General features: G+C 49.0%; 70 protein-coding genes and 3 pseudogenes (2 of these 73 only partly in view). 16 read left to right on the plus strand and 57 right to left on the minus strand.

The features are described from left to right. The 13 genes from cysW to MHI21_RS21845 form a co-directional block, all read right to left on the minus strand. A protein-coding gene (gene cysW, locus MHI21_RS21785) for a sulfate ABC transporter permease subunit CysW (RefSeq protein WP_013312030.1) crosses the window boundary here: on the minus strand, positions 1–757 show its 5' portion. It extends 119 nt beyond the left edge of the window; 757 of the gene's 876 nt are visible here — the first part of the coding sequence; its start codon is at positions 755–757; its stop codon lies beyond the left edge, outside the window. A 92-nt stretch (positions 758–849) separates the two neighbouring features. Then, the gene (cysT, locus tag MHI21_RS21790; protein ID WP_165179291.1) at positions 850–1,683 is read right to left on the minus strand and encodes a sulfate ABC transporter permease subunit CysT; all 834 of its coding nucleotides are present in this window, start codon (positions 1,681–1,683) and stop codon (positions 850–852) included. Positions 1,684–1,761: 78 nt separating this feature from the next. Continuing rightward, positions 1,762–2,826, minus strand: coding sequence for a sulfate ABC transporter substrate-binding protein (locus MHI21_RS21795; protein WP_342418900.1), 1,065 nt, complete (start codon positions 2,824–2,826; stop codon positions 1,762–1,764). A gap of 354 nt (positions 2,827–3,180) precedes the next feature. Next, positions 3,181–3,864: a hypothetical protein gene (locus MHI21_RS21800; protein WP_025722514.1), complete on the minus strand. Its 684-nt coding sequence runs from the start codon at positions 3,862–3,864 to the stop codon at positions 3,181–3,183. A 129-nt stretch (positions 3,865–3,993) separates the two neighbouring features. Further along, positions 3,994–4,476 (minus strand): hypothetical protein, encoded by a 483-nt coding sequence (locus MHI21_RS21805; protein ID WP_342418901.1) that lies wholly within the window; start codon positions 4,474–4,476, stop codon positions 3,994–3,996. A gap of 28 nt (positions 4,477–4,504) precedes the next feature. Further along, complete coding sequence (locus MHI21_RS21810; protein ID WP_342418902.1) at positions 4,505–4,861, minus strand: hypothetical protein; 357 nt, start codon at positions 4,859–4,861, stop codon at positions 4,505–4,507. A 333-nt stretch (positions 4,862–5,194) separates the two neighbouring features. Further along, positions 5,195–6,496 (minus strand): pyrimidine-nucleoside phosphorylase, encoded by a 1,302-nt coding sequence (locus MHI21_RS21815; protein ID WP_342418903.1) that lies wholly within the window; start codon positions 6,494–6,496, stop codon positions 5,195–5,197. Positions 6,497–6,528: 32 nt separating this feature from the next. Then, positions 6,529–7,236 (minus strand): purine-nucleoside phosphorylase, encoded by a 708-nt coding sequence (gene deoD / locus MHI21_RS21820; protein WP_013312036.1) that lies wholly within the window; start codon positions 7,234–7,236, stop codon positions 6,529–6,531. A 90-nt stretch (positions 7,237–7,326) separates the two neighbouring features. Continuing rightward, positions 7,327–8,511, minus strand: a complete 1,185-nt coding sequence (gene deoB / locus MHI21_RS21825; RefSeq protein ID WP_342418904.1) for a phosphopentomutase — start codon at positions 8,509–8,511, stop codon at positions 7,327–7,329. A 29-nt stretch (positions 8,512–8,540) separates the two neighbouring features. Continuing rightward, the gene (locus tag MHI21_RS21830) at positions 8,541–9,719 is read right to left on the minus strand and encodes a NupC/NupG family nucleoside CNT transporter (protein WP_013312038.1); all 1,179 of its coding nucleotides are present in this window, start codon (positions 9,717–9,719) and stop codon (positions 8,541–8,543) included. A 75-nt stretch (positions 9,720–9,794) separates the two neighbouring features. Continuing rightward, the gene (locus MHI21_RS21835; protein WP_029519322.1) at positions 9,795–10,190 is read right to left on the minus strand and encodes a cytidine deaminase; all 396 of its coding nucleotides are present in this window, start codon (positions 10,188–10,190) and stop codon (positions 9,795–9,797) included. Between the two features lie 30 nt (positions 10,191–10,220). Beyond that, positions 10,221–10,883, minus strand: coding sequence for a deoxyribose-phosphate aldolase (gene deoC / locus MHI21_RS21840; protein WP_342418905.1), 663 nt, complete (start codon positions 10,881–10,883; stop codon positions 10,221–10,223). Positions 10,884–11,091: 208 nt separating this feature from the next. Next, positions 11,092–12,027 (minus strand): sugar-binding transcriptional regulator, encoded by a 936-nt coding sequence (locus MHI21_RS21845; protein WP_023990386.1) that lies wholly within the window; start codon positions 12,025–12,027, stop codon positions 11,092–11,094. 275 nt (positions 12,028–12,302) lie between these two features. On the opposite strand from MHI21_RS21845, the gene MHI21_RS21850 reads away from it, so the two are divergent. Then, positions 12,303–12,716 (plus strand): chemotaxis protein CheW, encoded by a 414-nt coding sequence (locus tag MHI21_RS21850; protein ID WP_023990387.1) that lies wholly within the window; start codon positions 12,303–12,305, stop codon positions 12,714–12,716. A 62-nt stretch (positions 12,717–12,778) separates the two neighbouring features. Here MHI21_RS21850 and MHI21_RS21855 read toward each other — a convergent pair whose 3' ends face one another. The 5 genes from MHI21_RS21855 to MHI21_RS21875 form a co-directional block, all read right to left on the minus strand. Beyond that, positions 12,779–13,897 carry a slipin family protein gene (locus tag MHI21_RS21855; protein ID WP_023990388.1) on the minus strand — a complete coding sequence of 373 codons (1,119 nt, stop codon included), beginning with the start codon at positions 13,895–13,897 and terminating at the stop codon, positions 12,779–12,781. 829 nt (positions 13,898–14,726) lie between these two features. Next, positions 14,727–17,645, minus strand: coding sequence for a glycosyl hydrolase (locus tag MHI21_RS21860; RefSeq protein WP_342418906.1), 2,919 nt, complete (start codon positions 17,643–17,645; stop codon positions 14,727–14,729). A gap of 573 nt (positions 17,646–18,218) precedes the next feature. Further along, positions 18,219–19,319: a bifunctional diaminohydroxyphosphoribosylaminopyrimidine deaminase/5-amino-6-(5-phosphoribosylamino)uracil reductase RibD gene (ribD, locus tag MHI21_RS21865; protein WP_342418907.1), complete on the minus strand. Its 1,101-nt coding sequence runs from the start codon at positions 19,317–19,319 to the stop codon at positions 18,219–18,221. Continuing rightward, a complete protein-coding gene (locus MHI21_RS21870; protein ID WP_342418908.1) occupies positions 19,316–20,080 on the minus strand; it encodes a GTP cyclohydrolase II in 765 nt (254 codons plus the stop codon). The genes ribD and MHI21_RS21870 overlap by 4 nt, the downstream gene beginning before the upstream one ends. An 82-nt stretch (positions 20,081–20,162) precedes the next feature. Continuing rightward, positions 20,163–21,260 carry an FAD-dependent monooxygenase gene (locus tag MHI21_RS21875; protein ID WP_342418909.1) on the minus strand — a complete coding sequence of 366 codons (1,098 nt, stop codon included), beginning with the start codon at positions 21,258–21,260 and terminating at the stop codon, positions 20,163–20,165. Positions 21,261–21,527: 267 nt separating this feature from the next. On the opposite strand from MHI21_RS21875, the gene MHI21_RS21880 reads away from it, so the two are divergent. Beyond that, positions 21,528–21,863, plus strand: coding sequence for a helix-turn-helix domain-containing protein (locus tag MHI21_RS21880; RefSeq protein ID WP_013312049.1), 336 nt, complete (start codon positions 21,528–21,530; stop codon positions 21,861–21,863). Between the two features lie 148 nt (positions 21,864–22,011). On the opposite strand, the gene MHI21_RS21885 is transcribed toward MHI21_RS21880, so the two are convergent. Continuing rightward, entirely contained in the window at positions 22,012–22,404 is a 393-nt protein-coding gene (locus MHI21_RS21885; RefSeq protein WP_039273904.1) for a helix-turn-helix domain-containing protein, read from the minus strand. Between the two features lie 149 nt (positions 22,405–22,553). Here MHI21_RS21885 and MHI21_RS21890 point away from each other — a divergent pair, with 149 nt between their 5' ends. Together MHI21_RS21890 and MHI21_RS21895 are read left to right on the plus strand one after the other, a co-directional pair. Further along, positions 22,554–23,072 carry a DJ-1/PfpI family protein gene (locus MHI21_RS21890; RefSeq protein ID WP_342418910.1) on the plus strand — a complete coding sequence of 173 codons (519 nt, stop codon included), beginning with the start codon at positions 22,554–22,556 and terminating at the stop codon, positions 23,070–23,072. A gap of 191 nt (positions 23,073–23,263) precedes the next feature. Next, on the plus strand, positions 23,264–23,965 hold the full coding sequence (locus tag MHI21_RS21895; protein ID WP_342418911.1) for a YoaK family protein: 702 nt from the start codon (positions 23,264–23,266) through the stop codon (positions 23,963–23,965). Positions 23,966–23,977: 12 nt separating this feature from the next. Here the strand turns inward: MHI21_RS21895 and MHI21_RS21900 are convergent, their stop codons facing one another. After that, positions 23,978–25,153: a DHHA1 domain-containing protein gene (locus MHI21_RS21900; protein WP_341163062.1), complete on the minus strand. Its 1,176-nt coding sequence runs from the start codon at positions 25,151–25,153 to the stop codon at positions 23,978–23,980. Positions 25,154–25,392: 239 nt separating this feature from the next. Between MHI21_RS21900 and MHI21_RS21905 the strand changes: the two genes are divergently transcribed. The 3 genes from MHI21_RS21905 to MHI21_RS21915 all read left to right on the plus strand — a co-directional run bounded on the left by MHI21_RS21905 (position 25,393) and on the right by MHI21_RS21915 (position 28,618). Continuing rightward, entirely contained in the window at positions 25,393–25,926 is a 534-nt protein-coding gene (locus tag MHI21_RS21905) for a MarR family transcriptional regulator (RefSeq protein WP_342418912.1), read from the plus strand. Positions 25,927–26,064: 138 nt separating this feature from the next. After that, positions 26,065–27,384 carry an HlyD family efflux transporter periplasmic adaptor subunit gene (locus MHI21_RS21910; protein WP_342418913.1) on the plus strand — a complete coding sequence of 440 codons (1,320 nt, stop codon included), beginning with the start codon at positions 26,065–26,067 and terminating at the stop codon, positions 27,382–27,384. Continuing rightward, positions 27,368–28,618, plus strand: a complete 1,251-nt coding sequence (locus tag MHI21_RS21915; protein ID WP_342418914.1) for an ABC transporter permease — start codon at positions 27,368–27,370, stop codon at positions 28,616–28,618. Before MHI21_RS21910 ends, MHI21_RS21915 begins: the two co-directional genes overlap by 17 nt. A 122-nt stretch (positions 28,619–28,740) precedes the next feature. Here the strand turns inward: MHI21_RS21915 and MHI21_RS21920 are convergent, their stop codons facing one another. Beyond that, positions 28,741–29,301, minus strand: a complete 561-nt coding sequence (locus MHI21_RS21920) for an NAD(P)H oxidoreductase (RefSeq protein ID WP_160789910.1) — start codon at positions 29,299–29,301, stop codon at positions 28,741–28,743. A 161-nt stretch (positions 29,302–29,462) separates the two neighbouring features. On the opposite strand from MHI21_RS21920, the gene MHI21_RS21925 reads away from it, so the two are divergent. Beyond that, the gene (locus tag MHI21_RS21925; RefSeq protein WP_025721442.1) at positions 29,463–29,858 is read left to right on the plus strand and encodes a helix-turn-helix domain-containing protein; all 396 of its coding nucleotides are present in this window, start codon (positions 29,463–29,465) and stop codon (positions 29,856–29,858) included. A gap of 41 nt (positions 29,859–29,899) precedes the next feature. Here the strand turns inward: MHI21_RS21925 and arsC are convergent, their stop codons facing one another. From arsC to MHI21_RS21945, 4 genes are all read right to left on the minus strand, one after another. Next, a complete protein-coding gene (arsC, locus tag MHI21_RS21930; protein ID WP_160789912.1) occupies positions 29,900–30,319 on the minus strand; it encodes an arsenate reductase (thioredoxin) in 420 nt (139 codons plus the stop codon). Positions 30,320–30,344: 25 nt separating this feature from the next. Beyond that, complete coding sequence (locus MHI21_RS21935; protein ID WP_245248335.1) at positions 30,345–31,634, minus strand: arsenic transporter; 1,290 nt, start codon at positions 31,632–31,634, stop codon at positions 30,345–30,347. A gap of 87 nt (positions 31,635–31,721) precedes the next feature. Continuing rightward, complete coding sequence (locus MHI21_RS21940) at positions 31,722–32,072, minus strand: metalloregulator ArsR/SmtB family transcription factor (protein WP_160789908.1); 351 nt, start codon at positions 32,070–32,072, stop codon at positions 31,722–31,724. An 81-nt stretch (positions 32,073–32,153) separates the two neighbouring features. After that, entirely contained in the window at positions 32,154–33,746 is a 1,593-nt protein-coding gene (locus MHI21_RS21945) for an alkaline phosphatase family protein (RefSeq protein ID WP_342418915.1), read from the minus strand. Positions 33,747–33,931: 185 nt separating this feature from the next. Here MHI21_RS21945 and MHI21_RS21950 point away from each other — a divergent pair, with 185 nt between their 5' ends. The 4 genes from MHI21_RS21950 (at position 33,932) to MHI21_RS21965 (ending at position 38,300) form a co-directional block, all read left to right on the plus strand. Continuing rightward, a complete protein-coding gene (locus tag MHI21_RS21950) occupies positions 33,932–34,705 on the plus strand; it encodes an alpha/beta hydrolase (RefSeq protein ID WP_069290455.1) in 774 nt (257 codons plus the stop codon). Positions 34,706–34,998: 293 nt separating this feature from the next. Then, positions 34,999–36,504: a dienelactone hydrolase gene (locus MHI21_RS21955; RefSeq protein WP_342418916.1), complete on the plus strand. Its 1,506-nt coding sequence runs from the start codon at positions 34,999–35,001 to the stop codon at positions 36,502–36,504. 87 nt (positions 36,505–36,591) lie between these two features. Further along, positions 36,592–36,765 carry a helix-turn-helix domain-containing protein gene (locus MHI21_RS21960; protein WP_341163055.1) on the plus strand — a complete coding sequence of 58 codons (174 nt, stop codon included), beginning with the start codon at positions 36,592–36,594 and terminating at the stop codon, positions 36,763–36,765. Positions 36,766–37,073: 308 nt separating this feature from the next. Continuing rightward, positions 37,074–38,300, plus strand: coding sequence for a sugar efflux transporter (locus MHI21_RS21965; protein WP_342418917.1), 1,227 nt, complete (start codon positions 37,074–37,076; stop codon positions 38,298–38,300). Positions 38,301–38,308: 8 nt separating this feature from the next. Here MHI21_RS21965 and MHI21_RS21970 read toward each other — a convergent pair whose 3' ends face one another. Both MHI21_RS21970 and MHI21_RS21975 read right to left on the minus strand, forming a co-directional pair. Then, positions 38,309–39,526, minus strand: a complete 1,218-nt coding sequence (locus MHI21_RS21970) for a macrolide family glycosyltransferase (protein WP_028541772.1) — start codon at positions 39,524–39,526, stop codon at positions 38,309–38,311. Positions 39,527–39,715: 189 nt separating this feature from the next. After that, a complete protein-coding gene (locus MHI21_RS21975; protein ID WP_342418918.1) occupies positions 39,716–43,015 on the minus strand; it encodes a pectinesterase family protein in 3,300 nt (1,099 codons plus the stop codon). Between the two features lie 188 nt (positions 43,016–43,203). On the opposite strand from MHI21_RS21975, the gene MHI21_RS21980 reads away from it, so the two are divergent. Continuing rightward, positions 43,204–44,043 (plus strand): AraC family transcriptional regulator, encoded by an 840-nt coding sequence (locus MHI21_RS21980; RefSeq protein ID WP_342418919.1) that lies wholly within the window; start codon positions 43,204–43,206, stop codon positions 44,041–44,043. A 222-nt stretch (positions 44,044–44,265) separates the two neighbouring features. On the opposite strand, the gene MHI21_RS21985 is transcribed toward MHI21_RS21980, so the two are convergent. The 8 genes from MHI21_RS21985 to MHI21_RS22020 all read right to left on the minus strand — a co-directional run bounded on the left by MHI21_RS21985 (position 44,266) and on the right by MHI21_RS22020 (position 53,146). Further along, complete coding sequence (locus MHI21_RS21985; RefSeq protein WP_342418920.1) at positions 44,266–45,303, minus strand: low specificity L-threonine aldolase; 1,038 nt, start codon at positions 45,301–45,303, stop codon at positions 44,266–44,268. Continuing rightward, a complete protein-coding gene (locus MHI21_RS21990) occupies positions 45,290–45,751 on the minus strand; it encodes a MarR family winged helix-turn-helix transcriptional regulator (protein ID WP_342418921.1) in 462 nt (153 codons plus the stop codon). Before MHI21_RS21990 ends, MHI21_RS21985 begins: the two co-directional genes overlap by 14 nt. A 175-nt stretch (positions 45,752–45,926) precedes the next feature. After that, positions 45,927–49,037: an efflux RND transporter permease subunit gene (locus MHI21_RS21995; RefSeq protein ID WP_342418922.1), complete on the minus strand. Its 3,111-nt coding sequence runs from the start codon at positions 49,035–49,037 to the stop codon at positions 45,927–45,929. Further along, positions 49,034–50,425 (minus strand): efflux RND transporter periplasmic adaptor subunit, encoded by a 1,392-nt coding sequence (locus MHI21_RS22000; RefSeq protein ID WP_342420237.1) that lies wholly within the window; start codon positions 50,423–50,425, stop codon positions 49,034–49,036. The genes MHI21_RS21995 and MHI21_RS22000 overlap by 4 nt, the downstream gene beginning before the upstream one ends. A 201-nt stretch (positions 50,426–50,626) precedes the next feature. Continuing rightward, on the minus strand, positions 50,627–51,277 hold the full coding sequence (locus MHI21_RS22005) for a response regulator transcription factor (RefSeq protein WP_342418923.1): 651 nt from the start codon (positions 51,275–51,277) through the stop codon (positions 50,627–50,629). Continuing rightward, positions 51,274–52,512 (minus strand): sensor histidine kinase, encoded by a 1,239-nt coding sequence (locus MHI21_RS22010; protein ID WP_342418924.1) that lies wholly within the window; start codon positions 52,510–52,512, stop codon positions 51,274–51,276. The genes MHI21_RS22005 and MHI21_RS22010 overlap by 4 nt, the downstream gene beginning before the upstream one ends. Positions 52,513–52,762: 250 nt before the next feature. Continuing rightward, the gene (locus MHI21_RS22015; protein WP_176716844.1) at positions 52,763–52,933 is read right to left on the minus strand and encodes a hypothetical protein; all 171 of its coding nucleotides are present in this window, start codon (positions 52,931–52,933) and stop codon (positions 52,763–52,765) included. Between the two features lie 18 nt (positions 52,934–52,951). Then, positions 52,952–53,146: an H-type small acid-soluble spore protein gene (locus MHI21_RS22020; RefSeq protein WP_342418925.1), complete on the minus strand. Its 195-nt coding sequence runs from the start codon at positions 53,144–53,146 to the stop codon at positions 52,952–52,954. A gap of 199 nt (positions 53,147–53,345) precedes the next feature. On the opposite strand from MHI21_RS22020, the gene MHI21_RS22025 reads away from it, so the two are divergent. Next, positions 53,346–54,545 (plus strand): macrolide family glycosyltransferase, encoded by a 1,200-nt coding sequence (locus MHI21_RS22025; RefSeq protein WP_342418926.1) that lies wholly within the window; start codon positions 53,346–53,348, stop codon positions 54,543–54,545. Between the two features lie 75 nt (positions 54,546–54,620). Here the strand turns inward: MHI21_RS22025 and MHI21_RS22030 are convergent, their stop codons facing one another. From MHI21_RS22030 to MHI21_RS22055, 6 genes are all read right to left on the minus strand, one after another. Next, positions 54,621–56,036, minus strand: coding sequence for a glycoside hydrolase family 32 protein (locus MHI21_RS22030; RefSeq protein ID WP_342418927.1), 1,416 nt, complete (start codon positions 56,034–56,036; stop codon positions 54,621–54,623). Between the two features lie 83 nt (positions 56,037–56,119). Continuing rightward, a complete protein-coding gene (locus MHI21_RS22035; protein ID WP_069080153.1) occupies positions 56,120–56,947 on the minus strand; it encodes a carbohydrate ABC transporter permease in 828 nt (275 codons plus the stop codon). After that, positions 56,947–57,831, minus strand: a complete 885-nt coding sequence (locus MHI21_RS22040; protein WP_341163044.1) for a sugar ABC transporter permease — start codon at positions 57,829–57,831, stop codon at positions 56,947–56,949. The genes MHI21_RS22035 and MHI21_RS22040 overlap by 1 nt, the downstream gene beginning before the upstream one ends. Positions 57,832–57,890: 59 nt before the next feature. Next, positions 57,891–59,216 (minus strand): ABC transporter substrate-binding protein, encoded by a 1,326-nt coding sequence (locus MHI21_RS22045; protein ID WP_341163043.1) that lies wholly within the window; start codon positions 59,214–59,216, stop codon positions 57,891–57,893. A gap of 164 nt (positions 59,217–59,380) precedes the next feature. Then, a complete protein-coding gene (locus MHI21_RS22050) occupies positions 59,381–60,358 on the minus strand; it encodes a LacI family DNA-binding transcriptional regulator (RefSeq protein ID WP_341163042.1) in 978 nt (325 codons plus the stop codon). A gap of 306 nt (positions 60,359–60,664) precedes the next feature. Beyond that, positions 60,665–62,011, minus strand: a complete 1,347-nt coding sequence (locus MHI21_RS22055) for a cellulase family glycosylhydrolase (RefSeq protein WP_342418928.1) — start codon at positions 62,009–62,011, stop codon at positions 60,665–60,667. 412 nt (positions 62,012–62,423) lie between these two features. Here MHI21_RS22055 and MHI21_RS22060 point away from each other — a divergent pair, with 412 nt between their 5' ends. Next, positions 62,424–63,110, plus strand: a complete 687-nt coding sequence (locus MHI21_RS22060) for a glycoside hydrolase family 16 protein (protein WP_223830843.1) — start codon at positions 62,424–62,426, stop codon at positions 63,108–63,110. Positions 63,111–63,200: 90 nt separating this feature from the next. Here the strand turns inward: MHI21_RS22060 and MHI21_RS22065 are convergent. From MHI21_RS22065 to MHI21_RS22120, 12 genes and pseudogenes are all read right to left on the minus strand, one after another. Further along, positions 63,201–63,374: pseudogene (locus MHI21_RS22065) on the minus strand (ATP-binding cassette domain-containing protein). A 15-nt stretch (positions 63,375–63,389) separates the two neighbouring features. Beyond that, the gene (locus tag MHI21_RS22070; protein WP_165179253.1) at positions 63,390–63,740 is read right to left on the minus strand and encodes a DUF1048 domain-containing protein; all 351 of its coding nucleotides are present in this window, start codon (positions 63,738–63,740) and stop codon (positions 63,390–63,392) included. Positions 63,741–63,752: 12 nt separating this feature from the next. After that, positions 63,753–64,100 carry a DUF1048 domain-containing protein gene (locus MHI21_RS22075; RefSeq protein ID WP_165179252.1) on the minus strand — a complete coding sequence of 116 codons (348 nt, stop codon included), beginning with the start codon at positions 64,098–64,100 and terminating at the stop codon, positions 63,753–63,755. After that, entirely contained in the window at positions 64,060–64,404 is a 345-nt protein-coding gene (locus MHI21_RS22080; protein WP_274597355.1) for a PadR family transcriptional regulator, read from the minus strand. The genes MHI21_RS22075 and MHI21_RS22080 overlap by 41 nt, the downstream gene beginning before the upstream one ends. Before the next feature lie 362 nt (positions 64,405–64,766). Beyond that, positions 64,767–65,684, minus strand: a complete 918-nt coding sequence (locus MHI21_RS22085) for a hypothetical protein (RefSeq protein ID WP_342418929.1) — start codon at positions 65,682–65,684, stop codon at positions 64,767–64,769. 893 nt (positions 65,685–66,577) lie between these two features. Continuing rightward, complete coding sequence (locus MHI21_RS22090) at positions 66,578–85,438, minus strand: non-ribosomal peptide synthase/polyketide synthase (protein ID WP_342418930.1); 18,861 nt, start codon at positions 85,436–85,438, stop codon at positions 66,578–66,580. Between the two features lie 229 nt (positions 85,439–85,667). Next, positions 85,668–87,401, minus strand: a complete 1,734-nt coding sequence (locus MHI21_RS22095) for an ABC transporter ATP-binding protein (RefSeq protein WP_341163038.1) — start codon at positions 87,399–87,401, stop codon at positions 85,668–85,670. Beyond that, on the minus strand, positions 87,398–89,224 hold the full coding sequence (locus MHI21_RS22100; RefSeq protein WP_341163037.1) for an ABC transporter ATP-binding protein: 1,827 nt from the start codon (positions 89,222–89,224) through the stop codon (positions 87,398–87,400). Before MHI21_RS22100 ends, MHI21_RS22095 begins: the two co-directional genes overlap by 4 nt. Then, positions 89,214–92,522 carry an amino acid adenylation domain-containing protein gene (locus MHI21_RS22105; protein ID WP_341163036.1) on the minus strand — a complete coding sequence of 1,103 codons (3,309 nt, stop codon included), beginning with the start codon at positions 92,520–92,522 and terminating at the stop codon, positions 89,214–89,216. Before MHI21_RS22105 ends, MHI21_RS22100 begins: the two co-directional genes overlap by 11 nt. 154 nt (positions 92,523–92,676) lie before the next feature. Then, positions 92,677–107,496: an amino acid adenylation domain-containing protein gene (locus MHI21_RS22110; protein ID WP_342418931.1), complete on the minus strand. Its 14,820-nt coding sequence runs from the start codon at positions 107,494–107,496 to the stop codon at positions 92,677–92,679. Positions 107,497–108,264: 768 nt separating this feature from the next. Next, positions 108,265–109,153, minus strand: a pseudogene (locus tag MHI21_RS22115) (aminotransferase class III-fold pyridoxal phosphate-dependent enzyme); the annotation flags it as partial. A 715-nt stretch (positions 109,154–109,868) separates the two neighbouring features. Further along, entirely contained in the window at positions 109,869–110,165 is a 297-nt protein-coding gene (locus tag MHI21_RS22120; protein WP_341163035.1) for a hypothetical protein, read from the minus strand. Between the two features lie 365 nt (positions 110,166–110,530). On the opposite strand from MHI21_RS22120, the pseudogene MHI21_RS22125 reads away from it, so the two are divergent. Next, positions 110,531–110,701, plus strand: a pseudogene (locus tag MHI21_RS22125) (helix-turn-helix transcriptional regulator); the annotation flags it as partial. A gap of 500 nt (positions 110,702–111,201) precedes the next feature. Here the strand turns inward: MHI21_RS22125 and MHI21_RS22130 are convergent. The 4 genes from MHI21_RS22130 to MHI21_RS22145 form a co-directional block, all read right to left on the minus strand. Continuing rightward, on the minus strand, positions 111,202–111,438 hold the full coding sequence (locus tag MHI21_RS22130) for a hypothetical protein (RefSeq protein ID WP_238808423.1): 237 nt from the start codon (positions 111,436–111,438) through the stop codon (positions 111,202–111,204). A gap of 617 nt (positions 111,439–112,055) precedes the next feature. Next, positions 112,056–112,907, minus strand: coding sequence for a DNA adenine methylase (locus MHI21_RS22135; RefSeq protein WP_137063172.1), 852 nt, complete (start codon positions 112,905–112,907; stop codon positions 112,056–112,058). Positions 112,908–112,961: 54 nt separating this feature from the next. Beyond that, positions 112,962–114,704, minus strand: a complete 1,743-nt coding sequence (locus MHI21_RS22140) for a hypothetical protein (protein ID WP_342418932.1) — start codon at positions 114,702–114,704, stop codon at positions 112,962–112,964. Positions 114,705–115,218: 514 nt separating this feature from the next. Further along, positions 115,219–115,343, minus strand: partial view of a Tn7-like element transposition protein TnsE gene (locus MHI21_RS22145; protein ID WP_342418933.1) — the 3' end only. Its footprint extends 1,519 nt past the window's final position; only the last 125 of its 1,644 coding nucleotides appear in the window; the start codon falls outside the window, past its right edge; its stop codon occupies positions 115,219–115,221.

A 115,343-nucleotide genomic window follows, 5' to 3' on the forward strand; every position in this document is an offset into this window, starting at 1 on the left:
CTACATGCAGCGGCAGTGTATTCGTCTCTCCCCGGATATGTCCAGAGACGACGGACACTGCACCGAACTCACCCATGGCTCGCGCATTACACAAAATGATGCCATACAGCAGACCCCACTTGATGTTCGGCAGCGTCACTTTCCAGAAAATGCGCCAGCCGCGCGCGCCCAGCATGACCGCCGCTTCTTCCTCCTGCTGTCCCTGATCTTCCATCATTGGAATGAGTTCTCGCGCCACAAATGGAAAGGTGATGAACAGCGTCGCTAAAATAATACCAGGCAGAGCAAATATAATTTTAATATCATGCTCGTCCAACCACGGTCCAAGCCAGCCCTGTGCGCCGAACACTAATACATACATCAGCCCTCCGACGACAGGAGAGATGGCAAAGGGTAAATCAATCAAGGTGACCAGCAAGCCTTTGCCGCGAAATTGAAATTTCGTGATCAGCCAAGCGGCAGCTACACCAAATACTGTATTCAGCGGTACCGTTATCGCTGCCACCAGCAGCGTCAACCGCAATGCAGACATGGCATCTGGGTCCCGTAACGCTTCGACGTAGACGCCCCATCCTTGCTTGAGCGCTTCGGTAAGCACGACGATTAGCGGCAATACCAGTACCCAGAGCAAAGCTAAAAAAGCAGCACCAATCAGCGTCCACTTCACCCAAGCGGCCTCGGTCGTGACCCTGTTGGGCGGTGCAGATGAAGGCACTGGTGCAGAAGCAAGCTCCTGCCCAGTTATCGCTTGTGACATAATCTATCCCTCCTTAGAACGTGGGTATCATGCGCAGCCCTGCATGTTAACATTAGATAGTCACATTAGACAGTTGCGTTTAGGCAGTTACGTTAAACTGCACGGCGCCGTGACCAGCGCTGAATGCTGTTAATCACGAGTAACAGCACGAATGAAATCACCAACAGCATCAACGCTACCGCCGTAGCTCCTGCATAGTCATTTTGCTCCAGCTTGGACATTATGAGCAGTGGAGCAATTTCCGTCTTCATCGGCATATTGCCAGAGATGAAGACGACAGAGCCGTACTCGCCAATGCCACGAGCAAAGGCGAGCGCAAAACCCGTCAGCAGCGGTGGCACCAGCTCTGGCACAATAACGCTGCGGAAGATACGCCATCTGCCAGCTCCCAGCGTAGCAGCAACCTCCTCCTCGTCCTTGTCCAGCTCCTCCAGCACCGGCTGCACTGTCCGTACGACGAACGGAATGCCAATAAACATCAATGCTAGCGTAATTCCCGTCTGTGAGTATGCCAGCCTCCATCCAAGCGGTTCAAACAATGAACCGATCCAGCCATTCTGCGCATACAGAGCAGTCAAAGCAACCCCCGCTACGGCAGTAGGCAAAGCAAAGGGCAGATCAATCACCGCATCAAAAATTCGTTTCCCCGGAAACTCATAACGCACCAGCACCCAGGCTATCAATAAACCGAGAAACAGGTCGATCAGCGCCGCAGCCGCGGCACACAAAAAGCTTACCTTGTAGGAAGCTAGCACCCTGACATCAGTCGCCACGTCCCAAAATTTTTCCCACGTCAGTCCAGTTGAATTCAGAAGCAGTGCCGATAAAGGCACCAGCACCACCAGACTGAGATACAGCACACTATAACCCATTGTTAACCCGAACCCGGGAAGTACGCGTTTTCGGGTGGCTTGCACTTGACTCATGTTCTGTTCATCCCTCTCTGAATCCATTCACTATGACACTCGCGGCTACCGATCAATCGCCTACACAGTCCACCTATATTATGAATTGCCGGGTACATAAATCTGGTCAAAAATGCCTTTGTCGCTGAAATGCTTCTGTTGCGTCTCCTTCCATGTCCCGAATACATCCTTCAAGGTTACGAGCTCTAAGTTAGGAAATTGATCCTTGAACTTTGCCGTCACACTCTCCAGTGTTGGGCGATAATAATTTTCGGCAGCAATGGTCTGCCCTTCTTCACTGTACAAATATTTCAGGTACGCATCCGCCACCTCGCGTGTACCTTTTTTATCTACCACCTTATCGACTACTGCTACCGGGGGTTCAGCCAATATACTGATCGATGGATATACGATATCGAATTTATCCGCACCCAGCTCCTTCACGGAGAGCAGTGCTTCATTTTCCCATGCAATCAGCACATCGCCAATTCCACGCTCTACGAAAGTCGTTGTCGCTCCACGTGCTCCGCTATCCAATACCGGCACATGCTTATACAGCTCCTGTACAAACTGCTGGGCCTTGGCTTCATCGTTATTGCTCTTCTTGAGCGCATAGGCCCAGGCTGCAAGATAGTTCCAACGTGCTCCACCCGAAGTTTTAGGATTCGGAGTAATAACTTGCACATCGCCACGGATTAAATCGTCCCAGTCCTTGATCCCTTTCGGGTTCCCTTTGCGCACCAGTAACACGATGGTTGAAGTGTACGGGGCGCTGTTATGCTCATATTTACTTTGCCACCCCTCTTTAACAAGTCCTTTTTCCTGTAGCGCATCAATATCATAGCCCAGGGCCAGAGTTACCACGTCCGCATCCAGTCCGTCCTGCACAGAACGACTTTGCTTGCCAGATCCTCCGTGAGATTGCTTGATCGTAACTTTCTGCCCTTTCTCCTTCTCCCAATGGGCGGCAAACGCTTTATTATATGCCTCATACAGCTCACGGGTCGGATCATAAGAAACATTGAGCAACTCCACTTCCTTGGAACCGGCAGCAGAACTACCATCCGCCTGCGTCCCTCCCTTGCTTGCCCCGCAAGCACTCAGCATCATCGTTAAAACCAAAGATAGTCCGAGAATAAGTCCACTTTTCCATTGCCTTTTCATCAAGACACCCCGAATTCTATGTAATTTGTATTCATTTACGCCTGTTATTGACAGACATAATCAAAAAAAGAGCGGAGAATTCCCTGATGCAGCCCTGATAGGTCAAACCTGTCACGTGGACAGTGTCTGCCTGCTGTTCCTAGAGGTTCTCCGCCAAAATGGCGAGATCATACATTAATTCTTTAATTCCTACCTGTTTAATGAGTTATATGGATATAATACGAGAGTTTAGGAGTGATGTCAAACCTTTTTTTGGTATGTATCATCTGGACTTTTCTTTCTTTAAGAGGGGGCAGTCAGAAACATGATATATGTTTCCGACCGTTTAGAGGTCATTTACACACGAAGTACGACTTAGTTGGCAACCGTTTCAAGATTAATCGAAAAGACTCCAAAAAGCTTCGGATTGTCCGTAGCTCTTCTCAACCACAGTTCACCCGATCCCACCATGACTCCCTGATAATTAACAAACAAATCATCTGTCTTTTGATTCACCAGCGCCTCGCGAATTGCGTCCGTAAAAATCTGATCATACTTGGCCATAAAATCTTTCTTATTCGGAATCGTTAGCGACTTTTCACTATCATTAACACGCAGAGGGTACAAAATATAATTGGCCACTTTTTCCTTGTCATTGTCGGCAACTGCCTTCTGCAGCGCTTTGAACGTGTTCAAAAACGCTTTAGGATCTTGAATACCCGCTACCTCAAATGGATTTTGCGATGGATTGGAGGTTGCCGGAGAAGAAGATGTATCCGATGAAGCAGATGGAGCCGAAGGAGTTGATTTTTGTGCATCCGTACCGCTGTTTTCTGCACTCTCGCTCTCTTTCGCTGCTTTGTCACTTTGGGCTGAACCGCTACGATTACCACCGGCTCCGTTCTCGATTACGCTTGTACTGCTTCCAGTATCAATGGTTTCAGCATTCTTATCCTGACCACAGCCAGTAAGTGCTACAAAGGTAAGTGTAAGTAAAATGGCTGTGAGTGACAGCCTCCGTGACATCTTTTGATTACCGAATTCATGGTTTTTGGGCACAACGGGTCATCCTTTCTGCTTTCTGCTCTGACCTATTCTGTTCATTAAGTCTTCAACCGTTCTATTGTAACATAAGTAGACTAATGACCGCATGTCGCACCCTTTCTGGAAGGGGCTTACAGTGTAATATTATGCGAAGGTTTTAACGTTTCCTTGCGATCCATCGTCCGTACTTACTTTCAAAATCAGCTCTTTCAAGGAGTCATTTGCAGCTTCATCCTGCCCCTCTGGCTTTACAAACAGCAGATCGTGGCGTTCTCCCGGCTGCAACGTTCGACTGGAAAATCCGCTCGTTGTACCTTGCAAGTCCGATCCATTCGAACTGTTGAGCTTGTATTGTATGGGCTGCTTTCCAACATTCTTGATACTGATGTACAGCTTGCGCCCCTCTTCAAATTTAAAGTTCGTTTCGCCTTGTCCTTCAAAATGCATTCTTTGATCATGTACGATACGCTTCGCTGTGCCTCCCTGCTTATTCTGCACGCTTAGCGGTATTGCTGGATGCGTCACACTCGACGTTGATGTAGTATATGTGTGTGTCGGAAAACTAGCAAAAGTGGCATAACCCACAATTGCCCCTGCAACCCCCATCCAAACCCATTTCTCCATCATTTGATTTCCTCCTTTTCTTATCTATCCTTCAGTCGTCACCATGATTGCACAGATGGAACGGCTTATCTTCTATAAGGAAGCGATCCAGCCAAGTCATTTTATATATAAAATCGGGTGCCGATTCGATGAATCCGTTCACAATGTCCAAAGAGCGTAGATTGTTCAAGTTTTGTATTTCAGGAGGCAACGTACGGATTCCGCTATACTGGATATCCAGATACTCCAGTTGTTGCAGCTCTCCAATTTCAGGAGGCAAATGCCGGAATGCCAGCTCCTCTTTGGGAATTACTTTAACATCTGGTGCCGGGCGATCATAGCATCCACAGCTGATCCTCAGGCTTTTGAGCCGGGTCAGCTTGGCAATGTCAGCCGGTAGCTCTTCCAAATCCGCTACTCGTATCGTCAGTGACTCCAACGATTCCAATTCGAATAAAGCGTGCGGTAGTGTTCGTATATCCTGCTCGAAAATGGTCAGATGGTTCAGAGAATGCAGTGTATGCCTAGCATAAACGTGTCTGCCCGTTCCATAGCATAATCAATCAGTCTTTCATAGGCTGCTCCCCGAACATCGCTGTATAATCTGAACATGTCTCTCTCCCTCTTGCCCTCCGCCTTACAATAAAAAAAGCCGAACTCATATCTATTATGAGTCCGGCTGTCATATTTTTCAAACTTGATCAAAGGCACCCAATACGACTTTTTGAATAGGGCTTACCGCTTACTCTGTCACTGTTCCATAGATCAGCACTGGTGCTTCCGCATGATCCGCAATACGGATGTTCGCGTAGATTTTCTCCAGTACTTGAGCTACATCTTCACGGTTCGCATGGATGGTAACCAGTGAATCGCCTTTTTGAACAGCATCCCCGACCTTTTTGTTCAGCATCAAGCCGACAGCCAGATCAATCTCGGATTCTTTGGTCGCACGTCCTGCTCCAAGCAACATCGCTGCGGTACCGATTTCGTCAGCCACGATTTCAGCTACCACACCGTCCTGCTTCGCAGGCACCTCAATAAGATACTGTGCTTGCGGCAAGCGTTCAGGATGATCCACTACAGAAGCGTCACCGCCCTGATTCGCAATAAACTCTTTGAATTTCTCCAGTGCTTTGCCATTGCGAATGACTTCTTTGAGCTTCTCTTCGGCGTTTTCGAGGGAATCTGCTTTCCCTGCCAAAAATACCATCTGACTGCCCAAAGTCATACACAGCTCTTCCAGATCTTTCGGTCCTTGGCCACGCAGCGTATCAATCGCTTCTTTTACTTCCAGTGAGTTACCAATGGCTACACCCAGCGGTTGACTCATATCGGAAATGACTGCCATCGTTTTTCGGCCCACATTGTTACCGATGCTCACCATAGCATGTGCCAGTGCTTTGGCATCATCTACGGTTTTCATAAATGCGCCTGCACCTGTTTTTACATCGAGCACGATGGCATCGGAGCCGGCAGCGATTTTCTTACTCATAATCGAGCTGGCAATCAGCGGAATCGAGTTGACCGTCGCCGTAACGTCACGCAAGGCATACAGCTTTTTGTCCGCAGGTGTAAGGTTACCGCTTTGTCCGATGACCGCAATTTTGCTGCGATTCACCAAATCCACAAATTCGTCCTTGCTGATTTCGACGTGGAAGCCTGCAATAGCCTCCAACTTGTCGATTGTTCCTCCGGTATGTCCGAGGCCGCGGCCTGACATTTTGGCTACCGGAATGTCCAAGGCCGCTACGAGCGGAGCCAGTACCAGCGTTGTTGTATCACCCACACCGCCAGTGGAATGCTTATCGACCTTTACACCTTCAATCGCGGACAGATCAATGGTATCACCCGAATGAACCATCGCCATCGTCAGATCAGCGCGTTCGCGTTCAGTCATATCTTTGAAGAAAATGGACATCGCCAATGCACTGACTTGATAATCGGGAATTTCACCCTGAGTGTAGCCTTGGATAATAAAATTAATTTCCTCCGTACTCAGTTCTTTTCCGTCACGTTTTTTCTCAATCAAGTCTACCATTCTCATATGTCATTTCTCCTCACTGTGCGTATGATCGTTTACAGAGATACTGCTGTATCCAGTGCAACTTCCATCATTTCTTTAAAGGTTGTTTGCCGTTCTTCTGCGGTCGTTTCTTCCCCCGTCAGCAAATGATCGCTTACCGTCAGAATCGTCAGTGCGTTTACGCCAAACTTGGCTGCCAACGTATATAAAGCCGAAGTTTCCATCTCTACACCCAGCACGCCGTATTCCATCAGCTTTTGTACCACTGATTTGTCATCACGGTAGAAGCTGTCTGAGCTGAATACATTACCGACATGCATGTTCAGGCCTTTGGCAACACCACGATCATAAGCGCCCTTCAATAGATCGAAGCTGGCAATCGGCGAGTAGTCGTAGCCGCCAAAGATATGGCGGTTCATGCCGGAATCCGTACAGGATGCCTGTGCCAAAATGACGTCACGAACGTGCACATGCTCCTTCATTCCGCCACATGTACCTACGCGGAACAGGTTTTTCACACCATATTCGCTAATCAGCTCGTTGACATAAATACTGATAGAAGGCAGCCCCATCCCAGTTCCCTGTACAGACAGGCGTTTGCCTTGGTACGTACCCGTGAATCCGAGCATTCCGCGAACCTCATTGTAGCAGGTCACGTCCTCCAGATACGTTTCAGCAATAAATTTTGCCCGTAGCGGGTCTCCTGGCAGCAAAATCGTTTCTGCAATTTCTCCGGGTTTGGCTCCAATGTGTACACTCATGTTTTTTATTCCTCCGTCCCATTTGTCCATGCTTGTATCGTTATTTATATTGTTACTAGTAATCTTGCTTGTACTCTTGCTGGTCCTTGATTACTGAAGCTCTGCCAAAAAGCTCGTTCCGTGTTCAGGCAGTTTCACACCAAAGTTATCTGCTACGGTCGCTCCAATATCAGCAAAGGTTTTACGAACCGCAAGCTCCTTGCCCCCAGCTGTAAAACGCGGGGAATATGCCAGCAAAGGTACGTATTCGCGGGTGTGATCCGTTCCCCGATACGTCGGGTCATTCCCATGGTCTGCAGTGATGATTAGCAGATCGTCATCGGTCATTTTGGCAAAAACCTCTGGCAAACGCGCATCGTAATCGTCCAAAGCTTGACCATATCCCTGCGGATCACGACGGTGACCGTATACAGCGTCAAAGTCCACCAAATTCAGAAAGCTTAATCCGGTGAAATTCTCATCGAGCGTAGCCACCAGCTTATCCATGCCGTCCATATTGGACACCGTACGCACCGCCTTTGTCACACCCTCACCGTCATAAATGTCGGAGATTTTACCCAAGGCGATCACATCTAGACCTGCATCCTTCAGCTCGTTCATGGTGGTGCGGCCAAACGGCTTGAGCGCATAATCATGTCGATTGGAGGTACGGGAGAAGTTCCCTGCCTCGCCTACGAACGGACGTGCAATAATGCGACCCAGCATGTACGGATCTTCCAGCGTGATTTTACGGCAGAACTCGCAAATCTCATAGAGTTCCTTCAAAGATACAACTTCCTCGTGCGCCGCAATTTGCAGCACAGAGTCCGCCGAGGTATAGATGATGAGCGCTCCAGTTTTCACGTGTTCTTCGCCCAGCTCATCAATGATTTCCGTTCCGCTAGCAGGCTTATTGCCAATAACTTTGCGACCTGTGTGCTCCTCAATGCGTTGAATCAGCTCATCCGGGAACCCATCAGGAAATACACGGAAAGGAACCGCAATGTTCAAGCCCATGATTTCCCAATGGCCCGTCATCGTATCCTTGCCATTGGACGCTTCCTGCATCTTAGTGTAATACGCGAGCGGCTTGTCGGCCGCTGCCACTCCTTCTATGGAACGAATATTGGACAGACCGAGCTTACCCATATTCGGCATCTTCAGGCCACCGCGTTCGCGGGCAATATGACCGAGCGTATCTACATCGTAATCATCAAACTGGGCAGCATCCGGCGCTTCACCGATACCAACCGAGTCCATAACCACCAAGTGAATCCGTTTGAATTTAGACATCATAAAAATCCTTTCCTGACTCGCTGTTTTTTTTACAAAAACAACCCTGCAATCGTTGCCGACAGCACGCTAACCAGCGTTGCCCCGTACAACAGCTTCAGACCAAAGCGGGCCACCACATTTCCCTGTTTTTCATGCAACCCCTTCACAGCCCCCGAAATGATACCGATGGATGAGAAGTTAGCAAAGGATACGAGGAATACCGATACGATCCCGACCGTGCGCTCCGACAAGCCTGTTTGCTTGGTCAGATCCAGCATGGCCACGAATTCGTTGGATACGAGTTTGGTAGCCATAATGCTGCCCGCCTGAACGGCTTCGTTCCACGGAATACCCATGACAAAAGCGAAAGGCGCAAACACATATCCAAGCAGCGCCTGAAAGCTGATTCCAAACAACCAGGAGAAAATCCCGTTAACCATGGCAATCAGCGCCACAAAACCGATCAGCATCGCAGCTACCGTAATAGCAACCTTGAAACCGTCCATAATATATTCCCCGAGCATTTCGAAGAAGGACTGCTTCTCTTCCTCCTGAACCTCCAGTAAATCGTCTTCCTTCTCAATCTTGTACGGATTAATAATGGAAGCGATAATAAAGCCGCCGAACAGGTTCAATACCAAAGCTGTGACCACATATTTGGGATTTAACATTTGCATGTAAGCTCCCACAATCGACATGGACACTGTAGACATCGCAGACGCACACAGCGTATACAACCGATGTTTTGGCAGCAGACCAATTTGCTTCTTAACGGAAATAAACACCTCGGATTGACCCAAGATAGCCGAAGCTACAGCGTTGTAGGATTCCAGTTTACCCATTCCGTTTACTTTGCTCAAGACAAGCCCGATATATTTAATAATAAAAGGTAACACTTTTACATATTGCAAAATACCAATCAACGCGGATATGAACACGATTGGCAGCAGTACACCGATAAAGAACGGTGCTGCTCCTTCATTCGCAATTCCGCCAAAAACAAAGTTAATCCCTTCAGTTGCATATGCCAAAAGACTATTAAAACCTTCTGCAAAGCCTTTGACCAAAAATTCGCCAATTCCTGTATGCAGTAATACGAAAGCAAGCGCTGCTTGCAGAACAACCATAACCACCAGCGGACGATACCTGATTTTGCGCTTGTCACTGCTGGCAACGTAAGTAAGTGCAAATACAACGAGCAGTCCCACCAGAGCGATTACATATTTCATTTAATTTCCCCCTCATTACATTAAGCGCTTACATTACCCATAAAAAGAACGCGCCCCAAAGAGGCATTCTTTTTTTTATTTCCCCAGATCCGCAGGTCGAAAGGCACCCGGCAGTAATTGATCCACCGTCCACTCTTCTGTGTTGCCATGAAGGTTTGTCAGATAAATTTTGGTATCTTGATGAGCAAATTCGGAAATGACCTGACGACAGGCCCCACATGGAGACACAGGCCCTTCCGTATCAGCTACAACCGCAATCGAATCAATTTTCCGGCAGCCTTCGGATACCATTTTGAAAATCGCTGTCCGCTCTGCACAATTGCATAAGCCGTAGGAGGCATTTTCCACATTACATCCGTGGTAAATCGTGCCATCGCTTCCGAGAACCGCAGCACCCACCTGAAAATTCGAATACGGAACGTATGCCTGTTTACGCGCCTCAAGCGCTTTTTGAATCAATTGATCCTTCATTGCGAATCCCTCCATGACTTTAAAATAAACTTAGTAGGAAGATGTAGACTGCTCGCCCTCGATGATCTTCACACCGGAACTTGCACCGATCCGACTTGCGCCAGCTTCTACTAATTTTTGCACGTCTTCCAGACTGCGTACACCGCCTGAAGCCTTAACACCAATCTCAGGTCCTACCGTTTTGCGCATCAAAGCCACATCTTCCGCAGTAGCTCCACCTGCTGAGAAGCCTGTCGAGGTTTTCACAAAATTCGCTCCCGCTTTGACGGACAGCTCACATGCCAGTACCTTCTCTTCGTCTGTCAGCAAGCAAGTTTCGATAATCACTTTTACCAGTGTACCGGCAGCTGCCTCCACGACCGCACGGATGTCCTGCTCGACGAGCTGTACATCACGTGCCTTCAAAGCGCCTATGTTAATAACCATATCAATTTCAGTCGCACCGTTAGCAATAGCATCTTTCGTTTCAAATGCTTTTGTTGCGGACGTGCTCGCTCCCAGCGGGAAACCTATAACCGTACAGATGGCCACGCCCGTACCTGCCAGTTGCTCTGCCGAATAAGCTACCCACGCCGGGTTCACACATACAGAAGCAAACTGATATTTTTTGGCCTCGGCAGTCAATTTCGTAATTTCATCCTTCGTCGCATCTGCACGCAACAATGTATGGTCGATTAATGCTGCAATGTTCATATCTAAAAGCTCCTTCATTAGATAAATAGTGTGAAGACAAAAGTCATTTATTTCTCTGTGATGAGACCATCATAGCACGGCTTTGAACATATGTAAAACACATTTTGAAATTATGTTCAAGCTTATGCACAAGGCGTCACCTACAATTCATATTTCCCTGTAGGGACGTGCCATAACCGTATATTTTGCTGGGTTGAGACGACTTGCTCTATTGTAAAAGTGCTTGAGCCGTAAACTGATCCGTCACCAAAATATTCGCATACTTGCCACGCAGCGATGCCCGAATGGCCTCCACTTTACGCTGGCCTCCAGCGACGAGAATGGACTTCTCCTTCTTTCGCAAATCAGGCAAATCAATCCCGACGGTACGGCTATTGATTTCCTGACTGCATATATTGCCCTCAGCGTCAAAAAAGCGCGAGCAAATATCGCCCTTGCCAATTCTTTGCAGTAGCTTCTGCTCTTCCCCGTTAAAATAGCCCAATCGGAACAGCAACGCATCCTCCTTGACCGTACCCACCGTAAACACAGCGATGTTCGCCTGCTTGCCAAGTTCAATGATACGCTGGATATGCCGATCCTCCTCGACCATTTTCTTAACGGCGTGACTGTCGAAAATCACAGGCAGCGGCAAATACCGTGCTATGGTATGAAAGGCTTCTGCGAACAAGTTCACGGTTTCCACGGCATATGTGTTGACATGCGAATGGCTCACGCCTCCTTTGAGCTGAACCACCTCAACACCCTTGACCTGCTTTTGCTGGAGATGAAGCGCTACGGCATGCATCGTTGTTCCCCATGTCACTCCAATAATATCAGCATCCTGTACCGTTTCATGCAAATAATCGGCTGCTTTTTTGCTAATATGCTTCTTGATCTCCTGATATTCATTTAACGGCGAATAACAGACTAACACGGTATCCAGTCCGTACTTCTTCTTCACCTGCTCTCCGAGCGCGTCCATATCCTCCATCGGGTCCACAATACTGATCCGCACGTATCCCTGTTCCTTGGCAGCCTGCAGTAACCGCGATACCGTAGGACGCGAAACCCCGAGTCTGACCGCGATATCTTGCTGACTGTAGTCGTTTAGATAGTATAATCTGGCTGCCTCGATACTTAATCGCTGCTTTTCATGATCCATTCTACCTCAACCCGCTTATCTTAAAATGTAGTGCCAGCGGACACAGCTTTAGTCCCAAACATTATATATGAAGGGAAACTTGAAGCCACGCCTTGGCCGTATAGTTGTTAATTTGGAAGATTTAACTGCTCTTTTGTGATATTCTGTGATTAACTACAACTACTTTACCGCATCCTCAACTTTATCGTTCCATCTGTCAAAACGCAATAGTTAAACCATTTTACCGCTCATTCACAATCTGTGATGGCTTATCTGAATATGTAAGGAGAATTGCTATGTCTGAATTTATTGTGTGCAGTCTGGCGGACAAAAAGTTCGCTTTAAACTTTGTGGAAGTAGAAGAAGTCATGAATGCCAAAAAAGGAACGCCGCTTCCCTTTTCCGAGGCGTGGCATGAAGGAATGGTGACTATTCGCGGCAATGTATTTACGATCCTTAATTTACGCAAAAAGCTGTTTCTTCCTGCATCAAGCGATTCCGCCGAGGACAAAATGATTTTGCTCAGCCGTGCGAAGATTGCTCTGCTTGTCGATCAGGTGGAAGACACAGCTTCTGCTGAGGACAGTCAGCTACAAAGCAATGAGGAAGAGTGGCAACGCGAGTTGTTCCCTACAGTGATGGAGCATCAGGGTACCCTCATTCCGGTGATCGATATGGACGCTTTTCTTGCATCCACCAAGACGAACTAAAAAGCAAAAAATACTCCCGAACCTTGAGCCGGCTTGCACTCATCGTTCGGGAGTATTTTCAGTTATTGGAGTCCCTGCCCCTCTTTCATGTGAACCAGTGTGTTCAGCTGCTCCAGCAACGTATTTCCGCCAGTCAGCGAAATCGTGCCAATCTTCTCGCAGATTTTTTCCATGAATTCCAGTTCTTTAAGACGAAAGAGGGTGGCATTCTCGTCCATCAGCTTGGCCGTATTGAGCAGACTACGAGTGGATGCCGTCTCTTCACGTCGTGTGATGAGGTTGGCCTGTGCCTTCTTCTCTGCCAACAGCACGGTATTCAGAATATCCTTGATATCCCCCGGCAAAATAATATCCTTCACCCCTGCTGACGTAAAAGTCACTCCATATTCGCCACTCTGCTCATTCAGTCGAGTCAAAACATATTCCGCAATCTCTTGCTTCATTTTCAGCAAATCATCCAGCTTCATCGTGCCAACATATTCGCGCAGCAGCAGTTGAAGCATAATGTACATTTGTTCCTCGTATGCCCTGAATTCCAACGCCCGCAACGGGTCGATGATACGGTACTGACAGACAAAGTTGAGGCGTAGCGTGATTTTGTCCTCTGTCATGATTTCCTGTCCCATGAGGTCCATCTGCTGTTGTCGCATATCTATCGTTTTGATCTCTGTATTCACTGTAGACATCCAGAAATAATATTTTCCCGGTTTCAGCTCACCCTGCAACACATTATCGTAATATAAAAATCCCAATTCATAGCTGCCCACCTGAAGTGCCTTCCAGAAGCCCGGTGTCTTGGACAAGAATGCTTGCCCCAATGCCTTATCAATCGCAGGCTGCCGAGTATCTGCACGAACAAAACGATGTTTCTTGAGCATGTTCCAAAAAGCATATTTCCCTGCCGTCAGTAGCTCCACAAATCGATTATCCTCATAATGCAACACATATTCATGGTCCTCTACATCAATGACATTCAATTGCTCAAGCAATAGGGGATCTGTCAAAAACAAACGAATGTCATGATCAGGTACAAAAAATGGTTCGGCTACATTCAAAATTTCAACTGCTTCCTGCTGAAATGTCTTTAATAGGTAAGTTCCTGGATGCAACAACTTGTGGTAGCTTCCTTTTTTGAACAGCAGCCCGCGCTCATCAGATTTAATCGTTATCTTCTTAAACATCGTATCACTCCTAGTATTAAAATCCTCCACTTAAAAGTATGCTTCTTTCTATGTGTGGCGGCTCCGCGGTCCAATTGATCTTCCGATCGCTGTTGCCACTGAATTTTTAGAATGGATGAACCCGTTAAAGGGTTAAAATTCAGTGGCAAAGGCGAACGCTTCGCTTCTTCAGATTCAAATGGGCCGCTCCGCTGCTATCCGCCTTAAAATCAACACACTTTTAAAATGAGGATTTTTTATTTTTTATTTGTTGTAGTAGGGTTATTGACCCTTGCAGAGCATCCCTCCGGTGTGGACGGCGGGGTCAAGCTTAAGGAAAAAGAAAGATACCGTCTGTTTCCGTGTTCTAGGGATGGGATTCATCAGCCCAACATCGACTGTGAATCTGTATCCCCGAGACCTCAAAACCTGTCGGCGCTTGCTCTCTCCGGTATCCACTGACCGCATAGCCATCGCCCCGGTATCTGTCATCGAGACCAGACATGGGATGCTCTTATCCGGGTCTTTTCATTGTTTTTATTCGATCATTCGAATACTCTACCAGAAGTCGCGTGGAAGGCGATTGGGAATTGAACCCTAATGTTGGTGGATACATCAGATTTACAGGATACCTGACCCCATCAGGGTAGGCACTGTGGGACCTTTGGAAATCCACGCCTCGGTAATATCTTCCTGTATCAGCCTTTATCATTATCGCGCAACCTGGAACTCACGAACATGGCGAAAGTATTACGACCCTATAAAAAAAGACACAGGAGAAGCGTATGTGCTTCCCTTGTGTCTTTCTTTCTATAATTAACTGTCGCGTTCGTATCTTAGGTCTGATCCACTAGGATGTTTTTTCGAAAACGGGATCGACGCTCGGTAGTGGAAGTTGTGGAACGTCTGTTGTTGTAGAAGCAGTCTGCTGGTGTGTATAGCTGAATGAAGGGGTCTCGTATTGCAATCCCGCCTTTTCATAGGTAAACCAATAGCTGACAGCCTTCCCGATATCGAGGTCTGTAACCCGCTGCTCCCAGACACCGCCGTTGTTTGTCATTCGGTAATTGAGCTGTTGTCCACCAGTTAAAGTATAATGCACATCAACATAGGCCGAGGCTGTTTTGGGTGTAAATTGAAGCAATGCTTCATGATCGCTGACAAAGCGAGCTCCTACTTTATAATCCTCCGTTTCCCCGCCACCCTCATTACCACCAGATGCTGGCTCTGTCGTTACCCCTACCGCATTGCTTGCTGCAGATAGGTTACCAGCTGCATCTCGAGCCTTAACGGTAAAGCTGTAAGTGGAAGCTGCATTCAGCCCTGTAATTGAAGCGGAAGTACCGCTTATCTCTGCTGCCTGGGCCTCGTTCTTATAAACGATATAACCCGTAACGCCAACATTGTCTGTAGCTGCATCCCACTCCAGAGTGACTACCGAAGCCGTTTTGGTCGTAGCTCGAACATTCGCCGGGATGGACGGAGCCTCCGTATCAGGTTGCGGATTGCCACCGCCGCTTCCATTTCCGGTATTAAAGCTATTCGGCTGCACGGTAATACTGTGCCCATCTGAGAAGGTTACTGTTTTGACTTGGTTTGTAAAATTGTAGGCCACATAAGTTTTTACACCGTTTTTATGAAATACGGCATAAATAGGTGAATTAGCGGTGATGCTGCGGTCGATGTTGCCTAAAGCATCCAAATTGTAGATCCAGTGGTAGGCATTCGCCTTGGAATTCCCTGCTTCCGGTGTCATGGCTGCTACGCGTGCACTGAATTTCGCCTTGGCATCGGACGGGTTCGAGATTGCTCTGTACATATACACAATATCTTCCCACGGACTGAAGTTCCCACCGCTTTTTCGCAGCAGATCGTTATAGTTCTTAGCCGCATACTCCGAATATTGCGTCAGATACAAGGAGGCCGAGGTGATCGGTAGCCAGTTGATACCATGCACCTCTGCGGCATTATCGGTCCACCATGTTGCATTCCCTACCGTTTTACCGCCCCAGATCATGCTTGCCGTCGCGCTTTGCATCCCTGCAGGAGTGTTTGTGCCATGCACATCAAACCAGTATTCGTTAATGGCATTCATTTCAGTTGTGTATAGATAGATGCCGAGATCACGAGTTTGAGTATTTCCCGTCGCCTCGCCCCATAAAATAAGACCTGCCCAAGCATTCATCGCTTCCGAGGAGGATTCATTGTTGTTGCCATCACCAAATTTGGCATGGCCGGAAGCCCAAGTGTGTCCGGCATAGGGATCAAAATTACGCAAATACGGAAATTTTGAATCAGACCTGTCGGTATTGGCAATGTCGCGAATGAGCAGCTGCACCATTTGTCCCCATTGGGAATCGGATGCCCAGCTCTTGTCCACACGTGCAATTTCGGCTGCGGCCTTGATAAAGTATCCATAATGGAAGTGATGGTCATTTAATTCTACCGCACTGCCAAAGCTGTCGGGATAACCGATCAATGTCCCCCAATGGTTGTTATACACAAATAGACTGGAGCTTTTCAGATTCCCCGAGTTGTCACTAGCCTTAAACCAGTCCTGCAGCCGGCTTTTGATCTCATTGCGGAACTGGGTCGCTGCTGCGGTATTGCCAACCTGGTCGGCAATCGGCGCCAGCGCTGCTAGCTTGCCCAGACGTTTTCCCGTCCAGTACGTGTCTCTATCGCCAGAGTAGACTTCCGCTTTCGCTTCGTCTATATAACTGTTGAGCGTATTTTTATCGTAGGACCCCAAGTCGGGCAGGGAAGGCAGTACTCCTGTAAATTTCATTTTCGTTTGAAAAGACGCACCCTCTGCTGTTTTCATCAGACCGCGTACAGAATTGTACGTATAGCCTAGCAGGGGTTGTGATGAATTTTTCCACTGATGAGGGTATAAGGCAAAAATAGTGCCGCTTTGTGTGCCTTCCTTCGCTGTCGTTGCAACAGTAAAGGTGGTCGTTACCTCGGAAGAGGCTTCGTTATAGCTGTACTGTGCTTTGGAGTTTGTAACGAAAGAATAGGCGTATTGCTGAAATTTGTCCAATGTCGCGGTTGTTTTGTCAGGCAAAGCCGCCACTGTAAAATAGTTTTTCCCGTTTAATTGATTGATCAGCGTACTCGACCCGAGGCCAGACCAGGTGCTGCCGGAAGGACCAAACAGACCATAGTGTGAGCCATTGACTGTAATGCCAAGCACAGGGGAACTAGCTGACCCAGACCAAACCTCTGGCACCCCATTAAATGAAAGCTTGGGATTGCCACCGCCAAACTCAAAAAAAACATAAGGGGAGCCGTGTCCATAGGTAGCACTCATTTTATTGTTGCCGCTTTGAAATAATGATTTGACAAACCAGTCGCTGAAACCGTCCACTTTGGCATCCGGAAATGAAGCGCTTACAGAATGACCGATGGTAAAATCGTTCACATCATCCATCCAGCCCGCGATGTATCCCGGATTTACCGTAATTTTCCCACTCGGGTTAAAGATGCGTAAACCGTTTTGCTGATTTTTCAAGGCAAGGGGATGCGGATATTGAGCCTCGGAGTACGGTACCCAGGCCAGGCTGCTCCACCAGTCATTGGTAGGCATTGGGCTGATTACATTCGCTGTTTTGTAAATCTCGTTTTGCGGTGTTGCTGCTCCGGCAGGTAGTGTAGTTGAATATGAGCCAGCGCCTTGTGTGACCTCACCCGAAAAGGCTTTAGTAGAAACCGGTGCAGCTAAAAATATCAGACTGGCACTTAACAAGCATAATATCATCTTTTTCACAACCTACATCCTCCTTTGAATTCTATAATCCCTTTCACTGCAAGGATTTCCCTTTCTCTTCCAAGTTGAATTCAACTTCATTGTGCTCGATCTCAATTTCCAGGTCAATCCTTTTATTTCTATATTCTAACTAAACGAGGCGAAAGTCTCTAAAAATACATAAGAAACCAGGACGAAAAACCCAAATATTATGTAATTATGTCATTTCGATTTCACCCCATAAGACGTTCACCTTATGAGTTATTCACCCCATTAACCATTCACCCTAATAAACGTTTAGTATATAAAAAAAGAATCCTCCAGGCCTTTTAGCCCTTCAGATTCTCTGTTCTTTTAAGTATATGAGCTTTTGAGCTTTTCCCCTTCCCATGCTCCCCACCATTTCGAAAAATGAGTGACTTTGCGGTGGCCAGCAGCGGAGCGAAGGGGTTGAATCTGGAGAAGCGGTAGCGTTCGCCTTTGCAGTGGGATTCTTACCTTTAAATGTCTTATACAATCCGAAGAATCCCACTGCAACAGCGATCGGAAGATCAACCCCTTCGCGGAGCGCCTCCTCCACCGAAAACAACTCACTCATTTTCCCCGCCCAAAATACCCTTCTATTTTCCAATCTACACCAACCTGTGTCACGCTCAAATCATGCAATGCCACCGCATCGCTCATCGCAGACACGCCTTCTCCCCCGAGAAATCCCGGGGCCGCGCGTCCTCCTACCAACTTCGGTGCAATATACAGCACCAGCTTATCTGCCAGCCCTTGCTGCACGAACGAAGCGTTCACCTCGGCTCCGCCTTCCACGAACACCGATGACACCTCTGCCGCACCCAAAATATCCAGCATTTGCGGCAGGTTAACCCGATCACTGTTTTCATCCTGAGTCGGATATACCTTTACACCCAGTTGTTCCAACTGGCTACGCTTGCCTTCATCATAAACGCGCCCTGTGAATATCCAGGTAGGTGCCTCCACATCTGTAATGACACGGGCATCCACTGGAATTCGAAGCTTGCTATCCAAAATGATACGAATCGGATTCCGTCCATCCGGTAGACGAGTCGTAAGCTGGGGATTATCGTGAATCACCGTCTGTACACCGACCAGGATTCCCACATGCTCGTTACGTAGACGATGCACATCTTCCCGTGCAGCCTCAGACGTAATCCATTTGCTTTCCGAGGTCCGGGTTGCAATTTTACCGTCCAGTGTTACTGCCGATTTGATCGTAATAAAAGGACGCTTGCTCACGATATATTGGTTAAACACTTCATTCATGCGGATGGATTCCTGCTCACATACGCCGACAATGACCTCAATGCCCGCATCTTTCAAAATCTGTACCCCTCTGCCGGAAACCAGCGGGTTCGGGTCCAGCGCTGCAATCACCACTCGACGAATGCCAGCCTTCACAATCGCTTCCGCGCACGGGCCTGTCCGGCCGTGATGGGAACACGGCTCCAGCGTTACGTAAATCGTCGCTCCCTGAGCGTGTTCACCCGCCATACGCAACGCATGAATCTCGGCATGTGGCTCGCCGGGCTTCAGATGAGCGCCGATCCCAACGATACGACCGTTGTTGACAATGACTGATCCGACGAGCGGATTCGGTTCTGTTTGCCCTTTAGCACTTCTGGCATTTTCCAGTGCCAGGCGCATATATTTTTCGTGAATGGTCATAGAACCTCCCTGAGATCGGAATCCCGCAAATGGCCGGATCGTTCCACTTTTGTATTCAAATACCGTTCATTATATTGCGACACATCGCCCCAGAGCGGCATGCGACCCGCCACATTCATACCCGATTTCTTCAAGGCATCCATTTTTTTAGGATTATTTGTAATCAAAGTTACCGGTTTTTGTCTCAGGTGACGGAGCACACTAATGGCATCCGCATAGTTGCGTGTATCATCTTCAAAACCCAATTGATGATTGGCTTCGACAGTATCCATGCCTTCTTCCTGCAGAATATAAGCCATTGCTTTACTAAACAAACCGATCCCGCGGCCTTCATGGTTAGCCAGATAGAACAACGCACCCGTTCCATGCTCCACGATCATTTTCATGGACTGGTGGAGTTGAAATCCGCAATCACAACGCTTGCTACCAAAAATATCTCCAGTATGACAAATACTATGCATGCGAACTAATGCATTTTCCGACTGTTGAAGATCACCGTACACCAAAACGCTTGACTGTTGTCCCTCTGCCAAATCCAGTGTGGACAATCGCTTCACAATCGTCACAGCGGTGGCATTCAGTAAGTCCTGACGATCTTCCTCATCCCGTACAGGCAACCAGCAGTACCACTGAAAAACAACCGTTTCTCCTTCCAAATTAACTGGCAGCTTGATCGGTCCTACCAAAATCGTCGAAGATTGCTCTCCACGAACGGTTTGAATTTTATCGTTAAGTAGCGTAGCTACATCTTTTGGGTTCATCTCTCTGCACCATCCTTTATATGAGCTCTATATAGAAAATGCCTAATTCTTCAAAGGCTAATCGTTATTGTCAGGGTACAAATCATTGAACTATGTGTAAGAAATGTTCATGAAACGTGGATTCCATCGTCAGCTGCCGTTCCTGAAGCTCGGTGACAGCCTGTCGTCGTCCGTCTTCGAACGCCTTTAGGTCTCCTGCGGTATAGTTCTTCTGCCGTAAACGAAGAAGCTCACTGGCTAGCACATCGGCATCCTTCAAAGCTGCGTTCAAGCCAAAAGCTCCCGTAGGTGTCATGGTATGCGCCGCATCTCCGATAAGGACCAGTCCGTTCTGCGCCCAGGTGTCACTGCGACTGCTGAAAATATCCAACGGTACGAAGTCCTTCCATGAACGAATGTGATCATGCACACTATGCTTCAAATCTGGAAAAGCCTCTGTAAACCGTTGTATAAAGGGTTCAAAGGATTGCTTAAACAGGGTTGAAAAGCTACCTTCCTCCACATTCCAGCCAATTTGAATATAGCCCTCAGCCTGCGAGAATAAAGCCAACTGCCCTCCGTTGACCCGTGCCAGACGAGTGACGGGCTCCCATCCAGCAGGTGCCGTAATTTTCGCCCATAGCAGATCATAGCCGTGTCGAATGTTCGTCACAGGCATCTGCGCCAGCTTGCGCACAGTCGAGTAGCGACCGTCTGCCCCTACAATCAACGAACTGTCAATCGTGATCTCATGGCCGTTCTTATCGCGGGCGGTCAAGCCTGTATACCCCTGCTCGCTGTTACCTTCCAAGGTAGTCACCGTTGTACTGGCCAGGTAACGGAAGGACTCGTAGGTTGCCGCCTGCTTGAGCAGAGCCTCCAAAAATCGAGGCTGTGGAATATGAACCCCCACATTATTATTTACTGAAGCTGGTTTGACCGTCTTCACCTGCTGCTGATGCTCCCAATATTCGATTCTTGTAGAGGCGAGAACATAGTCCTCATGAATTTGTTCGAGCAGCTTATGCTTTTGGATCACTTCCTGACCCTCATCATTCAAGATTTCACCGCGGAAAGCCTTACCCGCCACGCTCTGCCGCTCAATCAATACCGTGGATACACCCTGCTCCGCCAGTAGACAGGACAACAAAGTCCCTGCGGGTCCCCCTCCAACTACGCAAACTTCACATTCCAACTTCATCTGACTTCCCCCTACGCCCAAACCATAACCTCAACGATTAGTTCGTACCTGTTCATTTAATTACATCATTAATAATATCAAAATAATATCAAATTAAGTTCAAATTTTAAGTATTTACATCTTAAGTTCCGTATCGAATCCAATAAGTTACTTTATGTAACAAAGTATATTTATATCATGTCGTTTCGTCAAGTAATAAATTTATGTAAAGTAAAATCATTTACTTTTAACAGTGAATCGTTAATAATAGGAGCATGAGGTGATCATATGAACATTCCGCAGATGTGCCCACGGTTTGAAAAGGCTATGGAGCTACTAAGCAAGCGTTGGACGGTGTTGATCGTATTTCAACTAACTAATGGTCCGCAACGTTTCGTCGCTATTGAGAATTCAATTCCTAATTTAAGTGGAAAGGTCCTTTCGGACCGTTTGAAAGAGCTGGAGGAAGAAGGAATCATACAACGTATGGTTTATCCTGAGAAGCCTGTACGGATTGAATACTCTCTTACAGATAAGGGACGCGATTTAGCTCCTTTGTTTGACCATATCGGTACTTGGGCTACACGCTGGATTGAGGTTCTACCAGCACTTGAACAGCAATGATTCTTATTGAAGCAGCTTCACGGCTACCGCTATTGTTCCTAGACTAATGTGATAAAAACACAGACTGCTAACATGCCAAAGAACGCCTTTGCTCTAAGTACAATTGTACTCATAGTGCAAGGCGTTCTATTTTTCATATGAAGGAACTTTAAACGTTCCCCTCACCGCTGCGTTGCATTTCCTCACGAATGGATTGCACCCGTTTTTTCCCCCAGTCATACATCATCTCCACAATCGGTAAAATCGTCATTCCTAGCTCGGTCATCGAATACTCCACCTTTGGAGGTACCTCGGGATACACTTCCCGGTGCACAATACCGTCCTCCATCAACTCCCGCAACTGATTGGTCAGCACTTTATGCGACAGCTTCGGAAACAGCCTTTGCAGGTCACTGAAACGGTGCGCTCCTTCCACACCCAGATGCCATAAAATGACGACCTTCCATTTTCCGCTTAACACTGACAAGGTTAGTTCCTTTTCGCAGTTATAGTCTCCGTTAACGATCTTTTCCCGTATTTCTTCTCTCAGCGTATCAGTCATATATCAACTAACCCCTTCTAAATCATCATGGTCTTGCACTCTAATAGTAACCTGCAGGTAACCTCCGTACTTGAAAGTGCATTCTTCACAGCCTGACGAGTCCACCCTACAATAGTAGATAACGTTACACATTCAAGGAGGAATAAAGTATGAGTAAAAAAGCTCTTTTTATTATACCCCCAGAGCGCTTTAATGAGGATGAATTGTTTAAACCAAAGGAAGCACTAGAGCAAGCAGGTGTTACTGTGACGCTAGCTAGTACAAAAACAGGCGAAATCACGGGTGACTACAACGGTAAAGCGATAGCTGATCTTGTTTTTACAGACGCTGTGCTGGCTGATTATGATGTAGTATCTGTGATCGGCGGATCAGGTACGAATGACCATCTGTGGAATAACGCGGATCTCCAAGCTCTGCTAAAACAAACTCATGAGCAAAAGACTTTATTGGCTGGCATCTGCGCAGGCTCAGTAGCCGTGGCTCAAACTGGACTACTCTCTGGTAGAACGGCTACATGCTATCCAGTGGATGTACAAAAAGATCAGCTCCAATCGCATCAAGCCGAATATGTGGCGCAGCATGTCGTTGCGCATAGCGACATTATTACAGCCGATGGCCCAGATGGTGCTCAGGAGTTTGGTAAAGCCCTCGTTCAGGCTCTGCAATAAGCACATTCTCAAAGTTCCGGATGGCACTTTAAACAGCACTCTAACAAGCCGCATCACGTCCTTTCTATTGTATGGGACCTGATGTGGCTTCTTTGTGTCATTTTCATGCTGAAGTGACTAATTTAATTGTATGGTCCTGGATTTTCGTGTTAGCTTTAAAGAATCGACGTTTAGCATAGGAGGCTTATGCCGTGATTATGAAAGGCAAAATCCATTTACATCAGGTAACGTCCGAATCGTTACGACTGGGCGCCTTACTATCATTAGTAGGGGGCTTTTTGGACACATATACCTTTGTTGGAAGAGGCGGTGTTTTCGCCAACGCACAGACAGGCAATATCGTGCTGCTGGCTGTCAAAGTCATTCAGGGGCACTGGATTCAGGCGTTATCCTATATCCCACCCCTGATCGCCTTTTCACTGGGCGTTTTTGTTGCAGAAGGGATTAAACGAAAATCAACCCATCGTTTAACTCCGGACTGGACCCGCACAATTATTTTACTGGAAATTGCGATTTTTTTCATCGTGGGACTGATTCCGCAAGGAGTTCCCAATACGGTAGTGGTGGTGATCGTCTCGTTCGTCGCTTCCGTGCAAATGACTTCCTTCCGCAAGCTCATTGATGTGCCGTACACCTCCACGGTCAGCACCGGTAACCTTCGATCAGCTATCGAGGCTGTCTATGTCGCTATGACGACCAAGGACACGAACGCTGCCATTCGAGCGATGCGTTATGGTGTCATCTTGGCAGCCTTCTTGGTAGGAGCCTTGCTGGGGGGATTTCTGACTTTGACGATTGGGGATAAAGCCGTTTGGGGCGCTGTTGTTGTACTTATTTTTTCGTTTATTTTATTTACAGAAGAGGAAAAGTGGAAGCTGCCGCTGCGTCACTAATCCTCCATTACATCAGCCCTGAATGAACTGCCGCTGGGCCGTTTCAAAGAAATTCAAAAGGTCTTCGCGGGACGCGAATGCTGCCTGAGCAGATTGGTTGCTACCGCCCCCCTTACCGTGAAACGCGCCCAGATTCTCTTTCAAAAATGCTCCGCAGGCAACAGACTGGGTGCCGTTATGTGCCAGAATGATTTTGTTTTCTGCTGTTGTGGCAAATAAAACAAGCAGATCATGCTCAGCTGTTAGCTTGGTAGCCAATTGCTGCATGTCCTGAAGCGATTTTTGCTCGAATACATGAGCAAGAACATGCCCCTGCACAGCAGATAGCAACTCTTTCGCCTGGTACGAAGCATTTTCCTCTTGTAGGAGCTCCACTTGCGCCTTAAGCTGCCTATGCTCCTGCTCCCACTTTTCGAATCGGGTCAAAATATCTTTTCGCCCGGTATTGAACTTCGTAGATAACACGTCCAATATCTGAACACTATCGTTAAAATCCTGGAGTGCGCGAACGCCACATTTGAAATGGATTCTTGCCATCCCCTTCTGCTTCTCCCATTTTAAGCATTTAATGATCCCAATTTCCCCGGTCTGAGCTACATGTGTGCCGCCGCAAGCATTATATTCAATGCCCTCGATCTCGACAATCCGAATATTTTCTGTCACTTTGGGCGTTTTCACCAGCGGAATATCCTTCAATTGCTCACTGGTTACAAAAAAACTTTTTATGCTGCGATTACTATAGATTTGCTGATTTACTTCCTGCTCGATTGCCGATAGCTGCGCAGGCGTTACATCCGAACAGTTCACATCAATCGTGGCATATTCTTGTCCCAGATGAAAGCTTTCAGTACGCGCACCCAACAACTCCAGACAAACCGCTGACAGCAAGTGCTGCCCGCTATGCTGCTGCATATGATCAAATCTGCGCTCCCAATCCAATTGGCAGGCTACTTTCCTATCCTCCGGCAAATGCTCTACCTGATGCCAAATATCCCCATCCTCGAGAACAACATCTAATACACGGACGCCCTGAATTGTTCCTGTATCACAAGGCTGGCCTCCGCCATGCGGATAAAAGGCCGTTTCCTCCAGCATAACCAAATATTTTCCGTCTCTTTCCATGCTCTGTGTAATATGAGTGTCCCACTCCGTAAGATTTGGAGCAGTGTAGTATAATTTTGTCGTCATTCCAGATTCCTCACTTTTAGGTTCTTTGTCTCGTACAATATCCACTTATTATCAAGCACTTCATTGTAAATATCAATGCAGGGAAAAGCTTGAACCATGGCACGAACAACCTCCATTTGGTGAGAAATGTGCATGACGATTAACAAAATTTAGCTTGAAATTCATTTTTGAATAGATTAAGATTAGTCGGCTAACTAATTTGTTGATTGGAACATACTGTAAGGAGAAAGGAGAACCCTATGGATTTTGATTTACGGGACTTGCCCACTCGCGAGGCGCTACAAGAATTTTCTAAGTGTATCCCCGAGATTGATGTTAGAGCGACAGAAGCTATGCTATTTTTTATGCGGGTATCTTCCAGCATCTTTAAAGTCAGCTTTGAGGGTTTTGAGAAGTTCGGTATATCTCATGGTAAATTTTCGATATTAATTCTTCTGTATCGCAACATCCATACAGGGTTACTGGCTACAGAGCTTGCGGAAAAAGTAGGGGTTAGCAAGCCAACCGTTACCGGTCTCGTTGACCGTCTGGAACGCGATGGGCTTATTATTCGATCTGTTCATCCTTCCGACCGCCGTATGAGCATTGTTAAACTGACCGATCAAGGAACAGAAATGATGGAAAGACTGCTGCCTATACATTTTACAAGCACTTCCACACTGATGAGCCACCTGTCCACCGATGAAAAAGAGCTGCTCCTGACGTTAATGCAAAAAATAGAAAGCGGCATCCCTCAAGCAAAAGAGATATATAAAGCAGCAAAACCAGAATAAGTTTTAATTTTGCGTTTTAGTTAGCCGACTAACTTTTAAATTATTAAATAAAAGAATAAATAAAATGTACATATCAGGATATTTATTTATTCGGGTCCCTGTTTAACTCATTTTATGAATTTAAGGAGCGTATTACTCATGAATCGCACACAAGTCACCAGCCTCATCATCCCTCTCATTTCTATCGCCTGTCTTATCGGCGGGGGGTTCCTACTCCAGACCAACGGACAAGATCAAGTCAATGCTTCTCGATCCGTTAAAGGCACAACACTAAATGCGGATAGCATTCATGTATCGTTTGAACAAGTAGGAGGCAAAATCCTGAACATCCCGGTAACAGAAGAAACTAAGGTGAAAAAAGGAACTGTCCTTATGACTTTGGATTCCACAGATGTGGATCTGCAAATTGAGCAGCTGCGGACACAAATCGCCCAGTTCAATACGCAAATCAGCCAACAACAACAATCCATCCATTTAGGGTATACACGAGCAGCAACTCAGGAAAAACAGGCACAGCTAGATATCGCGCAAGCTCAAGTGACTGAGCGTAAAAGTCAGGCGGCATTGCAGCGGGCACAAGCGGCTGAGCGTCAAGCCACTGCTGCGGAACAACAGGTCAATAACGGGGCTCGGGATGAAGATGTTCAGCAGCAACGAATTGCCGTAGCCTCCGCTACCAAAAACGTTCAGACGGCGCAAACCAACTATAAGCGTAATAAAGCACTCTATGATGCAGGAAGTGCATCCAAAGCAGCGTTGGATGATGCCGAATCCTCTTTGACTTTAGCGACAAATCAGTTGAGCCAGCAAAAAGAGTCTCTTCAAAAACTACTTCATGGTGCCACCTCCGAAGAACGTATGCAGGCCAGTGAACAGACGACGCAAGCAGCCGTTTCGGTAAAACAAGCCGAGGAAGAAATTCGCGGTGCCCAATTGTCCGTCGATCGTTCCAAGACCCAGCTGGAAACCATTCAGCAGAGTCGTCAACAGTTGGCAGATCAGAAGCTGGCTATTGACCTCTTAAAGCAACAAAAAGACACACAGGAAGTTCAGCTTAAAACGTTGCTGCTCAAAAAAGAACGCCTGGTGTTAAAAGCACCACAGGATGGCAAGGTGACTTCGATTAGTACCAAAGTCGGCGAAAATGTGGCGCAAGGGGCTCCTGTGATTACCCTGGAAACCAACGATTTATATTACGATCTCTATGTGAATGAAGAACAAGCGGGGAAATTCAAGGCCAATCAAGAAATTAAAACTCATATCTCTGGTCTCAATAAGGACTTGAAAGGTACGGTACGCTATGTAACTGCTGCACCACAATTCGCTAATGTGAAGATGTCCCGTGAAAAAGGAGAAGCAGATACCGCTACATTCCAGGTACGTGTATATGTAACAAGAGAAGCAGCTTTGCTACCAGGCATGACCGTTGAGGTGAATACAAATGAAATCTTTTCGTGATGAATGGTCGTATCTGGTTCACTCCAAGTATCCGATCATAGCTATCATCTTCCCGTTGATTGCCGTACTGGGGTATTCACTGTTGCTCCCAAGCAGCCAAATTAACGACGCTAACGTGGTAGTGGTGGATCAAGATAACACAGCTTACAGCCGTGAGTTCATTCAGAAAATAGATGCTTCCCCGTATATGAACGTAGCTGAGATTGTTTCGTATACGGACAACCCTGAACAGTATTTTTATCATGAGCAATATTTGGCTGTTATTTCCCTGCCGCATGGTTTAGAGGATAATCACAATCGCTCCCTTTCCAGCCGCGTGGGTCTCATTCTCGATAATACCAATGTTCAATCTATTACTTCGATTCGTACAGCTATGCAGGAAATTAGCGTTTCCGAGAATATGGAATTGTCTGTTCCAGCTATGTTGAAAACAGGGATGAACGCAGAACAGGCTCAAGGGGCCCTCAATGGTATCGCCTTGGAAGTGCGTTCCCTGTTTAATCCAACGAATGACTATCAGAATACGACGATACTTGCATTCACTTGTATGTTCTCTTTTATGATACTGAATATAAATAGTTTACCTCTGGTCGCCAGACTCCGAGTTTCCAAGAGGCTGGCTTCTGAGCTGCAAAATCCATTCAACATCCTGCTGCGTATGCTTCCTTATACGCTGTTTTCGACGGCTGGCTTAATCTTCTCTCTCGGGATGCTTAAAGTGTTTGGGGGAGGCCGTTTCGAGGCCAATCCAATTCTCTTTATAATTCCAGTTGTCCTGTATGTATTCGGTACCGTTTGTATCAATGTCCTGGTTGCATGGGGCGCTGCACATCCGGGAATAGCCATTGGCAGAATGGTGATGATACTCATGCCTGCTTTTGTTCTATCGGGGGCTGTTCTTTCCAGATCACTGTTTCCACCTTTAGCGATTCAAATCGGTGATTTCTTCCCCTTTGTATGGATGTATAAATTCCTGCGCACCATGGGTCTGCGTGGTGCACCCTTGCAGGAGATGCTTCCCGAACTCGGTTCTCTGTTACTATATGTGGGTGTACTCTCCATGCTGGTGATCGCCAGAGCCCTATGGGAGAAACAGAAGCTGGCCAAGCAGACTGCGGGCACTGCTTCTGAAAAGGGATTACCACATCCCGTTATTCCAGCAAGCACACCTGGCGGCGGATTATCTATGCAAGGGGCACCGTCAGCACCTATGCACGAGCCTGTAAAAGGATAGAGTCTCGTCTGTAAAATAAAAAAGGGTTAAGTGCCGTCTAACGAGCCTTAACCCTTTTTCAATAATCAGGATTTTGCGAAATCCTCAATAATATTAAATTCTCATTGTTATCAGAATAGAATTCACTTATATGCCAGACCTAATTGATAAGCGTGCTCCAGTAATCCTTCAATGTATTCTTTCGATTCGGACAAAGTATCATAGAAGAACTCCACCTTGGACTCTCTTACTCTTGCGTAACCAGCAATGGCTTTATTCAAATAATTAGTAACCAAATCGTGATATTCATACTTGATCAGATGTTCTTTCGTCCCTCCCGCCAAGCACATCCACAGAACCTGCTTTGTCGTGAACTCCTGAAGTAAACCTATGTTCCACACTTTATCCAGGTATCCTTTTAGCATGGACGGGACACTATACCACCATAATGGAAACACAAAGACTAGAGCATCCGCAGCCACTATTCTATCCATCTCTTTCCGTGTTTCAGGAGCATATTGTTTATGGGGCGTATTCCAATCCAGCTCATCTGCAGCGCTGTACACCGGATTGTATCCATCCCGATCCAAGTCCAAAATATCTACCTCGTGCTTATTCTCTTTCAATCCCTCTACAAAACGATTCATGACCGCAAGAGTAAGTGAATCTTCTCTAGGATGCGTGACGACCAATAGAACTTTCATGTATCCGTAACCTTCTTTCTCCTCATAATTGTTGAACCCTGTCTACAGATGCTATTATGGATGTTATACATTAAAGTGTGAAGTACGCACTTCAATGTACTGTAGGTACTTTAAGGTTCCTTAGTGCCTTTTGTACTACAGGTCGGAGAGGGGGAAAGTCTATGGAAGACAAAGCCAAAACCTATATGCTCGGGATCGATGCAACTTTGGAGGTCATCAGTGGAAAGTGGAAAGGCATTATCCTACATCATTTAACCAGCGGCAGAAAACGTACATACGAACTTCGTCAACTCATTCCGAAAATCACCCAAAAAGTGCTCACCCAACAGCTTAGAGAGCTTGAAAAGGATGGAATCATCCACCGCATCATTTATAACCAAGTTCCCCCCAAAGTGGAATATGAGCTTAGTGAATATGGATGGGATTTTAAAGATCTGCTTGATCGTTTTTGCTTATGGGGAGAAGATCATTTGGATAGGATCTATGGAGATAAAACAAAGGTACTGGAAGAGTATTCTGTGAAGGAAAAAAACGCCAAACAAGCACCACCTCTTTAAGGAGGCGTGCTTGTTTGAAATACTATAGCTGTGCACCTTGTTTATTCACCAGTCTCCGCAAATTTCCGAATACGAGCCCCAACTTCATCCCGTACACGCTGGAATACGCTCCATTTCTCTTCTTCTGTTCCTTGTGCTTTAGCCGGATCATCAAACCCCCAATGTTCACGACGAACGTGCGGAGGTGTGATAGGACATTTATCAGCAGCATCTCCGCACAAGGTCACAACGAAATCCGCGCTGTTCAGCAAAGCAGGATCTATAATATCTGAAGTTTGACCGGAGATATCGATCCCTATTTCATTCATCGCTTGCACCGCTTTAGGGTTAAGGCCGTGTGCTTCAATGCCCGCACTGTATACATTCCAACGGTCTCCCAAGTATTTTTTGGCCCAGCCTTCTGCCATTTGACTGCGACAAGAATTACCAGTGCACAAAAAGTAAATTTTCTTCTTTTCCATCATTACCGTCTCCTTCAATGTTCAATTATGAAATGATTAACCACAGATATAAGCCCAGTAGGGTCATAAAAAGTGTAGGAATAGTTAAGATGATACCCGTTTTAAAATAAGTCCCCCAAGAAATTTTCACGTTTTTCGAACGAAGCACATGCAGCCACAATAATGTGGCTAACGAACCGATTGGGGTTATCTTCGGCCCGAGATCCGACCCAATGACGTTAGCATAAATCAGTGCCTCTTTGACCATACCTGTTGTATGGGTGGCATCTATAGCAAGCGCATTAATCATGACTGTAGGCATGTTATTCATGACCGACGAGATAATCGCCGCAATAAAACCCATGCCCATGGTGGCCACAAACATACCTTGATTGGCAACCGCTTGAATCACATGGGCCAGCAGATCCATCAAACCGGCATTACGTAGACCATACACCACAACATACATTCCGATGGAGAAAAATACGATAGCCCATGGAGCGCCCTTAATGATTTCTTTCATCGGCACTGCAGGGCTTCTACGCGCCATCAATAAGAAAAAGATAGCAATAATACCGGCCACCACCGAAACGGGAATATTAAAAAATTCGCATGCAAAGTAGCCAACGAACAAAACCGCGAGAACGATCCAGGACATACGGAACATCTTTGGATCTTTAATCGCTTCCGCAGGCCTGATTAATTGTGTCGCATCAAACGTTTTAGGAATCCTTTTACGAAAAAAGAGATACAGTACTCCTATACTGGCTGCTAAAGAAAATAAATTAGGTATAATCATGCGACTCGCATATTCCATAAAGGTGATCCCAAAGAAATCGGCTGACACAATATTAACCAAGTTGCTGACCACAAGCGGAAGCGACGTCGTGTCTGAAATAAAACCGCTCGCTATGATAAAAGGAAACACCATTTTCTCATCCAATTTAAGTGCCCGAACCATCGCCAGTACAATCGGTGTCAGTATTAAGGCGGCACCGTCATTCGCAAAAAAAGCAGCAACAACGGCGCCAAGAATGGTCACATAAACAAACATCCGGGTTCCGCTTCCTTGCGCAGCTCGTGCCATGTGAAGCGCCGCCCATTCGAAGAAGCCTATTTTATCAAGCACCAACGAAATCAGAATAATGGCTACAAAAGCCAGTGTCGCATTCCAGACAATATGAGTAACTTCCCAAACATCATGCAAATCGACGACACCCACCAGCAAGGCGAGTATGGCACCGCCGCAGGCAGACCATCCGATGGACAAATTTTTAGGCTGCCAGATCACCAACACTAAAGTGGCTAAAAATATAATGCATGCCAACAAAATCAATGTTTTAAACCCCCATTACATTACCTTATAAACATATACTTATATTAAAAACACCGTTTATCCCCAAGGATATAAACGGAGTAGCCTTTAGGATGAACAAGCTGAGGAATCCGGTCCACAAGATGCGATCGGCTCCTCTTTATTCAGCCCTTTTAAAATCTGCTTAGAGTCTGGCATACTCTCAAGAACAGCTTGAATATGCGGCTTATCGTCTACATTTAAGGAATAGTATACCCACTGACTTCGTCGTTCTTCTTTTACAATCCCTTGCGACTTTAATTTTCTCAAATGTTGGCTAATTGCTGGCTGCGACATATCAAAGATATCTACAAATTCGCAAACACACCATTCTCTTTCTCTTAGCAGGGAAAGCATGGCCAAGCGGTTTTTATCTCCCAGTAGCTTTAAATGATCGGCTACATAACCAAGTTGCTCCAAAGTGTGACCCCCTTCCGGTTATATAACTACATGCTTATATGCTAATGGAGTTCAATCTTAATATCAAGAACCGAATAATACTTATTCGTTTACCAATTGCAGAATCCAGTCTTTTATATCCACAATTCGCAGTGTTTTGGGGCGTGTATTCGTTTCGGAAATAATTAATGGGACAAGGGAATCCTTTTCGTGCAGCGATCCATGAGCACCTCCACCGATGTGGGTGGGAGAACTTTCACCGACGAGTTCATATCCGGGTTGGACCGTGACGACAACATATCTTCCTTCATGTGAATTCATTGCCCCGTGTAACCTCGCCAAAACGTCTGGATATTTTCCATATTTGATCCGGTTGTTGTTTATCGTAATATCCACTAGATTTGTTTGACCCGATAATGTCCATGATTGTCCATATTCATCGGTCAATTTCCCACCGGGACGATAAGAAAACAGGCCACCATTTTTCCCCTTTGTAACATGAATATGGTTTGTACCATCTTTCATAGCGATAATGTCGAGCTTGTTCTCCTTTTGTAAAGACTTCACCACATCGGATAGCTCTACGTTATCGTTTATTGCATAGATATAGGCCATCCGTTCATTAGCGGCAATCACGATTTGGTCATCGTTTCTTACTGGTTGATTTAATTTTGCAATCCGGTAATGATTCAAAAGCGACTTTAAATCAACCGTTGCTACCTGTCGATCATTATAAATAGCGCTTTGCGCACTGTCACCCATGACAATCCATGTCGCATTGTTTACAGCCTGTTCCCACGAACCATATGCATTCAACACAGTTTGCAGTGCTTGATCCGCTTTTTCGATTCCCTCCAGTTGAGTCGGGCCCTTTCTATGCGCCAAATTATCATTCTCTGGAAAGTATGTGATGGTTACGTCTGGAAGTTTCTTCTGACTTATTAGAAAAGTGGTATCTTTTGCGGAAAATTCGTCGTTCATCCCAAATTTTTTCCACAAAGGAGTATTCCAGCTATTTTTCGGATTCAATTGTGCCAGAGCTGCATAAGATAACCATTTAGGTCCTGTTACTATCATTTTTTCTGGCACCCTGTTGCTATTCGCTATGAAGTCAGGCACCTTTAAGGCATGTTTCGTTTTCCCTCTGAAGACAACAGCATTGATGGACGCGGATTCTTTACCTTTGTCAGCCAATTCCTCATGTATGGTTTTCGTTTTTTTGTTCAAATGAACTTGGTTTAATTGGTAAATTGCGTCTAAGAATACTTGCAGTTGGTCTATCTTCAAGGCTTCTTTGGCACCATTGCCGTAGAGAATCATGCGTTTCTTTTGGTCGCTGTACCAAACAAGTCCAGGCACATGATGTTGGTCTGCATACGTTCCCGTTAATAATGTACTGTCGATTGTCACAGACATCGTAGGAAATGAACTCACTACCTGCGGGAAATATTGCCCATGTTTCAGGAGATATTGCATTGCCGGTGCGCGGCCTGCTTGAATCGCGTCTTGCAAAGGCTTATCCATTAACGAATCAATCAAGATCACAATGACAGGTTTTTTGCCCATTTGATTTACTGTGATAGGTGGCTTCACACTCTGTTGTTTTAACTGTTGACTGGAGTCCGCTCTACAGCCCAAGATCAACAACAATAAACTTAGCACTACTGCAATGGTAACTTTATTTTTCATACCCATGTATGTGTCCCTTTCTTAGAAAAACTTGATCCTCTTATTTTTTTCTTGTACTAAAAATATTATTCCTGCATTGGATCATCGGGACAAAGGTATCTCATACAAGCAATTAAAGTTAGACCTCCATGAATTTTTTGGATCTAATAGGCCAAATTTAAGATCAAACCATTCAGGAAGGGAGCATAACCATGACTACGACAAACATAAACGAATACTCCATGCATTATATGGATTCCGGTGAAGGAATGGCCATCCTATTCATTCACCCTCCAGTACTCACAAGCTTAAATTTCACATACCAAATTCAAGGACTCTCGCCCCATTTTCGAACTATAGCTTTTGATATCAGAGGACACGGTAAAAGTCAGCCTTCCGAGCAAACGGTTACTTACCCTCTCATCGCCCTGGATATTAAACATTTGATGGACCGGATGAGCCTTGATAAAGTATTTCTGTGTGGATATTCTACCGGGGGCTCGATAGTACTTGAATTCCTCTTGACTTATCCAGATCGGGCATGGGGAGGCATTGTTATCAGTGGAATGTCGGAAGTAAACGAATGGCGACTAAGAAATAAAATTTCTTTGGGCATTGCTCTTTCCAAAATCGGCACAATCGGTACGATTGCCCTTTCTAATGCTTGGTCACAAACGAAACAGCTATCTTTATTCCGTAAGTTATTCAACGATGCGAAGCAGGGAAATCCCAGGAATGTCGAACAATATTATCGATACAGCTTGAAGTACAACTGCACCTCACGGCTCGGGGAAATCCATCTTCCTGTCCTGCTCGTTTATGGTGAAAAAGATAAGCACTTTCATCCCTATGCCAAAATATTGCATCAACAATTACCAAATAGTGAGCTGGTTTTCCTTAAGAAAGCTGATCATCGCCTTCCTACGAAGGCCGCCGGATTATTGAATGAACTGATCAAGCAGTTCGTAGATCGGTTCAGCCTTTAAAGCAAATCCTACAGGATAATTCCACATACATATCTACATCCCACTCCTGTTACGTTAAGCGTCAAATAGCCCCCCACCTGTCAACATCCGTTGGCCATGACATGCGGCGGATGGGCATTCCTTTCCGGACCCCGGCCGAAAGGCAGGAATCAGCACATTACATGCCGTTTTCTGCGCCATCATCGCGCAATCTTACAAGAGTGTTAGGCAATTGTCATCTAGATCAATGGTATCAACCTAGCTGCTCCTCTATACTAATCCATTGATAGGATTATTTTTAAGGGGGAGTTGGCGTGAGGTTTTTTGAAATGCTGCTATTCTTTTCAAGTGCTTGTTTGTTGGCACTCCTGTTCATTATCAATCAACGTATCCGAAGACCAGCTTTGCTCCTGACAAGCGGAGCAGGCTCCATTTTTTTAGTGATACATTTGCTTGTCGAAGGATACAGGGTTCAGCTTTTATTTTTATACGGATTTACGATCCTGATGCTTATGCTCTCGCTTATAGACGTTTTCATAACGCTGAAAGTCGTTCGGACTGCCTCGCGAATCCGTAGGGTGCTGGGCCGCCTTTTTATCGTGATTGGGCTAATCGCAACGGCGTGCTTCCTCTATGTGTTTCCCGTATTCGACTTTCCGGCGCCAACCGGCGAGTTGAAGGTAGGCACGCAAGTCTTTCATTTCATCGATCCAAGCCGGGAGGAGACATTTGGCAAAACTGCGACAGGCAAAAGGGAATTGATGGTTCAGGTATGGTATCCGGCTCAAGCTGACACCGACAAGTACGCTCCCTTTATTCCCGATACCCAGATTTTACGTTATATGGCCGCGGACTATGGCCTTCCTGAGTTTACTTTTCAACACCTGAAGTACGTATCCAGTCATGCTTATTCGGGGGCCGAAGTCTCTTCGGCACAGACTTCATACCCGCTGATCCTTGCGAATCCCGGCAATGGCTCTTCCAGGTTCCTCCACACGTCGCAAGCCGAAAATCTTGCGAGTCATGGATATATCGTGGCAGTGATCGACCACACCTACAATACATTTGCAACCGAGTTTCCGGACGGGCGAATCACGACCAGCACAACCAACGACTTATTCTCGCCCGCCCATGATTACCAGACGAGTAGAGGAAATCGCGACAAGTTGGGAAAAGTTTTAACCGGCGATGTGGCGTTTGCGCTGGACCAATTCGAGCTCATCCAATCGGGGCAGATTCTAAGTCATCTAAAAGGGAGGATTGATCTCGGTCATGTCGGGGTGTTCGGTCATTCCATCGGCGGAGCGACGGCCTATGACGCTTCTTACGATCCGCGAATCGCGGTTGGAATAGACCTTGATGGAGGGCTTTATCGACTGCGTGACAGAGAGGGTCTGCGAAAGCCGTTTTTGTTCATCAACTCGGAAAGCTATTTCGAAAAATTAAAAATGGTGATGGATAACCGGGTCTACACGGATGCAGAGCTTAACCGTATGGGCTCAACAAGAGAGTGGGAGGATCAAGTAACGGAAGATAAAAAGTTGGAGCTTGAACGGATGCGCGAAACGGTCGACGAAGGGGGACAAGTCCTCTATATCGAAAATACGGAGCATTTGAATTTTGCCGACGTACAGTTCATTTCTCCGATTTTCAAAATGCTGGGCATTACAGGAAAGATTGCGCCCGAAAGAGCGAACTCCGTTATCAATGCCTATATGCTGGATTTCTTCGATAGGTATCTGAAAAATCAAGGCGGAATCTTAATGAAAGGACCGGATAGCCGCTTTCCGGAGGTGAAGTTCGTAACCTCGCTATTATAAATTACGGAACAGGCTACCGATTTTGATATGCTCCCCTTCAAGTAGGCAGGTTTAATAAATAACCGCTACTTGAAGGGGAGTTTTCCTTTGTCTAAGAAGAACGCATACAATGCGATTGAGAAACTAGCCATCATACAGGAGTTAAAAGCAGGACAGAGCAGCCGTGTGGAAGTAGCAAAAAAACATAACATCAGCGTTACCACCTTAGTGAAATGGCGACATCGCTATGAGTTGTACGGAATGGGGGAGCGAAAGCTATGAGCAAGGGGCGGTCTACCAATCATCAGGAACGAATAGACATTGTTCTTTACTGTCTTGCCCACGATCATGACTACCGGAAGACAGCGGAACAGTCAGGTTAATCTCATGATCTCATAGCTAGGTTAGGAGTTGAAGGTGTGGAGAGTTTGACGCTTAGCCTGTTACTGTATCTTTGCCTGTATATTGACCTGCTCATCAAAGTGAAAAATAATATATAATATTTTACACCAAGTAAAATACAAATTATGCTAAAGTCATATATAGTTTGGTTGGGATAGGTATGTATTCGGAAGGAGTGTAAAAATGAAATGCTAAAGCGTATTCAGAATCTTTTTGTTATCCCTAACTACCCATTGTTCATGATCTGCATGTTATTGCAAGGCATGGCTATATCCATCAGCGCACCTTTTTTAGCTGTATATTTTACAAGTACACTTGGCGTATCTGTGGGAACCTTTGGTGTGTTTACAGCGGTAACTTTGATTTGTGGCATATGGATAAGCTCTCTGATTGCCAAACGTTCTGATACCGGATTAGATCGTAAACAAATTTTGGTGATTTGTACGTTATTTAATGCCGTAGCATTTGCAGGATATCTTGTAATCCAAAATTTTTATGTACTTTTTGTTTATATGACGATCTTTACGGCCATTGGTGCTCCTGGGATGCCGCAGTTATTTGCCAGTGCACGTGAAGCAGTAGATCGCAGTAAATCTGCGGATCACGCCTTTGCTAATTCAACGCTTCGGTCTATGTTTTCTCTTGGCTTTATTACCGGGCCGCTTTTTGGTTCCTTTTTGATTGCACATACGGGCTTTAAGGGTATCTTTATGGGAACGACCTCTATTTTTGTTCTAATTGCTGTTCTTTTATTCTTTTTTATCCAGCAGCCTCCCGCTCAGCTTAATCATAAGAATCAACTTTCACTTCATAACATTACATTACATAAAAATATTGAGATACTGATCCCCTTTTTAGTTCTTACTCTGCTCTATACGTCTCACTGGATGAACAGTTTAAATATTTCTTTGTTCATCATTCACAATTTAAAAGGTGACACGAGTGACGTTGCTCTAGTATCCAGTATTTGTGCCATTTTAGAAATACCTTTGATGCTCATGCTAGGCGTACTAGCAGCTAAATACTCCAACCGTTTGCTTGTATTTTTAGGGGCATTAACAGGAGTTGTCTATTATATCCTTGTCCTTATGTCTACGGAGATGTGGCAGCTATTCGTGGGACAGCTTCTTCTAGCTTTCTTTGTTGCAGTGATTTCTGCCATTGGCATTAGTTACATGCAGGATTTGTTACCCTCTCTTCCAGGGTACGCATCGACGCTATATTCCAATGCGACAACCATAGGAAGACTGGTAGGGAGCTTGATGGGCGGATTAACCGCTCAATGGATGGGTTACCGAAACACCTATTGGGTATCTTTGGCCCTAATTATCTGCTCCCTGGGTCTCCTGGCAATTTCGAAGAAATTAGAGTTTGGAAAATCTGCTGCTTTAAAAGAAAGGAATCACAGTATATAGACTGCGCCTTATTTTTCTATGGTGGAGAAATGACTCATAATTGTATCTGCAGCATGTCTATACCCACCAGCCTGGCGTAATGATTCACCGATCACATGAGCCTGTTCTTTATAGGTTGGATGACTCAATACCTCTAATAAGGCAGCTCTCAAACTAGCGGGTGTAAGCTCATTTTTATCCACAACAACCCCCGCTCCCAGTTCCTGCACCCGACTGGCTACGATCGGCTGATCCGATGTTAAAGGAATCATGACCTGCGGTACATTGTAATATAGGGCTTCACTTGTACTGTTCATCCCCGCATGTGTAACAAAAGCGTCCACATGCTGAAGCATTTCCAATTGCGGAATATAAGGCTTGATTATAAAATTGTCAGGGATACACGGGGCCAAGGGCTCCATGTCTGTATAATTGCCTGAAGACAGCACAAACTGCACAGGCAAATCGCGAAATGCTGCAAAACAAAGCTTATAAAATTCCAAGTCTTTATTCAAAATAGTACCCATTGAAATGTAAACCGCCTGTGGATGCAGAACACGAAGTTGTTCGAACGGGAAAGATGGAGCATCTTTACGCGGTACAATAGAAGGACCTGTAAAAATAAAACTGTGATCCAGTTTTTCGGCTTGCGGTTGAAAATAGCGGCTTGTATAAACGATTCTTAAGCGCCCGCCATGAGGAGCAATCTCTTCTATAGCCGGAGCGTCAACCTGAAGCTCATTAGCTAGTTGATGCGTTATTTGCATCGTAGCCGTGTACAACTTTTTTACCTCCGGATCATTGTCATTCATGCCTTGCCCCGATCCCAACGGCTCTACGAAAGCAAAAGAAGCGATAGAGCACACAGCAGGGATTCCTAGCTTCTCTGCAATAATCGTTCCTCCCCAGCCCATCAAAGAATCATAGATTAAATAATCATAGGTTCTGTTTTCAATAACTCTCAAAACCTCTGGAATAATCGGAAGAATCATACCTTTTACCATCATGTACACAAATTGATAATGATGTTTGTATTCTGCTGGCTTTAAATCAGAGTCTTTAGAAAAAGCATCATCAACAAAAGGGTAGGTGATCATCTGTGCTCCTGTCTGTTGAATTCTCGTACGATATTCTTCCGTACACACATAGTCAACATCCTCCCCACTGTCTACCAACCTTTTCACTAATCCTAGTGTCGGATTAACATGGCCTTCAGCAGGCGTGATCACTACTAACACACGTGCCATACCTTACACCTCCAAATCAATAATAAATTACAATTTGAAATAAATGCACTTTTAACATAGCAAACATTTACCATATAAACAAGTATTTTCAACACCGAAAATTAAGTATGTATCCTCTACTCAAACTATAGAAATAAGCGAGGCTGAACGCTAGAAGCGCTTGCCCCGCTTAACCATTGAACATCAAATTTAAAGACGCCAATCCCAATGGTCTGTCCCGCTCAGAACAGCTTCAACGGTGTACTGGCTTGCTTCATCGGCGGTAAGCTGTTTGGCCCAAGGTACACGCCCGCTACTTTCTGCACCTGGCCCAAAGTTGTCAAACTCTCCAAATCTTGCGGTCTGCTCATTGGATTCCTTGCCCCAATTGTTCCAGCCGCCCGGCTTGATATGGTCATCCATATAGGTCTTCAAAAAAGTAACATGAGCGTAAGGGCGCCATGGCCGTCCGAGATCCACCTTGCCTGTCAAGCCATTTTCTGTTGTCAGCCGACATTGAATAAATACAAAGCCCGGCTTGTTCTCTTCTGTTGAAGCTGCTGTCACATATCCAGCACGCAGGCTGTGTATGATCGAATTATCAAACACGGCAGGTGCATTGCCAAATATAAAATCTACACTGCCACTGATGTAGCTGTCCTTGAAATACTGTCTGCCACGGTTCACAAGCAACGTATCCTGTAGGCCGGTAATTTTGACATTATGATACTTACCACGATCGCCTTCGGCATATAACGCTACAGCCTGCACCTGCCCAGTTCCTTCTGTATTGGCAACCGTGACATTCTCCAACACAAAATCGGGACTTTGCACACGCATTGTATAGCTGTTGCTTGTTCCTAATTCTTTTCCGTCCACCACGGTTTTGGCCGTATCATCAAAAGAAATGATCGTTTTGTCGCGATCTTCTCCGATAATACTCAGATTTTTTTTGGAGGAATTCACCTTTATTTTTTCACGATACGTACCGTTTTTGAGATGGATAACTGTCCTTGTGTTGCTGTCGTCAGGGACTGCATCAATCGCTGCCTGGAGAGATGTAAAGTCAGCAGGGCCATAGGTCGCTACCACCACACTAGTGGGATGAGTTCCTCCTGAGTCTGTCAGGTTGCGGATGGTGACATTGCTGAATTCCGACGTATTGTAATTCCATACATCGTTTTGTTGTTTGGATGCATCGGTGGCCAACCCGAACAATAGCGGCTGATTATCCGGCACATCTATAACAGTTTCACCAACCTTCTCCCAGTTCGTCACACCATCTGCGGATACCCAGCCCGTAACCTTTTGTCCTTGTCGTACCAGACGAACCGAATATGGCGTTGCAATAAACGTCTCCATTGACGCACGTTTCGTCTTACCATCCGTTTGATCACGACTGATAAGAATACCCTGTTTGCCATATTTAACAAATGCTAAAGACATAAAGGCCATTTTTGATCCAGGCTTCAGCGATTCACGAATCATTACACCCGCTTCGGCATTATCATCCACCGGGGTAATTTGTTCCACACGGGCTGTAATTTCAGTGTCACCTTCCCATTTTTGATAAGCATAATGGAAAATATCTGCCTTACCGTCAACATCTCCCGCTGACTTCAGTCGTATTCTGCTGCCGCTTGTATCTTCTTTTAAGACCTGAGTATGCCCTTTTATATAACCATCGTTGCCCTCAGAGCCAATCTCTTCGCTGAGCCAACTTCCCGATGGCGCAGTCGTATTGACGTGAATGGTAACAGGATTGGAAAATGCAGCAGTCCCCTTGCGGTCGGTCACCCGTACAATAATATTATGGGTACCGTCTGTTACATGATTCCAATCGAGATGATAAGGCGCGGTCTCTACTTTACCAACAAGTTTGCCGTCAATGATAAATTCAACATGAGCAATACCGTCTTTGTCCTTGGCTGTTGCTGTTATGGTCGCATCACGGCCTGCTTCCAAAATATCGTTATGCTTTAGTGAACGTCCGTTTGCATCCGACACCTGAACGACGGCCTCTGGATTATCCACCTCATTTCCATTCGACAGCTTCTCAATAAGATCATTTAAATAGACCTCAAGATTCGTATAACCCTTGGCAAAATGAGCATACGCCCCTGTACCGGCAAGCCTCTGACCGTTACGGTCATCTGCATTATTGGGGTCCAGCCCATGGGCACGTTCCCATTCATCCGGCATTCCATCATGGTCACTGTCAGAAATCTCCGTCGTCGTTACGTTAGAATCGTCGTAAATCCACCCTGCTTCACGCGGAGAGTTAATAAACGCACCCGTTCCATTCTTCACATCATTCATAATTCGGGCGTCCACCGCATCTCTTCTTGGCAGCGTGGCTCCTGAGCCGGCAAGCACCTCCGTATATGCGGTTTGTGCATCCGTCGCTTGATATGGACCATACGCATCCGGTGAAATTCCGTTGTCGTATTCCCCTCTGACTTCAATCGGCTCCGCCAAACGGGTGGAAGGATCAATAATTGACCCAATGGATGTGCCAAGCTGCCAGTTGTCTTTCGTAACCGAGTCATTGCCGTACATGTAGTTACCACCAATAAAGATGCGTGTTTTATATTTTTTACTACCTACGTCTACAAAGATTTGACCGCGAACGTCCTGATATGTGTTGGGGCCATACTTATAATAGTTATTTAGCACATTATACGATCCTTCACCGCCGCCGTATGAAGAGAAAAATCCCCAGTTATAAATGACATTATTGGTCATTTCCACAGCGTCAATTTGTTTTTTATCGGTTGGAAAACGCGGATTACGGCTTGCATTGTGAGCCAACAAGTTATGATGATAGGTGGAATTTCGTCCGCCCCATATGCCACCATAGCCGTGGCGACCTTTCTGGTGCGTGGTCATTAGCATACTTTCGGACGCAATGGACCATTGTACCGTTGTATTGACGTTGTCATACAGGCTCAGTACCTCATCCACCGACCAGCTAAAGGAACAGTGATCAATCATTATGTTTTTATGGTATCTGGCCCCTAACGCGTCATCCTCACTGGAGTAACGATCGGTCAATCGGAAACGCAGGTAACGGAGAATGACGTTATCTGCATCAATCCCTGTTGTGTAATCGCTTACAGTTATACCTTCGCCAGGAGCTGTCTGACCAGCAACCGTCAGGTTGTTTCCCAAAATTTTAAGTGGCTCCTTGAGATGAATCGTTCCACCCACCCGGAATACGACCGTCCGATTATCGGAGCTGACCGCTGCACGAAGAGATCCGGGTATGATCTGTTCCCCTTTGCCGTAGTCTGCCAGCGTGGTAACCTCATACACTTCACCTCCGCGTCCACCGGTAACATATTTACCGCCACCCTCCGCCCCCGGAAACGCCGGAATATCCGTCGCCACCTTTGCGATCTCTGTTCCTACCGTAGTCTCCGCTTGGATTAGTGGTGGGCACAAGGTCAACAACAATGAACCCACAACCACATTACATAGCACCTTTTTCCATGTACGCTGCTTGCTCATATTCTGTTTCCTCCCTAAGATTTTCTTCCACATCAGCGCATATTTTTATAAAAACACGATCCGAGACGTTCAGAAGCGCCTTCACCTCCCTTCATCAATCTTTTCTGCTTTTATCATTGGCAGGTTGTCATATATACTGGTGGTATATGAATGCGCTTACTTATCTTAATGTGTAAAGGAAGAAGCACATGAATGAAATGAAAGAAGATAAATATGTCATTGGCGAACAACAATTCTCCATTCATCACATCTATCGTACCGGTTTCACGGTTATGCCCCGGCCTCATGTCCACGAGAACTATGAGCTGTATCTCTTACTGCGAGGAGAACGTATCTATTTTATGAATGGCAAGGTATACACCGCTCGCAAGGGGGATCTGATATTCATCCTTCCTCATGACTTGCACTCTACTGCCAGTACGCAATTGCAGGAAACGGAGCGCATTTTGATTCATTTTTCTCCGACATTTCTCCCACAGCAGGATCATGACATTCTTGACCTGCCGCCGTATCAGCAATCCGCGTTGCTTCGCTTACCTGCGAGAGAGCAAGTGGAGGTTGAACGTTTATTCCTACAGATGAATACCGAATGCAGGAATAAGCAGCCTCTGCATGACCGTTGCGTACAGCATTTACTGTTGGAAATGCTTATCCTGGTGCACCGATCGGAATCGATCGAGCGTAGTGAACCTATTTCCTCTCATCCCATGCATCAGAAAATCACGGAAATTTCTTCTTTTATTCAGGATCATTACAATGAACCGTTAACTCTCGAACAAGTGTCCGCCTGCTTTTTCATTAGTCCAGCTTACCTAAGCCGTATCTTTCTAAAGTTGACTGGTTTTCATTTCAGCGAATACATCCGCGTAGTGAGGGTCAGAGCGGCCCAAACCAGACTCCGAACCACCAAAGACAAAATCCAGCATATTGCAGAGGAAGTGGGGTTCGGTCATGCTTCCCACTTTAATAAAATTTTCAAAAAAATAACCGGGCTCTCCCCTCTTCAGTACCGCAAGCAGGTTCGGTAGATATTCAGTGTAAAGAATTAGACTCCAATTTTATACCTCCGCTCTTGTCTTGTTTTTCCATTTTTATATCCACTTGCTCTTTCATGGAACTAAAGACAAGCCGCTTTGAAATAAGTAAAATGTACAAAAAAGCCATACTTCGCTGCAATGCATGCAACGAAGTATGGCTATTCCATAGTCATTCTCCATCTTTAAAATTATAAATTACTCTTTCTATGACTTTTATTGCAATGCTTTAATATCCTGAATCAGCATTTCAACATTTTCTTTCTTCGTAGCCCAACTGGTACAGAATCGAACTGCACTATGTGTATCATCAACCTTTTCCCAAAAGGAGTAAGTATATTTTTCACTCAATGCCTTTAGTATACGATCTGGTAAAATCGGAAACTGCTGATTGGTTGTAGAACGGTATTGAAAAGAAAAACCTTGCTCAGATAATCCGTTTTGAAGCAGCATTGCCATATCTATAGCGTGTTTGGAAATTTCAACGTATAAACCGTCTTCAAACAAAGTTTCGAATTGAATGCCTAACATTCTTCCCTTAGCCAGCAGTCCTCCTTTTTGCTTGATCATATATCGAAAATCTTTTTTCAATGTATCATTTAGAATGACTACTGCTTCTCCCATCAATGCTCCAATTTTTGTCCCGCCAATGTAAAACACATCGCAAAGCTGTGCTATATCTGCTAAAGATGCATCGCTATCTTCGGCCACCAAGCCATAGCCTAATCGGGCTCCATCTATAAACAGTGGTAAACCACACTCTTGACAGACTCTACTTAATACTTCTAGCTCTGATTTGCTATAAATTGTTCCATTTTCAGTAGGTTGGGAAATATAAACCATCCCGGGCTGTACACTATGCTCAGGAGCGGCATCCTTCCAGTGAGCGTCATATAGCTCCTTTACCTGCTCGGCCCGGATTTTCCCATCATCACTTGGCAAAGTAAGTACTTTATGCCCAGTAGCTTCAATCGCTCCGGTCTCATGTACGGCAATATGTCCAGAAACTGCCGCAACGACGCCTTGATGCGGACGCAGAATAGAAGAAATGACGGTGGTATTGGTCTGTGTACCTCCAACCAAAAAGTGTACATCCGCATTTGGGGAGTCACATGCTTCTTTAATATATGCTCTGGCTTTTTCACAATGATCGTCGACACCATAACCTGGAGTTTGTTCATCATTAGTCTCCAGTAGTCGCTTTAATATGCGCTCATGAGCACCTTCGGTATAGTCGCATTCAAATCGTATCATTCTGTATCCTCTCCAAATTATCCAATTTCTTCTGAATTAACAACATAGAAGCATGTAATTCCTTAATCTCTTCTTCTGAAAGTCCTTGAACTAATTTTAGAATTTGTTCATCAGACCTTTCATTCAGTTGGTTGTAGAATGCTTTTCCTTTAGGAGTCAAACGAATCAGATTTGTTCTATTATCCAACGTTGAATTTTCCTTAACAAGAAAGCCCTCTTTGCAAAATTTAGCAATGATCCTACTCATATAGCTGCGATCAATTTTAAGATATTCGACTAGAGTATTCGCAATACAGGGCTCGATCAACCCGATCTCTATAATGACACGGGCCTCAGTAAAGGAATATCCGCTATCCAGCACATGTCTATCTAAAACACCCAGTATATTCGTATAGAATCGATTAAAACGCCTCATATCCGCTATGATATTAGCATCTATATTGATCATAACTCCCCCTATTTAGTGGACTTTTGCAACAATTATAGTAATGATTTTTGTGGACTCTGTCAATGAAATAATAATCAATATCGACAAAAGAAAAAATCGTACATTAAGACACTCGTCTAATGCACGATTTCATAGTAATAAGGAGATAATGAAGTATATTCTTTTCTATATTTACCTATAAGGTCATTGAGCTATCGCTATTTATAGCCTTTTCCTTCTTATGCTTCCGTTTCAGCTTCAGATGAGCTACGACCATATACAGCGTCGGAACTACAAACAATGTTAAAATAGTTGAAAAAATTAGTCCGAAAATAATGGTCGTTGCCAACGGTTTGAACAAGATCTCGCCTATTGTGGCAATAGGGATCATACCCACAATCGCAGTTAGCGAAGTAAGCAGGATCGGACGGAAACGGGCAGAGCATGCCATTAGAATGGCGTCTGTTAAATCAGCGCCTTCACGCCGCGCATCTTCAATAAACTCTATCAGCACGATACCGTTACGCACGACGATACCAGCAAGTGAAATGATACCCATAATACTCATAAATCCAATTGGCATCCCTGAAATAAAACTTCCAAGGATTCCTCCTGCCGCTGCCAGATAAACAGTGGTCATAATAATGAGCGGTGTGGAAACCGAGTAAAACTGCATGGTAATTAAGAGGAGAATAAGAAAAATAACAATCACAGCTAATTTGCCCAAATCCTTAAACATATCAGACTGCGCAGATGTTTCCCCTCCCATCTCCCAGGTGTAGCCTGGTTCAAACTGGGTATTTGTAAGTTTGCTACGGATATCATTAGTGAGTTCTGTAGCCGTACGCCCATTTCCATTGGCTGAGATCGTTACCGTCCGTTCCAGATCATAGCGGTGGATTTGTTGGATGGAAAAGTCCGGTTTCATCGTGGCTAATTGGGATAAGGGGATTTGCTCCCTTGCCGCATTGTTCACACTTAATTGTTGGAATAATACCTCAGGATCATGGTTTGGTTTATTCATGTATATATTGACATCAAGCAATTCCTTACCCGTATCAAAATCCGTTACATTCACCCCGTCACCCATTAATAGCAAAGTACGCGTTAAATCGGAATAGCTAACCTGATATTTATCCAAGGCTTGCTGATTAATTTGGAAATTCAGATTATAGCTTTGCATACCCATATTATCGGTCACATCTACAGCTCCGGGGGTTCCCGCAACCATTTCTTTGACTTTAGTTGTCATGTTTTGCAGCTTATCCATGTCTTCTCCTTTTATACGGATAGACACCGCACTGCCGACCGGAATACCTAATTGGGGAACACGAATACTGATTAATGCAGATGGATATTTAGCTTGTAGCGTATGGGTCCAGTTATCCACTGTTTTTTTGAGATCAAATAGCCCTTCTTTTCCAACGACAGCAATTTGGCCGTTTACCGCTCCCCCAGAGCCGTGACCACCTGCAACATCGCTGTACAGCTGAGGCGCTCCTCCACCTGCCGTTGCCGCCAGCCGCTCTGTTTCTGGCTGTTTTTTGACCCACATGCCAATCTCGTTAATAACCTGATTGGTTGCCTGCAACGATGTTCCTTCTGGCATTGTTACACTGATCGTGGCATCCGCTTGATCGGAATCCGGAAATAATTCAATAGGAACAACAGCAAGTAGTCCATAAGCTGCTGTACCCATCATAAGACCAATAAGCGCTGTTAAAAGTGGGCGTCGCAGTATTCTTGGCATCCAGTTCTTAGAGTACACATTGGATAGAGACTGGATTTGATTCCCCAGAAGTCCAGGTGGCTTAACTGTCCTATTATTCTCTTTTCCTTTACGACGTTGATCATACCATTGACGGAAAATAGGAATGATCGTTAATGACATAATCATGGAAGCCAGCATCGTTAACGAAATAACGGTAGGTATCGGTTTAATAAAGTCACCAATGGTGCCCGGCAGGAATAAAAGCGGGGCAAATGCTGCAACCGTAGCTAGTGTAGCTGTAATGATTGATAAGGATACCTCTTTCGTTCCTTTAATGGCTGCCTCCGTAGCATCTTCCCCAAATTCAGTGCGTCGGCGTTCAATATTGTCATTGACCACGACGGCATCATCAACCAATATCCCTAGCACGATGATTAATCCGATGACTGAAATTTGATTCAGCGTGATTCCTGTTGTGGGCAAGAAAATAAAGCCGATGGCGATGGAAACAGGAATGGCCAAGGCCACAAATGCAGAAGTCAGCAAATTTAAACCTAATGTACATATCACAATGACCGATATAATAGCGATGATCATCTCTTTGGTCAGGTTTCCAAACATTTCATCTACTCGATCATTTTGCGCAAAAAGCAGCTCAAAATGTACATTCTTCGGCAAACTGCTCACAAGTTCATTGATTTTGGCTGTAGTCGCTTTAGATACCGTTGGCACGTCTGTGCCTGTATCTCCACTCACACTGATCGAAATAGCAGGCTTGTTATTCACATACGTATAACTAGCTGCTTTTTTAAAAACAAGCGAGGCTGTCCCTACATCTTTCAGAGATATCGGGAATCCATCGTCATTACTTGAAATCTGGACGTTATTTAGAATGGATGGATCGGTAGAGGCATTTACCGTCAACTGATAAGTACGCTCATTGAAATCCATACTACCTGTAGGAACTCTTTCATTCTCATTTTTGATTGCTTGAACAACCTGCTCCCAGGAGATGTTATATTGTTGCATCTTTTGTGTGTCTAAACTGATTCGTACTTCTTGATCTGGTATTCCTTGAATATTAACTTGCGAAACACCCGAGACCGTTTTTAATTGATCTTTCCATTTGTTCATTAATTCATTCAACGAGTATAAATTCTCAATTTTATCAGAAGTAATCGCATATGAACCAATGAAAGAGCTTGTCATGCTATCATTGATAACCGGCTGCATCGCATCATCTGGAAGCTCGGACTGTGCATCCTGTACCTTTGTACGAAGATCAGCCCATACCTTTGTCGGGTCTGCATCTTCAAAAGCTTCTACAGTTATACTGGATTGGCCTTTAGATGAAGTGGAAGAAACCGTTTTGACACCTTGTACGGCTTTAATTTTCTGTTCCATGACCTTAGTAATGGTTTGCTCGATTCTTTCGGGTGAGGCGCCCGGATAGATGGTTGTAACACTGGCTGACAAGGGAATAACATCGGGCTGCTCTTGTTTAGGTAACGATGTAAAATTGTAGAGCCCTAGCACAATGCACATGCCAAAGAAAATGAGTGTAATTTTTTGTTTTTTAACGATATATTTAATCATTCGGACGACTCCTCCGATTTCCCAAGTACATCATTCCCAATTAAATCACCATTAAATAAGGTTCCTGCTCCTTGTATAACGATTTGATCGCCTGCCTGTAGTCCAGAGACCACTTCGAGCTGATTATTAGTCACTTTCCCCAGTTTAATCGGTGTTTTGACGGCTTTTCCGTTTACTGCTTTAAAGACATAAGGATCATTTCCCGTACTAATTACGGCCTCTACGGGCACTAAAAGCGCTTCGTTTTGATTCATGCTTTTAGATGCGCTTATGACTTGACCAGGTTTCCAATTCAGTTCGGGATTGGGAATGCTAACTTCCACATTGATGCTTCCCGTTTTGGAGTTAGTCGATGGATAGATCTGAGTAACGGTCCCTGTTCTAATTTCATCGTAGAGAGATATATTTACTTTTTGGTTTTTCTTCCACGATAAGATTTCACTGTCCGGTACAGGGAGGAGTACTTTTAAAGTCTTGATATTTCCGACAACAAATGCCTCACTCCCGCTGGAGCCCAGTTGACCATCAGATATCTTTTTTTCAATCACAACACCCGTGATCGGGGAAGTTAAAGTAGCTTTTTTCAGTGACAAGGCTGACTGTTCATAAGCAGCCAATGCATCCTCATAGGTAGCCTGCGCCTGAGCTTTACTGGCTAGCCCTTGTTGTATAGTAGCCCTAGCCGATTCCAGCCCTGCCCTGGCCTGATCTACCCCGGCCGAAGCTTGGGCACGCTGTTCCTGGGATGCCCCTGCAAGCAAAAGAGACAATTTCTCTTGCGCATCACTTAAGCTTTTTTGTGCGTTTGCTAATTCCAGCTGCGCATTCTCATTTTCCGTTAATGATACTGCACCTGCCTGGAATAGACTTTGGGACCGTGCGGCATCCGCTTTCTTCTTGTTATAATTATTAGTTGCTACAGTAACCGCATTTTGAGACTGTGCAATCTCCTGCTTTTTGGCGCCATTGTTCAATTCCTGCAATTTGGATTGGGCCGCGTTGACCTGGGATTGTGAACTATGAATGCCCGCCTGGGCCGATTGAACAGAAGCCTCCGCTTGGCTTACACCAGCCTTTGCCTTTTCCATGGTTGCCTTTGCCCGATCTAGCTGTAACTGGTAAGCAGATGTATCTAGCTTCGCAAGGACACTCCCTTTTTCTACTGAATCCCCAACCTCGACCATGGTGTTCAATATACGTCCATCCGCTTCAAAGGAAACATTGACCTCATTACTTGCCTGCAATGTTCCCGCCAAATTAAAATCATTGGCCAAAGGTTTCATTGCAAGTTTCTCAATTTTTACCGGGTGACTGGCTTCTGTTACAGAGTTCTCCGATGCACTGGAGCAACCGGAAGCTACTAAAGCTAATGCAACCCCTGCAATCATTATCCTGATTTCTTTTCTCTTCAACTAATGTCATCCTCTCTGATTCTCTCTTCTAAAGGTGCTATCAGCAACCCGTGGGTCAAGTAAACTTTTTCATTCTTTTTTCATGTTATAACAATGCACAAACAAAAAAATCGTACAAAGGGGCAAGCACCTTATGTACGACTGGGCAAATAAATAACATATTTTCAGTTATTATTTCTAAAGCTGTAAAATACCACGTTCCAACGAAACGGCAACGGCTTCGGATCTGGAATCAACACCAAGCTTGTTATAAATATTCGTTAAATGTGCTTTTACGGTACGCTCGGAAATTCCCATATCAAACGCAATTTCCTTACTTTTAAAACCATGTGCAACAGACTTTAATATGTGTCTTTCCTTATCAGTCAGAACTAAGTTTCTTTCGTGTGATTCTATCTCTGCTTCTCTCTTATTCGTAGCAGCAAATACCCTTGCTGTTATTTCTGGCTGAAGCAGCGTTTCCCCCCTTAGCGCAGACTCAATAGTGCGAAATAAGTTTTCTCGACTGGTATCTTTTAGTAAATATCCTTTTGCTCCCAAAGAGAGTCCCTTAATCATTAAATCATCTTCGTTATAGGTCGTCAGGATAATGACTGGTGTGTCATTTTGTTTTTCTCTGAGGGCTTTCATGGTTTCCAAACCACTCATTTGTGGCATATATAAATCCAACAATATGACATGTGGCTGAAGTTCTTCGATCAATTTAAGAGCCGTTACACCTTCTCCAGCTTCACCAATCACTTCATAACTGTCATTGGTCTCCAGCACCAGCTTTAATCCTTCTCTAACTACCCAATGATCGTCAACGATTAAAATCTTGTATTTCATGATAGGTCTCCTTTAGTAAGAGGCGCCTCTATTTTTATAGCTGTACCTTCTTGAAATATACTGCTGATATTGATTTTTCCACCCAGCATCCGTACACGTTCATGTATACCTATTATTCCGTAATGCCCTGTTTGCTTGGCAATAATATCCGTATCAAATCCTTTTCCATCATCGCGAATCTCAATTTCAATCATGCCCTCTTTATCTAAAATATGAATCCATACGGTATTAGCATGTGAATGTTTCGCTACGTTGGTTAAACACTCGCTTATAATAAACAATCCATGTTCGAACAACAGTCTGGGGACGGAAGCTTTAATTTTGATGTTGCGTATTACACGAATGCTCGTAGCCATTGTAAATCGCTGTATTTCTTCCTCTACTGCTTCTGCAAAATCAACTTCCGAGATGGTTTTCGAACGCAGATTGTCTATAGCTCGCCTTGAATCAGACAATGTTCTTCGCACTTGTGACATCGATTGTTGGACGATCTCCTGAGCTCTTTGCGTACTCCCTTTTGTCAGATGGGCATCAATGGCTTCAAGTTGCATGATTAGCCCAGCAAGCCCTTGAGCCAGCGTATCATGAAGATCACGGGCCATACGTTGTCGTTCGTTAGCAATTGTAAGTTCTTCGACCTTTTGATGTGCGATTTCAAGTTCTTTAAGAACGTTTTGCGTTCGGATTCGTGCTTTGACTTGTTTGAGAAAAAGAACGGCATAAGCTACTATAACAACTGCAATTAGAAAAAATAGCGGGATGAACAACACAAACTGCCTGCCATCATTATGCCAGACCACAGCTACACAAAAAAGTACATAGGAGATCAAAAATACAAGAATGACCTTAAGCGGCTTGTAATAAATACCTATACTCTGACCCACCAAAATTGGCATTAACCCAACCAGTACAATCGAAAAACTGTCAGGTAGAAGAAATGCACTTGAAAAGATCAATCCTCCTTGTACAACAAAATAAGCCCATGAAAAATATTTTGCAACTCTTTGAGCATGCAAGTACAAGAGGATGTGTAATATGACAATTACAGTAAATAAGACACTTTGCAGAAGATTTAGTCCACTAGACAAATGTTGAAGAATGACAGACTCACTATAAATTATAAAAATCCATATTATAGTTAATACTTTTGAAATATCTTTCTTCTCAAATTCACCTTCACTTTCACTTATTTCCGTATCTACATTCTGGACCTGTTCATTGAATACATCAATCATAATTCCTCCTACAATTCTGAATTCGGCTTTTCAACTTATTAGAGACCATGCCGCTATGAGGGCCTGATCCATTTAGTTTGGACAGAAATCATTTATATATTATTTTACAAAAAAACAAACAGAAAAAAACGTACACATGGGCAACATCATTTGTACGTTTGGGCATTAAATACTATTTGTTCGACTCCAGCCAAATATGCATCATATAAAAAGCACGCAGCAGGTTACCCTGTGCGCGCTTGGTCATTCTCTATTTCTCCTCCAACTCATCCGGTACATCGTATTTATTGATATGTGAGGTCATTGCTGCAACTGCTTCGCTGGCATCCGTCGTGGCCGGCACTTCTCTAACCACATCATCCGTCTGATCACGAAAGTTCAAACGATCTGCCTCAATCTCTTTCTGTTGGTTCGGTTTCATTTTTCATGTCGCTCCTTTCTATTCAAGGATCTGATCTCGTTCTGTTAACGCGTACAAAGGTACTTCTCGTTCCTCTTCCGGGTTGTTCAGCGCATAGATCCGTGCCGTCTCACGCTGTTCATTCACATGCTGAATATAAATGGGTAACCCATCACACAACACATTCGCCATAATGGAAGAGGACGCTATTTCTTGTGCTCTTTGAACATTCATTTAGAAAAAACCTCCCTTGCTAAATAGCGTTCGTCTTTACTATGCACGAGGTAAATATTTGTTATACACATTTCATGCCAACATGTGTTTCACGATCATGAAAGGATATCATTTGAAAAAATAAATATTATTGTTATTATGGATTAAGAGATTCAGTGAAAACTGCGATCTTAATTGTAGAGAAAAGGAGTAATGATGAATGTTAAACGTATTAATGGTTAACTTTCCGGCAGAAGGACATGTAAACCCCACGCTTGGGATCACGCAAGCCTTTGCAGCACGAGGGGACCAAGTACATTACATTACAACTGAGAAATACAAGAATAGACTCGAAGCAGTTGGAGCGAAGGTTCACCTGCATCCTGATCTGGTCAGGACTGCTTCCATTGATACCAACACTCCGGCAGGACTGAACGCATTTATGAATATTCATATCCAGACTTCGATGGACATCTTAGCCATCACTCAGGAGCTGTCCGAGCGTATTCAATTTGACTTGGTGTTCTATGATCGATTCGGAGCTGGTGAATTAGTAAGAGATTATTTAAATATTCCAGGCATTTCTTCATCCCCATCTTTTCTCATTTCAAATCATCTGATGGCTGCCAATCTCTTCCGCTCCGACGCTAAAGTACCGTTTCAGCCTGATGAACAAGTCACGTCTTCACTGCATCTCATGAAAGAAAGGTTCGGTGTTGCTCCCAAAGATCTGGTTCAATTTATGAACAATTCAGGAGCTTTGAATGTTGTATATACGAGCAGATATTTTCAACCGAATGGTGAACAATTTGGGGACGAGCATCTTTTTATTGGCCCCAGCTTCCCGGAGCGCAAAGGAGAAAATTCATTCCCGCTGGACAGACTACAGGGTAAAAAGGTTTTATATATTTCGATGGGAACGGTGCTGGACCACACTGAAGACTTTTTTAACACCTGCATTGAGGCTTTTTCCGATTTTGAAGGCATCGTCGTGATTGCAGCTGGCGAGAAAGCTGACTTTACCAAAATTAACCCGGCTCCTGAGCACTTTATCATCTCGTCTTATGTTCCTCAATTAGAGGTATTACGTCATTCAGATGTATTTATTACTCATGGTGGAATGAACAGTGTGAATGAAGGAATTCACTTTAATGTACCCTTGGTCGTACTGCCTCAGGACAAGGATCAGCCCATGGTCGCACAGCGGTTAACAGAACTTCAGGCTGGCTATCGAATAACTAAGGATCAAATCAATACACAAACGTTAAAAGATGCCGTACATGAGGTAGTGTCAAACGCAGCGTATAAAGAGGGCGTACAAAAAATAAATGACAGCTTCCAGCAATCCGGCGGTACAAAAGAAGCTCTCGCAAAAATTGATGCTTATCTTGATGCTTATCTGCAACATAAGCGCGCCTAAAATCACACGAGCAAAATGGCCACAAAAAAACAGGAATCTGACCATCCACGGTCAGGTTCCTGTTTGTATGCGATTCTATGCGAGGATATCCCACTTCTGGAAAGAGGCAATCGTACAGTTTCCGTTCGCAAATGCACGAATACCTGTTGATTCCATTCCGGGATACACTCTTCCTGTGAGAACGTATTCGCCGTCGCCGATGAATATCTCCACAGAGCTTTTATCGACGAAAATCCGAAGCTCCAGACGCCCCTCTTGTAATTCCAAGGGCACTCTTCTCTCTCCGCCCGGTCCGATACCGGCACGCTCACGGTTAAAACGGAACAGACCGTCATCAGGACGATACGAGAGTACAGTCTCCTCTTCGTCGCCCACCCGCAGCTTCAAGCCGAATTCATCCGTATGGCCAGCCTCGAACTCAAATACTACCTTCAGTTCGTAGCTATCTCCGCGCGTGTCCATAATCTGCTCACCTGTCAGTAAGATATCTCGCTGCTCGAACAGATTGCATCGGTAATTCTTTACCTCTTCAAGTGGACGGAACAGCAGCCTGGCGCCGTCGATCACCGCTTCCCGCGGAAGACTCATCGCACCAGCCCAATGGTGCCCCTCCTGAGTCGGCATCTCCGATTCCCACATATCCATCCATCCGATAACGATACGCCGCCCTTTATCATCCAAGGTTGACTGTGGTGCATAGAAATCGAATCCGTGATCCACCTGAGCATACCGCTCTGCCGTAAATGTTCCGGCAGCGGAATTGAAATCACCTATACCGTACATAGTGGAATGCAGATTGCGGTAAGCCTCCCCCTGTGCAGGCATGCGCTGCGGGGATAGCATAAATACGTGCCGACCACCGAGCGGGAACAGATCTGGACACTCCCAATTATCGCCGAAGCGTCCGTCACTCACGGCTAGTACATTGACATACGTCCAGCTTTTCAGGTCTTCAGAACGGTAAAGCAGTACAAGTCCGTTCCCTTTGGCATCATTAGAGCCGAGAACGGCGTAATATTGATCTTCGTGCCTAAACACCTTAGGGTCACGGAAGTCTTTACGGCTGATCGTGTCCGGTATAGCGTCATAACCGATGACCGGGTTGCCCTCCCACTTTTCGAACGTTATTCCGTCTTCTGATACTGCAATTCCCTGCGACTGCTTGTAATCCTGATCTTTGTCAGGCCCGGTTACAACATGTCCGGTATACATCAGGACAAGCTTTCCGTCCTGCTCAATCGCACTGCCAGAGAAGCAGCCATCCTGGTCGAACTCATCGTCCGGTGCCAAAGCGATCGGCAGATAATCCCACTTCATAAGATCGCGGCTGACTGCATGTCCCCAGTGCATCGGTCCCCATACTGATTTATACGGGTAATGTTGATAGAACAAGTGATATTGCCCGTTATATTGAATGAAGCCATTCGGATCATTCATCCAGCCCAATTCAGCCATTAAATGGTAGTGCAGCCGATAATCTGGCCGAAGCATATGCTTCGATTGGGAAATAAATTGATCTGCACGCTCTCTCGTATACGCTCTAGTCTGTTTGATAAAGCATCCTCCCCCTGCAGTTATTTAATCGAGCCTTGCATAACACCCTGAATAATATACTTCTGGGCGAACAGATAGATGATAATGATCGGAAATATCGTCAGTACCAAACTTGCCATCAATGGACCATAATCCACTGTATAGGTTCCATAAAAGTTGTACGTGGACAACGGAAGTGTCCTTTGCTCCGGATCGACCAGAATAAGGGAAGGCAACAGAAAATCATTCCAGATCCACAGTACATTGAGAATGGAAATGGTGGCAGTCGTGGGCATCAGTACCGGAAACACAATCCGGAAGAATGTCTGAAACCGCGTGCAGCCGTCAATTAGCGCCGCTTCCTCCAGTTCCTTTGGAATACTCTTTACAAAACCATGATAAATGAAGACGGCCAGCGAGCTGCCAAAACCGATATACATGTAAATCAGCGACCACTTGCTGTTCAGCAGATCAAGTGACCCGTAGATTTTCACCAATGGAATCATGATAGCCTGGAATGGAATGATCATGGATGCAACCATCAGCATAAATGTATATTGGTTGAACTTGGTGTTGTTTCTGACAAAATAATGGGCCGTCATCGCCGCGAACAGTGAAATAAACAGAACACTTAACACCGTTATGACCAATGAGTTGGTGAAGGCAGCGATGTAATTCATTTTATCAAATGCATTCATATAATTGACCATACTGAAGCTCTCTGGAAGCGATAACGGATTTGAGGTGATGGCCATGTTTTCCTTGAACGAATTGATCAGTAGAAAGACGAACGGTACGATGAACAATATGAGTATGACTGTCAGCACAATGAATTTGATCACGGAGGAAGCAACTCTTTTTCTTGTCATTACGCCTCCACCTCCAACTTCTTGCTAAAATAAACCTGAAGCAGAGTGATGAGAGCAACCATCAGGAACAACACGAATGCTTCTGCTTGCCCCACACCATAATCACGGGAAAGGAATGCCTTTTCATACACATGCATCGACACCATTTGAGTACTGCTGAACGGCCCACCTTTTGTGAGCGCAAGGTTCACGTCATAGACCATAAATCCGCGTTGCAGGGACAAAAATATACATACGATGAAAGAAGGAACCATCAAGGGCAGTACCATTTTCCGTAGTCTGGTCCAGCTGTTTGCCCCATCAATGCTTGCGGCCTCCATAATATCATTCGGCACACCCGTCAATCCTGCGATGTAAATGACCATCATGTAACCCGCGTTCTGCCACACGGTTACAATCACGAGTGCCCAGAACGCTTTGTCGGGATCAGCCAGCCAAGTCGTGCTGAGCGACTGTATGCTGGCATGTTGTCCCAAATAGACAAGCACGTTGTTGAATATAAACTGCCAGATAAAACCGAGTACAATGCCGCCGACAAGGTTGGGCAGGAAAAATCCCGCCCGGAAAATACTCTGTCCTTTTAACCCTTTAGTCAGCACATAAGCCAGCATAAAAGCGATCACATTGATAAGAACAACGGTATAAAACACATACTTGAGCGTCAAGCCGAACGATTTCCAAAACTCAATATCTCTAAAAACAGACAGATAGTTTTGGATGCCAACTAGCGATAGTGTGGTGGAAATACCGTCCCAGTTTGTGAACGTCAGATAGATGCCATACAAAAATGGAATAATCATTACCGTTATGAAGGCAAACAAGGTTGGGCCGGTAAACAGCAGCCGCGTCCGCAGCCGGTTCCATACTCCTTTTTCCGTAATCATGATGATCCCTCCCTTTGTTCCGGGTTTCTCTCTCTATTCCAGGTAATTTGAAAACAACCTTATTTAACGGTTTTCCAGTAGTTTTCGATTTCTTTAACCAGTGTTGAGCGATCGCCCTGTTTCGCCAGATACTTTTGCATGGAAGATCCTGTCTTGGACCAGTGGTCGGCAGGCAGCATGCTCATCGACTGCTCTGACTTGCCTTTTGCGATATAATCCTGGATGGACTTGCCAAGCGGGTCGGCCGCAGGCAGTGTAATATTTTTGAACGCCGGGATAATGTTCGCTTGGTTCACGAGGAAATCCTGGCCTTTCTCTTCATAGACGATCCAGTTCAGGAACTTCTTCGCCGCCTCTTGCTGTTCCGGAGTAGTCTTCTCCTTGTCAATAACAATGCGCTTGGATACAGCAGACGAAATCTCCTGATTGCCGTAGTCAGCGGCATTGTCGCTGATGGGTACAGGCAGAAAACCATATTCTTTGTTAGCGGTATCAAAACTGTTGATTTGCGGCCATGCCCAGTTGCCCATGAACCAAATGCCAACTTCACCTTTGCCGAGCAGTTCCGGTCCGCGTTCATAAGTTCCTGCTAGCGGAGAAGCCTGATCGATATTGTATTTCATCATGACGTCGAATGTATCCATAAGTCCGTTAAATACAGGATTATTAGCCAAGTCCGCCTGGCCCGCTTTTAGTGACGCCATGAATTTGTCCACTTCAGCCATGTCTTTGTTCTGGCCTGCATAAGCAAGAGGCAAATAATGAGCGCCCAGGGACCAGTCCATTGATGAAATCACCAGTGCTTTCTTTCCGGATGTCTCGATTTGCTGAAACAGTTTTTCAAGGTCATTTCGGGTTTTAATTGTGGTGGGATCAAAGCTTCCGCCTACCGCTTTATCTACAACGGCTTTGTTGTAAATGAATCCGTAGCCTTCAACAGCCAGTGGAAACGCGTAATTTTTACCATCAAATGTCGTAGCATTGGTAGCGTTTTCAACAGTGTCCGCATTCCACTTTTCCCCGCTTAGATCGAGGATACGGTCCTTAAATTTCTCAACATCACCTGTATCTAGCATGATCATGGTCGGCGGGTTTCCTGATGCATACAATGCAGAGGCACGCTCAAAAGGAGATCCACCAGTCGGAACCGGCTGGATTTCAACAGTAATGCCCGGATTGTCTTTCTGGAACGCCTTCGCAGCTTCCTCCAGCTGTGGAAGGATTTCGCCTTTGGAGTTCAAAAGCGTAATTTTCACATTTTTCGAATCCCCTGATCCCCCTCCAGAAGCCGAATTACCTTCTCCTCCGGAGCCACTGCATGCAGACACCACCATAACCAAAAGAAGCAGCATTACCATCCATTGAACTCTTTTGAATTTCCTCATTGTTGTCATCCCCTTATTTATATAATGGCTCTGAACACTTAAATAAAACGCTTACAAACGGATTATATGTCAAGGGTTTAACTTGTGTCAATCGTTTGACATGTTGAATTTTTAACATGTACTAAAAAAAATCTGTTCCCCTTGTTAGAGGAACAGATTTTCATTCAGGTCGTTGCACGCTCAATTAGTTCAACAGGCAGCAGATTGACAGGTTGTACCTGCTCCCCTTCCGCCTGCCTGCGGATCAGCTCGACCGCCAGTCTGCCGATGTCTGTAATCGGCTGTCTTACCGATGTAAGTTCCGGCGTCAGCCAGGAAGCAACGCTTACATCATCGAAGCCTACAATGCGCACATTCTCTGGCACATGCCTTCCAGCGCGAATATATTCTTTCAGCGCAAAAGCAGCAATAATATCACTTGTTGCGAACACTCCATCAACATCGGGATGTTCATGAACGAGTTTTGAAATGATTCGCTCGTACTCCTTCTGGTCGAACACATTCAAGTCTGTTTGAACGATCACATGCTGGACACCATCCCTGCCCACGACATCCCGGAATGCTTTGGTCCGCTCATTGGACAGCATGTTCAGCTCCAGATTTCCGCATATATGCGCAATTTTCTGGCAGCCTTTGCTGATGAGCAGCTCCGTAGCCAGCTCGCCTCCGCGATAATTATCCGAGGATATGTAAGGAATACACGGGTCAATCTGTCTATCAAATGTCACAATCGGTGAATTCAAATGTCGGTACTCTTCTACTTCTAATGTATGGCTACCCATAATGATGCCATCCACCCGGTTCCGCTTCAACATATCGATATACACTTTTTCCTTCACGGGATCCATATGGGAATTGCACAGCAGGACCTTGCAGTTTTGCTGATAGGCATAGAACTCGACCTGATTGGCAAGCTCACTGAAGAAAGGATGCGAGACATCGGGAATAATCAGGCCAATAATATTAGACTGCTTGCGCAATAGGGATCGTGCTATTTCATTCGGTTGATAATTAAGTTCCTCCATTGCGTCGAACACTTTTTTGCGTGTAGTTTCGCTGATATATCCCCGGTTGTTCATTACACGGGATACTGTTGTGACCGACACGCCCGCTTTTAATGCTACATCATGAATTGTCGCCATATTAACCTCTTCCCGCACAAAATAAATACATACAAACTATACTCTCTCCTCATCATTTCAACAACCTTACATAACAGAAGCCTAAAAATGGACGTAAATGTTAGGTGACTGAACTTTGCGAATCCCAAATTCGAGGTTACAGCAAGTTCTACTAACTTCATAAACTGATCATCATACATAATTCGCGAAGAGCTTTCTTCTTCCATTTGTTCACCGCCTGCTGAGTGATTTTGAGTTCTCAATTCTATAAAATAATACAACAGCCTATCCAATTGGATAGGCTGTCGGTAGCTGAAAGTATTAACATCATTCTGATTGTGCGTCAGTCGGTGCATTAATGTATGTATCTGTAAGCACATCAGTCGGTGCATCCGCAGGCACATTATCCGTTGCTGATTCACTGTTCTGGAGTAGTGCTCTCGGATAGGCCTGTGCACGCTCATAGTACCAGCCAAACAAAAAGCGGGCCATCGCCTGACGTCGGGTATCGCCATCCCACTTTAACCCTGCTGTTGGGTCCGCAAATGAACTCCTTGCTCCAGATTCCAGCAAAAAGCCATTCATGTGTGCGGTCATGCTGACATTACCGGCTGCTGTAAAAATGGACTTCGTGTTTTTCCCAAATCCATCATTAGAGCCGTTAAACAAATTCCAGTACTCTGAATCGCCGGGTTGTGTTTTGAACCAGGTAAATTCTGTAACATTTATTGGATAGGCTTGAGCTGCCGCCTTAATGTTGGAATCCCATTGCGATTGCAGCTTGTCCTTGTTATCATAAGCTCCGTAGCCCGGATACCAGTGGACAGCATAGCCGTAGTTGTTCAAGGGGTCTGTCAGCGGGTGTTTTGCCACCGGGCTGTAAAATTGGTTGTATCCAAGTCCTGCAGCCCAGATGACATTATCCGCTCCTTTACTTCGAATCGTGGAAATAATAGAGTTCTGGAATCTTCTCAGATCATTCCAATGGTCAAGAAAATCATTCTCGCCGGGATAGCCTCCCCAATGCCCATTCGCATACGACTTAATTGGCTCGTTGATCAGTTCAAACATGACGTTATCCGCGCTATTAATAGCCGGCTGCGAGGCAAGATACCCCCAGATTTGATTAAATTTGTCCAAATTGGATTGTGTTGTAGCCTGGTCGTTAGCCAAAGTGAAATCAAGACCAAGGGTAACATAAACGCCCTTTGTTTTCGCATAATTGATGTATGGAATAATCACATTTTGTGTAACTGCCTGTAAACCGGCGAAGTTGTATGACCCTGCGGCCACATCTCCCATATCCTGGCGGTCAATAAACAATCGGACCTGATTCATATACCAACCGTGGTTGCTTCCATACTTCGGTCTGGTGTCTGTAAAGGTGTCGGTGATATCCTTCAAATAAGCCAAAATTGCTGCATGACGATTGTTACCATTCAATTTGAGATAATAATTACTGTTTTGATAGGTCCAGTATGCTCCCGACGGCTGATGCCAGCCACTCAAAACAACAGGTTTTCCGCTGCTGTTCACCAATTGATTGCCCCTGACATGGAGCTCTCCCATGGGCATACCTGACCATGCATCTATATGTTGGTCAAACACCGGTTTTAAAGGCAATATGAATACAAGTATCAGAACTATTTTACATACCATACCTAATTTTTTCAAAGAAAGGCCTCCTCCTCAAAAATTTAATTGACTATTATGCCAAAAGAATAAAATGGTATAAACATGTAGTGGCTCCGCTTCCTGAGTCTATCCTATTGCAAAATCATCATCTCCCTTAATGGAAAATTATAACGTTTATTTGTATTTCTTGCATCTAATTGTATAACTTACATTTCCAAACCACAACTTGATAAAATTTAGTTTTTTTGAAATTATTTTTCAATCTTTAAGTTTGCTATAGTCTACGCCTCAATTTCAAGCTACAATGAAGATGCCAAATATGGAAGCGTTTTATATTTTTTCGATAAGCCGGTCAATACTTGAAATAATGTATCATTGCCAGCCGTTTCTTTCATGTTTGGTCAATCTTTTATGGAGGTGTAAAATGAAGAAGAAATCTTGGTTCACTTTAATGGTCACGGGTATTGTCTCTCTGTTTTTTTCGGTAAGCGTTTATGCGGGGAATGTTTTTTGGGAACCACTTAATGGTTTCAATTCTGGTGCATGGCAAAAGGCGGATGGATATTCCAATGGGAACATGTTTAATTGCACTTGGCGTGCCAATAATGTCAATTTTACGAACGATGGCAAAATGAAGCTTGGCTTAACAAGTTCTGCGTACAATAAATTTGACTGTGGAGAGTATCGATCGACGAACACTTACAGATACGGCTTATACGAGGTCAGCATGAAGCCTGCTAAAAATACTGGGATCGTATCTTCCTTTTTTACGTATACGGGACCTACTGATGGCACGCAATGGGACGAAATAGATATTGAATTTTTAGGCAAAGACACGACAAAAGTGCAATTCAACTATTATACAAACGGGGTCGGTGGTCACGAGAAGATTGTTGATCTGGGCTTTGATGCATCAAGAGGCTTCCACACCTATGCTTTCGATTGGCAGCCAGGGTACATTAAGTGGTATGTTGACGGGGTTCTAAAGCATACAGCAACTACGAATATACCGAGCACGCCAGGCAAGATTATGATGAATTTATGGAATGGCACCGGCGTTGACGACTGGCTGGGTTCGTATAATGGAGCGAATCCGCTATACGCCGAATACGATTGGGTAAAATACACGAGCAATTAGCCCGTAGCACAAAAGCAGCCCTGTAGTGGCTGCTTTTTTTGTGATCATTGATTTAGCCATGTTCCGGCCATGAAGAAGATTGCTAGAAGTCTATTCAAAGCTGGCGATCACCCGATGCGCAGCTTGAATATAATCAGTGGTGAGGATTCTGACAATCGTCGTCTTGCCCGCGCCGTTGGAGCCAAGCAGGGCGAAAATCTCCCCTCGCTTCACTTAAAAATCCACGCCTTTTAGGACTTCTATGTCCTTGAAAGACTTTCGCATCCCGATATCCCCCTTTTACTTTGTTTTATCCGTAACCTTTTTCATGGCCTTGTTACCTTCTTGGTCAACAGATTCTTGATAGATGTCAGCGTAAGTTTTTGAATCTTTGATTAGATCGTCGCAGAATGCCGCTACGTCACTGCCTGTCACTTCGAGCACGCCTTTCCCCAAGGCCGCGCCCTCTTCAAAAAGATCGATAATTCCCGAGAGTAAACCCGCCCCGTCGGTTAGCTCAACAGGGCCGACCTTAAAGAGATATTTTCGAATCTCTTTATAAACAATCTGATAATCTTGCGGCAGCGCTTTGACACGCGCCACGTGCGCTCGCCACTCTTTTTTGCCTTCGATGATATTTCGTATTCTCATTTTATCCTCCTCCTATTCACCTAATTTTTTAGCGATATTATTGTTTAGTTGCTCGCGCCACTTGTCGCGAAAAGACTTTGCCCCTTCTTCGCCGGCCAGCGCTGAACAAAAGCCTTTGATGTCGTCACTCAAAACCTCTTGGACACTCTGACCGTCCGCCGCCGTTTCTTCTAGTAGGCCAAGCACACCGTCAAGAATTGGCATGAGGTTGCGACCGGTGAAATCTGAGTACCCCCAAAGATTGGAATTAATTTTTTCCCATGCCGCTTGATAATCAGCCGGCAGCTTTTTGACTCGCGATTCAAAAGTTTTGAATTCTTTAGTCATGTCGCCGCCTGTGATTTTTTCCCAAAAATTCATTTTTTCCCTCCTTTAACTCGTTAATTTTTGATGATACGAACTCCCACTTTTCCCAGAACTTCCGCAGTTCCTCGCGCCCCGCGTCGTTGATCGCAAAAAACTTTCGCGGTGGTCCCATTTCGGAGGGCTTCTTGGTGATCTCCACCAACTTGTTTTTTTCAAGCCGGATCAGGATGGTGTACACCGTTCCCTCCACAACATCTGTGAAGCCGAGGGCGTTCAGCCGCCGCGTGATTTCGTAGCCGTAGGTTTCTTTGCGGCTTATAATTTCAAGGATACAGCCCTCAAGCACGCCTTTGAGCATTTCCGTTAGGTTTTCCAGCACAATCACTCCTTGCTATTCTGTATAACCGGTATGCAGTGTCACTTACTACCGCTATAAAGTATCACGTAGTAGATGAATTGTCAATAGCGTTATCTCTGACACGGATTTTACATTTTCAACTATCCTGCCCGTTAGCGTAACAAGGCTGCCATTCAATCCACGGCAGCCTCATGGTTTATTGAGTTGCCTCAACAAAGACCTCTTCTTTTGCTCCCCATTTTACGGCTTCAATCAGTGTTTAGACAATCATTTTACATATTGAAATTTGCAACTTTCCCCTCTAAGCCTTCCTCATCCTGGTCCGTTCCTCTTCCCCATGAGCTCCCTTCTAAAGAAAGTCTTTATGCATAGGTATACTCCGGTCCCAATCTTTCGATAACTCGATCCAACTGTTTGTTTAGATAAGGCGAAACGTCACCAATGCCAGCCACTGCTTCTAACAAGGGAAAGGGTTGCCCACTCCATGGGCCTCGTGGATCAAAGACTTGTCTACCGATTCGCAATCCTCCTGTTTCCTTGAAGATGTTCAATCGTTCCAATCCTTCAATAAGCAGCCCGACCGGCAGCGTTTTGTTCCTACGTCGGGACCATTCTGCCAAGAAGGACATGCCGCGTAATATATCATATTCAAAAAACCTCGGAAAGCAAGGCTTCAGCCATTCCATATCGATGACGCTTCTATTTTGTTTAGAACATACAAGACGATGCTCAATTAAATAACGTGCGCCTTCATCTAAGAAAACGACTTCCTGTTCAGTAAATTCACGGTCTGTATGCCATAAGATAGCTTCAAGCGGAGGAAGTGTTGAAACAATAGAGCTCTTTTTAGAATGAGTATAAGCTTCAGGGTCGCAGTTCAGCCCGCCATCAGGTAACTGATGCTTTAAGAGCCATTCGCGAATCCAAGGCAGTTCCTTGTCCAAATCACAGCCATACGCCATTAGAATCATATAGTATACGGCAAGTTCACAATGGCAGCAATCCATCTTCATCTTATCACTTTCACTTGTTGGATGGTCATCGGCGGATATGATGAAGGTCGGCCAGACCTGAGTTTCGAGTAAATATTTTGCTCCGACAATAGCAGACTCGGGAATTAGTTTCACCTCTCCCATTTCATAAAGAGCAGCCATATGCCACCAAGCTCCATCCCATTTTCGACGGCTGCACTCGCCGTGAGTCATCCCCAAATGGGGAGTAGATTCAAGGAACTGTATAGATTCTTCGATTGCTAAACGAATATTTTGATTTGTTTCCATCTGGGTATCTCCTTTTTGATTACCTCTACTTCACGCTTCAGTTAAGCAAAGTCTCACCTCGTATACCCTTACACTCTTAAAAAATTCGATATGTTATTAAACTATCCTGCCCGTTAGCTTAATGAAGCATCGGCAGTCTAATACTTTATTTTCTCAGTCTAAAACATTATTTTCTTCTGACATCAGCAACTAAAAAAACCGGTCATCCTAAACTAGGACAACCGGTTTTAAAAGATCAGAACCCACTATAATGTTAAGATACCAACTTTAATGTAACTGAACAATTAGTTGTCAGGTGATAAAAAAGTCGTGAACCAATTTTGTTGATTTTACTGCGTTTGCCAGAGCACCTGATAAACACGAAAAATAAAAAGTCTGAAACCACCACAAATTACCATAAAGAGAAAGTTGGAAACTTGTACTATTACGATAATATAATTTTCATAACCATTTCCTCAATATACTGAATGTCACATATAACGTGCTTAAATGATCAATTTTCTTTTTCAAAGAATTATCTCTAATAATTTGTCCATCTTTAGTCCATTGTCCATATATTTGAACTAACCGCCCTGTAGTTCGTGAGAGTTCAAGAAGTGCTGTGCCATTATATCTCTAGCTAGTTTATTAATTCTCTTTTTTTGTTCGAATGATAGCTTGATTTTACTTCATTCTTTAAATAATGAACTTATGGAATGGTTTGATTCTTAGTATGCCAAAGGTAAACTACGATTTCTGTTGTGTTTTGTCGATTTTCCAATAAATCGAAAAAGTTGCTCAGCGGCACTTGACGTCAGATTCCTGTGGTGGATTTTTCCCTTTCATTTGGAAAAAAACACCCGGCAGGATGCGTACCGAGAGAAATACGGCATACACCCAAGCCGGGTAAGGGATTAGAAAATAATATCAATGGCCTCTAGCACATCTTGCTCCTGTTCGGATTGCCCGTTCAGGGAAATATCCTTCAACAGCACCGAAGGCTGTTCGCAAATTTGGGTGATGATCACGAGCAGGTCCTGAGCGAAATTGTCGATCAGATTGCGCGTAAACAACTTGGTGGCATATTCAAACTGCCCGTTCATTCCCTCATCCAGCAACGAAATGACCAAGGTAAGATCAAATTGGGAAACCGTATGAGTTTCCGGATAAGATTCGATCTTGATATCCCCGAAGCTTTGAACATTATCTTCCTTGGTTTCCAGAACAAACATGACATCGAATACAGGATTGCGGCTTTGATCTCGCGGCGCCTGCAGCTTTTTCACAAGCTCCTCGAACGGATAATCCTGGTGGTCGTAGGCCCCCAGCATCGTTTCTTTGACTTCGTTCAAGTAAGCGAGGAACATCTTCTCCCCGGACGGATAATGGCGAATCGCCAAAGTGTTGACAAACATTCCGATGAGCGGCTCCAGGTCGGCATGTGTGCGGCCCGAAACCGGTATGCCTACAATGAAGTCTTCTTGTCCTGAGTACTTGCTGAGCAGGATTGAATAGGCCGCCAATAACACCATATAAAGGGTGGCACCGTTCTCATCGGCGATGCGCTGCAAGCTGTCGGTCATCTGCTTGTCGATGCTGAAAGGCAGCACATCTCCCTCAAAGCTGCGAGCGGCAGGTCTGACAAAGTCCGTAGGCAGTTCAAGCGTCGGCAGTTCGCCTTCCAGCACGTCCAGCCAGTAGACTTCCTGACGTTTCAGCCGCTCTTTTACAGGTTCGGACTGCTGCCAAGCGGCGAATTCCTTGTATTGAATCCGAAGCGGTTCCAGAGTCTCGCCGTTATACAGGCGCAGCAGCTCTTCGACGAAGATGCCCATCGACATGCCATCCGTGACGATATGATGAATGTCCAGCATGAGCAGATGCCGTTCCGCTTCCCATTCGACTAAGCCCACACGCAGCAGCGGCGGCCGCTCCAAATCAAAGACGCGCACAAAGCCGTCTGCGATGCTCTTCGTTTCACTTTCCGTCGCTTTCGTATACTCGACGGCAAACTTCAAGTCCGGATAAATCCGTTGTACCGGTTCGCCGTCGACCAACTCGAAGCCGGTTCGCAAAATTTCGTGACGAGCTATCAATCCTTTGAGCGCCGCCTCGAATTGATTCCGTTCCAAGCGCCCGACGAGAACCGTCATGCCGGACATGTTGTAGCTAAGCTCGGCGCCTTCCATCTGCTGCTGGATGTACAGCCGTTTTTGCACGGAGGAAAGCGGATAGTAATCCCTCTTATCCAGAACCGGAATGGAGAGGTGTTCCTGCCGCTCCAATTGGCTGATCGCTTCGGCCATCGCTTCGATGGTCGAGTGCTGGAACACATCGCGCAGCGGCAGATCCACGCTCAGCTCCTTGTGCACCTTGCTGACCATCGTCGTCGCCCGCAGGGAGTGCCCGCCGAGGTCGAAGAAGTTGTCCGTCACGCCAATCGTGACCGGCCCGAGCACGTCCTGCCAGATGGCGACCAGTTTCGCCTCCAGTTCGGTGCGCGGCGCCACGTATTCGCGGCCTGCGCTTGCTCCCCCTTCCGGCGCCGGCAGCGCCTTCCGGTCGATTTTCCCGTTAGGCGTCAGAGGCAGAAGCTCCAGCTCGACGAAGTACGACGGGATCATGTAACCCGGCAGCTCCCTGGAGATCGCCCGTTTCAGGTCTGCCGCCGTCAGTTCGCCATCCGTTGTGTAGTACGCGCACAGTGCTTTTTGCCCGTTCGCGTCACTTCGAACCAGCACCACCGCTTCGCGAACGCCTTCCACCCGCAGCAGCTGCGACTCGATCTCGCCCGTCTCAATCCGGTACCCCCGGATTTTCGCCTGGTTGTCGATCCGGCCGATGAAGTCCACGTTCCCGTCCTCCATCCACCGCGCCAAGTCTCCCGTGCGGTACAGCCGCTCGCCCGCGGTGAACGGACTGTCTACGAACTTCTCTTCCGTCAGCTCCGGACGGTTCAAGTACCCGCGCGCCACTCCGACTCCGCCGATGACCAGCTCGCCCAGCACCCCGACCGGCACCGGGTTCAGATGCGCGTCCACGATGTAGAATTTCGCATTCAGCCACGCTTTGCCGATCGGCACATGGCCTGTCTGCGGCAGCTTCGCCAGCTCCTCGTCGTAGAAGCTTGAGTCGATCGCCGCTTCCGTCACGCCGTATGCGTTGATGATCCGGAACAACGAGCCGAAGCGTTCCTGCAAGGTCCGGTAATCCGCCACGCTGCAGCTGTCCGAGCTCGTGATCAACAGCTCCAACCGGCTCATATCCAGTTGCTGCTCGTGCACGTACTCCAGGAACGGCACGATCAGCGCCGGCGTCGATTCAAAGATGGTGACCCGCTCCCGCTCAATCCAGTGGTGCAGACGAGACGGATCGATCCGGTCGTCCTTCGGCACAATCACCATCGTGCCTCCGTTGTACAGCGTCCGCGCGATATCTCCCACGAACACGTCAAACGAGAAGCTTGCGAGCTGCAGCAGCCGCACCGGGAACTGATCCAACCGGTATTCCCGCCGGTAGCCCGCCGCCGTGTTCACCAGGCTGCGGTGCTCGATCATCACGCCCTTCGGCTTGCCCGTCGTTCCCGACGTATAGATCACGTACGCCAGGTCCTCCGGACGGCATTCGTGCAAGTGATCATCCGCTTCCAGCGGCGCATTCGTCCGCTCCTCGCTGTACGACGCTTCGTCGTCCAGGTACAGCACCGCCGCCAGCGCCAGCTCCTCTTCGCCGAGCCAGGCTTCGGCACGCTCTCGCAGCGGCGTTTGCGTCAGCAGTACCTTCGCTCCGCTGTCTTCAAGCATGAACCGCACGCGCTCCGCCGGGTAATCCGGGTCGAGCGGCACATATGCCCCACCCGCTTTCCAGACGGCCAGCACGGCCACCAGCAAGTCCACCGAACGCTCGGCGAGAATGCCGACGATCGTCTCCCGGCCGATGCCGCTTGCGCGCAGCGTCGCCGCCAAGCGGTTCGCCCGCTCGTTCAGCTCCGCATACGTCAGCCGGTCGTTCTCGTACACGACGGCCGCCTCTTCCGGCGTGCGCTCCGCCTGTTCCTCAAACAGCTGGTGGAACGCGGCCGCAGGAGCCGCTTCAGGCTGCGCCGGGTTAAACGCGCCGAGAATTTGCTCTTTTTCCGCCGGTGTCAAAATACCCAACTCGGCAATAGTCGCCGACGGGTTGCGGAGAATAGATTCAAGCAGCTGCAAGTAGTGAGCGGCCAATTTCTCCACCGTTTCGGTTTTATAAAGAGCAGTGGCGTATTCAAACAGATATTCCAAGCCTTCCTCGATCTCCGTTACGTCCAAGCTGAGATCGAATTTAGAAACAATTTCTTCGCTGGCATACGTCGACAAATGGAGTCCGGGAAGCTGGATTTCCAAATTCTCTGTATTCTGCAAAGCAAACATCGTATCGAACAGCGGATTGCGGCTTAAATCGCGAGCCACGTTCACCTTATCCACCAGTTCCTCAAACGGATAATTCTGATGTTCAAAAGCGCCCAGCGTCGTCTCCTTGATTTCCTTCAAGTAGTCAAGGAACGTCTTACCGGCAGCCGGATAACTGCGGATGGCCAGGGTATTGACGAACATCCCGATCAGCGGCTGAACGTCGCTGTGATTTCTTCCCGCAATCGGCGTACCGACCACCACGTCTTCTTGCCCTGTATATTTATGCAATAATATTGTATAACCAGCAAGCAGAACCATGTAAAGCGTTGCGCCGTTCTCGGCTGCAAGCCGTTTCAGACCCTCGCTTTTCTCGCTATGCATAAACAATTGCAGCGTGCGGCCCTCGTAGCTCTGCATAGCCGGGCGCGGATAGTCCGTCGGCAATTCCAAAACCGGCAGCTCTCCGCGGAACATGTCGAGCCAGTAGGCTCCCTGCTTGGCAAGCTGAGCTTTCTGCTCGTCCGATTGCTGCCATACCGCATAATCTTTGTACTGGATGCGGAGCGGCTCCAACTGCTCCCCGCTGTACAAGCGGACGAACTCTTCGATCAGTACGTCAATCGAAACGCCGTCAGATACGATATGATGCGTATCGAACATTAAAATGTGCCGGTCCGGCGCCAGTTCGGCAAGGCCTACCCGCAGAAGTGGCGGCTTCGCTAGATCAAACGGACGAACGAATTGGCGCACCGTTTCTTCCGCCTGCTCCCCGCTGATCTGCACATATTCCACCTGGAAGGCGGCTTCTTCGTAAATCCGCTGAACTGCTTCGCCTTTTACCATCTCAAAACCGGTACGCAGCGTTTCATGACGAGCTACGAGCCCGCGGAACGCTTCTTCAAACCGCTGCCGGTCGAGCTCCCCTTCTAGCAGCATAGCTCCCGGTATGTTGTAGCTCAGCTCGGCTCCTTCCAGCTGGTTCAAGATATAGAGACGTTTCTGAGCAGAAGAGAGCGGATAATACTCGCTAGGTTCCGCAGCCGGAATAGCCGTGAACGAGCCGATCTCCAGCCGCTCCATAGCCGCGGCCATTTCCTCAACCGTCGAGTAGCGGAATACGTCGCGAAGCGGGAATTCAACGCCTAGCTCCTTATGCATTTTGCTGACAAGCGTCGTCGCCCGCAGGGAGTGTCCTCCGAGGTCGAAGAAGTTGTCCGTTACGCCTACCGCCTTCTCCCGAACAAGCACATCCTGCCAAATGGCGGCCAGCTTCGCCTCAAGTTCGGTGCGCGGCGCCACGTATTCACGGCCTCCGCCTGCTCCACCTTCCGGCGCCGGCAGCGCCTTCCGGTCGATTTTCCCGTTCGGCGTCAGAGGCAGGTGCTCCAGCTCGACGAAGTACGACGGGATCATGTACCCCGGCAGCTCACTGGCAATCGCCCGTTTCAGGTCTGCCGCCGTCAAGCCTTCTTCTGCTGTATAATAAGCGCACAAAGCTTTCTGACCTTCTTGATCTTCCCTGACGACGACGACCGCTTCCTTCACGCCACCTACACTCAGCAGCTGCGACTCGATCTCGCCCGTCTCAATCCGGTACCCCCGGATTTTCGCCTGGTTGTCGATCCGGCCGATGAAGTCCACGTTGCCGTCTTCCATCCACCGCGCCAAGTCTCCCGTGCGGTACAGCCGCTCGCCCGCGGCGAACGGGCTGTCTACGAACTTCTCTTCCGTCAGCTCCGGACGGTTCAAGTACCCGCGCGCCACTCCGACTCCGCCGATAACCAGCTCGCCCAGCACCCCGACCGGCACCGGGTTCAGATGTGCGTCCACGATGTAGAATTTCGCATTCAGCCACGCTTTGCCGATCGGCACATTGCCTGTCTGCGGCAGCTTCGTCAGCGGCTCGTCATAGAAGCTTGAGTCGATCGCCGCTTCCGTCACGCCGTATGCGTTGATGATCCGGAACAACGAGCCGAAGCGTTCCTGCAAGGTCCGGTAATCCGCCACGCTGCAGCTATCCGAGCTCGTGATCAACAGCTCCAACCGGCTCATATCCAGTTGCTGCTCGTGCACGTACTCCAGGAACGGCACGATCAGCGCCGGCGTCGATTCAAAGATGGTGACCCGCTCCCGCTCAATCCAGTGGTGCAGACGAGACGGATCGATCCGGTCGTCCTTCGGCACAATCACCATCGTGCCTCCGTTGTACAGCGTCCGCGCGATATCTCCCACGAACACGTCGAACGAGAAGCTTGCGAGCTGCAGCAGCCGCACCGGGAACTGATCCAACCGGTACTCCCGCCGGTAGCCCGCCGCCGTGTTCACCAGGCTGCGGTGCTCGATCATCACGCCCTTCGGCTTGCCCGTCGTTCCCGACGTATAGATCACGTACGCCAGATCCTCCGGACGGGCTTCATGGAAGCTGTCGGTGCCAACCTTCTGATGGCTCTCATCGCCGTCGTCCACAGCATCCGTCAGCTTGCCGGAGACAATGCCGGAGACAACCGACGCATTCGCCCTCTCCTCGCTGTACGACGCTTCGTCGTCCAGGTACAGCACCGCCGCCAGCGCCAGCTCCTCTTCGCCGAGCCAGGCTTCGGCACGCTCTCGCAGCGCCGTTTGCGTCAGCAGTACCTTCGCTCCGCTGTCTTCGAGCATGAACCGCACGCGCTCCGCCGGGTAATCCGGGTCGAGTGGCACATACGCCCCGCCCGCTTTCCAGACGGCCAGCACGGCCACCAGCAAGTCCACCGAACGCTCGGCGAGAATGCCGACGATCGTCTCCCGGCCGATGCCGCTTGCACGCAGCGTAGCCGCCAAGCGGTTCGCCCGCTCGTTCAGCTCCGCATACGTCAGCCGCTCGTTCTCGTACACGACGGCCGCCGCTTCCGGCGTGCGCTCAGCCTGTTCCTCGAACAGCCGGTGGAACGCGGCCGCAGGAGCCGCTTCCGGCTGCGCCGGGTTAAACACGCCAAGAATTTGCTCTTTTTCCGCCGACGTCAAAAGCCCCAACTGATTCACGCGGATGTTCGGGTTAGCCGCAACCTTCTCCAGTGCCCGGGCAAAATGACCGTGGATCAGCCTGATGTCTTCCTCTCTGAACGTCAGCGCATTGTACGTAAACCGCAGCAAAATATGCTCTTCCGGAATGACGGTAATGTCCAGGTCGTAGTTCGTTTGCTCCGGCGACTGGATATTACCGATTTTCAGCGCTTCTTTATCTCCGCCGACGACCTGCTCAATCTGTTCTTCCATCGGATAATTTTCAAAGACCATGATATGGTTGATCAAGTCGCGCTTTTGCTCGCTCAGCGACTGAATTTCGAACAGCGGGAACGTTTCGTAAGCTCCCGATGCCAGCGCTTGATCCTGGGTTTTTCTCAAGATATCGGCTACCGTCTCCTCGGCTTTGCCTTGAATACGGACCGGGATCGTATTAATAAACAGGCCGATCATGCTTTCGATGCCCGGAATTTCCGCCGGACGCCCGGATACGACGGAGCCGAATACGACATCCTCGCTGTTGTTGTATACCTGCAGAACCAGTCCCCATACGGTCTGCATGAACGTATTGAGCGTCACCTGCTGCTGGCGCGCCACCCGCTCGATTTGCCCGGTCAGTTCCTTGCTGAGTTCCACATCGATTTCAGCCGCTTCAAAAGCGCCCTGCTTCAGCTGCGTTTTCTCCTGGGGCAGCTTGGTCTGCTGATCGTAACCCGCCAAATACTCGGACCAGTAACGCGAAGCTTTCACGGCATCTTGAGCTTCCAGCCATTCGATATACCGGGAGTACGAGGTAACCGGAGGAAGCTCCAGCGTCCGCTTCTCCTGGAACGCGAAATAGGTGTCGAACACTTCCTTGATCATGAAGGACATGCACCAGCCGTCCATCAAAATGTGATGGTGACTCCAGATCACATGGTAGGACTCGTCGCCCGTGCGCAAAACTGTCACGCGCATAAGAGAGCCTCGGGCCAAATCGAACTTGTTCGCTTTATCCGCGCTGACGAAATCGGCTATCGTCTTCTCTGAGTCTTCATCGCTTACCGAGCGAATATCTTCGAAGTACACTTCACACTTCCGCTCGCGGAATACCACTTGAATCGGCTCGTCTCTCCAGCCGGTAATAAAGTTGGTCCGCAGCGCCTCATTCCGCTGCACCAGCGTATCCAATCCTTGGGTGAAGGCTTCGACATTCAGGCTTCCGTACAGATCGAAGGTCACCTGTTCGAAGTAAGCTTCCGAATCGGTATCCAGCAGGCTGTGGAACAACATCCCTTTTTGCAGCGGAGTCAGGGTGTATACATTCTCCAGTTCGCCGAGCGCCGCCGTATGTTCGGCCAGCCGCTCCAGTTCCTCCAACGTCACATCTTGAAGCAGTACGTCGCTAGGCGTAAGCTCCGGCCGCTCTTTCGATACGCAATGGCTGATGACTTCACGCAAGCTCGAATGAAGCAGGGTGCCCAGGCGCTCTACCGTTTCCCGTTTATACTGGGTTTCCCCATAACGGATCGTGAGTTCCTGCACTCCTTCCGACACCATACCGTTGATATCAAGGACATAATCCATCACTGCATTCGGGCTTGAATCGGAGCCCGGGCTGAACGGAGACGGCCTCGAGCCGCTGCTTTCGTAATCCTGGTCGAACTGCCCCAAATAGTTAAAGCTTATCTCCGGCTCCAAAGCGAAGCGCTCGCCGTCACGCGGCGCCGACAAATAACGCAGGATGCCGTAGCCGATTCCTTTGTTCGGAATGCGGCGCAAGCTTTCTTTAACCTGTTTCACCTGATGACCGAGCGCCTGGGCGTGACCCGACTCCAGAACGACAGGGAATTGGCTTGTAAACCAGCCTACCGTGCGCGTAATGTCCACATCCGGCAAAATATCTTCCCGACCGTGGCCTTCGAGATTCACCAGCACGCGTTCCCGGCCGCTCCAAGCTTGTACCGCGAGGCCAAGCGCGGCAAGCAGCAAATCGTTCATTTCCGTATGGTAAGCACGGTGTGCCTGCTTCAGCAGCTGTTCGGTTTCCTCCGCCGTCCAGCGAACGGTCACGAGCCCGCTGTCCTTCAGCTTGGATCTGCCTTGTTCAAAATCTTTCGGAAGCGGCTCATAGGTCAATTGCTCGATATGCTGCCAATATTCTCTCTCGCTTTCCATCGCCGGACCGTTCGCATAATCAGCGAGCTGTTTCGCCCACGTTTGGAATGAATCCGTTTTGAGCGGCAGACGTATCGGCTGCCCTTGCAGCGTCTGCTCATAGCCGGCAGCAAAATCCTCAAGCAGAATCCGCCAGGATACGCCGTCTACGACCAAGTGATGGATCGCGATGAGCAGGTGGTCGCCGTCGTCGCAGCGGAACAAGCCGAGCTTCACCAGCGGACCGTTTTCCAGATCGATGCTCGCTTGAATGTCATTCGCCTTAGCCTCTACCGCTTCTTTCACGTCGCCGACTCCCTTGAAATCGACAACTTCCAGATCGAACAGCGCTTCGTTCTCCCCGGCGCCGCGGTTCCAGGCGGTATAGCCGTTCTCGGTTTGGCGGTAAACCGTACGGAGAGCATCGTGATGCACGACAAGCTGACGCACCGCTTGGCGTAAAGCTTCTTCGTCAAAGCCTTGCTTGGAGAACTGCATGAACGCCTGGTTGCTGTGATGCACGTCGGCCGGATTTTGTTCAAAGAACCAGCGCTGAATCGGGGTCAAGATGACGACCTCTCCCGTCACTTCGGCCTGGCTTGCCGTTCTCTCCGCCGTTTGCAGCTGCAAACTAAGGGCGGAAATCGTCGGGTAATGGAACAAATCTTTCATGACCAGCTTGTACCCCGTTTGCAAAAGACGGGACGATACCTGCAAGGCCTTGATCGAATCGCCGCCGAGCGCAAAGAAATTGTCCATCGTGCCGACCTGATCCACGCCCAGCACCGACTGCCAGACCGACGCAAGTGCTTGCTCGGCAGGAGTACGAGGCGCCGTGTATGCAGCCTCGGCACGAATGCTTCCTTCCGGTACAGGCAGCGCTTTACGGTCGATCTTCCCGTTCGGCGTAAGCGGCATTTGATCCAGGCACATGATGCGCGAAGGCACCATATGGGAAGGCAGCGCGGCGTCCAGATGGGCCACAAGCCCTTCCAGATCGAAGCTGGAATCCGCTACGACATACCCGCACAAATATTTCTGCCCCCGCTCGTCCGTCCGGTCGATGACAAGCGCTTGACGCACGCCGGCAAAATTTTTCATGGCCGCTTCAATCTCACCAAGCTCGATCCGATAGCCGCGAATTTTCACCTGGTTGTCGATCCGGCCGATGAAGTCCACGTTGCCGTCCGGCATCCAGCGCGCCAGGTCGCCCGTCCGGTACAGCCGCTCCCCAGCGGCGAACGGGCTGTCTACGAATTTCTCCGCCGTCAAATCCGGGCGGTTCAAGTAACCGCGGGCCACACCCGCTCCGCCGATAACCAGCTCGCCCAACACCCCGATCGGCACTGGCTTCAGATTCGCATCCACGATGTAGAACTTGGCGTTCAGCCACGCTTTCCCGATCGGCACGCTGCCCGTCTTCGGCAGCTTCTCCAGCGGCTCGTCATAGAAGCTGGAGTCAATCGCCGCTTCCGTTACGCCGTAGCTGTTAATAATACGGAACTGCGAGCCGAAGCGCTCCTGCAAGGTGCGGTAATCCGCTACGCTGCACGCATCCGAGCTTGTGATCAGCAGCTGCATCAAGCTGAGCTCCAGACCCTCGGCATGCACATGCTCCATGAACGGCACGATCAGCGCCGGAGTCGATTCGAATACCGTCACGGCGTAGTCGCGAATCCAGCCGTAGAGGCGGGTTGGATCAATCCGGTCGTCCTTCGGCACGATGACCATGGTGCCGCCGTTGTACAGCGTCCGCGCAATGTCGCCGACGAACACGTCGAACGAGAAGCTTGCGAGCTGCAGCAGCCGGATCGGGAACTGATCCAGGCGGTATTCCCGCCGGTAGCCCGCCGCCGTGTTCACCAGGCTGCGGTGCTCGATCATCACGCCCTTCGGCTTGCCCGTCGTACCGGAGGTGTAGATGACGTAAGCCAAATCGCGCGGCTTGTTCACATTCGCCGGATTCGATGCGAGATCCGCCGCTAGTACGGTCTTCTCGGCTTCTGCCGTGGCGGACGTTTCGGCAGCAGCCGTTTCCGCTTGCGCCAAAGCCTCCGCCTCTGCGCCTGCTTCGCCCACAGCCGCTTCCGCCGCTCCGAGGCTGTACGTCGCGGCGTCGTCAAGCGCAAGCACCGTTTGCAGCACTAGAGCTCCGTCGCTGCGCCAAGCTTCCGCCTGCTCCAGCAGGCGGGTCTGTGTGAGCAGCACCGACGCCCCGCTGTCCGCGAGCATATACTCGATCCGCTCCGCCGGATAGTCCGGGTCGAGCGGCACATAAGCGCCGCCCGCTTTCCATACGGCGAGCACCCCGATCAACAGCTCCGCCGAACGGCCGGCCAGAATGCCGACCACCTGCTCCGGCTTCACCCCGCGCGCCCGCAGTGCATACGCCAGACGATTCGCTTTGGCGTTCAGCTCCGCATACGTCAGCTTGCTGTCTTCGTAGACAACCGCCAGCGCTCCCGGAGTGCGCTCCGCCTGCTCCTCGAACAGCTCGTGGAACGTTCTCTCTCCCCACGACTCATCCGCTTCCAAACCTGTACCCTCTGCGGCGTGTTGCTTCGCAAGAGCCGAAGACGACACGTCAAACCCGATCAGCAAATCATGCTTTTCGCTGTCCGTCAAGATATCCAAATCCGAAATCCGCGCACCCGGCTGAGCCAGGATCGACGCCAATAGCTGCTCGTAATGACCCGCCAGCCGTACCATCGTTTCCTGTCTAAACAACGAGGTAGCGTACTCGATTTTGCAAACCAGCTCGTTATCGGCTTCCACGATATCAAGGCTAAGATCAAACTTTGCCGTCTTTTCCTCGATGTCGAACAGCGACCATTGCAAGCCTTCCAGGGTTAAATCCAAGCTTTCGTGTTTTTGCAAAGAAAACATGGTGTCAAACAGAGGATTCCGGCTTAAATCCCGGCTCACCTGAAGAGCTTCCACCAGCTCCTCGAACGGATAGTCCTGGTGCTCGTAGGCTCCAAGCGTCGTTTCCTTCACTTCCTGCAAGTAATCCAGGAACGTCCGCTCCGCCGCCGGACCCAAGCGAAGGGCCAGCGTATTGACGAACATGCCGATAATCGGCTGCAGGTCGGCGTGAGAACGGGCGGCAATCGGAGTGCCGACCACTATATCTTCCTGTCCCGCGTATTTATGAAGCAATACAGAGTACGCAGCCAGCAGAAGCATGTACAGCGTCGCCCCCGAATCGCCGGCAAGCCGTTTGAGAGCTTCGCTTTTCTCCGCATCCAGCGTAAACGTGAGCGTTTGACCGTCAAACTGCTGGACGGCCGGGCGGGAGAAGTCGAGAGGCAGCTCAAGAACCGGAAGCTCGGAGCTGAATACCCCGCGCCAGTATTCCTCCTGCCGTTTGATGCGCTGGCGCTGCTCCTCGGATTGCTGCCAAACGGCGTAATCCTTATATTGAATCCGCAGCTCCGGCAATTCTTCCCCATTGTAAAGCCGCACGAATTCGCGCAGCAGCACGTCCATGGAAAGGCCGTCGGAACCAATATGATGAATATCCAGCGCGAGCAGGAATTTCTCTTTCTCCAGTTCGATCAGCAGGGCGCGCAGCAAAGGCGGCTGGGTCAAGTCAAAAGGCTGAATGAAGCCTTCAAGAATGGCCGCAACCTGATCTTCGCTTGCTTGAAGCTTCTCGACCTTGAAAGCTACGAGCGGATGAATACGCTGAACCGGCTCCCCATTCACGATTTCAAAACCGGTGCGCAGCATATCATGCCGGGCCACCAAAGTTGTCAGCGCCTTTTCCACTTTGGCCTCGTTCAAAGCCCCTTCCAACTGCAAGGCACTCGGGAGGTTGTAATTCAGCTCCGAGCCATCCAGCTGGTGTAGGACGTACAGCCTTTTTTGCGCGGAGGAAACCGGATAGTACGCTTTCTCTTCCGCTTTCGGAATCGAGCTGTGCCGCGTTTCTTCCAAGCTGGCAATAGCCCCGGCCATCGACTCTATCGTCGTATAGCGGAACACATCGCGCAGCGGAAGTTCGACGTTCATTTCCTTCTGAATCTTGCTGACAAGGTTCGTCGCCCGCAAGGAGTGGCCTCCGAGCTCGAAGAAATTGTCCAGGACTCCAATGCCGGAGTAGCCCAGCACTTCCTCCCAGATCTTCACAAGCTGGGACTCCGTCCGGTTACGCGGCGCTACGTATTCGACGCCCGTTTGCAAGCCGCCTTGCGGCTCCGGCAGCGCTTTGCGGTCCACTTTTCCGTTGGACGTCAGCGGCATGCGCTCCAGCTGCACGAAGTACGACGGGATCATGTACCCCGGCATTTCCTGGGCCAGCGAGGTTCTCATTTCGCTGACCGTCAGCGTCCGGTCCGCCACAAAGTAGGCGACAAGCGCCTTCTCGCCCCCGCCGTCCTGACGGGCTAGCACCACCGCTTCTTCCACGCCCTCGACGTTCAGCAGCTGCGTCTCGATTTCGTCCAGCTCGATCCGGTAGCCGCGGATTTTCACCTGATGATCGATCCGGCCCAGGTATTCGATGTTGCCGTCCGGCAGCCAAGCCGCCAAGTCGCCCGAGCGGTACAGTTTCTCCCCCTCCGCAAACGGGGAATCGACGAACTTCTCCGCCGTCAGATCCGGACGGTTCAGGTATCCTCTCGCAAGGCCTTCCCCGGCCACGTACATTTCGCCCGCTACGCCGATCGGCACAGGGCGGCGGTTTTCATCAAGGACGTATACGCTCAGCGTCGGGATCGGCTTGCCGATATTGCTCTTCGCCGCCTCAATCTCGACCCACGTAATTTCCTTATACGTAACGTGAACCGTCGTCTCGGTAATGCCGTACATATTAATCAGCTTCGTCTCCGGGTACTTCGTCTTGAAGCCCTTGAGCAGCAGCGGACTGAGCGCTTCGCCCCCGAAGATGACGTTGCGAATCCGCAGATCGTACGGATGGTCCGCCAAGACCTCACGCAGCAGCTGGTAGAAGTACGTTGGCGTCTGGTTCAAAATCGTGACCTGTTCGCGGCCCAGCAGCGCCAGGAAATCGGCCGGATTTTTCGCCGTGAGTGGCGGTACGATGACCAGCTTGCCTCCATACAGCAGCGCTCCGTACATTTCCCAGACGGAGAAATCGAAGCAGAACGAGTGGAACAGCGTCCACGTGTCGGATGGCCCGAAGTCAAACAGGTTCTTGTCGTTGAACAGGAGGCGCACGACGTTCTTATGCTCGATCAGCGTTCCTTTCGGTCTGCCGGTCGTTCCCGACGTGTAGATGACATAAGCCAGGTTGCCCGGCCCGGAAATCGGCTCCAGGTTCGAAGCGTCCAGCGCATCGGCGGAGTCCGCCCCTCTGTCGCCCCAAACGAAATCGTCCAATTCAAGGCGTGTTCCTGCAAAGTCGGTCTTCTCGTGCAGATGCTTTTGAATCAGCAATAACGGCGCGCCCGAATCCTCGATCATGAAGCGGATGCGCTCCTCCGGGTAGTCGGGATCGACAGGCACGTATGCTCCGCCCGCTTTGAGAATCGCCAGAATGCCGACAACCATATCGAGCGAGCGTTCGGCCAGAATCGCTACCAGCTGGTCCGCTTCTACTCCCGTCTCCCGCAGCTTCCGCGCAAGGCGGTTGGATCGCTCGTTCAGCTCGCGGTAGGTCAGCTGCCGATCGTTCATGACGGCGGCCACGTTGTCCGGGTAAAGCTCCGCCTGCTCTTCGAACAAGCCGTGAATCGTCTGCTGCCGCGGGTAGTCCGCCTCCGAATCGTTGAAACCGCGCACCAGCTCGCGGATTTCCTCCTCCGTGAGCATTTCCAGCGAGGCAATATCCTCGTCCGGCGCTGCTGCGATGGTTTCGAGCAGTTTGTCATAATGTCTGGCGAACCGCTCCGCGGTCTCTTGTTTATACAGAGCCGTAGCGTACTCCAACCGGCATTCGAGCTGACCGTCCAGCTCCGAAATATCCAGGAGCAGCTCGAACTTGGATGTTTGGTTTTCTAGTGGATAAAACGATTGCTCCAGCCCCTCGATGACAATTTGCTCGTTCTCCGTATTTTGTAGGGAGAAGAACGTGTCAAAGAGCGGATTCCGGCCGGTCGCGCGCGGAATGTGAAGACTTTCTACCAAGTCTTCGAACAAATAATTTTGGTGTTCGAAAGCCCCGAGCGTGATGTCCTTGATTTCTTCCAGGTACGTAAGGTACGGCTTGGAACGCTCCGGACGGCTGCGAATGGCCAGCGTGTTGATAAACATCCCTACGATCGGCTGCACTTCTTCCTGCGTTCTTCCGGCAATCGGCGTTCCTACGATCAGATCTTCCTGACCCGAATATTTATGCATAAGGATGGTGTAAGCCGACAGCAGCACCATGTACAGGGTCGTCCCTGTCCGTGCCGCCAGCTCTTTCAGCTTCTCCGTCCGACCTTTCTCGATATAAAACTTCACGGTTCGGCCGTCAAAGCTTTGCACCGCAGGCCGCGGGAAGTCCGTCGGCAGCTCCAAGACCGGCAGCTCGCCCGACAGCTGTTCCAGCCAATACTCCTTCTGCGGCTGGAGCATCTGCCCGTAAGCTTCGGAATGCTGCCAAACGGCATAATCTTTGTATTGAATGCGCAGCGGGGCCAGCTCCTCGCCCCGATACAGGCGGCTGAACTCGTCGAAGAGCAGCGCTGTCGAAATGCCGTCCGAGACGATATGGTGCATATCGAACAGTAGAATGTGGCGATCCTCGGCGACTTCGATCAGGCCGATGCGGAGAAGTGGCGGCTTGGTCAGATCAAACGGGTGATAGTAAGCTTCCACCACTTGCTCCACTTCCCGCTCGCTCGCTTGGAAATAATCTACAGCAAACTCCACCTCGTCATAGATGCGCTGGACAAGCTCGCCTTGAACCTGCTCGATCCCGGTACGCAGCGTCTCATGGCGCTGAATCAGCGCCCGGAACGCGTGCTCGACGCGCGTGCGGTCCAGCTTGCCTTCGAGAAGAAGCGCCGCCGACATATTGTAGCTGCGCTCGGCCCCGTCAAGCTGGCGCAGGACGTACAGACGCTTTTGCTCGGATGAAACCGGATAGTACTCGGCCTCAGCCGCCTTTGTAATCTCATACGTCTCCTGCTGCCTTAAACCGCCGATTCTTTGGGCTAGCTGTTCGATCGTGGTGTAGCGGAAAACTTCCCGCAGCGAAACCTCGACTTGCAACTCTTTCCTAATCTTGGAAACCAGCGTGGAGGCCCGCAAGGAATGACCACCCAAGTCAAAGAAATCGTCTTGGACTCCAACTCGCGCAATACCCAGCACCTGCTGCCAAATGAGAGCAAGTCTTGTTTCCAGCGTTGTGCGAGGAGCCACATACTCACGGCCTACTTCTACCTCTCCGGTCGGTTCAGGCAGCGCTTTACGGTCAATTTTGCCGTTCGGCGTGAGCGGAAGCTTATCAAGAGACACCAGCCGGGCCGGGACCATATGGGCCGGCAGCTCTTGCTTCAATTGGGACAGCAGATCGCTCAGCTGCAAGGAAGCATCCGCCGCGACGTAGCCGCACAAATACTTTTGCCTCTGCTCATCCGTACGGTCGGTCACCACAGCCTGCTTGACGCCCGGGAAACGCAGCAGGGCCGTTTCAATTTCGCCGAGTTCGATCCGGAACCCGCGAATTTTCACCTGATAGTCGATCCGGCCGATGAAGTCGACGTTGCCGTCTTCCAGCCAGCGGGCCAAATCGCCTGTCCGGTACAGACGTTCGCCCGGCACAAACGGGCTGTCCGCAAACTTCTCAGCGGTTAAGTCCGGACGGTTCCAGTACCCGCGCGCCACCCCGGCGCCGCCGATGACAAGCTCGCCCGGAACCCCTACAGGAACCGGCTTTAACGCGGCATCGACAATGTAAAACCGGGCGTTCAGCCAAGCTTTGCCGATCGGCACATGCCCCGACGGCGGCAGCTTATCCAGCGGCTCACCGTAAAAGCTGCTGTCAATGGCCGCTTCGGTAACGCCATAGCTGTTGATGATGCGGAATTGTCCGCCGAATCTTTCCTGCAGCAATCGGTAATCGGTGACACTGCAAGCATCCGAGCTGGTAATCAGCAACTGCATGGAGCTAACGTCCAGCCCTTCTTCATAAATATGCTGCATGAACGGCAGGATGAGCGCAGGCGTCGATTCGAATACCGTAATGTTTTGGTCCCGAATCCAGCCGTATAAGAGGTTCGGATCAATCCGGTCATCCTTCGGCACAATCACCATCGTGCCTCCGTTATACAGCGTTCGCGCGATGTCTCCGACGAACACGTCAAACGAGAAGCTGGCCAGCTGGAGCAGCCGCACCGGAAACTGATCCAACCGGTACTCGCGACGGTACGCATCTGCCGTATTCACGAGACTACCGTGCTCGATCATGACGCCTTTCGGGCGTCCCGTCGTACCCGAGGTGTAAATCACATAAGCCAAGTCTTGCGGGGCGCTGTCGGCAGATTCAAATTCCACGGTTAAGGCATCCCCGTTATAAATCTGTTCATCGTCCATGGCATAGACAGCTTGAAGCTTCAGCCGGTCATCGGCCAACCAACCTCTGGCCCGCTCCAACAGATGACGCTGCGTAAGCAGCACCGATGCATCGCTATCGCTGAGCATGTACTCAATCCGCTCCGTCGGATAATCGGGGTCCAGCGGTACATAGGCTCCGCCGGCTTTCCAAACGGCGAGCACCCCGACCAGCAGTTCCACTGAACGCTCCGCCCAGATCCCCGTAATCGTCTCCCTTCCCACGCCCTGTTCGCGAAGGAGAGAAGCCAGCCGCTCGGCGCGTTCGTTCAATTCGCCGTAGGTCAGCTGTTTGTCCATGTAGACGACTGCCGGATGATCCGGAATTTCCCGGGCAAACTTTTCAACATACCGATGAAACGCTTCTCCCTCGCTCAGCCCTGCCACCGGCGGGTTAAAAACGTTGAGAATGCGGTGTCTCTCCTCATCGCTCAGCAGAGAAATCTCGCGTACCGGCAGTTCGGGAGTCTGAAGAAACTGGTCCAGAACGGTTACATACTGTTCCATAATCCGATCAATCTCGGCCGTCTCGAACAGGCCGGTACGATAGGAAGCATGGAGAATTACATGGCCTTCATTCAGCATATGGTCGAAGCGCAGCAGCAAATCGTCCATCTCGTGCCTAGCGAAGTGAGCCTCCAGGCGTACCTTGATTTCTTCGTACTCCACGATTTTCAAAGGCAGATATTCCAGAGACGTGCGGAACAGCCCCGAAAGATCGTTGCGGCCGTGTTGTTCGCGTAAATCCTGGATCAATTGGTTATAAGGGTATTTCTGATACCGCAGATCCGCCGTATTTTCCTTGGAAACCGTTTGGATCAAGGAAAGCACGTGCCCGTCTGGATTCAGACGAATCCGCGTAGCCACGGTGCTGACGAACATGCCGATCGTTTCTTTTTCCTTCTTGCTGGTGCGATTGGCGAAAACCGTGCCGACCGGAACATCGGTGCTGTCGGTCAGCTTGTACAATAAGGTGTACATGGCGGACAGAAATAACGTATATAAGCTGACCTGATATTGTTCGCTGAAGGCCAGAATGCGTTCATACCGGGAACCGTCCAAAGTGATGGCCAGTTTATTGGATTCGCTGCCGATCGAGAATGGCGGATACGATTTAATGCCGGTCGTTTCAGGCAAAGTGTTGTACTTCGTCAGCCAGTATTCCTTGCCTTTTTGATAACGCTGCGATTGCTCATATTCACGCTCCGCGGAAATATAATCCAGATAGGTAGGGGCCTGGTAACTGCTGGAGATGCCTTTGCGCAGTTCCAGGTATTTTTCCATCACCGCATGCAGCAAAGCATTGACGGACAAGCCGTCGGCGATAATATGATTTACCGTCAAATTGAGCCATACTTGGCCGTTCGCAAAATGGATAATCGTAAATTGGTAGAGGTGTTCGTCGAACACGCTGGCCGGTTTTTCGCTTACTTCTTTCACCCAAGCATAGAATTGTTCGGTTGTGCCTATTTCGAGGCGGCTTATCCTAGCTTGGACATTCTCCGGCTCTTCGAACCACTGCGTTGGATTTTGCAAATCCCCGCTAATGCGGATTCGGAAAACGTCATAGGTTTTGACGATCTCTGCCGCCGCTTGCTCCAGAAGCTGTGTGTTGATCTCGCCCGTAATCTGGTAGGTCGCGGAAAGCATCGTGATGGACGTTCCCGGATTCATAATTTCCATGAACCATATTCGGCGCTGGGCTTGCGTTAATCCATATTGCTCGTTGGTATTCTCTTTCACATCGACACACTCCCGGTTTAGAGATTCTTTATAGATAGGCTTTGTACCTAGATGTCACTTAGTCACTCTTAGAAGAACCGCGCGGCCATTCCCGGAACGGCTCCTTCGGACTCTGTCCCCTTTTTCGTGTCTGCGTTTTCTGGTAACTACCGGTTATAAAGTCATACCTTGGATTACTAAAAGACTCTGTCGCATTCGCAAGCAGGAAGCCGCCCGCCGTAAAGCGGGTCTAGCCGTACAGCCGGGCGTAATAACCCCCGAGCGCCAGCAGGTCCTGATGGCGGCCCCGCTCGACGACCGTCCCTTGGTTCATGACGGTAATCAAATCCGCATGTTCCACGGTGCTGAGACGGTGGGCGATCAGAATGGTGGTGCGCCCCTTCATCAACACGTTCAGGGCCTGCTGTACCCAATGCTGGGATTCGTTATCCAGCGCGGAAGTCGCTTCGTCCAGCAGCAGAATCGGGGCGTTTTTGAGAATCGCCCGGGCGATCGCAATTCGCTGCCTTTGTCCGCCCGACAACGACGCTCCTCTCTCTCCCGCCGGCGTTTTATACTGTTCAGGAAGTTCCTGAATGAAATGGTGAGCGTATGCCGCTTTGGCCGCTTCGATCACTTCTTCATCCGTTGCATCCGGGTTGCCGTAGCGGATGTTTTCCTCAATCGTGCCGGTAAACAAGAACGGCTCCTGCGGAACGTATGCAATCTGCCTGCGGATTTCGTCCAGCGTGTAATGGCCGAACGGTTTGCCTTGGAGCAGGATTTCTCCGCTGTCCACAGGATAAAAGCCGAGCAGCAGCTTGATCAGCGTACTTTTGCCGCTGCCGCTGGCCCCCACGATAGCGGCGACCTGGCCGGGAAACACCTGCATGGAGATGTCGACAAGCACCTTTTTATCCGCCTGATAGGAAAATTCCACATCGCGAAACTCCACCGCAGCCTCCGACACGAGCTCGCTGTGAGGAGATCCCAAACGCTCCGGTTCCTCTTCCTCTCTTAGTACCTCTTGAATCCGGTGAGCGCCCGCGATCGAATTTTGGGTCATCGACAGAACCATCCCCAAGTTCAACAAGGCGTGCGTCAGATTCACTTGCAGAACTGCCAGGGCAGCGACGCTTCCCATTCCCATCAGTCCGTAGGCATAAAGAAGACTGCCGATGACGATGATGCCGCAGAACGTGACGTAGCTGATAAAATGATTCACCGCAGCCTGCATGCCGTTCTTCTGCGCGGTTTGCCGAAGCGTCTGCGTCATTTGTTCGTTCAACGCCTCGTACTGGCCGTAAATCGTGCGGATGCGGAACAGCTTCACAATTTGAATGCCGCCCATAAAATCTTTGAATTTTTCGGTCATTTTACCGAGCGTTTGCAAGCCTTGTTCGGACAAGGCGCGAATATCCCGCGCAAATTTCAGGCTGACCACGGAGGACAGCAGCAGAATGACGAAGGATACGCCGGCAAACCGCCAATCGATCAACACCATGGAGACAATGGAGCCGATGCAAAAGACAACTTGAAGCAGCAAAACGAAGTAAACCTGCGAGAATGTAAACTCAACGGTCGTTACGTCGTTGTTCACCCGCGACAGCAAATCCCCATGGTGCGTCTGCTCCAGGAATCTCGGCCGCACCCGGCACAGCTTGTCATAAAGACGTTCGCGGATATTCAGCACAGTCAACTCGACACTGCGCTGGTATAAGTAAATGAACCAGGGAGAAATCACATTTTCCAGGAACAAGGCCGCGCCCAAAATAATAAAGGCTTCCACCATCAGGGACGTATCTCGTGACACGGCGAAATCAACCAAGTTATGTACGACCAAGCTGAAGGCGATCAGGAACAATGTCTGGGTGAGCGCCGTCACGGCCAGGCCAATGGCGTACTGGGTTTTGCGCTTGCGGTTCATAAACATCAGCAAGTAGCCGAGTTCTTTCACTTGCGAGAGCCATCCGCCCTTTTTCATGTGTACGCCACCTCCCTGCGTTCGGCAGACTCGGTAAATTCCTGATAGTACGACTGGGCGTACAGTCCCTTCATCTTCAGCAATTGTTCATGAGTGCCCTTTTCAACAATACTCCCCTGTTCCATGACCCAAATTTCGTCGGCGTTTTGTACTGTAGAAAGCCGGTGGGCAATAACCATCGTCGTTCTCTGCTTCATCAATACGCCCAGCGCTTCCTGAACCGCGCTTTCCGACTCCGGATCAAGAGCCGACGTTGGCTCGTCCAGCAGCAGAACGGGAGCATCCTTAAGAAAAGCCCGGGCCATTGCAATGCGCTGGCGCTGCCCGCCGGACAAAAGGCCTCCGCGCTCTCCGACATACGTCTGGTAGCCGTCGGGAAGCTGCATAATGAAGGAATGCGCCTGAGCGGCTTTGGCGGCTTCGATAATCTCGTCCATCGACGCTACTTCCCGCCCGTAGCCGATATTTTCAGCGATCGTGCCGCTAAACAAATATGAATCCTGGGTTACCACGGAAAAATGCGACCGAAGCTGCTCCGGATCGGCGCCGTGGATCAGGCTGCCGAACACGCGGATCTCGCCCTGGTCCTCCGGAAGCGGATAAAAGCCGCATACAAGCTTAAACACCGTGCTCTTCCCTCCACCGCTCGCTCCGACAAGCGCGATCGTCCTCCCTTCCGGCACCGAGAAGCTAACATTCCGCAGGATCGGAGAGCTCTCCTCATACCCGAAGGTTACGTTCTGAAACTCGATGGGGGCGGCGCTCGCTTTCGAAAGCGAACGGCCATTTTCCGTTTCGGTCGGCTGCTCGACGATTTCGGAGACCCTTCTCAGGGCACCGGCCATTTCGAACGTCCGCGTGATGAGCTCGGGAATATGCTCCAGCGGCTCCAGACACAGATTCAGCAAGTACAGGAAGGCGATCAGCTCTCCCGCGCCTAGCTGCCCTTTGTAGATCAAATAGCTTCCGTAACTGACGGCGAAAATGATCGGGCTGATCATCAGCGTGGAAAGCAGCGGGTTGACCCAGGCTTCCCGCTTTTTCACGGCCAGCTTTTTTTGGGCCGTCAATTGCAGCAGCACTTGGTAGGAGCGAGATAACATGCCGGATAGCAGGTAGCTTTTTACAATAGGCATACCCCCAAGCGTATCCTGGAGGTTGACGTTCATTCGACCCATGTTCGCCTGGGCTTCCTCCGTCAACCGCTCCAACTGCTTGCCGATCCATTGGGAAACCAGCAGCGCTACGGGAAATAACAGCAGGCTGTACAGCATCAGCTCCCATTGGAGGTAGATCAAATAAGCGAAACAGCCGATGAACACCAGCGGATGATAAAACCACTGGGCGAGGTCCCGAATCATAAACTGCTGGATCAGCTGCAGGTCGTTGTTGATCCGCGACAATACGTCGCCGGAGTGCTGCTTTTCCAAGTAGGAGACCGGGAGTTTGCCGATATGACGCATGACATGGTTGCGGATATCCTGCACCGCAGAGGCGCTGCTCCGCTCCACGCCGAAGCTCATGAAAAACTTCGCCGGCACACCGATCAAGATAACCACAAAGACCGTGTACACGATTCGCAGAACGATTGGCCCCGCCCCCTTCTCGGCCTGGGTGGTCAGCTGCTCGATCAAACTTCCCATCCATATCTCAATAACGGCGGCGGCAATCGCGGACAAGATACCGACGATCATCCAGCCTTTGTGACGGCTTACATAGGACATCAGCCAGCGGAACGCTTTCCAGGCGGCGTAAGCGGTTTGGCGCTTGGAGGGCGCCGCTGTGCCTTGTTCTAGAACAGACGGCTGGCGGTCAGCTTCCATGCAGTACCCCAGCCTCCGCTTCGATCTGCCGCTTGACTTGCTCTAAGATGTCCCGGATGACGACGGCCGTTTCTTCCACGCGAGCGAGTTCCAGCAATTCCTCGTGCGCGCCCTCCAGCCGGTAATCGGCGTAAGCTTGCGTCGTTGCCCCCCGCCAGGAAGGCGATTGGTGCTCCAGGCGGAACGCTTCGCTGTCCTTCGCAATCAGTTCGTAAATCCGGGCCGGGATCGTGCCGGAATTAATAAGCTGCGCTTCGTACGCCAAGGTCGCTTTGACCTTCCGATGAACCCGCTCCCGCACGAGCAGGTTGCTCATTAATTCCTTCTCTTCTTCGTCGAAATCGGCAAGCGTTTCTTCAAGCTCTTTCTCCGACGTTTCGGAAGGCGTCAGCGTGTCCTTAATCCACGAGTCCACCATGAGCACGTCCGTTACGGAATACCCTCTTTTCTCCATCGTTTTGGCTACCTCGAACGTCAGGTTGCCTCCGAAGCAGTAGCCGAGCAGCACGTAAGGTCCTTCCGGCTGGATGCGGACGATCTCGTCCACATAACGGTTCAGCATGACCTCGTAATCGACGGCATCGTCGATAAAATCAATGCCGTAGAGCACGAATCGGCCGTCGAGCCTGCTTGCGAGCTCTCGGTAACCGATGCCGAAGCCGCTGCCCGGAGGGAAGCAGAACACGTTCAGATCTCCTGCTTTATTCAGCTTAATGAAGGAGTCTCCCCCTTTATCCAGGCCCAGATCCCCCTCTCCGAAAGCCATGGCTTCAACTGTTAAATTGTGGAATTGGCGGTTCAGCGGTATCTCGATGCCCGTTTCATCGTAAACGGCTTGAACGAGCCTCATCAGACTTAACGAATTGCCACCCAACTCAAAAAAGTTATCCTTTACGCCGACCTGCGGAACGCCAAGCGTATCCTGCCAGACGCGGGCGATCTTCATTTCGCGCAGCGTTCTCGGCGCGACATATTCCGCTCCTCCGGCCGCGGCTTCCTCCGGCGCGGGCAGCGCTTTGCGGTCGATTTTCCCGTTCGGGGTCAGCGGCATCCGCGAAAGCTGCACGAGGTGCGAAGGAATCATATACCCCGGGAGCTGCTTGGCGAGCTCCTCCTTGAGTTCATGCGCCGCCAGCCTCGTTTCCGCGACGTAATAAGCGACAAGCTGCTTATGGCCGTTCGCGTCGTCGCGGTCGAGCACCTTGGCTTCTTGCACGGCGGCGATCTTCAGCAGCTGCGTCTCGATTTCGTCCAGCTCGATCCGGTACCCACGGATTTTCACCTGATGATCGATCCGGCCCAGGTATTCGATGTTGCCGTCCGGCAGCCATGCCGCCAAGTCGCCCGAGCGGTACAGTTTCTCCCCCTCCGCAAACGGGGAATCGACGAACTTCTCCGCCGTCAGATCCGGGCGGTTCAGGTATCCTCTCGCAAGGCCTTCCCCGGCCACATACATTTCGCCCGCTACGCCGATCGGCACAGGGCGGCGGTTTTCATCAAGGACGTACACGCTCAGCGTCGGGATCGGCTTGCCGATATTGCTCTTCGCCGCCTCCATTTCGACCCACGTTATTTCCTTATACGTAACGTGAACCGTCGTCTCGGTAATGCCGTACATATTGATCAGCTTCGTCTCCGGGTACTTCGTCTTGAAGCCCTTGAGCAGCAGCGGACTCAGCGCTTCGCCCCCGAAGATGACGTTGCGAATCCGCAGATCGTACGGATGGTCCGCCAAGACCTTACGCAGCAGCTGGTAGAAGTACGTTGGCGTCTGGTTCAAAATCGTGACCTGTTCGCGGCCCAGCAGCGCCAGGAAATCGGCCGGATTTTTCGCCGTGAGTGGCGGTACGATGACCAGCTTGCCTCCGTACAGCAGCGCTCCGTACATTTCCCAGACGGAGAAATCGAAGCAGAACGAGTGGAACAGCGTCCACGTGTCGGACGACCCGAAGTCGAACAGGTTCTTGTCGTTGAACAGGAGCCGCACAACGTTCTTATGCTCGATCAGCGTTCCTTTCGGTCTGCCGGTCGTTCCCGACGTGTAGATGACATAAGCCAGGTTGCCCGGCCCGGAAATCGGCTCCAGGTTCGAAGCGTCCAGCGCATCGGCGGAGTCCGCCCCTCTGTCGCCCCAAACGAAATCGTCCAATTCGAGGCGCGTTCCTGCAAAGTCGGTCTTCTCGTGCAGATGCTTTTGAATCAGCAATAACGGCGCGCCCGAATCCTCGATCATGAAGCGGATGCGCTCCTCCGGGTAGTCGGGATCGACAGGCACGTATGCTCCGCCCGCTTTGAGAATCGCCAGAATGCCGACAACCATATCGAGCGAGCGTTCGGCCAGAATCGCTACCAGCTGGTCCGCTTCTACTCCCGTCTCCCGCAGCTTCCGCGCAAGGCGGTTGGATCGCTCGTTCAGCTCGCGGTAGGTCAGCTGCCGCTCGTTCATGACGGCGGCCACGTTGTCCGGGTAAAGCTCCGCCTGTTCTTCGAACAAGCCGTAAATCGTTTTCCCCCGCTCGAACCCGGCTTCGGTGTCATTAAATCGCTTCAGCAGCGTCTCCCTCTCGTCTGGGGACAACACATCGGCTTGTCCGAGCTCCAGATCCGGCTGAAATAAAAGCACGGACAGCAGCCGAACAAGATGGTCGGCCGCCTGTTCCACAAATGCCCGCTCGTACCGCTGCCCGTCAAAGCTTATTTCCAGCTCGATAGAGTGGTTTTGGCGGTCGAAGCGAAAAACCGTATCGGCCGCCACCCGGTTACCCAGCGGTTCCGGATGAATCGGGGCGAAGGATGCGACGGTGTTGACGACCGGGAGGCCGTCCCCCGTATAGTCCAGATGGAGCGGCTCCACCATTTTCCGAAAAGGCAGGTGCTGATGCTCCAGCGCCTCGCCGATGGAGGCTTTGATGCCCCCAAGCAGCGTTTTCAGCGTAGTCTGGCGGCTTACGGACGTCTTGATCACCAAGATGTCATGCGGCGGCGGAGTCCCGTCGGGGTCTGCGCTATAAGAAGGCATGCCGACCAGCACTTGGTCCCGCCCGGTATATTTGAACAGCAGGCTTTTTACTCCTGCCAAAACAATCATGTACAAAGCCAAATCCGAACCGTTGGCGAGGCAAATGATTCTCTCCGAGAGTTCGCTCGGCAGAGTACGGTGAAGCAAGCCCGGCTCGGCCGCAGCTTCCCCGTCGGCGGATAATTTGGAGGATTGACTGTAGGGAAGGAAGCTCAGGCTGTCATCGGCGTCAAACTTGCCGCTCCAGTACCGTTCTTCCTTTTCAAACAAAGATTTCATTTGTACCTCCCCTAAAAATGAAGTGACCGCATGCCCCGGCGCAGGTCCGAAAAAGCTTGCTTTCGGCCTGCGCGTTTACGGGCTTGGACGTTGTTCGCCGTCTTCCTTGGGATGCGCGCCGCTTTCGCTTGACGGCGGAGGCGCGCTTGTAGGATTAGAACGCGAATTCGATCGTATCGACGGCACTCTTTGCGCCTGCCGCCGGTTTATGACATTCAATCCGGCTTAGCTCGAGTTGTGGATTTTCCGCAATTTGAGACAGTACCCGCAGGTAATCCTCGGTCAAGGTGCGGATCATCGCTTCTTTGAACAGCTTGGTGGCGTAGAAGAAGCCCCCGCTCAGCGCCCCGTTGTTTTCATACATAAACAGCGTCAGATCGAACTTCGCTTCTTCCAAATGGTCAAGCTCGTAAGTCTTCAGGCTGACCCCTTCCAGCTCGGCGTCTCGTTCTTCGATATTTTGCAAGTCGAAAACGGCATCGAACAGCGGGAAGCGGCCCGGCTCCCGCTTCACATTCAAACGCTCCACGAGCTCCTCGAATGGATAATCCTGGTTCTCGAAAGCACCCAAAGCCGTTTCCTTCACTTCTTCCAGGTAAGACAAGAACGTTTTGTCGCCCGACGGACGATTGCGGATCGCCAGCGTATTGACAAACATCCCGATGACCGGTTCCAAATCGGCGTTCGTTCTTCCCGCCACCGGTGTGCCCACGACCAAGTCCTCCTGCCCGCTGTACTTGGACAGCAGCACGGTATAAGCCGCAAGCAGCACCATGAACAGCGTGCTTTCACGCTCGGCCGCCAATTCGCGCAACCGCGCAGAGAGAGAAGCTTCGACGTCGAACTCCAGATGCGCGCCTTCGTAGCTGCGAGCCGCAGACCGTTCGTAGTCCATCGGCAGGTCCGCCGTCGGCAGCTCGCCTTCGAAGGTTTGCAGCCAGTACGCTTCCTGCCGCCCGATCCGCTCTCGGTGGGCCTTCGACTGCTGCCAAACGGCATAATCCTTGTATTGAATGCGCAGTGGCGGCAGTTCTTCCCCGGCGTAGAAACTCGAGAACTCATCGATCACAATCGCCATCGATACGCCGTCGGACACCATATGGTGCATGTCGAAAAGGAGAATATGCAGGTTCGGCTCCAGCTCGATGACCCCGGCGCGCAGTAGCGGCGGCTTGCCGAGATCAAACGGACGAACGAAGCTGCGGACGATCTGCTCGATTTGAGCCGCATCCTCTTTATCCGCTTGATGATGCTCGATAGCAAACTCGACCTGCGGGTAAATCCGCTGAACCGCTTCGGCCTTCACGATTTCAAAACCGGTGCGCAGCGATTCATGCCGTGTTATCAATTTCCGCAAGGCGGCTTCCAACTGGTCTAAATCAAACTCGCCTTCCACCTGCACCAGCTCCGGCATGTTGTAAAGCTGATCCGCTCCATCCAGCGTGTGCTGAATGAACAGCCGTTTCTGCGCGGAGGACAGAGGGTAGTACTCTCTCTCCTCCGCTTGAGGAATGGCCTCATGCTCCCGCCGTTCCATCCGGGCGATCGCCTCGGCCATCGCCGCAATCGTCGAGTGACGGAATACGTCGCGCAGCGGCAGGTTGACGTTTAATTCCTTAAATACCTTGCCCGCCAGCGTCGTCGCTCGCAGGGAGTGACCGCCGATGTCGAAGAAGTTGTCGTGAACGCCAATCTCCTTCGCAAGCCCCAGCACCTCCTGCCAAATCGCGGCCAGCTTCCTTTCCAGCTCATTGCGCGGTGCGACGTACTCCGTTCCGCTTCCCGCTTCCCCTTCCGGCGCTGGCAGCGCCTTCCGGTCAATCTTTCCGTTCGGCGTCAGAGGCAGGCGCTCCAGCTCCACGAAGTACGACGGGATCATGTACCCCGGCAGCTCCTGCGCCAGCGCGCTGCGCAAATCGTTCACCGCCAGCTCCGCTCCGGTATCCGGCGTGTAATACGCGCATAGCGCCTTCTGCCCGTTTGCGTCACTTCGAACCATTACCACCGCTTCGCGCACGCCTTCCACCCGCAGCAGCTGCGACTCGATCTCGCCCGTCTCGATCCGGTAGCCCCGGATTTTCGCCTGGTTGTCGATCCGGCCGATGAAGTCCACGTTCCCGTCTTCCATCCACCGCGCCAAGTCTCCCGTGCGGTACAGTCGCTCGCCCGCGGCGAACGGGCTGTCTACGAACTTCTCTTCCGTCAGCTCCGGACGGTTCAAGTACCCGCGCGCCACTCCGACTCCGCCGATGACCAGCTCGCCCAGCACCCCGACCGGCACCGGGTTCAGATGCGCATCCACGATGTAGAATTTCGCATTCAGCCACGCTTTGCCGATCGGCACATTGCCTGTCTGCGGCAGCTTCGCCAGCTCCTCGTCGTAGAAGCTTGAGTCGATCGCCGCTTCCGTCACGCCGTATGCGTTGATGATCCGGAACAACGAACCGAAGCGTTCCTGCAAGGTCCGGTAATCCGCCACGCTGCAGCTGTCCGAGCTCGTGATCAACAGCTCCATCCAGCTCATATCCAGCCGCTCCTCGTGCACGTACTCCAGGAACGGCACGATCAGCGCCGGCGTCGATTCGAAGATGGTGACCCGCTCCCGCTCAATCCAGTCGTGCAGACGAGACGGATCGATCCGGTCGTCCTTCGGCACAATCACCATCGTGCCTCCGTTGTACAGCGTCCGCGCGATATCTCCCACGAACACGTCGAACGAGAAGCTTGCGAGCTGCAGCAGCCGCACCGGGAACTGATCCAACCGGTACTCCCGCCGGTAGCCCGCCGCCGTGTTCACCAGGCTGCGGTGCTCGATCATCACGCCCTTCGGCTTGCCCGTCGTTCCCGACGTATAGATCACGTACGCCAGGTCCTCCGGACGGCATTCGTGCAAGTGATCATCCGCTTCCAGCGGCGCATTCGTCCGCTCCTCGCTGTACGACGCTTCGTCGTCGAGGTACAACACCGCCGCCAGCTCCTCTTCGCCGAGCCAGGCTTCGCCACGCTCTCGCAGCGGCGTTTGCGTCAGCAGCACCTTCGCTCCGCTGTCTTCGAGCATGAACCGCACGCGCTCCGCCGGGTAATCCGGGTCGAGCGGCACATACGCCCCGCCCGCTTTCCAGACGGCCAGCACGGCCACCAGCAAGTCCACCGAACGCTCGGCGAGAATGCCGACGATCGTCTCCCGGCCGATGCCGCTTGCACGCAGCGTGGCCGCCAAGCGGTTCGCCCGCTCGTTCAGCTCCGCATACGTCAGCCGGTCGTTCTCGTACACGACGGCCTCCGCTTCCGGCGTGCGCTCCGCCTGTTCCTCGAACAGCCGGTGGAACGCGGCCGCAGGAGCCGCTTCCGGCTGCGCCGGGTGGAACGCGCCGAGAATTTGTTCTTTTTCCTCTGCCGTCAGCAAGTTCAGCTCGGCGATCTTCGCATCCGGACGCCTTACGATCGTTACGAGCAGCTGCTCGTAATGTTTTGCCAGCCGTTCGATCGTCTCCCTTTTGTAGAGAGCCGTCGCATATTCGAAGCTGTAATCCAAGCCGCCGTTCTCCTCGCCCACATCCAAGCTGATATCAAACTTCGCGGTATCCAGTGCGCTCGGATAAGGAATCAGGCGAAGCCCTTCCAGCTCAAATTCCTCGTTCTCCGTATTCTGCATCGTAAACAGCGTGTCGAAGAGCGGATTGCGGCTTAAATCACGGGTGACTTGCACCTTGTCCACCAATTCTTCGAACGGATAGTTTTGATGCTCGAAGGCGTGGAGGGTCGTTTCTTTGACTTCGTTCAGGTATGACAGGAATGTCTTCTCCGAAGCCGGATAACTGCGGATAGCCAGCGTGTTTAAGAAAATCCCGATCAACGGCTGCACATCTCCATGATTCCTTCCGGCAATCGGCGTACCGACGATCACGTCTTCCTGACCTGAATATTTATGCAGAAGGACGTTATACGCCGCAAGCAGCACCATAAACAGCGTCGTGCCCGTTTCCGAGGCCAGCTGCTTCAGGCCGTCGGTTTTCGAAGCGTCAAAGAAAAACTCCAGCGTTTGGCCTTCGTAGCTCTGCACGGCCGGACGCGGATAGTCGGTCGGCATTTCCAGCACCGGAAGCTCGCCTTGGAACATGTCCAGCCAGTACGCCTCCTGACGCTGAAGCCGTTCCTTCTGCTCCTGCGAATGCTGCCAAACGGTGTAGTCTTTGTACTGAATGCGCAGAGGCTCCAATTGCTCGCCGCCGTACAAGCGGACGAATTCTTCAACAAAGATTTCCATCGAGACGCCGTCGGAAATAATATGATGCATGTCGTACATTAGAATATGGCGTTCCGGAGCCAGCTCAACAAGGCCTACCCTCAGCAGCGGAGGCTTCGCCAAGTCAAACGGACGGACGAAACGGCGAACCGTCTCTTCGGCCTCTTGCTCATCCGCTCGATAGAACTCCACGGCAAAATTCACGTCCTGGTAAATCCGCTGCGATGCTTCGCCATCCACCATTTCGAACCCGGTGCGCAGCATTTCATGCCGCGCCACGAGCTTACGGAACGCTTCTTCGAACCTTGCCCGGTCTAAAGCACCCTCCAGCAGCATCGCTTCCGGCATGTTGTAGCTAAGCTCCGCGCCTTCCAGTTGATTCAGGATAAAGAGACGTTTTTGAGCAAAAGATTGCGGGTACACCTCTCGGTCATCCGCCATCGGAATGGCAACGAATGTTTGCTCATCCAGCCGGGAAATGGCGGCCGCCATGCTCTCGATCGTGGAATGGCGGAACACGTCGCGCAGCGGCAGATCCACGTTCAACTCTTTATGAATCTTGCTGACCAGCGTCGTCGCCCGCAGAGAGTGGCCGCCGATGTCGAAGAAGTTGTCGTGAACGCCAATCTCCTTCGCAAGCCCCAGCACCTCCTGCCAAATCGCCGCCAACTTCGTTTCCAGCTCATTGCGCGGTGCGACGTACTCCGTTCCGCTTCCCGCTTCCCCTTCCGGCGCCGGCAGCGCCTTCCGGTCAATCTTTCCGTTCGGCGTCAGAGGCAGGCGCTCCATCTCCACGAAGTACGACGGGATCATGTAGCCCGGCAGCTCCTGCGCCAGCGCGCTGCGCAAATCGTTCACCGCCAGCTCCGCTCCGGTATCCGGCGTGTAATACGCGCATAGCGCCTTCTGCCCGTTCGCGTCACTTCGAACCAGCACCACCGCTTCGCGCACGCCTTCCACCCGCAGCAGCTGCGACTCGATCTCGCCCGTCTCGATCCGGTACCCCCGGATTTTCGCCTGGTTGTCGATCCGGCCGATGAAGTCCACGTTGCCGTCTTCCATCCACCGCGCCAAGTCTCCCGTGCGGTACAGCCGCTCGCCCGCGGCGAACGGGCTGTCTACGAACTTCTCTTCCGTCAGCTCTGGACGGTTCAAGTACCCGCGCGCTACCCCGACTCCGCCGATAACCAGCTCGCCCAGCACCCCGACCGGCACCGGGTTCAGATGCGCGTCCACGATGTAGAATTTCGCATTCAGCCACGCTTTGCCGATCGGCACATGGCCTGTCTGCGGCAGCTTCGCCAGCTCCTCGTCGTAGAAGCTTGAGTCGATCGCCGCTTCCGTTACGCCGTAGCTGTTAATAATACGGAACTGCGAGCCGAAGCGCTCCTGCAAGGTTCGGTAATCCGCCACGCTGCAGCTGTCCGAGCTCGTGATCAACAGCTCCATCCAGCTCATATCCAGCCGCTGCTCGTGCACGTACTCCAGGAACGGCACGATCAGCGCTGGCGTCGATTCGAAGATGGTGACCCGCTCCCGCTCAATCCAGTAGTGCAGACGAGACGGATCGATCCGGTCGTCCTTCGGCACAATCACCATCGTGCCTCCGTTGTACAGCGTCCGCGCGATATCTCCCACGAACACGTCGAACGAGAAGCTTGCGAGCTGCAGCAGCCGCACCGGGAACTGATCCAACCCGTATTCCCGCCGGTAGCCCGCCGCCGTGTTCACCAGGCTGCGGTGCTCGATCATCACGCCCTTCGGCTTGCCCGTCGTTCCCGACGTATAGATCACGTACGCCAGATCCTCCGGACGGGCTTCATGGAAGCTGTCGGTGCCAACATGCTGATGGCTCTCATCGCCGTCGTCCACAGCATCCGTCAGCTTGCCGGAGACAACCGACGCATTCGCCCGCTCCTCGCTGTACGACGCTTCGTCGTCCAGGTACAGCACCGCCGCCAGCGCCATCTCCTCTTCGTCGAGCCAGGCTTCAGCACGCTCTCGCAGCGCCGTTTGCGTCAGCAGTACCTTCGCTTCGCTGTCTTCAAGCATGAACCGCACGCGCTCCGCCGGATAATCCGGGTCGAGCGGCACATACGCCCCGCCCGCTTTCCAGACGGCCAGCACGGCCACCAGCAAGTCCACCGAACGCTCGGCGAGAATGCCGACGATCGTCTCCCGGCCGATGCCGCTTGCACGCAGCGTGGCCGCCAAGCGGTTCGCCCGCTCGTTCAGCTCCGCATACGTCAGCCGGTCGTTCTCGTACACGACGGCCTCCGCTTCCGGCGTGCGCTCCGCCTGTTCCTCGAACAGCCGGTGGAACGCGGCCGCAGGAGCCGCTTCCAGCTGCGCCGGGTGGAACGCGCCGAGAATTTGTTCTTTTTCCTCTGCCGTCAGCAAGTTCAGCTCGGCGATCTTCGCATCCGGACGGCTTACGATCGTTACGAGCAAATGTCCGAAATGAGTCGACAGCCGCCGGATCGTGCTTTCTTTATAAAGAGCCGTTGCGAATTCAAAACTGCACTCCAGGCCGCCATTTTCTTCCGTAACATCCACACTCAGGTCGAACTTGGCCGTGCCGTATTCGCTAGGGTACGGGGACAATTTCAGCCCTTCCAACTCAAACTCTTTATCCTCCAAGTTTTGCAGGGAGAACATCGTGTCAAACAGTGGGTTGCGGCTCAAATCCCGGCTGACCTGCACTTTATCGACGAGCTCTTCGAACGGATAATTCTGATGCTCGTAAGCGCCTAAGGTCGTTTCTTTCACTTCTTCCAGATACGACAGAAAGGTCTTCTCCGAAGCCGGATAATTGCGGAGCGCCAGCGTATTGACAAACATTCCGATCAAAGGCTGCGTGTCTCCGTGCGTTCTGCCCGCAATCGACGTTCCGACGATCAAATCGTCCTGACCTGTGTATTTATGCAAAAGCACGGTATATGCCGCAAGCAGCACCATATACAGCGTCGTTCCTCTTTGAGCGGCCAGCTGCTTCAAGCCTTCGTTCGTTGCCTCGTCCACGAAGGACGTCAGCGTTTGTCCCTCAAAGCTCTGCACGGCAGGACGCGGATAGTCCGTCGGCATTTCCAGAACCGGCAGCTCGCCCCGGTAACGGTCCAGCCAGTAAGCTTCCTCGCGTTTCAACTGCACTTTTTGCTCGTCCGACTGCTGCCATACCGCATAGTCCTTGTATTGAATGCGCAAAGGCTCTAATGACTCGCCGCCGTACATACGAACGAGTTCCTCGACTAACACGTCCATCGAAACCCCGTCGGAGACGATATGGTGCATGTCGAACATCAGCAAATAACGTTCGGCTGCCAGCTCTACGAGCTCCGCCCGCAGCAGCGGAGGCTTCGCCAAGTCGAAAGGCCGGATGAAGGCCTGCACGACTTCGGGCGCTTCTTCCTCGCTCACATGACGGTACTCGACGGCAAAGTCGACGCTCTCGTAAATGCGCTGTACAGCTTCGCCTTGTACGATCTCAAAGCCGGTTCGCAGCGTTTCGTGCCGTGCGATCAGTCCGCGGAAAGCCTTCTCCAGCAGGCTCCGGTCAATCGATCCTTCCAGCAGCAGCACGCCCGGCATGTTGTAGCTCTGATCGGCCCCTTCCAGCTGATTCAGGATAAACAGCCGCTTCTGAGCTGAGGAAAGCGGATAATATGCTCTTGCGCCCGCCAGCGGAATCGACGAGAACGACTGCTCTCCGATCCGGGAGATGGCGAGAGCCATCTCTTCGATCGTCGAGTAGCGGAATACGTCGCGCAGAGGCAGCTCGACATTCAGCTCCTGATGCACCTTGCTCACCAGTGTCGTCGCCCGCAGGGAATGGCCGCCCAGGTCGAAGAAGTTGTCATGAACCCCGATGTGCTCCAGTCCGAGCACGCTTTTCCAAATTCCCGCCAAGCTGGCTTCCAGCGGAGTCCGAGGCGGAGTACGTTCTTCGCCCGGCTGCAAGCTCTCCTCCGGCGCCGGGAGTGATCGGCGGTCGACCTTGCCGTTCGTCGTCAGCGGGAGCCGCTCCAACTGGATCAGGTACGCCGGAATCATATAGGCCGGCAGTTCCTGGGAAAGCACGCTCTTCAGCTCGGCCGCCGGAAGCTCGCGGTCCGCTTCATAATAGGCGCAAAGCTGCTTCTCGCCGGAGGCGTCTTCCCTCGCGAATACCGTCGCTTTCCGAATTCCCTCCACTTTCTGAAGCTGAGCTTCGATCTCGCCCAGCTCAATGCGGAAGCCGCGGATTTTTACTTGGTCGTCCGTCCGTCCCACGTATTCGATCGTGCCGTCCGGCAGCCATTTCGCCAAATCCCCCGTCCGGTACATGCGCTCTCCCAGCACAAACGGATTGTCCACAAATTTCTCCGCCGTCAGCTCCGGCCGGTTATTGTAGCCCCGTACCAAGCCTTCTCCGCCGACGCAAAGCTCCCCGGCCACGCCGATCGGCAGAAGCTTATTCCGGCTGTCGACGATATACACCTTCGTATTACTGATCGGCCGTCCGATGGGTACGGTAACCGCCGACTCATCGACGAAGTCGACCGGAAGGTACGTGGTATAAACCGTGCTTTCCGACGGGCCGTACAGGTGGTTGAGCCTGCCCGGTCCGATATGGGCGAGCGCTTTACGCACATGTCCGACCGACACTCGCTCTCCTCCGAACAAAATCGCCCGGACATCCCGCAGGCAATCGACGTTCACATCTACAAGGACGTTGAAGAAAGCCGTCGTAATCAGCATGACCGAGATGCGCTCACGCTGGATGAGATCCGCCAGCCGGACGATTTCCAGCAAAGTCTCGCGGGGAACCAGCACCAGCCGCGCCCCGTTGGTCAAAGCGCCGAAAATATCGAAAATCGCTCCGTCGAACGAATAGCTCGAAAGCTGGAGGACATGATCCCGTTCGGTGATGTCGATATAATTCGTATTTCGCACGATCCGCACGATGTTGCGGTGCGAAACAAGGTTGCCTTTCGGCTTGCCCGTCGTGCCTGACGTATAGATGACGCAGGCCAGATCCGTCGCTTCGGTGCCCGGATTTAGATTTGTGCCGTCCTCGTGATAGAAGGACTCGTCATCCAGTAAGATCACGGAGTCCGAACCCGCCAGGCGCTCGCGCAAGCGGCTTTGCGTCAGCATGACCTGCGCTCCCGAATCCTCAATCAAGAAACGGATACGCTCCTCGGGATATTCCGGGTCAATCGGTACGTAAGCCGCTCCGGCTTTGTGTGCCGCCAGCATGCCCACCACCATTTCGATGGAACGCTCAGCCATAATGGCGACCAGACGGCCTTTGGATATCCCGTGGCTACGCAAGGTACGGGCAAGGCGGTTGACGCGATCGTTCAGCTCGCGGTAGGTCAGCTCTTGCTCATTCAAGGAGATAGCGGCTGCATCCGGGATGCGCTCCGCCTGCTCTTCGAACAATTGAATGAGCGTCTTCCCGCGCGGAAATTCCGTGGTGGTGTCGTTAAAACGTCCGAGAAGGTCGGCCTTTTCCGCCTCCGTCACAAGTTCCAGCTCGCCCACGGTAATTTCCGGGTTATCCGTCACCTGCTCCAGCAGATGGACGAGATGCCCCTTGAGCCGTTCGATGCTGTCTTTATCGAACACTTCGGCGTTAAAGTCGAATCGAATTTCGATCTCGACTCCCGGCACCACAGTCACGTTGAAGTTATAGTTCGTCTGCTCCTCCATCTGAACGTCAGCGATCGTCAGGTCGCCGTGCTGCTGGTCGCCCGCCTGCTCCATCTGCTCGTCCACCGGATAGTTCTCGAAAGCGATGATATGGTTGATCAGGTTCTGCTTTTGCACGCTGCGGGCTTGAATTTCATACAGCGGATAGTAATCATAACGCCCGGACTCCAGCGCCCGCTCTTGGAGCTTCGCCATCAGGTCGGCGAACACGGTGTCCGCTTCGCTCGTGACGCGGACCGGCACCGTATTGATGAACAGCCCGATCATGGACTCGATGCCCGGGATTTCCGCCGGTCTTCCGGCCACGACGCTGCCGAATACGGCATCGTTTGTTCCGTTATATTTTTGCAGCATCACGCCCCAAGCGGCTTGCAGCAGCGTATTGACCGTAACCAGGCGCTGTTTCGCCACCCGGTCCATCCGCTCGCTCAAGTCCTTGCCCAGCTCGGCGGTGACGTGATCAGCCGTAAATCTGCCGTTTGGCGCCGGTTCCTTTTGTCCCGGGAGTACGGTTTGCCCTTCATAACCTGCCAGGAATGCCGTCCAATAGCCGGATGCCGCCTGATCGTCCTGTTTCTCCAACCATTCGATATAAGCGCCATAATCCGATCCCTTATCTCCCGCTGGCTGCTTGTCGGATGCCAAGGCCGAGTACGTCTCAAACAGCTCCTGCGTCAGCTGCGGCAGGCACCAGCCGTCCATCAAAATATGCTGGAAACTCCACAGCACATGATAGCTTTGCTCTTCGGTGCGCAGGATCGTAACCCGAACGAGCGCGTCATGTTCCATGTCGAAGCCGCGAAGCTTGTCATCCTCGGCCTTTTTATCCAAATACGCTTGTTTCTCGTCCGCCTGCAAATGAAGCAACTCTTCATATTCAAAGCCGACCGGCTTGTCGCGGTATATGATTTGCAGCGGCTCGCCCGCCGGTCCTTTCACAAAATTCGCCCGCAGCACCAGATGACGTTTCGCAAGCTCCATCCAGCTCCTCTCGAAAAGCTGGACGTCGAGCGCTCCCCGCATCGTAAACCGCGTCTGCTCGAAGTAAGCGGCCGTTTGCCGGTCAAGCGCGCTGTGGAACCACATGCCCTTCTGCATCGGCGTAAGCGAGTAAATATTTTCGATTTCCCCGAGATGGCCCGAGCGCTGGGCGATTTGCTCCAATTCCGCGATGGTCAAGCCTTTAAATTGCACGTCGCTCGGCGTCAATTCGGTGTTTTCTTTGCCTGCGCAGTAGGTAATGAGCTCTCGGAGACTTTGCTCAAGCCGCTGAGCGAAGGCTTCCATCGTTTCCTTGCGATACTGCTTCCGGCTGTAGCTGAGATCGAGCGATAAAGCGCCGTCCAGCACCATGCCGTTGATATCCAGCACAAAGCTGCGGGCCTGCCGGTCGCTGGCCGGGCTGCCGCTGGAATAAGAAGATATGCCGATCTCGTCCTGATTGACATCATCGTCGAACTGGCCGAGGTAGTTAAAATTAATTTCCGGCTCTGCGCCCCAAACAAAGCCATCCTCCGATTTGGAGAGATAGCGGCATACGCCGTACCCAAGCCCCTTGTTCGGAATGCGGCGCAAGCTTTCCTTGACCTGTTTAATCTGATAGGCCAAATCCCGGTCGGTTTCCGGCTCCAGGACGACCGGAAACTTGGTCGTAAACCAGCCGACTGTGCGCGTGATGTCGATATCCGTTCCGATCGATTCGCGTCCGTGTCCTTCAAGATTGATCCGCACCCGTTCGTGTCCCGTCCACTTGCGAACGGCTATGCCGAGCGCCGTTACCAAAATATCGTTCATTTCGGTGTTGTAGGCCCGGTGAACCCGCTTCAGCAGCAGCTCCGTTTCTTCGGGAGTCAAACGGACGAACAGCGATTCGCTGTCCTGCTGCGTCGTAACGTCCGCCTCCAGATCCTTCGGCACGGCCGGAACCGCAATTTGTTCCACGGCCTGCCAATAGGCCCGTTCCTTCGCCATATCCGGGCTTTGCGCGTAAGCGGCCAACTGCTCGGACCAAGTGCGGTACGCATCCGTTTTCGCCGGGAAACGAATTTCCTCGCTTTTGCCGGCCTGCTCGTAACCCAGAGCGAAATCCTCCATCAAAATGCGCCAAGACACGCCGTCCACCACGGCATGATGAACCGCGAGCAGCAAATGATCGCCGTCCGCGCACCGGAACAGTCCCACCTTCACGAGAGGCCCGTTCTCCAGATCGATGCCCGCTTGAATGTCCGTTGCCTTCGCTTCCACAGCCTGCGCGGTATTCTCCGCATCCTTGAAGTCGAACACGTCCAGCGTGAACAGCCCGCCTTCCTGAATCGCGCGGTTCCGCGCGCTAAACCCTTGTTCCGTCTTGCGGAACACCATCCGCAAGGCGTCATGATGCTCGGCCAGCTTTTGCAGCACCTGACGTACCGTCTCTTCGTCGAAGCGTTCCTTCCGGTACAGCATCACCGACTGACTGAAATGATGCGGGTCCGCAAAGGAGCTCTCGAAAAACCAATGCTGAATCGGCGTCAGCGCCGTTTCACCCGTTATTTCGCCTTGATCGATAGTACGTCCGATCGGTTTCACATGCAGGCTGAGCTGTGAGATAGTCGGATATTTGAACAAATCCCGGATTTCCAGCTTGTACCCGGCTTGATGAAGCCGCGAAGATACTTGAATGGACTTGATCGAGTCTCCGCCCAGCTCGAAGAAATGATCCGTTACCCCTACGCGATCGGCGTTCAATACCGCCTGCCACACATCGGCAAGCGTCCGCTCAGCTTCATTGCGGGGAGCTACGTACGCGCCGCCGGTCAGCGCGTTTCCTTCCGGAGCGGGCAAAGCTTTGCGGTCGATTTTGTCGTTCGGCGTGAGCGGCATCCGCGGAAGCTGAACAAAATGCGCTGGAATCATGTAATTCGGCAATTTTTGCGCCAGCGCGCTTCTCAGCTCGCCGAGCGTAAGCGGGCGGCCCGCGACCAGGTAAGCGCACAGTTCTTGCCCGCTTTTGCCTTCCCGCGCGATTACGATCGTCTCCTGCACGGAGTCGATCTTCAGAAGCTGCTCTTCAATCTCGCCGATCTCGATCCGGAATCCACGGATTTTCACCTGATGGTCAATCCGGCCCAAGTACTCAATATTTCCGTCCGGCAGCCAGCGGGCCAAGTCGCCCGTCCGGTACAGTCTCTCTCCGGGCTCAAACGGGTGTTCGATGAATTTCTCCGCCGTCAGATCCGGCCGGTTCCAATATCCCCGGGCGAGGCCGACGCCCGCGATGCATAATTCTCCCTCCACTCCGATAGGCGCCAGCTGATTCTGTGCGCCCAGTATATACAAGCGATGGTTCCAGATCGGACGTCCGATCGGTATCGCTCTGCGTTCGGTGTCATGCGTAGACGCCGCCCACACGGATGTGGCGATCGAGGCTTCCGTCGGACCGTACGCATTATAGTACTGTACCTTGTCTTTCCACTGCTGCACGAATTCGGCTGAAACGGCGGAGCCCGCCGTGATGAGCCTGCTCAGACTCGGCAGGCGGTCTGAATTCAAATAAGCCGCATAAGTTGGCGGCAAAGTGGCGATCGTAATTGCATGCTCGTTCATGAAACGTTCGAACAGCTGATCATCCAAAACCGTCTCAGTTGACGGTATATATAAGGTCGCCCCGAAATACAGAGCGTTGAACATCTCCCAGCACGACGCATCGAACGATAGGCTGGCGAATTGCAGCACTCGATCCTGTTCGGTCGTGTGAAGCGTATGGGCAAACGTCAGTTTCAGGCTGACCAGCCCGCGATGCTCCAGCATGACCCCTTTGGGTTTGCCCGTCGTACCTGATGTATAGATGACATAAGCTAGATCGTTCGGACCGCTGGCCGGCTCCAGGTTCGAGCCATCGTCGCTGTAGGCCTGCTCATCATCCAGCGCTACCACGGTCCCTTCGAACGGCACCTGCTGCTGCAACTCCCTTTGAGTCAGCAGCAGCTGCGCGTTCGAGTTCTCCAGAATGTAGCGGATGCGTTCTTCCGGGTATTCCGGGTCGATCGGCACGTAGGCACCGCCAGCTTTCAGAACCGCCAGAATGCCAACGACCGTCTCCAGCGATCTCCTGGCCATCAAGCCTACCAGCTGATTGGGCAGCACGCCGACCGATCGCAGCGTCCGCGCCAGCCGGTTCGCCCGTTCGTTCAGCTCCGCGTACGAAAGCCGCCGCCCCTCAAAGACAACCGCCGTCGCTTCGGGCACCCGTTTCGCCTGCTCCTCCACGAGCTGATGAATCGTCCGATCACGGGGATAGTCCTTCTCGGTATCGTTAAAGCTTTGCAGCAATTGAAATTTCTCGTCCTCCGACAGCATGTCCGCCCGCACGATGTCCAGCTCCAACTCGTGAAGCCCCACGGCCAGCAGGCGATTCAGATGGCCGACGACCCGAGTCATGAACTCGGAGTCATATAAGTGCTCGTTATATGACAGCGCTAACTGTATCGTCCCGTCGGTTAAGCTGAATTCAAAGGAACAATCCGTGACCACATTTTGCCCGATTTCGTCCAGATGCAGCTCCTTAAGGGATACTAGCGTATGGACGACGGGTATCCCGCCTGCATATTGCAGGTCCAGCTTCTCCGTCATTTTCAAGAACGGAATATGTTGATGCTGAATCGCTCTCGGCAAGGAAGTCCTCAGCTCGCTCAGAAGCGTTTTAAAAGTCGCACCCGCCGAAAGCGAGTTTTTCAAAATGACCGTATGATTAACGGATCGACGCGTCTCCGTCGGTTTCCGTACAACCGGAATGCCGACCAGAATGTCAGAAGCGCCTGTATATTTATGCAAGAGCGACTGAACACCGGCGAGCAAAATCATAAAAGTGGCCAGCGGAGCGCCCTTGCTCATTTGAAGGACGCGCTGCGCCACTTCCTCCGAAAGCGTCCCGCCGACGGTTGTCATAATGGGCGCCAGGGAGCTTGGAGCTTTGCTGTAAGGCAGCCGCGTCAAGGTATAATCGTCGCTACCGAATTTTTCGTTCCAAAACAACGTTTCTTTTTCAAAAGCCATCTGGATCGTTCCCCTCTCTTCATCGGTAAAAGCAATCCGGCGGAGCATATGCCGCAGCAACGCTCCCCGCCTTTTCAAACATGTGACAACAATGTCAATGGCTTTCGCCAGGTCACCGCTTCGCTTGCCCGGTTGATCGCATGCGGCAATCCTCTGCCTAGCAGCTGTCCCGCTCGGCTCCCATGCGTGAAAAACAACAAAGAGCATCGTTCTACGCAAGAGATGCGGCTGCTTCCGGCTCCTCTGCTTCAATATGCTTGCTGCGGACGAGCCGCCCGAAGACGGGCTTTGGTTTAACATTGGGTTCGGAATTGGATTTGGGGGTGCACAAGGGATGTTCCTCCCATCGATGTAAGGCTTGCTGTAGGATTCCGGCCGGCCAGCAGGAAGTCGGCCGTACCTCCGGATTCGGCACCGGAGCTGCCTTTGTCGAAGCCTATGTTTAAGGGATATTGATACACTCTATGTACGACTTGTATATTCCCCCGCCTGGTGTGGATAAGTAAAGATCCGGCTGTGGGGTAGTGAGCTTTTCCTGACGATTAGATGTGACGATGGTGCTGCATGAGGCTCAAAGAATGCTCCGTATGGCATGAACGGGACAGCCCTTGGATTGGCGGTGAATTCCATGCTGTCTGACGGTACCGCAGGCAGTATGGAGGGAAAATCTTCCAATGGGGTGAAAACGTTATCTTAACATCAGGGCCGCACGGCCCCCGGAAGGCACTTCCGTGCCTCTTGCCGGGGCGGCCACCGGCTTGGCCGAGCTTAGGTCGTTACCAGCAAATCCTGGGTCTCCTGAGAGATCACCTGCTGCATACTGGACTTGATAATGTCGCAGCCGGCGGCCAGATGCTCCATCGAGACGGTCAGCGGAGGCATGATCTTTAGTACGCGTTCTCCTCTGCCGGCTCTTTCAATGATGAGCCCGTTCTCGAAGCTGATCTCCGTCATCCGCCTTCGCCCCGGCTTCATCCGTGAAGCTCGAGACGTCAATGCCCCAGATCAGGCCAAGTCCGCAGAGGGCGATGGACGGATGCAGAGGCTTGATTTCTTTGTCAAGGAACGAGCGCACAAACTCTTCCTTCTGCTTCACCTGGGCTTCCAGGGCAGCTCTGTCCCGGAACTCGAGAGCGGCCTTGGCGGCCGGCTTGTCGATTCCGGAGTGCGAATCAGTCAGGATATTCTCGATATAGCCGAGCGTAACCATTTCTGCGAAAGCCCCGCTCGGGTGCGACATGAACGTAACTCCGCCCGGAGGAAGCCCCGCCCCTTCCCTCATGGACTTGGAGCTTGTCGCCGACAGACTGCCGATCGACATGCCGTGGAAGCCGCCCATGAATGCGAATATCCCGGTTCTCTTCTTCGCCTTGCGTGCGAGCTTAAGGGCCGCTTCCACCGCGTTCGTCCCCGTCGGACCGCAGACTCGAAGCTTGTAATTCAGCTTCTTCGGCTCCAGGATCCGCTCCGAGAAGCTCTTGAAGAATTCGCGCTTGGCCATTGTATACATATCCAGACCGTGCAAAATCCGGTCGGAGGTCAAGTAATCGAGAACCCGGTCCTTGATATAATCGTTGTTATGACCGTAATTCAGTGCCCCGGCACCTGCAAAAAAATCAATATATGCTCTTCCGTCCTCAGAATATAACAGGTCCCCACCTTCTGACGTCATGGATCAACATATTCTCGGATGTCATTTTCCACAATTGTCGGTCTCCGCATGCCGGCTTGCTGGGTAGCCAGTGGACTGGTCTCTCGCACACAGCTTGGGTAGGTATAAAAACCATCCAATTCTATTTTCTATCATAATTGGAAAGTTGACCTAGGTAGAATTATATCAAAATTTCCAATAATGTATAGTAAAAATTCAGTTAAATTTGGTCAACACGGTGTTAATATTTTGCCTAAAAAGAGCGAATGGAGAAGAAACGCTGGGAATGGTTTGCCATCAATCGAGGAATTCGACGCGTGTCGACATTCAGGCGGGGTGCCGGCCGATTTGGGAGATCTTCCCTGTAGACATTCTCTGCCGGTGCTCCGAATCCTTGCGCTTTGCGATAACTTAACATGATTACCTGACGAATTTCTGGAAGCCTGGCTGGAAACGTGACTGGATGTCAGCTGGATATTCTGCTGGAAAATCCGTTGGATACTCGCGTTTTGGTCGGGTGTAACGTTAATTCCAGACATTCCATTATCGTTCGAATGATCTCGTATGCCCGATCCGCATCCTTCTTGAGGATATATTGGCGCTTTACGGGTTGCGGAATGTGCAATAAATTTTATACTTTCTTCTTGTTTTACTGTAAGTAACATATCTGTAGTCATAATGATGGGAAGCTTATTCTTGGGGTCAGTTGGATGTTTAATGCCTAACTTTTGTGCAATATAGAGGCTTTATCTAGGGGTAATAAAGGAAATTGTTCGCGAATATCAATCTCTTGCTCTGACCACTCCATTTGGTAATGATGTGCCAATTCAAAGTGTTCAGACAGATAATGGTGAAGTCGACCACTTTTCCAACAAAGAATTTGAGTAACTATCCCTATTGAAGGTACATCTTGTACAGTCAACCAAGGTTTATATTCCGAAAAGTGGCCTTGACCTCTTCCTTCTTTGATTTTCCGTTGAATAGATGCTATAGAGTTACTTGATCGAATTTTGCTCATTATTCACCTTCTTTTTAGAACTACTAAATCAGAGTAAAGTTCAGTTACCTTTTTCTACTCCTAAAATATATTTTAGTTTTACTTCAAAATACAAATGTAGAATATAACAACTCACAGCTTTATACAATAGCAAAGTAATATTTTTTAGCTATATTTTACTTGGTATCCTATTCATAGGCTACTCGTAGGGTACAGTAGGGTATGAATAAGCTATAATATGGACTATAAGTAGGTATAATTAGTAAGCAGATGGGTCGGGTTAAAACCTATTTGATATTCTCAATAGAGGTGAACTCATGAATACTTTGGGACAGCGATGTAGAAATTTAAGACTACTCCATAAATGGACATAAGAGGAACTTGCTAATAAAATCGGGGTAACCAAACAGGTTGTTTCTAATTGGGAGCGAAATGTAGCACGACCTGAAATTAATCATTTAATATCTTTAGCAGAGATTTTTGATGCTACAACCGATTATTTACTTTGTATTGCTAATCAAATGACGTTCCCCTACTGTGTGGACTCAATTGATTGATACAATTCATTCCGACCTTAATAACGAGAAAATCAAAAAATCCTTTTTATCATTTCTAAATTCTGGTTTTCGAATTGAATTAAATGGGCAGGTATTAGAACAAGAAGATTTGAATCTAATCGGTAAAAATATTACCTTTTTAATGGAGCATTTTGTCTCTCCTTTAAAGAAAACATATAGTAAATAGAAAATTTTAGTACCCATTAGTTCGCTTAAAGAAGTAGCGCCTCACACCTTCTTTTACAATTTAATTAACTTTGTGTTAGCTGAAGTTTTACTTTTAGGGATAGTCTTTCAATATTTCTTTTGCAAGTTTCATTAGTTGCACACTCTGTAAATAGGTCTCTATGTTAAGACCTTATAATGATTCTTTTACCACCAATCTACATTCTTCATAATCTTCAAATTCATTTCTTATGTAAATTGATTTTAGATCAGTTGGGGTATATCTAATGCTGAGGTTCCAATCGCCTTCTTTCAAAGCTCTTTCAAACCATTTCTCACGTATGGCTCTTGAGCAAGTATAAAAAACTTGCTGAAACAGATACCGTGGGGTGTTCTCGAAACAAAGAAATAAGTTCTAATTCCTGAGCTTCAATGGCTAAATTAAAAATAGTGTTCTTTGATACAGGCGTATCTCCAAAGATTAACCACTCTATATGGGAATTGAAGTTTTCTTTAATTGCTATAATTATATCAAGAGAGGGTCTGTATTTATCTTGCTCCAGCTCACTCAACGTTCCTTGAGAAATTCCAATTATATTTGCAAACTTTATTTGATTTAAGTTGTTTGTTTTCTAATAGTTCGAATTCGTTGGCCTATTGTAGACATAATTACCCTCCTAAGCTAAAAAGATCCCGATATATTATCGGGATCTTTCTTGATGTTTGTAAAATGACTAGTTCCAGACTTTTTTTACTGGTTCCACACTTTTTTTATCACCAGACAAAAGTGTCCAAAGAAAATAAAGTATTAGACTGGAGTTGTTGATTTTACACGGTTTTTGAGTCTGAAAATCGTCAGCTTTTGAAAAATAAGTGTTAGACTGAATACAACCGTTGCTGAACATTCAGCAAAAGCTGAGAAAATAAAGTATTAGACTTTCGTTTTCTCGCCAGTACTCACGGTTGCTTAATTTCGGATATTACAATTGAAGATGCTTGTGAAATCCTTTACTCCCCCGAAGTGAACCGTAACTCAAGGATTAGCTATCGTTGAAATAATTAAAAGCCAGGCTGACTAAAAATCTTCACGAGTTGTGGCCTACCTCCCATTTTCGATCCTTGTTAAAACGGAGGGCAGGTCACAATCTTTCTTTCCCGGCTATTTTAGTTCAACTAAGTATAGTTTTGTCTATACAATTTTTAAGTATTCCCCAATATTACCTACTTCTGTTTTGTTTGAAAAGAACATAAATTCTTGTCCTTCTGTAGGTGTTGCTATAGAATAATTCAAGTAGTATTTCGTATGAAGTTGCTTTCGATAAAGCTTTTCTATTTGAGTAGCAATATCATATGTTAGAATCCAGTATCTATTCCTCATTTTCGATCGTATGGTCTTTGCCAACTCAACATGATCATCATGGGAGTAGAAATTTGTATATAAATCAGGTCCTTTATCGTAATATGGTGGATCAAAAAATGTAAGTGAATTTCGTGTTTTTTTTATCTCAGCCTCAATAAAGTCCTTTGCATCATAATTACAAACTCTTATTTGCTTCGAATAAGAAGCAATCAATCTTATTCTATTAATTATCGTTTCCTTATTAAACCTGCAGTCTAGTTTATAAGCTTTATTTTGATTCTTACCACCAATAACTCCTGCTTTTATAATTCCCGATCTATTAGTTCGGTTTAAAAAAAGTGTCGAAAATGCCAAAGACAATTCGTCAATAGTATCTTTTTGTTTTTGGAGGTCTCTTTGAATATACCATTGCTCCATATCTATAGGAGTATCCTGTATGAGTTGAATTAATAGTTCAGACCGATTGATGATAGTATTCCATAACGCGTAAATTCCTCGATCATAATCATTTATTATAATTTTTTTTACATCACGATTTATTAGTAAACGAAGAGCTACAGCAGCTCCTCCAGCAAAGGGCTCTATATAAGTTGATAAATTATTTGTTCTTACTAAATGCCTAACATAATAATATGTTTTATTTTTACCACCTGGATATCTTAAAGGAGATATACTGGCCACATGCAACCACCTCGCTGATATAGTAACAAATTTGATTCCTCTTGGCCAGCCGTTCTATGATAAATGTAAATAGTTGTGAAAAAAAACTAAAATTGGTGTAACTCTTAGATTTACCTTTTCAACCAGTTCATCATATCCTGCAGCATAGCTATCATGAGTTATCAAATTTAAGTAATCATATAACTTATCAGACTCAATTGCTCCTAGTAAATTTTTAGTATATTGAAATTTAAGCTTGTTATCTCCGTTACAAATCTGATTCAATAATGTCCTATTAGTCAATTGTTCAATTAGAAATTTCAAGTTCTGCTTTGGATTTCCATGGTTTCTAAGATTCTTGTCTTTTATCACTTTGTCTATTGATAGCTCTAATAATTGTCTCACTGATGAAGCGATCATGTATCTATAGTTTTTCGCATTATCCAAGGATTGAATTTCATTTATTAACATATTGACTGTATTGTTTATATTGATTTTCACTTCTCCCTCGGTAAATGAAGCAATTGACTTGAAAAATTCATTTTTGGGTTGATCAATTTTGATAGTTTTACTAGGTAAATATACACAGATTTCTACACTTCTCGAAATGAAAACCCCGTTATGATCTAACTTTGCCTGTATTATATAGTTCCCTGTTGGTGCGTTTCCTGAAAAGATATTCTCCCTTATATAATTCCCCTCTGAACTAAATAGAACTTTACTTTTTAAATTTTCACCATTAGAATCTGTAGCGACTTCTATTAAATCGTTCAAATCGTAATCATTATATAATTTCACATTTTTTTTAACAGATTTTAAATTCAAAAACAGATTATACGGTTGAGTATCTTTGTCTTCAGCATCACTGACATTATTAGGCATAGTATCAGTATTAGTAGTATCATTGTCAGCGCTAGTATCAATATCACTATCGAAGCCAATCTCACTAGTAGAATCGGTTTTATTTCCTGAATTCGGTTCCTTTTCTGCATCTTTGGGATCAATTAATTCAATTGGCAAAATATCAGCAAAAAAAGTACTTGTCAACTCAGCAGTGTATACATCTGCAACCGATGCATCCTCTGTAATAAAATATTCAATCATTTCACATACCTTGTTAAATTGTTCGACGTTGTCCAAATCAACTTTGACTCCACGTTCTAATCTAAATATTCTTGTCCTAATATCTGAGAAATTAAATATTCGTTCAAATGTGGTAGCATAGCCGTTGTTTTTGATATTATCATAAAGAATTTTCCTATCAGTAGCTTGTTCAAGTTTTCTGTAAATCATATTTCCAATATTTAAGGGTTTGCTAAAGAACTCAGAAGTGAATGTGTCTTTTTCATTAGAATCCCATGTGATTTGTCCAGCACCCGACTGTTCGCCAGAGTGAATTTTTATTACATGGTTTGCCATTGCCTCAGGATCTAAATAAATTTTAGCATAAAGATTCATCCTTTTTACATCAATACTGTGCTTAACTTTTTCTACATAACGGTAAGTTCTTGGATAGAGATCTTTTATAAGTTCTGCTGTATCATCTAATAATAATTTTAAGGCAGTTAATCTTCTATTTCCATCATAGACGATATATTCATTGTCTTTATGAAGTACAATAAAATCTTCAAGTACACCTCCAGTTTCTACGATATCTTGTATTATAGCTTCTATTTTTTTTGGTCCAACTCTCTTCAATTTAAAGAAAGTCAGGATTGCCTCTTCCTCGCTTGTAACAGGCTTAGGAAATCTAGGATTTGTTTTTGATAGAGTTAATTCAGTTACAAGCATCTCTCTAAAACGAGGTTTTTCATACATGCACAATCCTCCTAGCAATATGTTTTTACTCGCTAATAGAGCAAGTTAGCGTAATCTCCTTGCTGTCTAGAAATAAATCACATAGGACAAAAGAAATAGTATCATATGCCCACTGAAAATATTGTCGTTTTTTGTCGTCCTGACGAAAATATTGAAATGATCAATTTTTACAAAATGTGAAACTAACTACTCTGATTTAAGGGATTTCGTACTTTGGGACTTAGAGTGGTCAATACAAAACTTTAGTTTGTCTGCAAAATGCCCTGTCTTGTACAATATCACCCTATAGTTTAGTTTGGTGATACTCATTACGTTACATGGATTGAGTGCATATTAATCCCAATGTCCACCTTACAAAACAAATCATTCAGGAGTTTTGTAAGGTTTTATTCAAATTCTCTTATATAATTTTACCTCTGGGCATAGAATTACTGTCGTGATAGACCAGTCATCTGGTTTTGCCACTGCAACTATATAAAGACTTATCATATGTCTCTGAACATTATTACAAGTTCTACGGGCTCATATGGCGAATTATATTTTGTATTTGCGTTATTTTCCCCATAAGTTTATAAGCCCAATCATGTTTTGAATCATTTTGATAGTGCTTTAGCTTTTCAACAGTCACTCTACTGGCTT

The sequence above is a fragment of the Paenibacillus sp. FSL H8-0168 genome (genome assembly GCF_038592955.1).
In the GTDB taxonomy this organism is placed as follows: Bacteria; Bacillota; Bacilli; order Paenibacillales; family Paenibacillaceae; genus Paenibacillus; species Paenibacillus polymyxa_B.

Bases quoted from the DNA above. Each gene is read 5' to 3' on its own strand.
- cysT (WP_165179291.1), bottom strand. From the start codon at position 1,683: ATGAGTCAAGTGCAAGCCACCCGAAAACGCGTACTTCCCGGGTTCGGG.
- MHI21_RS21795 (WP_342418900.1), bottom strand. From the start codon at position 2,826: ATGAAAAGGCAATGGAAAAGTGGACTTATTCTCGGACTATCTTTGGTT.
- MHI21_RS21805 (WP_342418901.1), bottom strand. From the start codon at position 4,476: ATGATGGAGAAATGGGTTTGGATGGGGGTTGCAGGGGCAATTGTGGGT.
- MHI21_RS21815 (WP_342418903.1), bottom strand. From the start codon at position 6,496: ATGAGAATGGTAGACTTGATTGAGAAAAAACGTGACGGAAAAGAACTG.
- deoD (WP_013312036.1), bottom strand. From the start codon at position 7,236: ATGAGTGTACACATTGGAGCCAAACCCGGAGAAATTGCAGAAACGATT.
- deoB (WP_342418904.1), bottom strand. From the start codon at position 8,511: ATGATGTCTAAATTCAAACGGATTCACTTGGTGGTTATGGACTCGGTT.
- MHI21_RS21830 (WP_013312038.1), bottom strand. From the start codon at position 9,719: ATGAAATATGTAATCGCTCTGGTGGGACTGCTCGTTGTATTTGCACTT.
- MHI21_RS21835 (WP_029519322.1), bottom strand. From the start codon at position 10,190: ATGAAGGATCAATTGATTCAAAAAGCGCTTGAGGCGCGTAAACAGGCA.
- deoC (WP_342418905.1), bottom strand. From the start codon at position 10,883: ATGAACATTGCAGCATTAATCGACCATACATTGTTGCGTGCAGATGCG.
- MHI21_RS21845 (WP_023990386.1), bottom strand. From the start codon at position 12,027: ATGGATCATGAAAAGCAGCGATTAAGTATCGAGGCAGCCAGATTATAC.
- MHI21_RS21850 (WP_023990387.1), top strand. From the start codon at position 12,303: ATGTCTGAATTTATTGTGTGCAGTCTGGCGGACAAAAAGTTCGCTTTA.
- MHI21_RS21855 (WP_023990388.1), bottom strand. From the start codon at position 13,897: ATGTTTAAGAAGATAACGATTAAATCTGATGAGCGCGGGCTGCTGTTC.
- ribD (WP_342418907.1), bottom strand. From the start codon at position 19,319: ATGACCATTCACGAAAAATATATGCGCCTGGCACTGGAAAATGCCAGA.
- MHI21_RS21870 (WP_342418908.1), bottom strand. From the start codon at position 20,080: ATGAACCCAAAAGATGTAGCTACGCTACTTAACGATAAAATTCAAACC.
- MHI21_RS21875 (WP_342418909.1), bottom strand. From the start codon at position 21,260: ATGAAGTTGGAATGTGAAGTTTGCGTAGTTGGAGGGGGACCCGCAGGG.
- MHI21_RS21880 (WP_013312049.1), top strand. From the start codon at position 21,528: ATGAACATTCCGCAGATGTGCCCACGGTTTGAAAAGGCTATGGAGCTA.
- MHI21_RS21885 (WP_039273904.1), bottom strand. From the start codon at position 22,404: ATGACTGATACGCTGAGAGAAGAAATACGGGAAAAGATCGTTAACGGA.
- MHI21_RS21890 (WP_342418910.1), top strand. From the start codon at position 22,554: ATGAGTAAAAAAGCTCTTTTTATTATACCCCCAGAGCGCTTTAATGAG.
- MHI21_RS21900 (WP_341163062.1), bottom strand. From the start codon at position 25,153: ATGACGACAAAATTATACTACACTGCTCCAAATCTTACGGAGTGGGAC.
- MHI21_RS21905 (WP_342418912.1), top strand. From the start codon at position 25,393: ATGGATTTTGATTTACGGGACTTGCCCACTCGCGAGGCGCTACAAGAA.
- MHI21_RS21910 (WP_342418913.1), top strand. From the start codon at position 26,065: ATGAATCGCACACAAGTCACCAGCCTCATCATCCCTCTCATTTCTATC.
- MHI21_RS21915 (WP_342418914.1), top strand. From the start codon at position 27,368: ATGAAATCTTTTCGTGATGAATGGTCGTATCTGGTTCACTCCAAGTAT.
- MHI21_RS21920 (WP_160789910.1), bottom strand. From the start codon at position 29,301: ATGAAAGTTCTATTGGTCGTCACGCATCCTAGAGAAGATTCACTTACT.
- MHI21_RS21925 (WP_025721442.1), top strand. From the start codon at position 29,463: ATGGAAGACAAAGCCAAAACCTATATGCTCGGGATCGATGCAACTTTG.
- arsC (WP_160789912.1), bottom strand. From the start codon at position 30,319: ATGGAAAAGAAGAAAATTTACTTTTTGTGCACTGGTAATTCTTGTCGC.
- MHI21_RS21945 (WP_342418915.1), bottom strand. From the start codon at position 33,746: ATGGGTATGAAAAATAAAGTTACCATTGCAGTAGTGCTAAGTTTATTG.
- MHI21_RS21950 (WP_069290455.1), top strand. From the start codon at position 33,932: ATGACTACGACAAACATAAACGAATACTCCATGCATTATATGGATTCC.
- MHI21_RS21965 (WP_342418917.1), top strand. From the start codon at position 37,074: ATGCTAAAGCGTATTCAGAATCTTTTTGTTATCCCTAACTACCCATTG.
- MHI21_RS21970 (WP_028541772.1), bottom strand. From the start codon at position 39,526: ATGGCACGTGTGTTAGTAGTGATCACGCCTGCTGAAGGCCATGTTAAT.
- MHI21_RS21975 (WP_342418918.1), bottom strand. From the start codon at position 43,015: ATGAGCAAGCAGCGTACATGGAAAAAGGTGCTATGTAATGTGGTTGTG.
- MHI21_RS21980 (WP_342418919.1), top strand. From the start codon at position 43,204: ATGAATGAAATGAAAGAAGATAAATATGTCATTGGCGAACAACAATTC.
- MHI21_RS21985 (WP_342418920.1), bottom strand. From the start codon at position 45,303: ATGATACGATTTGAATGCGACTATACCGAAGGTGCTCATGAGCGCATA.
- MHI21_RS21990 (WP_342418921.1), bottom strand. From the start codon at position 45,751: ATGATCAATATAGATGCTAATATCATAGCGGATATGAGGCGTTTTAAT.
- MHI21_RS21995 (WP_342418922.1), bottom strand. From the start codon at position 49,037: ATGATTAAATATATCGTTAAAAAACAAAAAATTACACTCATTTTCTTT.
- MHI21_RS22000 (WP_342420237.1), bottom strand. From the start codon at position 50,425: ATGATTGCAGGGGTTGCATTAGCTTTAGTAGCTTCCGGTTGCTCCAGT.
- MHI21_RS22005 (WP_342418923.1), bottom strand. From the start codon at position 51,277: ATGAAATACAAGATTTTAATCGTTGACGATCATTGGGTAGTTAGAGAA.
- MHI21_RS22010 (WP_342418924.1), bottom strand. From the start codon at position 52,512: ATGATTGATGTATTCAATGAACAGGTCCAGAATGTAGATACGGAAATA.
- MHI21_RS22015 (WP_176716844.1), bottom strand. From the start codon at position 52,933: ATGAAACCGAACCAACAGAAAGAGATTGAGGCAGATCGTTTGAACTTT.
- MHI21_RS22020 (WP_342418925.1), bottom strand. From the start codon at position 53,146: ATGAATGTTCAAAGAGCACAAGAAATAGCGTCCTCTTCCATTATGGCG.
- MHI21_RS22025 (WP_342418926.1), top strand. From the start codon at position 53,346: ATGTTAAACGTATTAATGGTTAACTTTCCGGCAGAAGGACATGTAAAC.
- MHI21_RS22030 (WP_342418927.1), bottom strand. From the start codon at position 56,036: ATGCTTCGGCCAGATTATCGGCTGCACTACCATTTAATGGCTGAATTG.
- MHI21_RS22035 (WP_069080153.1), bottom strand. From the start codon at position 56,947: ATGACAAGAAAAAGAGTTGCTTCCTCCGTGATCAAATTCATTGTGCTG.
- MHI21_RS22040 (WP_341163044.1), bottom strand. From the start codon at position 57,831: ATGATTACGGAAAAAGGAGTATGGAACCGGCTGCGGACGCGGCTGCTG.
- MHI21_RS22045 (WP_341163043.1), bottom strand. From the start codon at position 59,216: ATGAGGAAATTCAAAAGAGTTCAATGGATGGTAATGCTGCTTCTTTTG.
- MHI21_RS22050 (WP_341163042.1), bottom strand. From the start codon at position 60,358: ATGGCGACAATTCATGATGTAGCATTAAAAGCGGGCGTGTCGGTCACA.
- MHI21_RS22060 (WP_223830843.1), top strand. From the start codon at position 62,424: ATGGTCACGGGTATTGTCTCTCTGTTTTTTTCGGTAAGCGTTTATGCG.
- MHI21_RS22070 (WP_165179253.1), bottom strand. From the start codon at position 63,740: ATGAGAATACGAAATATCATCGAAGGCAAAAAAGAGTGGCGAGCGCAC.
- MHI21_RS22075 (WP_165179252.1), bottom strand. From the start codon at position 64,100: ATGAATTTTTGGGAAAAAATCACAGGCGGCGACATGACTAAAGAATTC.
- MHI21_RS22080 (WP_274597355.1), bottom strand. From the start codon at position 64,404: ATGCTCAAAGGCGTGCTTGAGGGCTGTATCCTTGAAATTATAAGCCGC.
- MHI21_RS22085 (WP_342418929.1), bottom strand. From the start codon at position 65,684: ATGGAAACAAATCAAAATATTCGTTTAGCAATCGAAGAATCTATACAG.
- MHI21_RS22095 (WP_341163038.1), bottom strand. From the start codon at position 87,401: ATGAAAAAGGGCGGATGGCTCTCGCAAGTGAAAGAACTCGGCTACTTG.
- MHI21_RS22100 (WP_341163037.1), bottom strand. From the start codon at position 89,224: ATGGAAGCTGACCGCCAGCCGTCTGTTCTAGAACAAGGCACAGCGGCG.
- MHI21_RS22105 (WP_341163036.1), bottom strand. From the start codon at position 92,522: ATGAAATCTTTGTTTGAAAAGGAAGAACGGTACTGGAGCGGCAAGTTT.
- MHI21_RS22110 (WP_342418931.1), bottom strand. From the start codon at position 107,496: ATGGCTTTTGAAAAAGAAACGTTGTTTTGGAACGAAAAATTCGGTAGC.
- MHI21_RS22120 (WP_341163035.1), bottom strand. From the start codon at position 110,165: ATGAGCAAAATTCGATCAAGTAACTCTATAGCATCTATTCAACGGAAA.
- MHI21_RS22140 (WP_342418932.1), bottom strand. From the start codon at position 114,704: ATGTATGAAAAACCTCGTTTTAGAGAGATGCTTGTAACTGAATTAACT.